At 37.9% G+C, this 115,343-nt stretch carries 95 protein-coding genes, 1 other RNA gene and 1 pseudogene (1 of these 97 running past the window's edge); 57 read left to right on the top strand and 40 right to left on the bottom strand.

Annotated features, from left to right (window positions below):
• On the bottom strand, positions 1–134 hold the start of the coding sequence (locus H4J57_RS10620; RefSeq protein ID WP_070374299.1) for an Lrp/AsnC family transcriptional regulator. The gene continues 340 nt to the left of window position 1, outside the view; only the first 134 of its 474 coding nucleotides appear in the window; its start codon is at positions 132–134; the stop codon falls past the left edge of the window.
• Between the two features lie 279 nt (positions 135–413).
• Between H4J57_RS10620 and H4J57_RS10615 the strand changes: the two genes are divergently transcribed.
• The 6 genes from H4J57_RS10615 to H4J57_RS10590 are packed head-to-tail and all read left to right on the top strand — an operon-like array spanning position 414 to position 6,203.
• Positions 414–3,203, top strand: a complete 2,790-nt coding sequence (locus tag H4J57_RS10615; protein ID WP_182214018.1) for a monovalent cation/H+ antiporter subunit A — start codon at positions 414–416, stop codon at positions 3,201–3,203.
• Complete coding sequence (locus H4J57_RS10610) at positions 3,203–3,547, top strand: Na+/H+ antiporter subunit C (protein ID WP_070374297.1); 345 nt, start codon at positions 3,203–3,205, stop codon at positions 3,545–3,547. Before H4J57_RS10615 ends, H4J57_RS10610 begins: the two co-directional genes overlap by 1 nt.
• Positions 3,544–5,061, top strand: a complete 1,518-nt coding sequence (locus tag H4J57_RS10605; RefSeq protein WP_182214016.1) for a monovalent cation/H+ antiporter subunit D — start codon at positions 3,544–3,546, stop codon at positions 5,059–5,061. Before H4J57_RS10610 ends, H4J57_RS10605 begins: the two co-directional genes overlap by 4 nt.
• Complete coding sequence (locus H4J57_RS10600; RefSeq protein WP_070374295.1) at positions 5,061–5,597, top strand: Na+/H+ antiporter subunit E; 537 nt, start codon at positions 5,061–5,063, stop codon at positions 5,595–5,597. Before H4J57_RS10605 ends, H4J57_RS10600 begins: the two co-directional genes overlap by 1 nt.
• Complete coding sequence (locus H4J57_RS10595; RefSeq protein ID WP_182176009.1) at positions 5,591–5,860, top strand: K+/H+ antiporter subunit F; 270 nt, start codon at positions 5,591–5,593, stop codon at positions 5,858–5,860. The genes H4J57_RS10600 and H4J57_RS10595 overlap by 7 nt, the downstream gene beginning before the upstream one ends.
• A 10-nt stretch (positions 5,861–5,870) precedes the next feature.
• The gene (locus H4J57_RS10590) at positions 5,871–6,203 is read left to right on the top strand and encodes a Na+/H+ antiporter subunit G (RefSeq protein ID WP_070374293.1); all 333 of its coding nucleotides are present in this window, start codon (positions 5,871–5,873) and stop codon (positions 6,201–6,203) included.
• A 243-nt stretch (positions 6,204–6,446) separates the two neighbouring features.
• Here H4J57_RS10590 and H4J57_RS10585 read toward each other — a convergent pair whose 3' ends face one another.
• Positions 6,447–8,942, bottom strand: coding sequence for a S8 family serine peptidase (locus H4J57_RS10585; protein ID WP_182242809.1), 2,496 nt, complete (start codon positions 8,940–8,942; stop codon positions 6,447–6,449).
• Positions 8,943–9,705: 763 nt separating this feature from the next.
• Here H4J57_RS10585 and H4J57_RS10580 point away from each other — a divergent pair.
• The 4 genes from H4J57_RS10580 to H4J57_RS10565 are packed head-to-tail and all read left to right on the top strand — an operon-like array spanning position 9,706 to position 12,834.
• Complete coding sequence (locus H4J57_RS10580) at positions 9,706–11,160, top strand: curlin (protein WP_182242807.1); 1,455 nt, start codon at positions 9,706–9,708, stop codon at positions 11,158–11,160.
• Positions 11,161–11,206: 46 nt separating this feature from the next.
• Complete coding sequence (locus H4J57_RS10575; protein WP_259366432.1) at positions 11,207–11,611, top strand: curli production assembly/transport protein CsgE; 405 nt, start codon at positions 11,207–11,209, stop codon at positions 11,609–11,611.
• Positions 11,612–11,628: 17 nt separating this feature from the next.
• Entirely contained in the window at positions 11,629–12,045 is a 417-nt protein-coding gene (locus H4J57_RS10570) for a curli assembly protein CsgF (RefSeq protein WP_182222895.1), read from the top strand.
• 3 nt (positions 12,046–12,048) lie between these two features.
• On the top strand, positions 12,049–12,834 hold the full coding sequence (locus H4J57_RS10565; protein WP_182242805.1) for a CsgG/HfaB family protein: 786 nt from the start codon (positions 12,049–12,051) through the stop codon (positions 12,832–12,834).
• Positions 12,835–12,911: 77 nt separating this feature from the next.
• Here the strand turns inward: H4J57_RS10565 and H4J57_RS10560 are convergent, their stop codons facing one another.
• Positions 12,912–13,616, bottom strand: a complete 705-nt coding sequence (locus tag H4J57_RS10560) for a LuxR C-terminal-related transcriptional regulator (RefSeq protein WP_182214007.1) — start codon at positions 13,614–13,616, stop codon at positions 12,912–12,914.
• A gap of 315 nt (positions 13,617–13,931) precedes the next feature.
• Here H4J57_RS10560 and H4J57_RS10555 point away from each other — a divergent pair, with 315 nt between their 5' ends.
• From H4J57_RS10555 to H4J57_RS10545, 3 genes are all read left to right on the top strand, one after another.
• Entirely contained in the window at positions 13,932–14,498 is a 567-nt protein-coding gene (locus tag H4J57_RS10555) for an elongation factor P hydroxylase (RefSeq protein ID WP_182242803.1), read from the top strand.
• Positions 14,491–15,627, top strand: coding sequence for an ATP-NAD kinase family protein (locus tag H4J57_RS10550; protein ID WP_182214003.1), 1,137 nt, complete (start codon positions 14,491–14,493; stop codon positions 15,625–15,627). The genes H4J57_RS10555 and H4J57_RS10550 overlap by 8 nt, the downstream gene beginning before the upstream one ends.
• 64 nt (positions 15,628–15,691) lie before the next feature.
• Positions 15,692–15,985: a YfcL family protein gene (locus tag H4J57_RS10545; RefSeq protein ID WP_070374290.1), complete on the top strand. Its 294-nt coding sequence runs from the start codon at positions 15,692–15,694 to the stop codon at positions 15,983–15,985.
• Positions 15,986–16,007: 22 nt separating this feature from the next.
• On the opposite strand, the gene mnmC is transcribed toward H4J57_RS10545, so the two are convergent.
• On the bottom strand, positions 16,008–17,300 hold the full coding sequence (gene mnmC, locus H4J57_RS10540; protein ID WP_310733721.1) for an FAD-dependent 5-carboxymethylaminomethyl-2-thiouridine(34) oxidoreductase MnmC: 1,293 nt from the start codon (positions 17,298–17,300) through the stop codon (positions 16,008–16,010).
• Between the two features lie 176 nt (positions 17,301–17,476).
• On the opposite strand from mnmC, the gene fabB reads away from it, so the two are divergent.
• The 10 genes from fabB to purF all read left to right on the top strand — a co-directional run bounded on the left by fabB (position 17,477) and on the right by purF (position 31,547).
• A complete protein-coding gene (fabB, locus tag H4J57_RS10535) occupies positions 17,477–18,688 on the top strand; it encodes a beta-ketoacyl-ACP synthase I (protein WP_070374288.1) in 1,212 nt (403 codons plus the stop codon).
• 203 nt (positions 18,689–18,891) lie between these two features.
• Positions 18,892–20,025, top strand: a complete 1,134-nt coding sequence (locus H4J57_RS10530) for a 4-phosphoerythronate dehydrogenase (protein ID WP_182242801.1) — start codon at positions 18,892–18,894, stop codon at positions 20,023–20,025.
• A gap of 50 nt (positions 20,026–20,075) precedes the next feature.
• Positions 20,076–21,095, top strand: coding sequence for an aspartate-semialdehyde dehydrogenase (locus H4J57_RS10525; protein WP_070374286.1), 1,020 nt, complete (start codon positions 20,076–20,078; stop codon positions 21,093–21,095).
• 241 nt (positions 21,096–21,336) lie between these two features.
• On the top strand, positions 21,337–24,786 hold the full coding sequence (locus H4J57_RS10520) for a FimV/HubP family polar landmark protein (RefSeq protein ID WP_182242799.1): 3,450 nt from the start codon (positions 21,337–21,339) through the stop codon (positions 24,784–24,786).
• Positions 24,787–25,449: 663 nt separating this feature from the next.
• A complete protein-coding gene (truA, locus tag H4J57_RS10515; protein WP_070374283.1) occupies positions 25,450–26,232 on the top strand; it encodes a tRNA pseudouridine(38-40) synthase TruA in 783 nt (260 codons plus the stop codon).
• Between the two features lie 215 nt (positions 26,233–26,447).
• Positions 26,448–27,308 carry an acetyl-CoA carboxylase, carboxyltransferase subunit beta gene (gene accD / locus H4J57_RS10510; RefSeq protein WP_182213995.1) on the top strand — a complete coding sequence of 287 codons (861 nt, stop codon included), beginning with the start codon at positions 26,448–26,450 and terminating at the stop codon, positions 27,306–27,308.
• A gap of 21 nt (positions 27,309–27,329) precedes the next feature.
• Positions 27,330–28,622 carry a bifunctional tetrahydrofolate synthase/dihydrofolate synthase gene (gene folC / locus H4J57_RS10505; protein WP_182242797.1) on the top strand — a complete coding sequence of 431 codons (1,293 nt, stop codon included), beginning with the start codon at positions 27,330–27,332 and terminating at the stop codon, positions 28,620–28,622.
• Between the two features lie 30 nt (positions 28,623–28,652).
• Positions 28,653–29,276, top strand: coding sequence for an SPOR domain-containing protein (locus H4J57_RS10500; RefSeq protein WP_182213991.1), 624 nt, complete (start codon positions 28,653–28,655; stop codon positions 29,274–29,276).
• Between the two features lie 158 nt (positions 29,277–29,434).
• Positions 29,435–29,917, top strand: coding sequence for a CvpA family protein (locus tag H4J57_RS10495; protein WP_182213989.1), 483 nt, complete (start codon positions 29,435–29,437; stop codon positions 29,915–29,917).
• A 112-nt stretch (positions 29,918–30,029) separates the two neighbouring features.
• Entirely contained in the window at positions 30,030–31,547 is a 1,518-nt protein-coding gene (purF, locus tag H4J57_RS10490; RefSeq protein WP_182202789.1) for an amidophosphoribosyltransferase, read from the top strand.
• Positions 31,548–31,667: 120 nt separating this feature from the next.
• On the opposite strand, the gene H4J57_RS10485 is transcribed toward purF, so the two are convergent.
• Together H4J57_RS10485 and H4J57_RS10480 are read right to left on the bottom strand one after the other, a co-directional pair.
• On the bottom strand, positions 31,668–32,267 hold the full coding sequence (locus H4J57_RS10485; protein ID WP_182242795.1) for a Yip1 family protein: 600 nt from the start codon (positions 32,265–32,267) through the stop codon (positions 31,668–31,670).
• A 269-nt stretch (positions 32,268–32,536) separates the two neighbouring features.
• Positions 32,537–32,815: a hypothetical protein gene (locus H4J57_RS10480; RefSeq protein ID WP_182242794.1), complete on the bottom strand. Its 279-nt coding sequence runs from the start codon at positions 32,813–32,815 to the stop codon at positions 32,537–32,539.
• Positions 32,816–33,074: 259 nt separating this feature from the next.
• Between H4J57_RS10480 and H4J57_RS10475 the strand changes: the two genes are divergently transcribed.
• A complete protein-coding gene (locus H4J57_RS10475; protein ID WP_182213984.1) occupies positions 33,075–33,869 on the top strand; it encodes an alpha/beta fold hydrolase in 795 nt (264 codons plus the stop codon).
• Between the two features lie 66 nt (positions 33,870–33,935).
• Here H4J57_RS10475 and H4J57_RS10470 read toward each other — a convergent pair whose 3' ends face one another.
• Positions 33,936–35,342, bottom strand: a complete 1,407-nt coding sequence (locus H4J57_RS10470) for a diguanylate cyclase (RefSeq protein ID WP_182242792.1) — start codon at positions 35,340–35,342, stop codon at positions 33,936–33,938.
• Between the two features lie 27 nt (positions 35,343–35,369).
• Here H4J57_RS10470 and H4J57_RS20065 point away from each other — a divergent pair, with 27 nt between their 5' ends.
• The 5 genes from H4J57_RS20065 to miaE all read left to right on the top strand — a co-directional run bounded on the left by H4J57_RS20065 (position 35,370) and on the right by miaE (position 41,149).
• Positions 35,370–35,498 (top strand): hypothetical protein, encoded by a 129-nt coding sequence (locus H4J57_RS20065; RefSeq protein WP_259366841.1) that lies wholly within the window; start codon positions 35,370–35,372, stop codon positions 35,496–35,498.
• 394 nt (positions 35,499–35,892) lie between these two features.
• Complete coding sequence (locus tag H4J57_RS10465) at positions 35,893–36,546, top strand: ABC transporter ATP-binding protein (RefSeq protein ID WP_182242790.1); 654 nt, start codon at positions 35,893–35,895, stop codon at positions 36,544–36,546.
• Complete coding sequence (locus H4J57_RS10460) at positions 36,530–38,941, top strand: FtsX-like permease family protein (protein WP_182242788.1); 2,412 nt, start codon at positions 36,530–36,532, stop codon at positions 38,939–38,941. The genes H4J57_RS10465 and H4J57_RS10460 overlap by 17 nt, the downstream gene beginning before the upstream one ends.
• A 4-nt stretch (positions 38,942–38,945) precedes the next feature.
• Positions 38,946–40,052 (top strand): lipocalin-like domain-containing protein, encoded by a 1,107-nt coding sequence (locus tag H4J57_RS10455; protein WP_310733719.1) that lies wholly within the window; start codon positions 38,946–38,948, stop codon positions 40,050–40,052.
• 329 nt (positions 40,053–40,381) lie between these two features.
• Entirely contained in the window at positions 40,382–41,149 is a 768-nt protein-coding gene (gene miaE / locus H4J57_RS10450; protein ID WP_182242786.1) for a tRNA isopentenyl-2-thiomethyl-A-37 hydroxylase MiaE, read from the top strand.
• 20 nt (positions 41,150–41,169) lie between these two features.
• Here the strand turns inward: miaE and H4J57_RS10445 are convergent, their stop codons facing one another.
• From H4J57_RS10445 to H4J57_RS10435, 3 genes are all read right to left on the bottom strand, one after another.
• Positions 41,170–42,183 carry a GGDEF domain-containing protein gene (locus tag H4J57_RS10445; protein WP_182242784.1) on the bottom strand — a complete coding sequence of 338 codons (1,014 nt, stop codon included), beginning with the start codon at positions 42,181–42,183 and terminating at the stop codon, positions 41,170–41,172.
• 150 nt (positions 42,184–42,333) lie between these two features.
• The gene (locus H4J57_RS10440) at positions 42,334–43,089 is read right to left on the bottom strand and encodes a UDP-2,3-diacylglucosamine diphosphatase (protein ID WP_310733718.1); all 756 of its coding nucleotides are present in this window, start codon (positions 43,087–43,089) and stop codon (positions 42,334–42,336) included.
• Positions 43,090–43,098: 9 nt separating this feature from the next.
• On the bottom strand, positions 43,099–43,590 hold the full coding sequence (locus H4J57_RS10435; RefSeq protein WP_070374269.1) for a peptidylprolyl isomerase: 492 nt from the start codon (positions 43,588–43,590) through the stop codon (positions 43,099–43,101).
• 190 nt (positions 43,591–43,780) lie between these two features.
• On the opposite strand from H4J57_RS10435, the gene cysS reads away from it, so the two are divergent.
• On the top strand, positions 43,781–45,166 hold the full coding sequence (gene cysS / locus H4J57_RS10430; RefSeq protein WP_182222186.1) for a cysteine--tRNA ligase: 1,386 nt from the start codon (positions 43,781–43,783) through the stop codon (positions 45,164–45,166).
• A gap of 129 nt (positions 45,167–45,295) precedes the next feature.
• Here cysS and H4J57_RS10425 read toward each other — a convergent pair whose 3' ends face one another.
• The gene (locus H4J57_RS10425; RefSeq protein WP_182242782.1) at positions 45,296–46,066 is read right to left on the bottom strand and encodes an ABC transporter substrate-binding protein; all 771 of its coding nucleotides are present in this window, start codon (positions 46,064–46,066) and stop codon (positions 45,296–45,298) included.
• A 485-nt stretch (positions 46,067–46,551) separates the two neighbouring features.
• Here H4J57_RS10425 and H4J57_RS10420 point away from each other — a divergent pair, with 485 nt between their 5' ends.
• Positions 46,552–47,142, top strand: a complete 591-nt coding sequence (locus H4J57_RS10420; RefSeq protein WP_182242780.1) for a carboxymuconolactone decarboxylase family protein — start codon at positions 46,552–46,554, stop codon at positions 47,140–47,142.
• Between the two features lie 272 nt (positions 47,143–47,414).
• Here H4J57_RS10420 and mltF read toward each other — a convergent pair whose 3' ends face one another.
• On the bottom strand, positions 47,415–48,785 hold the full coding sequence (mltF, locus tag H4J57_RS10415) for a membrane-bound lytic murein transglycosylase MltF (protein WP_259364767.1): 1,371 nt from the start codon (positions 48,783–48,785) through the stop codon (positions 47,415–47,417).
• A 262-nt stretch (positions 48,786–49,047) separates the two neighbouring features.
• Here mltF and purL point away from each other — a divergent pair, with 262 nt between their 5' ends.
• Positions 49,048–52,974 (top strand): phosphoribosylformylglycinamidine synthase, encoded by a 3,927-nt coding sequence (purL, locus tag H4J57_RS10410; RefSeq protein ID WP_182242886.1) that lies wholly within the window; start codon positions 49,048–49,050, stop codon positions 52,972–52,974.
• 142 nt (positions 52,975–53,116) lie between these two features.
• Here purL and H4J57_RS10405 read toward each other — a convergent pair whose 3' ends face one another.
• Positions 53,117–54,016 carry a universal stress protein gene (locus H4J57_RS10405; RefSeq protein WP_182242778.1) on the bottom strand — a complete coding sequence of 300 codons (900 nt, stop codon included), beginning with the start codon at positions 54,014–54,016 and terminating at the stop codon, positions 53,117–53,119.
• Between the two features lie 375 nt (positions 54,017–54,391).
• Here H4J57_RS10405 and H4J57_RS10400 point away from each other — a divergent pair, with 375 nt between their 5' ends.
• Both H4J57_RS10400 and H4J57_RS10395 read left to right on the top strand, forming a co-directional pair.
• Positions 54,392–55,066 (top strand): nitroreductase family protein, encoded by a 675-nt coding sequence (locus tag H4J57_RS10400; protein WP_182213965.1) that lies wholly within the window; start codon positions 54,392–54,394, stop codon positions 55,064–55,066.
• 5 nt (positions 55,067–55,071) lie between these two features.
• The gene (locus H4J57_RS10395) at positions 55,072–55,686 is read left to right on the top strand and encodes a MarR family transcriptional regulator (RefSeq protein WP_182222232.1); all 615 of its coding nucleotides are present in this window, start codon (positions 55,072–55,074) and stop codon (positions 55,684–55,686) included.
• Here H4J57_RS10395 and H4J57_RS10390 read toward each other — a convergent pair.
• The 8 genes from H4J57_RS10390 to H4J57_RS10355 form a co-directional block, all read right to left on the bottom strand.
• On the bottom strand, positions 55,642–56,277 hold the full coding sequence (locus H4J57_RS10390; protein WP_182242776.1) for a lytic transglycosylase domain-containing protein: 636 nt from the start codon (positions 56,275–56,277) through the stop codon (positions 55,642–55,644). The genes H4J57_RS10395 and H4J57_RS10390 overlap by 45 nt on opposite strands.
• 44 nt (positions 56,278–56,321) lie before the next feature.
• Positions 56,322–56,834 (bottom strand): tRNA adenosine(34) deaminase TadA, encoded by a 513-nt coding sequence (tadA, locus tag H4J57_RS10385; protein WP_182213961.1) that lies wholly within the window; start codon positions 56,832–56,834, stop codon positions 56,322–56,324.
• 2 nt (positions 56,835–56,836) lie between these two features.
• Positions 56,837–57,985 (bottom strand): radical SAM family heme chaperone HemW, encoded by a 1,149-nt coding sequence (gene hemW, locus H4J57_RS10380; protein ID WP_182213959.1) that lies wholly within the window; start codon positions 57,983–57,985, stop codon positions 56,837–56,839.
• Between the two features lie 2 nt (positions 57,986–57,987).
• Entirely contained in the window at positions 57,988–58,581 is a 594-nt protein-coding gene (locus H4J57_RS10375) for an XTP/dITP diphosphatase (RefSeq protein WP_182213957.1), read from the bottom strand.
• Positions 58,582–58,666: 85 nt separating this feature from the next.
• Entirely contained in the window at positions 58,667–59,107 is a 441-nt protein-coding gene (locus H4J57_RS10370) for a DUF4426 domain-containing protein (RefSeq protein WP_182242774.1), read from the bottom strand.
• A gap of 94 nt (positions 59,108–59,201) precedes the next feature.
• Positions 59,202–59,750, bottom strand: coding sequence for a YggT family protein (locus tag H4J57_RS10365; protein WP_070374256.1), 549 nt, complete (start codon positions 59,748–59,750; stop codon positions 59,202–59,204).
• Positions 59,751–59,792: 42 nt separating this feature from the next.
• Entirely contained in the window at positions 59,793–60,608 is an 816-nt protein-coding gene (proC, locus tag H4J57_RS10360) for a pyrroline-5-carboxylate reductase (protein ID WP_070374255.1), read from the bottom strand.
• 91 nt (positions 60,609–60,699) lie between these two features.
• Complete coding sequence (locus tag H4J57_RS10355; RefSeq protein ID WP_182214126.1) at positions 60,700–61,380, bottom strand: YggS family pyridoxal phosphate-dependent enzyme; 681 nt, start codon at positions 61,378–61,380, stop codon at positions 60,700–60,702.
• Between the two features lie 68 nt (positions 61,381–61,448).
• Here H4J57_RS10355 and H4J57_RS10350 point away from each other — a divergent pair, with 68 nt between their 5' ends.
• Positions 61,449–62,492, top strand: a complete 1,044-nt coding sequence (locus H4J57_RS10350; protein ID WP_070374253.1) for a type IV pilus twitching motility protein PilT — start codon at positions 61,449–61,451, stop codon at positions 62,490–62,492.
• A gap of 358 nt (positions 62,493–62,850) precedes the next feature.
• Positions 62,851–63,978 (top strand): PilT/PilU family type 4a pilus ATPase, encoded by a 1,128-nt coding sequence (locus tag H4J57_RS10345; RefSeq protein WP_182213955.1) that lies wholly within the window; start codon positions 62,851–62,853, stop codon positions 63,976–63,978.
• 119 nt (positions 63,979–64,097) lie between these two features.
• Here the strand turns inward: H4J57_RS10345 and ruvX are convergent, their stop codons facing one another.
• From ruvX to rsmE, 4 genes are all read right to left on the bottom strand, one after another.
• Positions 64,098–64,532: a Holliday junction resolvase RuvX gene (gene ruvX / locus H4J57_RS10340; protein ID WP_070374251.1), complete on the bottom strand. Its 435-nt coding sequence runs from the start codon at positions 64,530–64,532 to the stop codon at positions 64,098–64,100.
• Between the two features lie 19 nt (positions 64,533–64,551).
• The gene (locus H4J57_RS10335; RefSeq protein ID WP_070374250.1) at positions 64,552–65,106 is read right to left on the bottom strand and encodes a YqgE/AlgH family protein; all 555 of its coding nucleotides are present in this window, start codon (positions 65,104–65,106) and stop codon (positions 64,552–64,554) included.
• A gap of 140 nt (positions 65,107–65,246) precedes the next feature.
• Positions 65,247–66,203 (bottom strand): glutathione synthase, encoded by a 957-nt coding sequence (gene gshB / locus H4J57_RS10330; protein ID WP_070374249.1) that lies wholly within the window; start codon positions 66,201–66,203, stop codon positions 65,247–65,249.
• A 24-nt stretch (positions 66,204–66,227) separates the two neighbouring features.
• Positions 66,228–66,989, bottom strand: a complete 762-nt coding sequence (gene rsmE, locus H4J57_RS10325; protein WP_182213953.1) for a 16S rRNA (uracil(1498)-N(3))-methyltransferase — start codon at positions 66,987–66,989, stop codon at positions 66,228–66,230.
• A 239-nt stretch (positions 66,990–67,228) separates the two neighbouring features.
• Here rsmE and H4J57_RS10320 point away from each other — a divergent pair, with 239 nt between their 5' ends.
• The 3 genes from H4J57_RS10320 to H4J57_RS10310 all read left to right on the top strand — a co-directional run bounded on the left by H4J57_RS10320 (position 67,229) and on the right by H4J57_RS10310 (position 72,760).
• A complete protein-coding gene (locus tag H4J57_RS10320; protein ID WP_182213951.1) occupies positions 67,229–68,413 on the top strand; it encodes an efflux RND transporter periplasmic adaptor subunit in 1,185 nt (394 codons plus the stop codon).
• Between the two features lie 10 nt (positions 68,414–68,423).
• Positions 68,424–71,531: an efflux RND transporter permease subunit gene (locus tag H4J57_RS10315; protein WP_182213949.1), complete on the top strand. Its 3,108-nt coding sequence runs from the start codon at positions 68,424–68,426 to the stop codon at positions 71,529–71,531.
• A gap of 248 nt (positions 71,532–71,779) precedes the next feature.
• Complete coding sequence (locus H4J57_RS10310) at positions 71,780–72,760, top strand: rhodanese-related sulfurtransferase (RefSeq protein WP_182213947.1); 981 nt, start codon at positions 71,780–71,782, stop codon at positions 72,758–72,760.
• Positions 72,761–72,848: 88 nt separating this feature from the next.
• Here H4J57_RS10310 and metK read toward each other — a convergent pair whose 3' ends face one another.
• The 5 genes from metK to zapA all read right to left on the bottom strand — a co-directional run bounded on the left by metK (position 72,849) and on the right by zapA (position 77,015).
• Complete coding sequence (gene metK / locus H4J57_RS10305) at positions 72,849–74,036, bottom strand: methionine adenosyltransferase (RefSeq protein WP_182213945.1); 1,188 nt, start codon at positions 74,034–74,036, stop codon at positions 72,849–72,851.
• 130 nt (positions 74,037–74,166) lie between these two features.
• On the bottom strand, positions 74,167–75,015 hold the full coding sequence (murI, locus tag H4J57_RS10300) for a glutamate racemase (protein ID WP_220470056.1): 849 nt from the start codon (positions 75,013–75,015) through the stop codon (positions 74,167–74,169).
• A gap of 103 nt (positions 75,016–75,118) precedes the next feature.
• Positions 75,119–75,820, bottom strand: a complete 702-nt coding sequence (locus H4J57_RS10295; protein ID WP_182242772.1) for an ABC transporter substrate-binding protein — start codon at positions 75,818–75,820, stop codon at positions 75,119–75,121.
• Positions 75,821–76,432: 612 nt separating this feature from the next.
• Positions 76,433–76,614: non-coding RNA, 6S RNA (ssrS, locus tag H4J57_RS10290), on the bottom strand.
• Positions 76,615–76,706: 92 nt separating this feature from the next.
• Positions 76,707–77,015 carry a cell division protein ZapA gene (zapA, locus tag H4J57_RS10285; RefSeq protein WP_182222197.1) on the bottom strand — a complete coding sequence of 103 codons (309 nt, stop codon included), beginning with the start codon at positions 77,013–77,015 and terminating at the stop codon, positions 76,707–76,709.
• A gap of 185 nt (positions 77,016–77,200) precedes the next feature.
• Here zapA and H4J57_RS10280 point away from each other — a divergent pair, with 185 nt between their 5' ends.
• From H4J57_RS10280 to H4J57_RS10240, 9 genes are all read left to right on the top strand, one after another.
• Positions 77,201–77,770: a UPF0149 family protein gene (locus H4J57_RS10280; protein WP_070374244.1), complete on the top strand. Its 570-nt coding sequence runs from the start codon at positions 77,201–77,203 to the stop codon at positions 77,768–77,770.
• Positions 77,771–77,784: 14 nt separating this feature from the next.
• The gene (pepP, locus tag H4J57_RS10275; RefSeq protein ID WP_182242770.1) at positions 77,785–79,152 is read left to right on the top strand and encodes a Xaa-Pro aminopeptidase; all 1,368 of its coding nucleotides are present in this window, start codon (positions 77,785–77,787) and stop codon (positions 79,150–79,152) included.
• A gap of 188 nt (positions 79,153–79,340) precedes the next feature.
• Positions 79,341–80,564: a 2-octaprenyl-6-methoxyphenyl hydroxylase gene (ubiH, locus tag H4J57_RS10270; RefSeq protein WP_182242768.1), complete on the top strand. Its 1,224-nt coding sequence runs from the start codon at positions 79,341–79,343 to the stop codon at positions 80,562–80,564.
• Positions 80,565–80,636: 72 nt separating this feature from the next.
• A complete protein-coding gene (locus tag H4J57_RS10265; RefSeq protein WP_182242766.1) occupies positions 80,637–81,905 on the top strand; it encodes a UbiH/UbiF/VisC/COQ6 family ubiquinone biosynthesis hydroxylase in 1,269 nt (422 codons plus the stop codon).
• Positions 81,906–82,381: 476 nt separating this feature from the next.
• Positions 82,382–83,470, top strand: coding sequence for a glycine cleavage system aminomethyltransferase GcvT (gene gcvT, locus H4J57_RS10260; RefSeq protein WP_182242764.1), 1,089 nt, complete (start codon positions 82,382–82,384; stop codon positions 83,468–83,470).
• Between the two features lie 184 nt (positions 83,471–83,654).
• Positions 83,655–84,044 carry a glycine cleavage system protein GcvH gene (gene gcvH, locus H4J57_RS10255; RefSeq protein WP_070374238.1) on the top strand — a complete coding sequence of 130 codons (390 nt, stop codon included), beginning with the start codon at positions 83,655–83,657 and terminating at the stop codon, positions 84,042–84,044.
• A gap of 241 nt (positions 84,045–84,285) precedes the next feature.
• Positions 84,286–87,177: an aminomethyl-transferring glycine dehydrogenase gene (gene gcvP, locus H4J57_RS10250; RefSeq protein WP_182242762.1), complete on the top strand. Its 2,892-nt coding sequence runs from the start codon at positions 84,286–84,288 to the stop codon at positions 87,175–87,177.
• 263 nt (positions 87,178–87,440) lie between these two features.
• Positions 87,441–88,070 carry a heme-binding protein gene (locus H4J57_RS10245; RefSeq protein ID WP_182242760.1) on the top strand — a complete coding sequence of 210 codons (630 nt, stop codon included), beginning with the start codon at positions 87,441–87,443 and terminating at the stop codon, positions 88,068–88,070.
• A gap of 282 nt (positions 88,071–88,352) precedes the next feature.
• Positions 88,353–89,339: a transposase gene (locus tag H4J57_RS10240; protein WP_182242758.1), complete on the top strand. Its 987-nt coding sequence runs from the start codon at positions 88,353–88,355 to the stop codon at positions 89,337–89,339.
• A gap of 394 nt (positions 89,340–89,733) precedes the next feature.
• Here the strand turns inward: H4J57_RS10240 and H4J57_RS10235 are convergent, their stop codons facing one another.
• A complete protein-coding gene (locus tag H4J57_RS10235; RefSeq protein ID WP_182242756.1) occupies positions 89,734–91,749 on the bottom strand; it encodes a methyl-accepting chemotaxis protein in 2,016 nt (671 codons plus the stop codon).
• A gap of 426 nt (positions 91,750–92,175) precedes the next feature.
• On the opposite strand from H4J57_RS10235, the pseudogene H4J57_RS10230 reads away from it, so the two are divergent.
• Positions 92,176–93,173: pseudogene (locus H4J57_RS10230) on the top strand (transposase).
• A 453-nt stretch (positions 93,174–93,626) separates the two neighbouring features.
• On the top strand, positions 93,627–96,515 hold the full coding sequence (locus H4J57_RS10225) for a pitrilysin family protein (protein ID WP_182242754.1): 2,889 nt from the start codon (positions 93,627–93,629) through the stop codon (positions 96,513–96,515).
• 265 nt (positions 96,516–96,780) lie between these two features.
• Here the strand turns inward: H4J57_RS10225 and adhP are convergent, their stop codons facing one another.
• From adhP to H4J57_RS10185, 8 genes are all read right to left on the bottom strand, one after another.
• Positions 96,781–97,791 carry an alcohol dehydrogenase AdhP gene (gene adhP / locus H4J57_RS10220; RefSeq protein WP_182242752.1) on the bottom strand — a complete coding sequence of 337 codons (1,011 nt, stop codon included), beginning with the start codon at positions 97,789–97,791 and terminating at the stop codon, positions 96,781–96,783.
• A 326-nt stretch (positions 97,792–98,117) separates the two neighbouring features.
• On the bottom strand, positions 98,118–98,777 hold the full coding sequence (locus H4J57_RS10215) for a peptidylprolyl isomerase (RefSeq protein WP_182222207.1): 660 nt from the start codon (positions 98,775–98,777) through the stop codon (positions 98,118–98,120).
• Between the two features lie 292 nt (positions 98,778–99,069).
• Complete coding sequence (locus H4J57_RS10210) at positions 99,070–100,824, bottom strand: M14 family metallopeptidase (protein WP_182242750.1); 1,755 nt, start codon at positions 100,822–100,824, stop codon at positions 99,070–99,072.
• A gap of 2 nt (positions 100,825–100,826) precedes the next feature.
• Positions 100,827–102,473 (bottom strand): M14 family zinc carboxypeptidase, encoded by a 1,647-nt coding sequence (locus tag H4J57_RS10205; RefSeq protein ID WP_182242748.1) that lies wholly within the window; start codon positions 102,471–102,473, stop codon positions 100,827–100,829.
• 263 nt (positions 102,474–102,736) lie between these two features.
• Entirely contained in the window at positions 102,737–103,525 is a 789-nt protein-coding gene (locus H4J57_RS10200; protein WP_182242746.1) for an amidohydrolase, read from the bottom strand.
• Entirely contained in the window at positions 103,513–104,643 is a 1,131-nt protein-coding gene (locus H4J57_RS10195) for a methionine aminotransferase (RefSeq protein ID WP_259366848.1), read from the bottom strand. Before H4J57_RS10195 ends, H4J57_RS10200 begins: the two co-directional genes overlap by 13 nt.
• 239 nt (positions 104,644–104,882) lie before the next feature.
• On the bottom strand, positions 104,883–106,415 hold the full coding sequence (locus H4J57_RS10190; protein ID WP_182242742.1) for a hypothetical protein: 1,533 nt from the start codon (positions 106,413–106,415) through the stop codon (positions 104,883–104,885).
• A complete protein-coding gene (locus tag H4J57_RS10185) occupies positions 106,415–107,320 on the bottom strand; it encodes an ATP-binding cassette domain-containing protein (protein WP_182242740.1) in 906 nt (301 codons plus the stop codon). The genes H4J57_RS10190 and H4J57_RS10185 overlap by 1 nt, the downstream gene beginning before the upstream one ends.
• Positions 107,321–107,590: 270 nt before the next feature.
• Between H4J57_RS10185 and H4J57_RS10180 the strand changes: the two genes are divergently transcribed.
• The 5 genes from H4J57_RS10180 to H4J57_RS10160 all read left to right on the top strand — a co-directional run bounded on the left by H4J57_RS10180 (position 107,591) and on the right by H4J57_RS10160 (position 110,552).
• Positions 107,591–107,911 (top strand): hypothetical protein, encoded by a 321-nt coding sequence (locus H4J57_RS10180; RefSeq protein WP_182242738.1) that lies wholly within the window; start codon positions 107,591–107,593, stop codon positions 107,909–107,911.
• Between the two features lie 51 nt (positions 107,912–107,962).
• Positions 107,963–108,751, top strand: a complete 789-nt coding sequence (locus H4J57_RS10175; RefSeq protein ID WP_182242736.1) for a phytanoyl-CoA dioxygenase family protein — start codon at positions 107,963–107,965, stop codon at positions 108,749–108,751.
• Positions 108,752–108,976: 225 nt separating this feature from the next.
• Complete coding sequence (locus H4J57_RS10170) at positions 108,977–109,378, top strand: hypothetical protein (RefSeq protein WP_182230153.1); 402 nt, start codon at positions 108,977–108,979, stop codon at positions 109,376–109,378.
• Positions 109,379–109,689: 311 nt separating this feature from the next.
• Positions 109,690–110,067, top strand: a complete 378-nt coding sequence (locus tag H4J57_RS10165) for a PAS domain-containing protein (RefSeq protein WP_182242734.1) — start codon at positions 109,690–109,692, stop codon at positions 110,065–110,067.
• Positions 110,068–110,252: 185 nt separating this feature from the next.
• The gene (locus H4J57_RS10160; protein ID WP_182176625.1) at positions 110,253–110,552 is read left to right on the top strand and encodes a YkgJ family cysteine cluster protein; all 300 of its coding nucleotides are present in this window, start codon (positions 110,253–110,255) and stop codon (positions 110,550–110,552) included.
• Between the two features lie 123 nt (positions 110,553–110,675).
• Here the strand turns inward: H4J57_RS10160 and dnaK are convergent, their stop codons facing one another.
• Entirely contained in the window at positions 110,676–112,568 is a 1,893-nt protein-coding gene (gene dnaK / locus H4J57_RS10155) for a molecular chaperone DnaK (protein WP_070374212.1), read from the bottom strand.
• A gap of 335 nt (positions 112,569–112,903) precedes the next feature.
• On the opposite strand from dnaK, the gene H4J57_RS10150 reads away from it, so the two are divergent.
• Together H4J57_RS10150 and H4J57_RS10145 are read left to right on the top strand one after the other, a co-directional pair.
• Positions 112,904–113,668, top strand: coding sequence for a Crp/Fnr family transcriptional regulator (locus H4J57_RS10150; protein WP_070374211.1), 765 nt, complete (start codon positions 112,904–112,906; stop codon positions 113,666–113,668).
• A 550-nt stretch (positions 113,669–114,218) separates the two neighbouring features.
• Positions 114,219–115,178 carry a PHB depolymerase family esterase gene (locus tag H4J57_RS10145; RefSeq protein ID WP_182242732.1) on the top strand — a complete coding sequence of 320 codons (960 nt, stop codon included), beginning with the start codon at positions 114,219–114,221 and terminating at the stop codon, positions 115,176–115,178.
• Positions 115,179–115,343: the final 165 nt, after the last annotated feature.

The following is a 115,343-nucleotide window of genomic DNA, read 5'->3' as shown; positions in this document are numbered from 1 at the left end:
TTCATACGTTTTACACGCTCTAAACACGTAGAAGGTGCCACCCCTATTTGAGAAGCTAACTCTTTATTAGTGATATCAGCATCGCGATATAAAATGGTTAAAATGCGTAAATCTATATCATCTAATTTTTTCATTATGGTAAGTCTTCTATTTATATAGTAAATTAACACTATACCGACTATTCTCTTATTAACCAATGCACTGTGGTTGATAATCAAACAATCGTCGAAAAAAACAATGCTTTTCCGAATATTCGCCGCTTAACTTTTATTCAGTTTATACTTAAGTGCTTTTAAATTAATTTCAATTACACTTTTATAAGGAGATAATGTTGTTAAATTTAGTTTAGCGACATATTATGTCTATGTTCCGATGTCATTACTTATAATTATAAAAATAAAAAGGCTTACTCTATGACTTTGCTTTGGATACCCTTGCTATCGTTACTCGGCAGTATTATTTCCTCAAGAACGGGAAAATTAACACGTAATCAATCAACTGCGTTGACGTTGTTAATGCCTATCATTGCATTATTGATGACGATTAGCTTAGCGCCAGCTATTTTTGCTGGCAAGGTTATTAGGGAAACAATCTCTTGGATCCCTTTACTGGGTATAGATATCGCCTTTCGTTTAGATGGCTTAGCGCTGTTGTTTGTATTTATGATCTTAGGAATAGGCATATTAGTTATCTTTTATGCCCGTTATTACCTCAGTAGTAAAGACTCTATGCCCAAGCTTTATGCTTATTTGATGTTATTTATGACAGCGATGCTTGGTATTGTCATGTCGAATAATATCATTCAGCTCTGGTTCTTCTGGGAGCTAACCAGTATTAGTTCGTTTTTGTTAATTAGCTATTGGTGGCATAAACCCGAGGCACGAAAGGGCGCAATCATGGCCTTAATCGTAACCGGTGGTGGTGGTTTAGCATTGCTGGCGGGTTTGCTTTTATTGGGTAATATCGTTGGTAGTTATAATTTAGATGCGATCTTAGCGAGCAGAGAAATTATTCAAGCGCATGCTTGGTATGAAATCACTCTAATTTTAGTCTTACTGGGCGCTTTCACAAAATCGGCACAGTTTCCTTTTCACTTTTGGCTACCTCATGCTATGGCTGCGCCAACGCCGGTTAGTGCTTATCTACATTCTGCTACTATGGTAAAGGCTGGGATTTTCTTATTAGCGCGTTTTTATCCTGCATTAGCGGGTACCGATATATGGTTTATTCTGGTGAGTTTAACCGGATTAACTACCATGTTACTCGGCGCTTATATTGCGTTATTTAAACATGATTTAAAAGGGCTGTTAGCCTATTCAACGATCAGTCATTTAGGGTTAATCACTTTATTATTTGGTTTGGACACTAAGCTTGCCGCTGTTGCTGCCATTTTTCATATAATCAATCATGCCATATTTAAAGCTTCATTATTTATGGCAACGGGTATTATTGATCATGAAACGGGTACGCGTGACATGCGGAAACTCAACGGTATGTGGCGATTTATGCCTTATACCGCGACGTTAGCCATGGTTGCTGCGGCTGCGATGGCGGGTGTACCGCTGTTAAATGGTTTCTTGTCTAAAGAAATGTTTTTTGCTGAAACACTGCATCAACAATTACTTGGGTCTATGTCTTGGCTTATACCTGTACTTGCTACCGTTGCAGGAGCATTAGCTGTGGCTTACTCAGCTCGCTTTATCCACGATGTTTTCTTTAATGGTGACCCTATAGATTTACCTAAACAACCCAGTGAGCCACCGCGTTATATGCGAGTGCCTATCGAAATACTGGTCGCTTTATGTTTAATCGTCGGGGTGTTCCCTAACTTTATTATTGATGACATTTTAAAAGCAGCGTCTTTTGCCGTACTCGGTGGATATGTTCCTGAATTTAAAGTTGCGTTATGGCACGGTTTTAATTTGCCACTCTTGATGAGTGCTATAGCCGTAATCGGTGGTTTATTTCTGTATACCCAGCGACGTTATCTGTTTCAATTTCAGGCATCTATGCCTAACTTGAATGCCAAGAAGGCTTTTGATGACAGTATATATCTCATCACAAAGTGGAGTCAGCGAAAAATAAACGACATAGAAAATGGTTCTTTACAACGTTATCTAATGCTAATGTTTGTTTTTGTTTTAATCTTTGCTGGTTGGCCATTATTTGAAATGCACCAACTAAGCGGGCAAAAAGAATTGACGCCAATTGATCTTCATAACGCGATTGGCGCAGCATTATTAATGATTGGCGCAATAAGTACGGTGATTTGGTACCGTGCAAGAGTGGTGTCGTTATTAATGATATCAGTTGTTGGTTTAATGGTGTCTGTCGTGTTTACTCGCTTCTCAGCACCTGATTTAGCCTTAACGCAATTAACGGTTGAAGTCGTCACTATTGTTTTACTGATGCTGGCCTTGTTTTTCTTGCCACAGCATTCACCCAAAGAGTCTAGCTCTTTACGTGTGGTACGCGATTTAGGGATCTCTGCTGCTTTAGGGGTTGTCGTCGCGAGTATTTGCTATGCATTAATTACCCGCCCACTTGAGTCAATATCAGAATTCTTCTTAGCCAATGCTAAAACAGGTGGCGGCGGTACCAACGTTGTTAATGTTATTTTGGTTGATTTTCGCGGCTTTGACACCTTAGGTGAAATTTGCGTATTAGGTATTGCTGCGCTGGGTATTTATAAGCTTTTAATCAACCTACCGTTACTTCTTCCTGTTAGGGATAGTGAAGGGCGACTATGGGCGAAAGAGCGTTACCCTATTTTATTAGCCAGTATTTCTCAGTCATTACTCCCCTTGGCATTAATGATCTCGTTTTATATTTTCTTACGTGGTCATAATCTTCCCGGTGGTGGATTTATTGCAGGTTTAGTGACCTCAGTTGCCTTTATTTTACAGTATATTGCACACGGCTCAGCCTGGATATCTACTCGTTTAACGATTAATTATCGGAAAATTATTGCCTCAGGAATTGCTATTGCGACATTTACTGGTGTGGGTAGTTGGTTCTTTGGTAGGCCGTTCATGACTACGTGGTTTGACTATTTCGATATTCCCATTATTGGTAAAATTGAACTTGCCAGTGCACTGATCTTTGATCTGGGTGTTTATATTACAGTTGTAGGCGCGACATTAATGATTTTGGCAAGTCTTGGTCAATTAGCTAGCGGGCCTAAAGAAGAGGTGAAAATTTAATGGAATTACTTTACGCATCCTGCGTTGGGCTTTTAGTGTCTTGTGGCGTGTTTCTAATCTTACGTTCTAGAACGTTCCCTATCGTATTAGGGCTAACGATGTTTTCTTACGCGGTTAATTTATTTCTGTTTTCATCTGGGCGGCTTAGCATCAATAATGCTGCGGTGCTTGGAACCTCTTCAGAATATACCGATCCATTGCCACAAGCTTTAGTGTTAACCGCGATAGTTATTGGTTTTGCAATGACTGCCTTCGTGGTTATTTTAGCTATCAGAGGGCGAGCAGATCTAGGCAGTGACCATGTAGATGGCCAGCCAGAAAAAGATAAAAAGGTAAACGTATGATCCAGAATTTGACCTTTTTACCGATTTTATTGCCGATACTTGCGGGTGTTATTTTATTGATGCCTCCCTTTGGCTCCAATAAAAGTACCCGAAGAGTGGCTTCTGTCGTACTCAGCGTTTTTACATTTGCCGTCTCATTGGCTTTACTACTCAAAGTCCAAGCTGATGGTACTCAGGTTTATGCTATCGGCGATTGGAGTGCACCCTTTGGTATTGTACTCGTTGCTGATCCCCTCTCGACATTATTAGTGTGTTTAACGACATTGCTCGGTGTTGTCTGTGTGTTATATGCGAGTGCAGGAGATGATGATAAAGGGAGTTTTTTTCATCCACTTGTACATTTTTTAATTTTAGGGGTCAACGGCGCATTCTTAACCGGTGATGCTTTTAATCTATTCGTCTTTTTTGAAGTATTACTTATCGCCTCGTATTCGTTGCTAATGCATGGTGGAGATAAAAAAAATACCCGAGTTGCTTTGCAGTACGTGATCCTTAATCTGGTTGGCTCAGCGATTTTCTTGATTGCTTTAGGGATTTTGTATGGTGTATTAGGTACACTAAATATGGCTGATATGGCTCAGAAAGTAGCACTTTTACAAGGTGATGATGTTTACTTAGCCAAAATTGGTGGGATGTTATTATTGGTGGTATTTGCTTTAAAAGGCGCTTTGCTACCACTCCATTTATGGTTACCTAATACTTATGCAACAGCAATACCTGTTGTCGCGGCATTATTTGCCATTATGACCAAAGTGGGTGTCTATTCAATGATGCGTGTTTATACACTTATATTTGGTGATGAAGCGGGCGAATTAACTCATATGGCGCAAAGTTGGTTGTGGTGGTTAGGGCTTGCTACAATTGCTATGGGCGCGGTAGGTGTTTTAGCCAGTAAAGATTTAAGAAAGTTAATCGCTAATTTGGTGATTGTGTCGGTGGGTACCTTGGTTGCATTAGTTGCGGTACAAACTATTGAAGCAACTTCCGCAGCTATCTATTACTTAGTGCACTCAACGTTGGTTACAGCAGCACTCTTTATTTTAGCTGACTTAATTGGTCGCCAACGTGGTGATGTTGCCGACCGTATTTCTGCAGGCTCTGCTGTTTCTCAGCCAAAGTTGCTTGGCGCTTGTTTTTTGATTGCAGCGATTGCGGTGATAGGCATGCCACCTTTGTCTGGTTTCATTGGAAAAGTATGGCTGCTTAAAGCAACTTTAAATGCTGAATATACCTTGGTGTTTTGGCCAATATATCTTTTTGCAAGTTTAGCTATATTATTTGCTGTGTCTAAAGCTGGTAGCACTTTATTTTGGCATCATCATGCTAAAATAACCACTGATACAAAGCAAGAACGTGTTCATCCAGCGCAATTAGTCGCCTTGCTTATTCTCATCTCTGGTGCACCATTAATGACTATTTTTGCTGGACCATTAAGTGAGTATGCCATTGGTGCAGCTACCCAGTTACATGATTTTAATAACAACATTAAACTTATCCTTTCAGGAGGACAGTAATGCGATTAGAAACACGATTTAAATGGCTACCCGCTCCTTTAATGAGCCTGGTACTGTTTACTGTCTGGTTGGTGTTAAATAACAGCTTGTCAGCAGGGCATATTTTCTTAGCCACTACTTTAGCGATAGTCATTCCTTTGGTGACTAGCCCGTTTAGAACAAAGCAACCCATCATTATTAAACCTGGTTTAGCGTTACGCCATTTAGCGTTGGTTTTATATGACATTATTACGGCCAATGTTCAGGTTGCTATTTTAATATTAGGGCCCACTAAAAAACTAACACCTGGGTTTGTTAAAGTACCATTAGACTTAACACACAGTTTGCCCATTACTATTTTGGCAAGTACTGTTTCATTAACGCCAGGCACTGTCAGTGCGGAAGTGTACCCTTGGAGAGAAAGCTTGAGTGAAGGTGAAAAGCTTGAACAACAGTTTTTGCTAATACACGTTTTAGATCTAAAAGATGAACAGGCCTTAATAAAAATGATTAAACAACGTTATGAAGCGCCTCTTAAGGAGATGTTTCAATGTTAGAAACTGTGATTTCAATTGTTTTTGCTATGATAGGTTTGTCGTTATTATTAAATGTATGGCGCTTATTAATGGGACCTTCTATACCCGATAGAATACTTGCACTCGATACGATGTATATCAATACAATCGCATTGATCATTTTATACGGTATGAGTATGGGCACTGCATTATATTTTGAAGCAGCGCTGTTAATCGCTATGTTAGGATTTGTTAGTACTGTTGCGGTATGTAAGTATTTGCTGCGTGGCGATATTATAGAGTAAGGGGTAAGTTATGGCAGAATGGATTATTTCAATATTATTATTAATTGGCGGCTCTTTTGTACTCGTTGGCTCTATTGGCTTAGTAAAAATGCCAGATTTTTTTATGCGACTTCATGGACCCACTAAAGCTACAACACTCGGCATGGCATCGTTGTTAACTGCTGCAATGATCTTTTTTAGTACCACTCATACAGGGTTTAGCGTAAAAGAAATACTGATCTCGCTATTTTTATTACTTACTGCACCCATCAGTGCCTATATGATGATTAAAGCGGCGATTCATCACAAGCTTGAGAGTATAGAACGCACAAAAGGCATAGATAACATTGAAGATGATGTTTAATCTTTTCTAGCGTTAGCTCAATAAAGTATCTGTTAAATATAAAACACTGACCGTCTTGATGCTCAGTGTTTTTTTTACATTATTTAACTGAATATCAACATCTTATTAAAATAAAAATCCCTAACTGTTTTAATTGTTAGGGATTTTTAGCTAGCTATAACATCAGTATCTAATACTTAATATATCGGTGTTATAACTATTATCTGGCGTTTTATTGCCTGGTCATCTTCTGTTAAATGAAGCTTAGAAGTTAACGGTTACTTCATTTGAACATGCTGTTGATGCGTCACAAATTTGATACACGAATTGGCTACCTGTTGTGCGACGTTCACGGTCACGGTAAATACCCGCATTTTCTACCGTATCAATTTTTACACCATTACGGAAAATATCTACCCTATCTGCTGAAGTACCTTCCCAAGTAATATCAACACGTAAGCGACCTAAACGAGACTTGTATGCACGTTTAACCGCGGCTTCAATACTTACTGATGAAACAGTGACCAGCATATTTTCTGTAGTGTTTAAACCTTCGCTATCTGTAACGGTAAGTGTAACTTCATAGTTACCCGTTGCAGCGAAAGTATGTACAGGGTTTTGTGCGCTCGATATAGCACCGTCGCCGAAGCTCCAATCCCAGCTAACCATATCGTCATTTCTATCAGTACTGCTATCCGTAAACGTAGCGGTTAGACCGTCTGCTTGATAAGTAAAGCTCGCTTGTGGTGCGCTAGGAAGTGTTTCACCAATACCAGTAATAGTCAGTGCCCAGTTGTTTAATGTACCGGTATCTGCCGCTGCATTATCAGCAACACTTAATATCCAGTCACCCGTGGCTACTTCGCCGTTGAAAGCTGAAGAGCTAAAGGTACTATCAATGTTATCGTCGCCGCCACCTGATGCACTGTGCAGTGGTGCCGTAGTCCCTGAAGGAGATGTTAACATGACGGTTAAGTCGCCAATCCACGTATGAGTAATATTTACATAAATATCAGAAGCAAAAACGGTAAGTTCATCTGCAACATTAATGGTTGAAGAAATACCTTCTGCATTGTTATCAGGAATACTAATAACCTCATCATTCGTGTAAGTAAACTCGTTTAACCCTTGTGGATTAACCATTAAGCGAACCGTAGATACTTTAACTAAATCATCACTTGTTCCCGTTACCACAAAAGTATATTCACCCCATTGTGTTTCCGCTGTTGTTGGTACACTCAGTTCAAATGTTGCACCTGGCGTTGCAGTATCTGTTGATAATGTTGCACCAGCAAGTGAGCCATCTAAAGTTAAGCTAACTTCACCATTCCAATCGGCAACAGAACCAACATTAAAGCTGTAAGTTGCTGTTTCGCCAGCTTCAATAGTGTTTGAACCTGGTGTTGCTGCAAGTGTAAAGCCTGGTGTTGGATCTGCATCGTTTAGTGCATTATTAACGTTCAAGCGTTTTCCTGATACTGTTTTACCTGCAAGTGCAGCGTTATCATCACCAGAGCTCATTAAGAGTGCTTTCATTTCAATTGCACTCAGTTCAGGGTTTACTGACCAGGCTAATGCTGCCGCACCAGTAACATGTGGCGTCGCCATCGAAGTGCCTGAATATGATGCGTAGCCACCACCGGGTACTGTTGATAAAATATCAGAGCCTGGAGCACCTAAATCAACAGTGGTTAAGCCCCACTGTGAAAAACTAGACATACTATCAGTACGCGTTGTACTTGCTACGGCTAAGACTGAATCATGCGGGTAGCCAGAAGGATAGCTGCTTTGCGCATCGTTGTCGTATGCATCGTTACCTGCGGCGGCAACAAACAAGATGTTAGCTTCTTCAGACGAAGTAATTGCATCAGAAAGTGCTTGGCTAAATCCGCCTCCGCCCCAACTGTTATTAGTAGCACGCACGTTTATGCCATTATTTTTTAAATCAACGAAGTAATCAATACAGGTTAATGCGTCAGAAAGGCTGCCAGAACCAGATGCACTAAGGAATTTACAACCTATAATAGATACATTGTGGTTAACACCAACTACACCTAGCCCATTGTTGCCTGTTGCTCCAATCGTACCTGAAACATGACTACCATGACCTGCGTCATCCATAGGATCACCCACACCGGTAATCGCATTGATACCATGCATATCATCGATAAAACCATTGCCATCGTTATCAATACCGTCACCCGATATTTCTGCCGGGTTAGTCCAGACATTCGCCATTAAATCAGGGTGTGTATGGTCAACACCGGTATCAATAACACCAATTATCACATCATGACTACCCGTAGATATATCCCATGCTTCAGGAGCATCGATATCTGCATCGGCAACACCACCACCTTGACCGGTATTATTCATGCCCCAAAGGTCAGCGAAGCTACTATCGTCAGGTGTTACGCTTGCATGAACAATATAATCAGGTTCAGCATATAAGACAGCTGGGTTTTTACGGAGTTTTTCAAGTGCACTTTTGACTGAAATATTATCAAGGGTAAATTTCGCGATACGGCCTTTTTTCAAGTTGCGATATTTATCATCAATTTCGTCATTGTTTAAATCAGAAATTTTAGCTCGCACTATGCTGCGGGCAGCACGACGGTCAAATTTAGATGCGCTATCTTTATAGACAACAATTACTGAGTCTGATTTATAAGTAAGACCTTCTTTCGAGCTAAGGTCTAGTGATGCATTAGCGAACAAAGGCAGTAACGCCAATGTTAAAGCTGATAATTTTGCTTTCATGTTTTGCTCCATGTTTATTTTTAATCGTTAATTAAATTATGTGTAGCCTACAGATAATTATTAGGCTGAATTCCTTTCTTTCTAAATATTTCTAGCTATGGGTTTACGCAACCTTATTACTTTAATCATAAAAATAGAGGTGTGACTATTAAAATGTAACAAACACGACTTTTTCATTACTTTAGCTAGATTTTTTTGAGGTTTTTTACGACTTTTTTACTACTTTTTCTGTATTTAATCTGAGAAGTTATTAACTAGTCCTTTTTTGTTAGTACTTATGTTTTAACATGGTTTTAACGTATATTTAACTTGGGTTGCTGTTTATCTTATTGTTTTTTAATGTTTTTATTGGAATGGTAAAATAGGGTGATATATATTTGTTACTAAACAACGTACAGTTTTTAATGCAACGAAGTAAAACGAATAGAGTTTTTGTTTGGGTTTCTTATGGTTTTAATTAGAAACGTATTCAAAGTGCTTATTTACCATTTTTTATCGTTTTGAACGCTAAGGTGATATTTATCAAATTAGCGATTAAGTCAATAAACCAGGCTGGTTAAATACTGTAAGGTATATAACTTTTTTTAGGGTTAACTTATTGAAATTAAGTTTAAAATTATTATTTTGGTACTGTTCGTTATTATTGTTAAACAGTTATGGGAATACAAAACGCCAATACAGGTAAGACAACAAGCTTCTTATCCATTAAAAACATTGTGAGTAAATTGTGTACTCAAATAAAAAATAAAAATAGGGATATATTTTGAAACTTAATAAATCATTAATCACTTGCGCCATTGTTATGGCACTAGGTTTAAATCAAACGGCTTTTGCCGGTGAAGATACCAAGGAAGTTACAAGTACGGTTGTTATTCAATCCGATCTGATGGTCAATGCTCTAGGGAATGTGATTATGTTGTCACAAAGCTCTACGGTAGGTACTGATTTAGGTAATGAAACGACTATTTTTCAAGAGGGTGATGTCAATGGTACTGACTTTACTGTGATCGGTGAAGGCAATATCGCAGAGATCATGCAAATAGGCGCTGAAAACTTAGCTGTTGGTACCTTTATTGGTAACAATAATGAACTGTACGTTGATCAAGATGGTGATATCAACGAAACAGAAAATAACGTTACCGGTGATAATAACCTTGTTGAAGTAAGTCAGCTGGGCGCTGGTTATTTGGGTATTGGTAATCGTGTTGTTAATGAGGTTGTGGGTGACGGCAACGAAATCACTGTAGATCAAGGTGACGGCGGTCATTGGGCTATTAATAGTGAACTAACCGGAGCCGATAACACTATCGATATTGTCCAAGATGGCGAATGGAATGAAACTTACCTCACCACTATTACCGGTGACAGCAATACTGTTGAAAGCACTCAAGATGGTTATTGGAATGTGACAAGGCTATCAGCGATTGAAGGTGATGCAAACGAACTTGAAATAGAGCAAGACGGCGCTCGAAATCAGGTTACTATCGCATCAGTTGCTGGTGATGAAAACGAAATTGCTATCGATCAAGAAGGTGATAACAATATCGCTGAGTCAGGACTTTATATCGGTAATGCTAACACCACTGACATCATGCAAAACGGTGATGGAAATACGGCCAGCTTTGATGTTATTGGTGATGAAAACGACTTTAACTATATACAAGTAGGCGATAGTAACAGCAGTTATATTGGCGCTATTGGTACTAATAATGAATACACTTCTGTTCAAATGGGTAACTTAAATGAAAGCCACGTTGTTAACTTTAATGGTAATAACAATAACATTGACGTGATGCAATCTGGCGACGAAAATGTTGCTGTTTTAGAAGCTTCAGCTGATGACAATGTCTTGACCACAAGCGAAAATGAAATTTCAATCGCTCAAACGGGTTTTGCTAATGACGCGGTAGTGGTGTTAAGTACTATTCTTAGTAGTAATGCGAATACCATAGATATTGCTCAAAACGGCGAATTAAACTCATTAGATATTCTAGTTGAAGGCAGTAACCACGAAATTGGTATCGAACAAATAGGTGATGAAAACTTAATCTATGGAACTGATGGCGGCGCTATGCTTATTGGCGGCGACAATATTGCATTTAACATAAGCCAAGTGGGTAATGGCAACGTTGTTGAGGGATCTTTTATTAGTGATTCTGGCGTAGTTTCTATCACGCAAATGGGTGATTGGAATTCTGCGGTCATTGTACAGCAGTAATGACTTGTTAATCTAAATTTGGATAAGGGGCCACAGGCCCCTTTTTATGTCTCTTAATATGCTTAAATATATATCTTTAATCTTGATCATCCTTTTATCGTTATTTTCGCCTTCTAGCCATGCGTCTAGTGAAGTAGAAATAGGGGGGTTACTCCTTGATAATACCAAGAGTCGTTTAGGACATGATTTTTACTTTAAATTTAGTCAGTTATGGCATGACGTACCAAACACGCAAGGCATAAATGTTCAAATAATAGAACAAATTGTACCCAGAGCAGGCACTAAGCTTAGTTTAGTGCTTAACCGTCGTATTATTTATGTCACTTACTTTGGGCGACGCCAATCACCGGTCAAAGAAAAAGTAGAGCAAGCGATATTTATATTAATCGATGCAATGTCGCAGCCTCAATATAGTCGAAATAATATTGATATGGCTGGGAATGGTTTTTAGTCATAAGGAAAGTAGCCATGAAAAAATTAATATTAGCTTTAGCGATTCACCTTAGCTTAAGCGCTTACGCAATGAGCTCAGAATTAGTTTATACACCCATTAATCCAAGCTTTGGTGGTAGTGCATTAAACGGCAGCTTTTTGTTAAGTAAAGCACAAGCACAAAATAAACATAAAGCCGAACAGAGTAAAAAAAGCTTTGAAGAAAAAGTATCAGATGCTATTGAACGGGCAACAATTAGCGATATTGTCAGTCAATATAAAGACACTGTTTTAGGTGAAAGTGCGGTATTTAATAATGAAGGCGATACCACTTTTTTTAGTGGCGATTATCAAATTGATATCTTATCTGCTAACAGTGACAGCATTACTATCGAAATTACTGATTTATTAACAGGTAAAATAACTATAATTGAAATACCGAAGTTTGGATAAACCATGAAAAAAATTATAATCGTGACCCTAGTTGGCCTGTTATCGGCCTGTAGTGTATTGGATTCAGCGAGTAATTTATTTCCTCCTAAGCAGTCATTAGCAACAAAAATGATGCCGTTAGAAAGTTTTAAAGAACTAAAGGCTTTACCTAAACCTAAAGGACCAATAGCCGTTTCAGTGTATGCTTATCGAGACCAAACAGGACAATACAAACCGCAAGCTAATGTCAGTTCATTCTCTACTGCGGTAACTCAAGGCGCTACCTCTATTTTGATGCAGGCGTTAAGTGACTCTGATTGGTTTTTACCGGTAGAGCGTGAAGGTTTGCAAAATGTATTAACTGAACGAAAAATTACCCGCGCAGCCAATCAAGCAAACAAAACGACAGAAAATATAGAATTACCCCCATTGACCACCGCTAAAATACTGCTTGAAGGCGGTATTATCAGTTATGACTCCAATACTAAAACTGGAGGCTTTGGTGCTGAATATTTTGGCATTGGTGCTTCAGAGCTATATCGTGAAGATCAGATCACCGTTTATATGCGTGCGGTTGATGTGCGCACTGGGCAAGTGCTTGTGTCGGTATCTACCAGTAAAAAAGTGCTGAGCCAAGAAGTACGCGCTGGATTTTTCCGTTATATCAGTTTTAAACGTTTAGCTGAAATGGAAGGCGGTTATAGTGATAACGAACCTATGCATGTTTGTGTGCAACAAGCGATTGAAAAAGCGATCACTGAATTAGTCATTAAAGGCATCGCACGAAATGTATGGCGTGCTGACGTTTAATCGTTGTTCGCAACAACTAAAAGGCCAGTGATTAATCACTGGCCTTTTAGTTTGTATCATATTTAGAGCTGATGATATTAATTCGCAGTAAAGAGATAATCCTGTGTCCGACTGATCAGTTCAATACGATTTCTTGATTGGGTTTTTCTAAAAATACTATAAAGGTGCGTTTTTACTGTATTGGGACTAATGTGAAGCTGATCAGCAATTTCTTGATTTTTTGCACCACGAGAAACTAAACCAATGATGGTATTCTCACGTCGTGTCAGGCTGGGTAAGCTTATTGATTGTTGCTGTTGATTTGCAGGGAGTTGATTTAATTTACTCACTTTAACAAGTAACTCACTGAGCGCACTATTCATGGTTTTTCGTTTAAACCATCGCTCATTTTTTTGTAATCTTGTAATACCACGCAAAATAATGTCAATGCGTTCACCTTGATAAAATATCCCAGCAATGCTCGATATCAACAGTTGTTTTTCATCACATAAATTATCGGTAGCATTAAAAAAAACAACCCGTACTCTAGAGGTAAGTTGCTGTATTTCCATTGGAATATTATCTGTCAAAATATAGAATTGTAAATCAATAAAAATCAAATCAAAAACTGTTATTAGCTCATTATTAGGTAAGGTTTCTGCTAATGTGATATCAATACCACAGGTTTTAACTAGGTCGGTAAACTGGAGGGTAGAGTGGTGAACTTCATTTTTTGCAATATTACTTACTACACTATTTGTTAAAAAGAAGGCTTTGAGCTTAAGTCCATTTATTGGATCCATAGTTAACTAATTCCCTATCCATGTAATATTCAATCCTTTTTATGCTTATTTAACCGATAAGAAATTACACAGATATCTTGTGTCTACTTAACAATAATTTTGCATTTGTTACATCAACATAACAAATAAAAAGCGCAATGTCGTTATAAAAGAATAAACATTTATAATTAAAAAATTACCCTTGAAAAGTATCCAATTACCGTCATTTAATTTCATTATCTAAATGCTTTATTTAGCTAAAATAGCCAGTGCAAGCCGAATGACTTTTGGTTAGAATACCTCGTCTATTTTTTACCTATATGCCAGAATATAAAAATGCCAGAACCCTACCAAGATTTAATTCAAATCTTTAATGACACATTTAGTTCCAGCACCAATACTCGTTTGATCAAAGGCGACGACGAACCTTTGTATAGTCCGGCAAGTAATACCTGTGACTATCATCAAATTATTTTTGCTCATGGTTTTTATGCCAGTGCTTTACATGAAGTATCACATTGGTGTGTGGCTGGAAAAGCACGTCGGTTATTAGAAGATTTTGGTTATTGGTATATGCCTGATGGTAGAAATGCGGAGCAACAGAAAACATTTGAACGGGTTGAAATTAAACCACAAGCAATTGAGTGGGCTTTTAGTGTGGCAGCAGGGAAAAAATTTAATGTTTCAGCTGACAACCTCAATGGTGCGGCTGCCGATACTATTACTTTTAAAGAAAATGTTTTTCAGCAAGTGCAACAATATTTGAATCAAGGGTTTCCTGTTCGCGCTCAAGCATTTATTGACGCACTGGCTAATTTTTATAACGTATCGTTGCCTTTGAATATCACCCAATTTTCTGCCAACGCAACATTTAATCACTCAGAGACTGTTACTCATGTTTAAACTTGGTTTTATTATCAACCCTATTGCTGGCATTGGCGGCAGTGTTGCTTTGAAAGGAAGCGATGGAGATGGCATTGCAGAACAAGCCCTAGCGCTTGGAGCTACCGCAAAAGCAAATCAGCGAGCAAGCTTAGCACTGTCAATACTTCTACCTTATCGAGATGACATTATCGTTTATTGTGCTAATGATCTTATGGGAGAGATGGCCGCTCAGGCACTTGGTTTTAAAACCCAAGTTGTTTTTCAAACCGATAAGCCTGAACATACCACGGCAGAAGACACTGAAAATACTGTAAAAGCCTTGTTAGCAGAGCACGTAGATATATTATTATTTGCTGGTGGTGATGGCACTGCCCGCAATGTTTGTAAAATTGTTGGCGACAAATTTCCTGTGCTAGGTATTCCTGCGGGCTGTAAAATTCACTCAGGTGTCTATGCCGTTACGCCAAAAGCTGCGGGGAGGGTAGTAGAGATGATGCTGACTAATCAGTTAGTTACCCTTACCGAAGCTGATGTTATGGATATCGACGAATCGTTATTTCGAGAAGGTATTGTTAAAGCAAAACGCTATGGCGAAATGCAAATTCCGGCTGAGTTACGCTATGTTCAAGCGGTTAAATCTGGTGGTAAAGAACTTGATGAGCTAGTGCTGCAAGACATTGCTGCTCATGTTATTAATGAAATGGACGATGAGCTTTTTGTGATTGGCTCAGGCTCAACCACCGCTTTTTTAATGGAAGAGTTGGCGCTAGATAATACTTTACTGGGCGTTGATCTGGTTGAACAGCAACATTTAATTGCCAGTGATGTAACCGAGCCGCAATTATGGCAAGCGATAACCTTAGCGAAAGCCGATAATAAAACAATTAAGTTGGTGATCACGTTAATTGGTGGACAAGGTCATATATTTGGTCGAGGTAATCAACAGCTCAGTCCACGAGTGGTCCGCGCCATCGGCAAAGATAATATTTTAATTATAGCGACGAAAGCGAAATTAACAGCATTAGCATCAAGACCCTTAATTGCTGATACCGGTGATAGTGATTTAGATATCGAGCTTTCAGGGTATTTACCGGTAATAACAGGATACAATGATCAAGTATTATACCCGGTAGCAAGTCCACAATAATGGGCTTTCAATCTATGTTTACAACTAATCATAAATTTTTTAAAACTTAACAGTAAGTAGAATTATGTCAATTGAAGAAAAAAAATCGTTTGAAAATATTGCTGCCCTTTATCTATATTTAGATAATTTATTTGATCAAGATAACAGTGATGACCAATTATTTGCCAGCAGCTATTTACGCGGCTTTATCAGTTTATCTGTTATTGAATTTGGTGATGAGTCGCAAGCACTCTCTCAAGAGCTTGCGCTAAGTATCGATGAAAAATTGCAAGCAGCCCGAACCGAATTGAGCCCGCAAGATAGAAAAATAGTACAAGACTATTGGCTAGACCTTAAACAATCATTTGTATCGGTTTAGTCATAACAGCCTTTATTAAATACTATAAATATTTACGACGAATAATATCGCGAATAACAAACCTGTTGGGTGATAAGTTAAAAAGTTCTTGTCTGCCAACAGGATATTCGCCACCCGTTAAATCAGCAGTCAAAATGTCGGCTAATAGCGGCGCTGTACATAAGCCCCTAGCACCCAAGCCGGTAAGTACGTATAGATTTTTAATCACAGGTGCAGGTTCTTGATAACGCCAGTTTTTATCTTTTGCTAAATGGGCATAGTTGCTTTTATGCTGGGCTATATCAGGCATAGCGCCCACAACAGGTAAGTGATCTGGTGTCATACAGCGTAAACGAGCTTTACTCGAGGTAACGTCTTGTTCGCGCCATGATACTAATTTAGGCAGGCACTTTTCTAACATGGTTAAATTATATTGATCGCCAGCATCTGTTGCCACAATATCGAAACTGTCCTTTTCAAATGTCGCGCCGATGCAATGTTGTTGCTGGTGTGCAGGTGTCAGATAACCTTTGTGGCAAATAACGGTAGATAAGTTTTTGATCTGCTCGTTCGTTGCCATATTCGTTATTTGACCACGCACAGAACTCAGTGGTAATTCATCAATAATATTGAGTTTAATAGATTCAGCACCGCCGCAAAAAATAACAACTTTTTCATTTATTATGCCTTTGCTTGTTGTTAGCTGCCAACTCTTGTCGTCTTGCTGGTTAAGTGCGGTAATGTTTACTTGATTTTTTATCGACAACTGCTGAGTTTGCTGTGCTGCATTAAATAGCTGTTGAACTAATTCACCGGGCGCTATCCAGCCAGCGCTGGGCATAAACAACCCCCCGTGTTCAAGTGTAATACCGGCTAATAGTGATGCTTGCTCTGCATTTATACTGGTAATTAATTCTTTTGACCAAGGGTTGGTTTGCTCGAAAATTTTTTGTCTTTTTTCTAAAGCTGTTTTGTAGGAAATTTCAAGTAAGCCACACCAATCATGACTAAAAACAAACCCTTTGCTGTGTAAGTCTTTATAGCATTTTAGTGCATGCCAAAATGCCTGTTGGTAAAACAAGCTAATGTCATCAACTTGTTGGTGAATAAGAGGAAATAACGCACCGACATGATTACTCGAAGCGCCTTGGGCAATTTCTTTATCTTTACAATAAAGTGTTACTTTTATATTTTTTTGAGTCAATGCATAAGCAACACAGGCAGCAGCAATGCCACCACCAATAATGGCAACACTTTCGGGTTGCTTAATAATGGGTCTAATTTGATAGCCTTTTCTTTCAAGCGGCGTATTTAAATTTTTTTGTTGTTTAATCACAAGTATTTATTAAATCCATTGGTTTTCAAGCGCTAAAGATAGTATTTTAACGTGAATTAAATGTGTCTGTCATAAAATTGTAAAAACCAGTGTACACGTGTACACTGAGCAGACCAGTTTGTGGGCAAATTTCTGTATGATATGCCTGATTTTTCAATTTTTAAATGGTTATTCAAATGAAACGTGTAGTGATCACCGGATTAGGCATTGTATCGAGTATCGGTAACAATGCGGAAGAAGTTTTATCATCTCTTAAAGCAGGCCGTTCAGGTATTAGTAAATCTGAAAGCTTTGCAGAAGCTGGTTTAAAAAGTCATGTTTGGGGTAAGCCCACGATTGAGCCTAAAGATCATATTGATCGCAAAGCATTTCGTTTTATGGGTGATGCAGCAGGTTATGCTTACATCGCTATGGAACAAGCCATTAATGATGCCAAACTAACTGAAGACCAAGTATCAAATGTTCGTACCGGTATTGTTGCTGGCTCAGGCGGCGCGTCTTCAGAAAATATTGTTATTACCACGGATACACTCCGTAATCGCGGTATTCGCCGTGTTGGCCCTTATGCTGTGCCTAAAACTATGGGCAGTACCGTTTCAGCTTGTTTAGCAACACCTTTTAAAATTAAAGGTGTTAACTATTCAATCAGCTCTGCGTGTGCAACGAGTGCACACTGTATTGGTAACGCCATGGAACTTATTCAACTGGGCAAGCAAGACATTGTTTTTGCTGGCGGTGGTGAAGAAGTTCATTGGTCTCTAGCGATGATGTTTGACGGTATGGGCGCTTTATCTGCGGGTCGTAATGATACGCCAGAACTTGCTTCACGTACTTATGACGCTGACCGTGACGGTTTCGTTATTTCAGGCGGCGGCGGTATGGTTGTTGTTGAAGAGCTTGAACACGCTTTGGCTCGTGGTGCACATATCTATGCTGAAATTGTTGGCTATGGCGCAACTTCTGACGGTTACGATATGGTCGCTCCAAGTGGTGAAGGCGCAGTACGTTGTATGCAACAAGCCATGCAAGGTGTTGAAGGCAAAGTTGATTATTTAAATACTCACGGTACTTCTACACCTGTTGGTGATGTTAAAGAGCTTGGCGCAATTCAAGAATTGTTTGGTAAAGATTCACCGGCAATTAGTGCAACCAAAGCAATGACGGGTCATGCACTCGGCGCGGCGGGTGTTCATGAAGCTATTTATTCATTACTGATGATGGAAAACAGTTTTGTTGCTCCGTCTATCAATGTTGATAACTTAGATGAAAAAGCGCAAGGCCTAGATATTGTTACTGAAAAACGTGATGTTGAACTTAATTTGATTATGTCTAACAGCTTTGGCTTTGGTGGCACTAACGCTACTTTAGTGATGAAAAAATATAAATAATGACAAACAACGTTACCTTGTCATTTAGTGTTTAACTAAATCAGAAATACGCTTTGAATATAATTAACCGCGTTTTTCTGTTTGGTTACATCTAAAAGACTCAGTGTTATTTTGTTATTTAAAAAGCCACTTTATAGTGGCTTTTTTGCATTTAAGATACAATAACCCTCATCAGATCAATAATGACTTTAGGTTTATAAACCATGAAGATTTTTTACGATGAAAACATGCCTTTTGCTGAAGAGTTCTTTGGCGACCTAGGTGAATTACACCCATTTGTTGGTCGTGAGTTAACCGCTCAACAGGTCAAAAGTGCGGATGTTTTATTAGTGCGCTCGATTACTAAGGTTAACCAAGCGCTATTAGCAAGCAATTCAACTTGTCAGTTTGTTGGTACGGCAACAATCGGTGTTGACCATATTGATCAGAGCTATTTAAGTGAACGGGGTATTACTTTTACCGCAGCGCCGGGCTGTAACGCTATTTCTGTTGCAGAATATGTGATCAGTGCCTTGGTTGTCTTAGCCGAACGTTACTTAATTGATTTGTTCTCGTTAACCGTAGGTATTGTTGGTGGGGGTAATACCGGTACTCGTTTAAGTGAAAAATTATCGGCACTGGGTATTAAGTATTTAATTTGCGATCCACTACTCGCCGCAAAACAGACAAATAATACTAAAGACCAACGCCATTACTCATCACTTGATGATGTTTTAGCTTGTGATGTTATTTCACTGCATGTTCCCATCATTGAAAATGGCGAACAGCCAACTTTTCACTTACTCAATGAAAAACGTTTAAAGCAACTGCACGAAAAGCAAATTCTTATTAACGCCTGTCGCGGTGAAGTTATCGATAATAAATCGTTACTGGCGCTTAAAAAACAAGGGCATGGTTTGAAAGTTGTTTTAGATGTTTGGGAAAATGAACCTAATATATTGCATGAACTTATTGCCTACACTGAAATATCTTCTGCGCACATTGCAGGTTATAGCTTAGAAGGAAAAGCACGTGGTACAGAAATGCTCTATCAGGCATTATGTCAACAACTGAATATACCGATAGAAAAGCACCTAAGTGATTTTTTACCACGCGCCTCAATAACCGAAGTTGAAATTAATCAACCGTTCGAGCAAATACTACTAAACCAGCTCGTAAAAATGGTTTACGATGTACGTCGTGATGATGGAATTTTCAGAGAAACAATTTTAAGTCATGGCTTTGACCATATTCGGAAAACTTATCCGGCTCGCAGGGAGTTTTCTGCGGTTAAAGTAAGCATGACAAATCAAGCCAAGAGTGATGTGCCACATCATCTTGGTTTTCTTAAAAAGTAACTTATTTAACGTATATAAAGTACTAATCTTCAAAGCAAAGAGAGAGTGACATGGCACAGAAATTTGATGTCTGCGTATTAGGCGCTACAGGTTTGGTGGGTAAAACCATCATTGAAATATTAGAAGAACGTGATTTTCCAATCAATAAATTATACCCGTTGGCTAGTGCTCGTTCAGCAGGTGAATTTATTGACTTTAATGGTCAAAGTATTGAAGTACTCGATGCTGACCATTTTGATTTTAGTCAAGCGCAAATTGGCTTTTTCTCTGCGGGTGGCTCAATTTCAGCTAAGTTTGCTCCTATTGCTGGTGAAGCAGGGTGTATTGTTATAGACAATACTTCTGAGTTTAGATACGACGCAGATATTCCGCTAATCGTTCCTGAAGTTAACCCAAGTGCATTAGCTGATTATAGAAACCGTAATATTATTGCTAACCCTAATTGTTCAACTATTCAAATGATGGTCGCGCTAAAACCTATCTATGATGCTGTTGGTATTAATCGTATTAATGTTTCTACTTATCAATCAGTTTCTGGTGGTGGTAAAGCAGCAATGGACGAATTAGCTAAGCAGACTGCAGACTTGTTAAGCGGAAAACCTGTTGAGACTAAACATTTTCCTCGTCAAATCGCTTTTAATGTTATCCCGCAAATTGATGTCTTTATGGATAATGGTTATACCAAAGAAGAAATGAAAATGGTCTGGGAAACGAAAAAAATTCTAGGCGATGAAAACGTTCTTGTTAATCCAACCGCGGTTCGTGTGCCGGTATTCTTTGGTCACGGTGAAGCCTTACATATTGAAACGGGATCGCCTATTTCAGCAGAAGAAGTTAAAGATTTGCTTGAGCAAGCTGAAGGTATTGTTGTTTGTCGTAATGACGAAGACTTTCCAACACAGATAGGCGATGCAAGCGGAAAAGATGCCACTTATGTTGGTCGTATTCGTGAAGATATTAGTCATAGTTGTGGGATCAATATGTGGGTTGTTGCTGACAATGTACGTAAAGGTGCGGCAACAAACAGTGTACAAATTGCTGAATTATTGGTTAAAGACTACCTTTCATAACATCCCTTTAATAAATGAGTTAGCGTTAAAGTTGAGTTAACCTTAAGATTTATTAAAGAAAAATCAAAACTCGTCGTTATAGTTAACGACGAGTTTTTTGTTTCATTATTACTAAAAAAATGTGTATTAACTTGCTATGATATAAACAGCAGGTGTAGGGTTGGAATAAAATTTGCTTTACTTTCTCTAGGCTTGAAGTGCCAAACAATTGGCAGTAAATAAAAATAATTAGGAAAACTTGATGCATCGATTATTACGCCTGTGCCTGTGGCAGGTAATATTTATAAGCATTACCACGTATAGTGTTTCTTTGTTCGCCTTTGAAGAAGGCGGTATTCGTATTCGGGGCCCCAAGGCGACGGATATGTTTCCGTACGATCAATACGGGCCTATTACCTCAAAAGATACCCTGTGGAACATTGCTTTAAAAGTTCGTCCAGACCCTACTTTGTCTGTTTATCAAGTAATGCAGGCGTTATATCAAAAAAATCCGCAAGCATTTAAAGAAAATAACTTAAACCATCTTAACAATGGCCAGTACTTAAAATTGCCGTCTGTTAGTGAGATGCGTGCCATAAATCCTCTTGCGGCAAAAAGTAAGTCAACCTCTGATGATAAAACATGGCAAAAGAAAGTTGCTAAAACCGTTAAGAAAAAAATTGTTCCTCCTGCTGAACTTGCCATTAAAAAGGAAGATTTAGACGCGACTAAAAAAGAAATTAATGCACAGCTTGAAGAAATAAACTCTAAGCAAACCGTTCGTTTAGAAACTATCCAAAATGATGTTTTAGATTCAATTGATGGCTTGCAGGCTATTCTTAAAGAAAATGCAGTTGTTGATGAAAAAATATCAACGGTGAATCAGCAGCTGAATGTTTTTAAAGAAGCTTCAACTATAGAAGATGAAAAACAAAACGCTCAATTAGCACTGATCATGTCACTTCAGCAAGAACTATTGAAAATGGCAGAAGCGAGTGAGCAAGCGTTATTATTAGAGAAGCAAAAAGCTGAACTTGAAAATGAAGGCATAACCTCGCAGCTTTGGTTTCAGATCTTAATGTCAACGCTACCAGCATTTTTTGTCTTGAGTCTTGTATTTTGGTTCTTGCGCCGTCAAAAAGGTGGAGAAACTGAAGCTAAGCCTAAAAAATCAAAAGCTGTTGCTCAAGAAAAAGCCAAACCAGCAGACACAGCTGAAGAACCTCTTGCTGCTTTAGATAACGAACTTTCACTTGATGATGAATTATCGCTTGATGATGAATTATCACTTGATGATGAACTTTCAATGGACCTAGGTGAGGATGAACTTAATTTAGATGATTCATTATTTGCTGACGACGCAGATGATGGATTAGGTTCATTAGATGATGACGATGATGTTATCCATTTAGATGATGATCTAGATGACTTGGACGGACTCGATGATTTAGATGATCTAGAAGACATATCACTTGATAGCGACGAGTTAGAAGGTGGTGAGTTAGACCAAAGCGACTTAGATTCCTTACTTTCAGGTCTTGATGACGATGATGACGACGTTCCAGCGGATAAAGACCAAATTAATAACAATGAAAGTAAAGAAGAGCTGCCAGGCGAAGCATTAGAAGGTGGTGAATTAGATCAAGATTTATTGAATGACTTATTAAACGACATCGGCGACGAAGACGACGAAGACGACGATAGTGCTTTAGAGGCAATTGAATCTGTACATGAAGAAGCTGCAACAGAACTAACCGACCCAGACGACATCGATGCACTGATGGATTCAATGGCCACCGCAGCGCCAAAACCTGAGCCTGAGCCAGTAGAAGATGCTTCGGCTGAGCTAACCGACCCCGATGATATCGATGCACTGATGGATTCAATGGCCGCCGCAGCGCCAAAACCTGAGCCTGAGCCAGTAGAAGATACTTCGGCTGAGCTAACTGACCCCGATGATATCGATGCACTGATGGATTCAATGGCCGCCGCAGCGCCAAAACCTGAGCCTGAGCCAGTAGAAGATGCTTCGGCTGAGTTAACCGACCCCGATGATATCGATGCACTGATGGATTCAATGGCCACCGCAGCGCCAAAACCTGAGCCTGAGCCAGTAGAAGATGCTTCGGCTGAGCTAACCGACCCCGATGATATCGATGCACTGATGGATTCAATGGCCACCGCAGCGCCAAAACCTGAGCCTGAGCCAGTAGAAGATGCTTCGGCTGAGTTAACCGACCCCGATGATATCGATGCACTGATGGATTCAATGGCCGCCGCAGCGCCAAAATCTGAGCCTGAGCCAGTAGAAGATGCTTCGGCTGAGCTAACCGACCCCGATGATATCGATGCACTGATGGATTCAATGGTCGCCGCAGCGCCAAAACCAGAGCCTGAGCTAGAACCAGAGCCAGTAGAGGATGCAACTGATAATAGCACTGCAGAGTTAACTGACCCAGACGACATCGACGCACTGATGGATTCAATGGTTAAAGAAAGTGCCGTTGCTGAATTAAATGAACAAGCTGAGAATTTTGAAATATCAGATCCTGATGACATCGACGCCTTGCTAGATTCAATGTCAGCCCCAGAGCAGATGACAAAACCTATCACTGCCGATGATATCATTGATCCTCTTGATGAAATGGCTGCTGATAACTTAGATGAAAATATAGCGTTAACTGACCCTGATGATATTGATAGTTTATTAGGTGATATTCAGGGTGATGAAACTGCAGATGGCACTGAGACCACAGAAGATGAAAATAAAGCGCTTATCGATAATTTTACCAATGAATACGTAGCGCCATTTTTATCGGTAGATTTTAGTGAGCTACTTAAAGATGACACCGAAGAATTAGTTGATGATACTCATGCAAGTCATGACGAAAGTATAAACGAAAAAAATAGCAATAAAAATAATGACTTGTCAGATGATTTGGACATAGATGCACTTTTAGCTGAGGTGGCTGAGGGTGACAACTCAAACGCTGATGATTTAGATATTGGTGACGATATACTTATTGATGGACAAGTTAATGAACTAGCGGCAGAAGAAGCAACTGATTATACCGATAGTGATGTATTAGCTGATTTATTAGCCGATGAAAACACCTCTGACGATGATGACAATAGTGAGATTGATGAGATTGAAGCACTCGATAATGTTGACTTTGATGACTTATTGGCAAACATAGCAGAAGAAAATCAGACAACACTTTCAGATGATCTCGACTTTTCAACTGACTTCAATGCTGATGACATTGACTTAGACGCTACTGATACCGATGATGAGATTAACATTGAAGGCGACAGCGAAGATGATTTCGATGTTGACTTAGATGATGTGTTAGATATTGGTGATGACCTCGATAGTGATAATAATTTAAATGTTGATTTTGACAATGATGATGAAGATGATTTTGTCTCTGTTGACTCTTTATTATCAGATAGTTTAAGCGACACAGAAGACGAAGAGCCCTACAATAAAACTGACTTTAATGTCGGGCTTAATGAGTTCCCTGAGTTTTCTGGTGATAACGCCGCAGAAGAAGAAGATGATAACGGTATTGCAGCTAAATTAGATTTGGCGAAAGTTTATATTGAAATAGGAGATAACGAAAACGCCGAAGTAATATTACAAGACGTAGTAGCAAAGGGTGATGCCCAGCAACAATTTGATGCTCAGCAACTACTTGATAATATTAGTTAATCGATAAACGTTATCTTCATTCTATAAAAGCCACTGTTGTGGCTTTTTTTATATAAAAGAATTTTTTATATAATAGAAATAGGCGCAATAATAGAAAACGCCGAAGTAATATTACAAGATGTAGTAGCAAAGGGCGATGCCCAGCAACAATTTGATGCTCAGCAACTACTTGATAATATTAGTTAATCGATAGACGTTATTTCATTCTATAAAAGCCACTGTTGTGGCTTTTTTTATATAAAAGAATTTTTTATATAATAGAAATAGGCGCAATAATAGAAAACGCCGAAGTAATATGACAAGACGTAGTAGCAAAGGGTGATGCCCAGCAATAATTTGATGCTCAGCAACTACTTGATAATATTAGTTAATCGATAGACGTTATCTTCACTCTATAAAAGCCACTGTTGTGGCTTTTTTTATATAAAAGAATTTTTTATATAATAGAAATAGGCGCAATAATAGAAAACGCCGAAGTAATATGACAAGACGTAGTAGCAAAGGGCGATGCCCAGCAACTGCCCAATTATATGAGTTAATCAATCGCAATTACTTTAGCTTTTATAAAAGCCATTATTGGGGTTTTTTTATATAATCAAAGAACCTGATTGGCATAAACCCTAAAATATTGGATAATGCGCGCATTATAATCGGGAGTTATTGATGCGTTACGCTTTAGGTATTGAATACGATGGAAGCCGTTATCACGGTTGGCAACGACAAAAAAATGCGGTCAGTGTTCAGCAAAATGTAGAAAAAGCTTTATCAAAAATTGCTGATGAAAAAATTGAAGTTATTTGTGCGGGCAGAACTGATACGGGTGTTAGTGCGACCAACCAAGTTATTCACTTTGAAACGGACAAAGTGCGTAAAGATGTTGCTTGGACACTGGGCGTAAATACCAATCTACCAAGTGATATTGCTGTGTCTTGGGTGAAGCAAGTTGACGACAGTTTTCATGCTCGATTTAGCGCCACAGCACGTCGTTATCGCTATGTTATTAATAACAATCGTTTAAGATCTGCAATTTTAAGCCAAGGAATAACCTGCTGTCATTATCCACTTGATGAAAAGTTAATGCATCAAGCGGCACAGTCTTTATTGGGTAAACATGACTTTACTTCCTTTCGCACCGTTCATTGTCAGTCGCATTCTCCGGTTAGAACATTGATTCATTGCAATGTTTCACGCCAAGGTGATTTTGTTATTATTGATGTTAAAGGCAATGCTTTTTTACATCATATGGTGAGAAATATTGCGGGTAGTTTAATGCGTATAGGCCAACAATTAGAAACAGTAGCGTGGTTGGGGGAAGTTCTTGAAGCTAAAAATCGTTGTGTAGCTGGCATGATGGCATCTGCTGCAGGTTTGTATTTTGTTGGTGTTGACTACCCACAAGAGTTCAATATTCCAAAACCTCCGCTGGGGCCACTGTTTTTACTTTAAGATAAATAGTGACAGAATGAGTAATTACAAACTGCTAATTCCAACAAAACAGACCAGTTTTTTGTATTCATAGTAGGGCTAAATGTGCTTTAATTGTCGGTTATAGTTAGATTAATTCAAAAAATTAACAATTTGCTGATAGGTTTGAAACCAATATTGGCAAGTTTTCCTATGTTCCCATGGACATATTAGGTAAAAGAAGGCAAAAATAAATTATGAGCTGGATAGAAAAAATTCTCCCAAAAGCAAAAACCACCCAAAAACGTAATATCCCTGAAGGCGTTTGGAGCAAGTGTACTTCTTGTAATGCAGTACTTTATAAAGCAGAACTCGATAGATTATTATCTGTTTGTCCAAAATGTGATCACCATATGCGTATCTCAGCACGCAAACGTATTGATTGCTTTTTAGATGCAAATAATCGCGCTGAATTAGGTGAAGAGTTTGAAGCACAGGATATTTTAAAGTTCAAAGATTCAAAACGTTATAAAGACCGCTTAAGCGCTGCACAAAAAAGTACCGGTGAAAAAGATGCACTGGTTGTGATGAAAGGTGAACTTAATGGTATGCCTATCGTTGCTGCTGCGTTTGAGTTTGCTTTTCTAGGTGGTTCAATGGCTTCAGTTGTTGGCGCTCGTTTTGTTAAAGGTGTTGAATACTGCCTTGAGCATAACCTACCACTTGTTTGTTTTTCTGCAAGTGGCGGAGCACGTATGCAAGAAGCATTATTTTCATTAATGCAAATGGCAAAAACGAGTGCAGCATTAGCAAAAATGAGCGAAAAAGGTTTACCTTACGTTTCGGTATTAACTGACCCTACGATGGGTGGCGTATCTGCAAGTTTAGCTATGCTCGGCGATATTAACGTTGCAGAGCCTAAAGCGTTAATTGGCTTTGCGGGTCCACGTGTTATTGAACAAACTGTTCGAGAAAAGTTACCTGAAGGTTTTCAGCGTAGTGAGTTTTTAAAAGAAAAGGGTGCTATTGATATTATTGTTGACCGACGTGAAATGCGTAGCACGCTTTCTCGTATGTTAGCTAAATTCATGGGACATCCAAGCCTTAACGCTTCTTAACTAACGCTTCACAACAACACTATGCCAACAAACAACAAAAGCCATTTTGCTAGTAAGTCTCTAGCTCAATGGCTTTCTTATTTAGAAACAATACATTTAACTGAGATCGACTTGGGGCTCACACGCATTTCGCATGTGGCTAAGCGATTAAATATTGATTTCAGTTTTGCCCAAGTGATCACGGTTGCAGGAACTAATGGTAAAGGCACTACCTGTGCTTTTATTGAAAATGCTTTGCTCGGTGATGATAAAACAGTGGCGGTTTATTCTTCACCACATATTGAAAAGTTCAATGAACGCTTACGTATTAATAATATTGACGTTGACAGTCAATCATTAATCAACGCCTTTGAGCAAATAGAGCAACAGCGTGGTGATATTTCACTAACCTATTATGAATACACAACATTAGCCGCATTTTTAGTTTTAATGGAAAGAAAACCTGCTTTTATTATTTTGGAAGTAGGTTTAGGTGGGCGTTTAGATGCCACAAACTTAATTGACGCTGATATTGCCGTCATAACCACGATAGACTTAGACCATCAAGCGTACCTAGGTGATAATCGCGAAAGTATTGGCTTTGAAAAAGCGGGTATCATGCGTGCGAATCAAAAAGTTGTTATTGGTGATACCGATTGTCCTATATCGGTACTTGCCCATGCTAAAAAACTTAAAGCCGTGGTCAGTCTGCGAGGCGATGATTTCTCTATTGAACAGCACAAAGTGCCGACTTGTCACTCCTTGTGGTGTTGGACATTTGGCGAGTACCAAATCAATGATTTAAATAAGCCTTTTATACCTCAAGATAATGTAGCAACAGCACTAACGGTATTGGCTTTACTTAACGATTGTTCTGTTGTTTTTAATACTGAAAGTGTAAATGCCTTAATAAACCAAACAAAAGTTGCCGGTCGAACTGAGCTTATCAGTAAAAAATCGTTAAACAGTCCGGTGCTACTTGATGTTGGTCATAATCCTCAAGCAGCACGTTATTTAGTTGAGTATTTAAAGTCGCAAAAGTATGACAAGCTTTATGCGGTTACCGGTATGTTAAAAGACAAAGATATTGCTAACACCTTTGGGCCATTATCTGCACTGGTTGATCAATGGTATTTAGGCAGTTTATCTATGCCTCGTGGAGCTACTGCAAAGGAATTAGCCGAAAAATTGTTATTAAATGAAGATTCAGCTAATTGTTTTGACAATATCACTGAGGCATTTAGAATGGCTAACAAAAATTCAACAGCAACAGATTTGATCTTAGTGTTTGGATCATTTTACACCGTAGCTGAAGTCCGACGTTTATTGCTGTAGTTTTTATTAACTGCAGCCTGGGAGTTCCATTTGTCTACACCTTTTCAAAACCGCTTAGTTGGCACCATTATTGTGGCTGCGGTTGCTATTATTATTTTGCCAGACTTACTAGACGGTAATAAAAAGACCTATCAAGATGAGTTTGAACAAATTCCACCTCCGCCTAAGGTCGAGTTTGTTAAGAGCACACCAAGCTTTCCTGAAGATAAAATTGTTATAAATACTGACGAAATACTGAGTGATGAAGCGGCATTAGATGACGATGTCTCTTCGACTGAACAAGCAATAAAAGATACGGCTGAAACAGAGAGTGACCCGGGTTTAAATAACGCTGTGGCGACGAAAGAAGACGATAAAGCGTTAACTGAGCAAGTAGTAGATAATATTTTGCCAGAAAAATCAGTGTTGCAACAAGCATGGGTAGTACAGCTGGGCAGTTTTCGTCATAAAAAAAATGTTGCACAGTTATTACTCAAGCTTAAAGATAATGGTTATACTGCTTTCACAAAACCGATAAAAACAAAAAACGGCCCATTAATTAAAGTTTTCATTGGCCCTGAACTGATCAAAAACTCATTGATAAAAAAAATCCCAGCATTGAAAAAATTAACCGGTGTTGAAGGTAAAATTGCTCGTTTTTACCCAACAAAATAATAAGTTATAACCACTGCCCAATAATACGGTGTAAAAAGTAGTTAAGCACTTTCAATGGCAATGGCTATTTTAAATAAAACATTGGTAAAATAAGGGGCGTTTCTGTTAGAATGCGCGCCTTATTATGCTGGTAAATATTCATTGGTAACGATTAATTTATGGTTTGGATAGACTATGCCATCTTGGCAATTGTAGGCATTTCAACATTAATTAGCTTGGTTCGCGGCTTTGTCAAAGAAGCAGTTTCGCTAGTTATCTGGATCAGTGCCTTCTTTATTGCCAGCCACTTCTATGTAAATCTTGCTAGTTTATTGACAAACATTTCCGATCAAGTCCTACGTAATGCTGCGGCAATTGCTATTCTTTTTATTACCACGTTAATTCTTGGCGCTATGGTAAATTATCTTATTGGTCAATTGGTCAGTAAAACAGGCTTGTCTGGAACCGATCGCCTGCTAGGGCTTGTTTTTGGTGCATTACGTGGCGTGTTAGTTACCAGCGCATTATTATTCTTTATGGATGCATTTACGCCAGCGTCATCAACCGCATGGTGGGCAAGTTCTCAACTCATCCCCGAGTTTACACTCATTGTTGAATGGTTTTTTGAATACCTAAAGAATTCATCAAGCTTTTTGAAATAACGTTATTTTAGTGCCATGAAAATGGGGCTGATGTTCATTAGTATAATTTTTATTTACTTAGCGTTTATGTTATTAAAACGCCCTTAAACTTAGTTCTGTGGAGAATAAACGCATGTGTGGTATTGTTGGCATTGTTGGTAAAACATCGGTAGGTCAAGCATTATATGACGGATTAACTGTACTTCAACATCGTGGTCAAGACGCTGCTGGTATTGTGACTATTCACAACAATACCTTTAGACTACGTAAAGGAAATGGTTTAGTAAAAGACGTGTTTCATACGCGTCATATGTTGCGATTACAAGGTAACATGGGTATTGGTCATATTAGATACCCAACCGCAGGTACTTCAAGTTCTTCAGAAGCTCAGCCATTTTATGCCAATGCTCCTTTTGGTATTTCTCTTGCACACAATGGTAATTTAACCAACGCGATTGAATTAAAAGAGTGGTTATTTAATGTCGCACGTCGTCATGTAAATACCACATCTGATTCTGAATTGTTACTCAACATTCTCGGTCATGAATTACAATTGACTGAAAATTTGAAATTAACACCTGATGATATTTTTACTGCAATATCTAATGTACATGAGCGTATTCGTGGTGCCTATGCAACGGTTGCTTTGATTATTGGCCATGGCATGGTGGCGTTTCGTGATCCTAATGGCATCCGTCCTCTAGTATTTGGTAAGCGTGAAACGGCTACGGGTATCGAATATATGATTGCTTCTGAGTCGGTAGCGCTTGATGCAAACGACTTTGAATTTGTCCGTGATGTTGCGCCTGGCGAAGCTATTTATTTCACTGAAGATGGACAAATTCACAGCCAGCAATGTGCAAAGAACCCAACATACAACCCGTGTATTTTTGAATATGTTTATTTTGCGCGTCCTGATTCAGCGATTGATAAAATTTCTGTTTACGGCTCTCGTGTTGAAATGGGCAAAAAATTGGGTGATAAAATAGCAAAAGAATGGGAAGACGTAGATATCGACGTTGTTATCCCTATTCCAGAAACATCATGTGATACTGCTTTAGAAATTGCTCGACACCTTGGCATCCCATACCGTCAAGGTTTTGTGAAAAACCGCTATATTGGCCGTACCTTTATTATGCCGGGTCAAGAGCAGCGTAAGAAATCAGTTCGCCGTAAACTTAATGCGATAACAACAGAGTTTGCTGGTAAAAATGTATTGTTAGTCGATGACTCTATTGTAAGGGGGACTACTTCTGGACAAATCATTGAAATGGCTCGCTCTGCGGGGGCAAAAAATGTTTATTTTGCCTCAGCCGCTCCAGAAATTCGTTTTCCTAATGTTTATGGTATTGATATGCCAAGTGCCAATGAGCTCATTGCTCATGGCCGTGAATTAGACGATATTTGCCAATTAATTGGTGCAGATAAACTTATTTTTCAAACCTTAGAAGATTTAGTTAGTGCTGTGGGTAGTGTAAACCCTGAAATCAAACAATTCGAGACATCTGTGTTCGATGGTCAATATATAACTAAAGACATTACTCAGGGCTATTTAGAGCGTTTAGATGCGATGAGAAATAATGAGAATAAAGAAGACTCAGATAAAAATGCAGATTCAATTATAGATATGCACAATGAAGGTGCTGAATAGCGTTAGGCTTGTCTAAACGACAGTATAGAAAAACAAAGTAAAATAAAAGCCCGCTTAGTTTATCACTAAGCGGGCTTTTTTATGATCAAATCCTAAAGATGCATACTTATAATAAAAGCTTTAAGATATATGTTCAGAGCCAAACCCCATACCTAACATAATAGCGCTAAATGCCATTAAAGAGACTAAAAGAACTAATCCGCAAGTAACTACAGAGCTTGAATAAATAAAGCCTTTTTCTTCTGGAATATTCATCATGATGGGTACGCCAGAGTAAAGTAAATATACAGAATAACAAAGTGCGGCTAGTCCCGCTAAAGCAACAAACCATAAAACAGGAAATAACGCGGTTACGCCAACCATTAATAACGGTGTTGCTGTGTAAGCGGCTAATTCTAAAGACTGGGTAAAATCTGGCTTAGCATCAAAAGTTTTTGCCATCCATTGAATTAAAAAAGCTAAACCAATAACACCAAAGATTAAACCCAAATACATACCAACAGACATGGTCATTGCGCCTGCCTGAGTTAATTTTATTGGATCACCTACGCCTATTGTCCAACCAATATGAGCGGCGGCAAAATAACTACAAATGGCAGGTATTAACGCTATGGTTAAAATATGAACCATGCTGTACATTAAGCTTTCGTGGCGGCTTTCAATTGTGTGCCACTCTTTCTTAGGGTCAGTATACAATCCCCATATATGATTTAATATCATAATAAAATCCTCTCGCTGTCCCCAAAATTACATTTATTGCTTTTTATTTTTTATTAATAAATGTCTGCGTCGATCAATGTTTTTATTATTGATAGCTTATTTATGTAAGATGGCGAAGCTTTCGTCAAGAGATGAATAGCAATTAAGCTAAATTAAATGCAAATAACTTCTTTTTATACCGAAAATAACAAATGTTTATATAGTGATATATTATTTTGTTCTTTCAGAGAAAAGTGTGGGTTATTAAAAATGTCAGTTTTAATTGAAAATCAGGCGACTTTTATTCTAACAATATTCATGACTTCTATCTCAAAGCCAGCAATCATTTCAGTGCTTGTGTAATAGGTCATATTCACTTGTTGTTTGCTAAGCGATTTATAAGCTTTTTTCCGCTTATATTTGAATGGAGCATCACAGCCTTTTATCATTACCGTATTAATAAACCACTCATTTTGTTCGCGTTGAACATGAGAGACGACAGTAATATTTTCACTATGAACAAGTTTGTCATGTTTTTTTAAGAGACTGTTTACTGTTTTATTTTTCATCTTTATTACCTTGAGGAGACGTTGTAATGCTAGGATCTAAAATAGCAGCGCCATTGATATTGGCTTTTTATTAAGAAGACAAACTATTCTAAACTTTATTATATCTTTTCGCAAAATAGTCAATTGAGGCGGTACATCATTAAAGTATTACCCTAGTAAGGAGTGATATTAGCTAACTTATTAGGAGATTTTTTTTAAATTTAGCTATACTAGCTACTCTTAAGTTTGTATAACTCATCGTAATAGGATGCTTGCAGTAATGAGCAAATCAATTCTTTTCCATACTATTTATCCACATAAAACCAGTAAAGTATGGGTTGTTTTTGTCCATGGTGCTGGCGGTAGTTCGGCAATTTGGTTTCGTCAGATCAGAGATTATCAAAAAACTTATAATGTGCTCTTACTTGATCTTCGTGGCCACGGAAAGTCCAGCCATCTGGTACAAACCTTTGTTGATAGTAATTACTCTTTTAATAAAGTCTCTGAAGATATCATCGATGTTTTAGATCACAACAATATTACATGTGCACATTTTGTTGGTATTTCTTTAGGAACTATTATCATTCGTAATATAGCTGAAATTGCGCCTCAATATGTATCAAGTATGGTTCTAGGTGGCGCTATCACTCGTTTTAATGCTCGTAGTAATATCTTGGTTTATTTGGGAAATACCTTTAAGCATTTTCTACCATACATGTGGTTGTATCGTTTATTTGCTTTTATTATGATGCCAAAAAAGCGCCATAAGGAATCTCGGCACTTATTTGTTCGTGAAGCTAAACGTTTGTGCCAGAAAGAATTTATTCGTTGGTTTAAGTTAGCGATGGACGTGAACCCCTTGATGCGTTATTTCAAAGAGAAAGAAATTGATATACCTATCCTTTATATTATGGGCAAGGAAGACCATATGTTTTTGGGACCGGTGATGGAAATGGTTAAACAACATAAAAACAGTTTATTACACACCATTCATAAGTGTGGTCATGTCTGCAATGTTGAGAACCCAGAACTCTTTAATCAACATTCGTTAGAGTTTATCGCTCAACAACACTAATTTTATAGATATATAGCCCTTGTGAACAAAGTTATGTTTTTTTTTATCAATATTAGTCAATAGTGGTTAAATAAAGCTGGTTTGGTTACGCCCGTTGTCCTTTGATTTATACATGGCTATATCTGCTCTTTTCAGAAATAAACCAACATCATCTGGCTTAGTTAATTGGGTGGCCCCCATGCTTACGGTGACCTTTACCTTTTTATTATCAATAATAAGAAAGGCATTATCAACAGCCGCGCGGATGCGCTCAGCAACAATTAATGCGAAGTCGATGTTGGTAGCGGGAAGAATGAATGCAAACTCTTCGCCGCCAATTCGCCCCATCAGATCATTCTCTCTCAGTACCAATTGGCTTACGTTGCAAATAATTTTTAAGACCTCATCGCCAATCGAATGACCATAGGTATCATTAAATACTTTAAAATAATCTACATCTAACATTAATAAACACAGTGGAAATTGATAACGATGTGATCGCTCTAATTCAAGCTGTAAAGATTTCATAAAGGCGCGTCTGTTAGCAATGCCGACTAACTCATCCGTTGTCGCCATTTTTTTTAATTTATTAATGTCTTGTTCTATATGGTTAGCCATTTTATTTAAATTTTTGCTCAGTGAGCCAATTTCATTTTTTACGATGACTTTGCTACGTACTTGGTAATTTCCTTCTGCTATATTTTGTGCATCGTGAACCAGTGAAAATATGGGGAGAACAATCTTATTTCTGACATAAAAAGTGATAATTAATGCCATAAGTGTTGAAATAACCAATAATAAAATGACGTACCATAAATATTTTTTTTGCTTAATGTTAAACTTATCTGCCTCGACAATTAACCTAGTCTCCACAGCTTCGATAAATTTTCGAATAGGTTGCATTATGGCCATTTTTTCTTGCTGGTATTGAGTTGAAAATAATAGCTCAATAGCAACATTCCTATCAGGGTCTCCTTTAAGGGTAAACGTACCTTTACCATCATTGTAGAGTCCTTTCATTAACGCAAAAGCCTGTTTTTCGATAGTCATTAAATTATCTGAGTGGTTTTGGGACTGTTGAAGTAGTAATAACTCACTTTCTGTAAAGCCCATATTTCCCATAAGGGTCTTTAATGGGACTTGAATGCCTAATTTATCTAAAGTAAATCGTTCTGGCATAAGTAACGTATACCAGTAAGTGGGAGGGTATTTTTTTGGTCGGGGAGAATCCCCGTTACGTATTGCAATAATGTCAAAATAATACTCTTTATAAATCTCATCCCCGGTAACCACATAGGTACGTGCCATACGAGTTAGGTCATCTGAACTCTGACGTAGTTCATTAGCAATGGTTAGTGAATATATATGGTGCTTTTCATCTTTAATTGCTTGCAGATCAAAAATACCAATAATATGAAAGACAACATAACCCCACATGCTTAATATGGCGATAAAGCATAAAAAACCGATTTTATTGCCAGTGGAAATATTCATCTATAACCTATTGGTTTGGTGTCAGCTATGCAATATCACACAGTTGATAATATTTACTCATTTCATTCATTAACGTCTAACCATGAAATTAAAATTTTACAGACAGTTTTATTAAGTGTTGAGTTTACCCAAGTGAGTATCCTTATAGATTTATAAATCTATAAGGTATGATATAAGTGATATCGCTGTTTTAAAGCTTACTTTCAGTATAGACACTTCTGATCATCTTGTGTAAATAAGCGATAATTCTTGATATGGGTATGATAAATAGATACTAATTTAGTACCCGTAGCTTAGTGATTTACGATATTTTGACTACAACACTATTAGCGCCTACCTTCTTTTTTATAATGTTAAACACGAGGCATGAGTTAATAGAGCTGTAAAAAAATTATTTATATTTTTAATTACTCACGTAGTGTCGGCTAAATGAAATTATTACTCATAATTATCTCGCTAAATGAAGGGTTAATTTTTAGGGGATTAAATACTTTCTGGGTGATTTTGTAGTGTTTTTACCATTATATTCTACCTATAATAAGGAGTTACCGTGATTTGCGTGAAGGACTTATCTTTTAGCCGTAATGATGGCGGCAACAAACAAAATATTTTAAATAAACTCGATTTATTTGTACCTGCAGCACAGCACCTCGCATTACTTGGTGATAGTGGTTCAGGTAAAACAACCTTTTTGCATATTTTAGCGGGACTCTTGCAAGCAGATAGTGGCTCGGTAAGTATTAACAATCAAGAGCTTTCATCACTGAATGAGACAGAACTTGCGCTTTATCGTCGTAAAATAGGGCTAATATTTCAGCATTACCAATTGCTTGACTGTTTAACCGTAAAGCAAAATATTCTCTTTCAGCACAAACTCAATTACCCCAAAAATCCTGCGGATGAATTTGACTATATCGTCAATAAACTCGGGCTCCAAAGTAAGCTTGATTCACTGCCAGAAAAGCTCTCAGGTGGAGAACAACAAAGAGTTGGCATCGCAAGAGCTTTACTCAACAAACCTCAAATAATTTTTGCAGATGAACCAACAGGTAACTTAGATCGGCAGCGCTCGCACCAAGTCGTTAAACTTCTTACTGAGTTATGCAGTGAGCAAAAAATCAATTTGGTGATGGTTACTCACAGCCATCAATTAACCGATTACTTTGACCATGTAAAAGTACTTAGAGATGGTCATTTTGAATAATTTGACCAATGAAATTAAACTTATTATCGCCACTCATTTAGCCTTCTATCGAAGACATCCTTGGTTAATGGCGTTATTTTTTCTAGGTTTTAGTCTAGGTAGTGCACTATTAACCGCAATTTCTGGCCTTAATCAAGAGGCTAATACACGCTATCAAAATTCTTCCGCATTAATCAATAACCCCGTTACACATTTAATTAGACCATTAACAGGAAAGTACTTTATTGATGGCAATATATGGCTCACTTTACGACAACATGGCTTTATCAATACTCAACCCGTTTTACGAGGTCAATTAAAAACCAGCAACGGAGAAACACTTGCCATTCAAGGTGTGGATACTCTGCTGTGGTTAAACCGTGCGCAATACCAACAAAGTGATGAAGATTTTGATAAAACAGCTCAACGCTTTTCCCTTTCTACTTTATTAGTTGACTCGAAATTTGCAAATCGCATCGTGACAAAAACAGGTGAACCAATAAATTTTTCGCTGCAAAACGATCAGCAACAACCTGAAGTTGTATTAGCTGACAATATTGGACTTTGGGCGATCACTGATATCGCCAATGCTGATTATTTATTAGCAGCTAAAGGGCAACTCAGCTTTATTGAGCTCTCGCATGTTAGCGAGCAGCAATTAATAGAAATAGCACAGCTAATTGCTGGGCAAGCACAGTTGATTGATGCAGAGCAACAATCGTTTGATGTTTTATCTGAAGCCTTCTTTTTTAATCTGACCGCACTTGCCATGCTTGGTTATATTGTTGCGGCGTTTTTGAGTTTTAATGCGATAAAACTGACCTTAACTGCGCGACAAAAATTAATAGAGCAAATGCAGCTATTAGGTTGCATTAAGTTAAGTGTTCAACTGAGTCTTGTCATTGAACTTATTATTGTTAGTGTTTGCACCGCTTTATTAGGTACATTAGGTGGTTACTTAATTGCTAATGCATTAGTGCTTGATGTTAACAGCACTTTAGTTGGCTTGTATCAACTCGATAAAGCGCTTGTGATCAATTGGCAATGGTCAAATGTCTTATTAGGCTTTGCCCTTAATATTTCGGCTTTGGGGGTAATACTTTTGGCGCAAGCCAAGCAAGTAGCCCAAAAAAGTCAACTGATGTTCTATAGTTTGTTGGTCAGTACATTGGCGGCAGTCATAGGGTTACTCTATTATGCGACTAATGAGTATCAAGCCTTGCTGCTGTGTTTTGCGCTTTTAATGTTGTTTATTTTACTTGTACCTAAAGTACTGTCTCTCTTGGTTTCATTACCGTTGACAATCACAAATCCATTAACACAATGGCTTCATGCCGATACCCGACTTCATGTAAAAGACCTTCATATTGCTATTATTGCAATTCTAGTGGCGCTTGGCAGTGCTATCGGCATGCAAATTATGGTGAAAAGCTTTAGCCATACGTTAAATGCCCATCTTGAAAAGCAATTAAGTGCAGATATTTATTTACGTTCAGATAAACTCGATAATACTTTAAGGCAAGCGCTAACTAAGTTACCTGAAGTTAGGAAGTTGAGTATCTATATGCAAAGTGATGGTGATGTAAATAAAGTACCTGCGAATCTTGCAAGCTTTGGTAATAGCTTTGAACATTATCAACATATTTCGCTGACTTCAGGCTTAGCCATTAATGTAGAAAATTTTTATGGTCAAGGTTGCTTAGCTAACGAACAAAGTAAAATTAAGTTTAATTATTCATTAAATGACGTGATGGTATTTAATCAAAATTCAACTAAATTTACTTGTCGTATAACAGGGTTTTTTTATGATTATGGTAACCCAAGAATATCCTTACTTACGCTAGAGGAACGCCATAAAACAGCAGCACTAAACCGTGATGTTTTTGGTTATTCAATACGGCTAAAAAGTAGTACTTCCGTTGCTGTTTTTAGCGAGCGTTTAATGGACGAATTTAAACAAGACAGTACAAAGATTTTAGCCAATAAAAGATTTAAAGAAATAGCTAATGCCTTGTTTGAAGATACGTTTGTAGTGACCAAAGCACTCAATGGTTTTATTCTGGCTATTGCATTGTTAAGTTTGTGTACCAGCCTATTAAGTTTAAGTGTTAATCAATTAAAACAATTAACCATATTACGTAATTTAGGCGTGACACAACGACAATTATTAACCATGAAACTGCTACAAACAGCAGGCGTAGTAGTTTTTACCGCATTGTTTGCTATTCCGCTTGGCTTCGCACTGGGCTTTGCGTTATTGAAGTTTGTTATGCCAATTGCCTTTGGCTGGACTATTCACTTTAGTTTAGATTTAAGCAGTTTATTTATAACTTGTTTAACGTTAGTTGGTGTATCCGTTTTATGTGCCTATTTACCGATCCGAAAATTAACTAACTTAGCGACTAAGGAGTCATAATCGCGTGATAAAAAGACAAGTTTTGGCCGGGGTATTATTGATTCCGTTTGTTTTTGTACGATTTACGTTTGTGCTGTTAATTTTTGTGCTGTCTGCGTGTCAACCGGCTGAGCAAAAAACAACCTCATCTAAATTACAAGTGGCTATTGGCAAACCGGTAATACAGGGCACTCCTCTTATCTTTCCTGCGGATCATGGTATTCATGCTGAACAAGGTATTGAGTGGTGGTATGTAACGGCTAATTTGCAAAGTGACACTGGCGAGACTTTTGGGGTTCAATGGACATTATTTCGCACACTAATGCCAGGTAACCTTGAGTCACAATGGTGGGATAACAATCTTTACTTTGCTCATTTTGCAATGCAACACCAACAAGATCATGTTGCGTTTGAACGGTTTTCACGAGCAAGGCAAGCTAAGGTCATTAGCTCGCCGTTTGATGCCAGTATTGATGATTGGCAGTTGAGCAGTATCAACAACGAATTTTTGCCACTCAATTTAACAGCAGCACATGAAAACTATGAAATAGCACTAACACTAAGCGACAGCCCAATAGCCTTGCATGGCGACAAGGGCTATAGCCAAAAAACACAAAGTGGTCATGCGTCTTATTACTTTAGTTATCCCTTTTTAAAGGTAAAAGGCCGTCTAACTTTTGCGGGTAACACCTATAACGTTTCGGGGAATGCATGGTATGACAGAGAGTGGTCGGCGAGTTTACTCGACAAAAATCAACTCGGTTGGGATTGGTTCAGTATTGTTGACGCTCAATCAGCCGCTCAATCAGAGAAGCAAGGGCTCATGCTCTTTTGTATTCGAGGTAATGATAATAATTATGAGTATTGTAGTGGTACTGAGATAGCCCCCAATGGCGAAACAACACCGATTTTTAAAGAAGATATTAAACTGTCAGTTATTGAAACCGTGACATTAAATAACCACGATTATCCTAGTAAATGGCAAGTTGAATTAACGAATAGACCAACCATTATTATTGAAAGTATTACCAAAGATTCACGTAATCAATTAACAATCCCTTACTGGGAAGGACGAGTAAAAGCAACGGGTGGTTTTAATGGTATTGGCTATGCCGAAATTACTGGCCACTAATTATCCATTATTCATTATTAAGTTGTTATTTTATTTTGCAAACCCTGGTCAAAATGACTAATAAAAGCAGCCATGCGTAAGTTATATGCAAAAATTGCCATCATCATTAGCTGATAATATTACTTTTTTTTGCTCTCTAAAAGGGGACTGAGTGAGATAATGTGTTTCATCCCCCCCCCTTACTTTGTGGTATTCGCGTTTAAAGTAGCATAGACAATAACCAATTATTATTGGATCGTTAACTTTCTGTGAAAATAGCCGCGCAATTATTAATAAGGGTATGATAAAATCGATATCAATCTAGTGTATATAGTGAAGAATTTCACCAAATGTCGACTAAAAAATTATTATCTCCAATATTGTCATTCTTAAAGTGTGAAACACCACAAGCATGGATTGATGAAGCCGTTAAGCCTGAAAATTTACCCGTGCTATTAATTGATCACCTGGTGTGCGAATTAAAAGCAGCTCAGTCCGCTATGTTTTTGATCCGAAAATATGCAGTTGATAAAGAAAGTGGTGATGCTTTGTTGGCATGGCTGCAGCCATTCGAGCAATTAATCTATAAGAGGCAAGGGGATTGGCGCTCATTACCGTCGAAAAACAAGTTAACTAAAGCCATATTACCTAAGTCAGGTTCAGTACATGGGCAAGGCCTTATCGACAAAATGGTCTTACTGATCAAAGAAGAGCTACATCATTTTTACCAAGTATTAGAAATGATGGATGAGTATGGTATTGAATATCAAAGTATTACGCCGTGCCGATACGCGAAAGGCTTACTTCGTCATGTAAAATCTTTTGAACCTGATGCTATGGTTGATAAGTTAATTATCGGTGCCTTTATCGAAGCTAGGTCGTGTGAACGTTTTGCTAAAATAGCCCCTCATGTTGATAAACGTCTGGGTGATTTTTATATATCATTACTACGCTCCGAAGCTCGCCATTATCAAGATTACTTATCATTAGCGACAGAGATTGCTGGAACCGATATTTCTGAACGGATAAAATATTTTGCTGATATCGAAGCGACGTTAATTATTAGTGCAGATGAAGACTTTAAGTTTCATAGTGGCTTACCTGCAGCGACTCTTTAAGCTTAGTTAGCTTTTTCAAGTTAAGCTGCAGTATTGGCGCTTGCTAATACGCAACGATTTCTGCCGGAATTTTTTGCTTGGTACAACGCTTGGTCGGCATTATTAAATAATGTTGCCCATGTCATGTTATTGTGTAATTCGGCAACCCCAATAGATACCGTAATAGGCGGAAGCTGAGTATTACTTTGACGTTGCACTAATTTTAATTTCGCAATAGCCAAACGTATTTTTTCAGCCATCGTATGAGCAAATTTTTGCGACTTATTTGATAATACCACCACGAACTCTTCACCGCCGTAGCGCACAGGAATGTCATCAGGTGTGACGTGTTCTTTGATGATTTTTGCCACCAACTGAATCACTTTATCGCCAACACTGTGTCCAAAAGAATCATTCACTTTTTTGAAGTGATCAATATCGATAACTAATGATGAATGAATGTTATCAAGTGATAGTGCCTTTAATTTTTTATCACAACCTCGACGGTTTAATAATCCTGTTAAGGTATCAATTAGGGCTTCTTGACGAGATTCTTCTAACTTCAGTTTTAACTGTGATACTTCTTCAGATGCTTTATATAGCTCAGTAGATAAAGACTCATGTTGAGCTGTCGATTGCCCTATAGCATTAAGTAAAAAAGTAGTAATATTTTGGAGAGGCTTTTCTACACTTAGCTGACCAAGCGTTTTTTCTATTTTATTGAGATGACTTATTACTGCTTGTCCGCTTGAAACTTGGTTATCAAGTTGCGCTAAGGTACTGTTCAGTGTCTCGCCAAAAGGTGTAAAGATATTATCTTCAATATTTTGGCTGTTTGAAAGAAACTCACTAAACAATGCGTCGATAAAAATAGCGTCGAGTGGCTTTTTGCTGCTTAATTGCCCATCTATTTTTTTTATGAGTGACAAGTTTTCTTTTGAAAAATAACAGTATGCAACAGCGTAATGGCTCGGTATGGGCGCAATTAGATGCAAAAGCATAAATTCTTTAGCTTGTTCTGCGACTTTCATCGCTTGATCAAAACTTCCCTGCATCGTAATTCCCTTTATTATTTTTCTACATAATAACAGTTAATAAAAAGAAAACTCAATGGAAAATGCGACACAATAGCTGGTTTAATCATTTTTTTTGTCGAGATATTACTTATTTATAACAGCAGTATTTAATTTATTGAGAAAATAAGTTTAAGGCGTTTTAAAGGCTTGAGAAAGTAACTCTATACTGTCTTTTGTTACCTTTAACCATGCGCCTTGCTCATACCAATCACCCAAAACAATGCGCTGAGCAGGTAGGTTATTTGCTTGGATATGATGAATGTTAGGGCGGTGAGTATGTCCATGAATAAGTAACTGACAATGATGTAATTCAAGCTTGTCAATAACCTCTGTCTCGGTGACATCCATTATTTCTTGTGACTTCATTGCCGTTGCACTGGCGCTTTTTAAGCGATAATTTTCAGCAATACTTTTACGTACAAACAATGGTAAGTTTTTAATCATCGTTTGCCACCACCAAGAACGAGATTTCTTTCTAAAGGCTTGGTAAGCGATATCACGTGTACATAAAGTGTCACCATGCATAATAAGGACGGGTTTACCATAGAGATCAATAACATCCACTTCAGGTAATAACGTCATGCCACAAGCTTTGGCATAGCTTTTACCTAAGAGAAAGTCTCGGTTACCATGAATATAATAAATACGAGTACCTAGCATGCTTAATGTTTTTAGCGCGAGGGCTACTTCGACGACAAAAGGATTTTTATCATCATCACCAATCCAGTATTCAAATAAGTCACCTAATATATATAGTGTTTCGGCGTTAGGGGCATCTTTTTCAAGGAATGACAAAAAACAGGCCGTTATATCGGGCCTGTTTTGCGCTAAATGCAAATCAGCAATAAAGTAGGTTACTGATTTGTTGTTTATTGCGTTAGTCACTAATTTTTATTATTCAACAATCGCTGATTCAATAATGATTTCTTCTGTTGGTACATCGTCATGGAAACCCATACGGCCAGTTTCAACCAGAGTCATTTTATCAACAATGTCCATGCCTTCAACAACTTCGGCAAATACACAATAACCCCAACCTTGCACAGATTCGTTTTTAAAATTTAAAAAATCGTTGTCGCTTAAGTTGATAAAAAACTGAGCTGAAGCTGAATGTGGCTCTTGTGTTCTTGCCATCGCTAAAGTGCCACGCTTATTTTCTAAGCCATTACTTGCTTCGTTTTGAATGGTTTCACGAGAATCTTTTTCTTCTAAGCCAGAAGCAAAACCACCGCCTTGTGCCATAAAACCTTTAATGACACGATGAAAAATAGTGCCGTTGTAAAAACCGTCTTCAACATACTGCTGAAAGTTTTTTGCTGTAAGAGGTGCTTTATCAAAATTTAATTCAATTTTGATATCGCCTAAGTTTGTTTTTAAAATGATCATTTTATTTACTCTTCAATTTCGATGTGGGAATTGTAAACGAAAGCACAGAACTGTAAAGCAAACTTATGGATAATGTGTAGGTAAATAATGACCCTAGCGCTTTGTTCGGGTACAATTATCGAAAATTGATATAATTTTTATTAACTATTAATTACCCCTATTTTAATCGTGATCGGAGCCAGAAAATCTTATGTTACAGATATACAATACATTGACCCGCCAGAAGGAAGTTTTTACCCCAATTGAAGCAGGTAAAGTCGGTTTGTATGTGTGTGGTTGTACGGTTTACGATTTATGTCATATCGGTCATGGACGTACTTATATTAGCTTTGACAACATTGCTAGATACCTAAGGTTTTCTGGTTATGACGTAAATTATGTCCGTAATATTACCGATGTTGAAGATAAAATAATTAAGCGGGCACAAGAAAATAACGAAACACCAGACGAGCTTACCGAGCGTACTATTGCATTAATGCATGAAGACTTTGATAGTTTGAATATTGAACGACCAGATATAGAACCAAGAGTGACGACGCACATGGACGAAATTATTGCCATGATCGTCACACTTGTCGAAAAAGAGCATGCCTATGTCGCCACTAGTGGCGATGTGTTGTTTGCTGTGTCGAGCTTTGCAGACTACGGCAAACTCAGCGGTCAAAATTTAGAGCAATTACAAGCTGGCTCTCGTGTAGAAGTCGACGAAAGTAAGAGGTCACCACTGGATTTTGTTTTGTGGAAGTCAGCTAAGCCAGGCGATCCAAGTTGGGAATCACCTTGGGGAGCAGGGCGTCCTGGTTGGCATATTGAATGTTCAGCGATGAGCGCTAAAGAACTAGGTCATCATTTTGATATTCACGGCGGTGGCTCAGATTTACAGTTTCCACACCATGAAAATGAAGTAGCACAGAGTTGTTGTGCGCTTGATTCCCCTTACGTGAATTATTGGATCCATACTGGTATGGTGCAAGTTGACCAAGAAAAAATGTCAAAGTCACTCAATAATTTTTTCACTATTCGTGATGTGCTAAGCCAGTATGACTCAGAAACTGTTCGGTTCTTTTTAACCTCTGGACATTATCGTAGTCAGCTAAACTATTCTACAGATAATTTAGAACAGGCACGCTCTGCTCTAGAGCGTATTTACACGGCTTTGCGTGATGTTGAGGTGCTTGCTGATTTTTCACTAGATAAGGATGACACGTTTGTTGCTCAATTTATTAAAGTAATGAATGACGACTTTAATACACCACAAGCGTTAGCGGTATTATTTGATTTAGCCAAAGAGTTAAATGTCGCTAAAAATGAAAGCAGTGATAAGGCGCCTTATTTAGCCGCGACGCTTAAAGGTTTGGGAGAATTGATTGGTTTATTACAACTATCTCCAGCAAGTTTTTTACAAGGAAAAGGTGACAGCGATGAAGTCGCTGAAGTTGAAGCGTTAATAAAACAACGTAATGATGCGAGAGCAAGTAAAAACTGGTTATTAGCTGATGAAGCTCGAGATAAATTAGCGGCGATGAATATTATCGTTGAAGACAGTGCTGGCAAAACCACTTGGCGTAAAAGCTAATTTATAGCCGGTTAACAGCCAGTTGATAAAAAATGACACCTCAATAACACATTGTTATTGAGGTTTTTTGTTTTAAAAGGCATGTTACTTTTTAAATTAGATGATTTACGAAATACAATAATGTGTTAATTACTGGTTGTTTGCTGTCCAGCGTTTAATTATTTTAGCAATTTCGCCACTTTGTTTTAATTTGGTAATGGCTTCATTAATAAGATTAAGGGTTTCAATAGTACAGGATTCACGGCTTAACATAATATGAATATTATCTTGGTATATTTTTAATGAGTGCATCTCAAACTCATCTTGCAAAAAGTATTTTTCAGAGAACACTTTCATCGTTACAGGGTCGACCAAAAATCCGTCGATGTGACCTTTTAGCAATAGTGCTACATTTTGCTCTAGGTCGATAACGTTATTAATATGGCTTTGAAAGTCTTTGGTTGTAATAAGTTTTTGAAATTCCTCACCATAAAAATATCCCCCTTCAACACCAATCATATAATTAGAATTAGCCAGATCACCTAATGTCTCGAGCTTAATTTTATCAGCCATGCCTTTTTTGACAAAAAGATTAACTTTCTCAAGACGATAAGGTAGAGAAAAATAGGCGTTTTCTTCTCGTTCAAGCGTATAGGATGCACCCATCGCCATATCCATTTTGCCTGTTTTTATGTATTGTAAATGTCTTTTCCAAGGCAGTTCAGTGAAGGTTACCTTGAAATTAGTTTCTTTAATAATCGCATTGAAAATATCGAAATCTAAACCAACAAGTTCTTGTTTTTTATTGTGGTATTGATAGGGATACCATAACTCCCAACCAACCGCATAATCTCTTGAAGGAGCAGTGTGAGCAGGACTATTTACAATCAATAATAGAACTAAGAGTATATATTTTTTCATTCTCTTTCTTCCATGCATCAGCTAATTAATGAATCGAGATCCTGATATTACGGTAACTTTATTTGCCTATAAATGCTTTATAGACAAATTTATATCATCATATTGCACTATCAATGGTACCAACAGCAACAATTTGTTACATCTACATTGACATAAGCTTAATTTAAAAGCAAAAAAATGCAGTTGCTGTCAATAAAAATAAATTAATATTGGCGTTGAAACTATTAATTATTCGCTAGATAAACAGTAATACGGCTAGATTTAGCTGGCTCTGTAGTTTTTCGCTGCTTAACAGCGAACGCGTCTAATTTATTATTGCTAAAGTCAATTTAGCTGATTCTCATCGCCGTTTCTATGGCGTTATAACGCCTTATTATTTGATACTTTCCTAACCATTACATAAGTCGATGATGTTGCACTTGCAATATCATGGGTTTGTACTAATGTATCTTTAACGATTAGTTTAACGATACTTGGAGATAGTTATGGCGTTAGTCGAGCCACTTACTGGCGATGAAAATGAAGACATTACTGAGCTTGCCCGTTTCTTTAATGAAACGTTAGGTTTTTGTCCGAATAGTGTACTGACCATGCAACGGCGCCCAGCTGTAGCTAAGGCTTTTATTAGTTTAAATATTGCTGTAATGGCAAATGAAGGTAGAGTAACCGCTGAACAAAAACGTTTGGTGGGTTATATAACCAGTGCTAATACAGGTTGTCGCTATTGCGAGGCACATACAATTTTAGCGGCAGAGCGCTATGGTGGAACTGACCAAAGGTTAGCTGATATTTGGTCTTTTCGAACAAGTGATAACTACAGTAAAGCGGAGAAAGCAGCGTTTGAATTTGCGCTTGCGGCTTCAAGTGTACCCAATGCTGTTGACGATAGTATATCTGGCGAACTACATAAATACTGGGATAACGGTGAAATTATTGAAATTCTTAGCGTTATATCTTTATTTGGCTTTTTAAATCGTTGGAATGACTCTATGGGGACAACCATGGAAACAGGGGCTGTTGATGCAGGTAGTCGACTATTGAACGAGTCAACATGGACTCAAGGTAAGCATACTTAAGGTTATTGGTGAAAACCAATAGTGATTTTCTATTGGTTTTCTATTAGGAAATGTCCCAAGCGACGGGTGTTTATCTTATGTTTTTGTCGTTGTAACTGTCTTTTTCTATGGGAACTTTGTACTTGTCGTCTAATTTTATTGTTCATTATGACTCTCTTTGAAGTTATCTACTTACTTAGTATTGCTTAACTATGTTTCACTTTGATGACAACGTAAAAGTTATTGAGTGAAACAACAGCTAACTTCACATTAACACAGATTATCAACTTAAGTTATTCTATTATAGCGATGGCTTGCGTTTCCAACGGTTCAGGAAGAACATATTCTCTTGATTTATTATCCATCCAAGTCAAGGTATCGTAGTAACGTCTGATGTTTTCAACATAATTTACCGCTTCATCACCACGGGCATAACCGTATCGAGTTGGCTTGTAATATTTTTTTTGTTTAAGTAATGGTAAGCGATCTTTAACCTCTACCCAGCGGTCGGGATCACCACCTTGTTTTTCTGTTATTTTTCGTGCGTCATTTAAATGACCTAAACCAATATTATATGAGGCAAGTGCAAACCATAAACGGTCAGGGAAAGGTACTCTATCGGGCATTCTATCGATCATTTGTTTAAAGTATTTAGCGCCACCACGAATACTTTGTTCAGCATCTAAGCGACTTTTAATACCCATTTGCTTAGCCGTTGGTAAAGTTAACATCATCATACCACGCACACCTGTATACGAGCGGGCGTGAGGTTCCCAATGAGATTCTTGATAACTAATCGCGGCCAATAATCGCCAGTCAATCTCTTGGCTATACTTTTCAAAGAGCGGTTGGTATTGAGGCAGTTTACCTTCAACCGCTTTAATAAACATTCGGGTATCAACATAATTAAACTCTTCAACATGACCATAATATTTGTCATTAAGTGCTAATAATGTACCGTCGTGGTGTACTTTGCCAAAAAATTCAACAAGACTGGCATAGATTGATTGGTCATTATTTTTTCTAACTGCCCAAGCCAAAGGTTGTGGTTTTTTTATGGTAAAGCCAATGCTGATTTCAGGATAATAGCGGCGATTAACTGCTAGGGTATTGCTGTCGATAATGGTGTAGTCAATTTCTTCTGATAAAACTTTCAGTAATAATTCTTCGCTATCGAATTCATCACTGATTTGCCAAGTTAACTCACGATGGCTATTTTTTAATTGAATAAGATTTTCTTCATGGCTTGAATGCGCCATGATCAATAAATTCCCCGTTAAATCTTCTATGTCACGAGGTCGAATGCCGCCCTGTTTAAAAACAAGTTTTTGGCTGATATCATCATAACTAGGAGAGAAATTATATTTTTGACGTCTTTTATCGGTCACAGCTAAGCCTGCTGCTAATATATCGACTTGGCCGCTGTCTAATTTATCAAAAAGTTCTTCAAGGCTGTAGCTAGGCACTACTTTTAATTCAACACCTAATGAGTCTGCATAATTTTTTACCAGCTCATATTCAAAACCTGCAGCGTCTTCAGCTTCTAGATAATAACTGGTTAAGCCATAAATAGTACCGACCTTAATATAGCCACGCTCAATTATTCGCTGCAAACTGGCATTATCTTCTGTTGGCTGACAGCCGAATAGCAAAAAAGTACTCAAGAAGAATATGCTTACAAACTTGCTGATTTTTTTAACTATTTTAAAATTTATCTTAATCATATAAGGTCATTGTGGCGTGATTCCAGCTTTATTCAAAGCACTTTTTATCAATTATCAAGATTAACTGTTTAAGTTAATCTTTTAACGCTTATCAAAACCCTTTATATAAACTATAATATGCGCGATTTTTCTTCCATTATTTTAACTGCGAAAACGCAACTAAAATAAAACTAAACTGGTGATTACGTTTATGACGATGTTGATGAAAACCCTTCGCGGCGCTCCTGCTCTTTCAGACTTTCGAGTTAAAAAGTTATTGGCTCAATGCGCTGAATTAGAACTTCCTGTGACAGATATTTATGCTGAATTCACACACTTTGCACATATTTCAGCTGATCTTAGCGACGAAGAGTTTCAAGTTTTACAGCAACTTCTTAAGTATGGACCAAACATTAAAGAACATGAACCTGTTGGTCAATTTTTATTGGTTACTCCGCGTCCGGGTACTATTTCTCCTTGGTCTTCAAAATCAACAGATATTGCTCATAATTGTGGTCTAGCGAAAGTTAACCGTTTAGAACGAGGTATTGCTTATTATATTACCAGCAAACCTTTGGATGCAAAGCAGCAGGCTCAACTTAATCATTTAATTTCAGATCGAATGATGGAAACGGTCTTTACTGAGATGTCAGCAACTACTGCGCTTTTTGCGACGGCTGAACCCAGTGAATTAACCGTTATAGATATTGAAAATGGTGGTAAAAACGCATTAATGGCTGCTAACGTCGAATTAGGCTTAGCGCTAGCAGAAGATGAAGTAAATTATTTATTCGAAAACTTTACCAAATTAGGTAGAAACCCACACGACATCGAACTCTACATGTTTGCTCAAGCAAACTCTGAACATTGTCGTCATAAAATATTCAATGCTGACTGGACTATTGATGGTGTTAAACAGCCGAAATCGCTGTTTAAAATGATCCGTAATACCCATGAAATAAACCCTGACTTTGTCTTAAGTGCCTATAAAGATAACGCTGCCGTTATGGTCGGTAATAAGGGTGGTCGTTTCTTCCCTAATCCAGCAACCAACGTTTATAGTTATCATCACGAAGACATTCAAATTTTAATGAAAGTTGAAACGCATAATCACCCAACAGCTATTTCTCCTTACCCTGGAGCAGCGACAGGCTCAGGTGGTGAAATTCGTGATGAAGGCGCGACAGGTATTGGTTCCAAGCCCAAAGCAGGTTTAGTGGGCTTTTCAGTATCAAATTTACGCATTCCTAATTTTGTTCAACCCTGGGAAACTGATTTTGGTAAACCAGATCGTATCGTTTCAGCATTAGACATTATGTTGGAAGGTCCTTTAGGCGGAGCGGCATTTAATAATGAATTTGGCCGTCCAGCTATTTTAGGTTATTTCCGTACTTACGAAGAAGAAGTTAACTCGTTTAATGGCTCAGAGGTTCGTGGTTACCATAAACCCATCATGCTAGCCGGTGGTTTGGGTAATATTCGTGACGAACACGTACAAAAGCGTGAAATTATTGTTGGTGCTCACTTAATCGCACTTGGTGGTCCGGCAATGAATATCGGTTTAGGTGGCGGAGCAGCATCATCAATGGCTTCTGGCCAATCAGCCGAGAACCTCGACTTTGCTTCTGTGCAACGTGAAAATCCAGAAATGGAACGTCGTTGCCAAGAAGTTATCGATAAGTGTTGGCAGCTTGGCGAAGACAACCCTATCGCTTTTATTCATGATGTTGGCGCAGGTGGTTTATCTAATGCATTCCCTGAATTAGTGTCTGATGGCGGTCGTGGCGGTGTTTTTGAACTGCGTAATGTTCCTAATGATGAACGCAGCATGGCTCCTCATGAAATCTGGTGTAACGAATCTCAAGAACGTTATGTTATTGCGGTATCAGACAAGAATTTAGCAACTTTTGAACAAATATGTCTTCGTGAACGCGCACCATTCTCAGTGGTAGGGCGTGCAACCGAAGAGGAACACTTAACGGTTACTGATGCACATTTTTCTGGTAATGCTAAATGCGATACCCCGATTGATTTGCCGCTTGAAGTCTTATTAGGCAAAACGCCTAAAATATTTAAAGATGTCGCCACAGCTAAAGCAGCAGGTGATGTGTTCTCTTTAACGGACATTGCCTTAGCGGATGCCGCGGACCGCATATTGTCATTACCGACAGTTGCAGAAAAAACGTTCCTGATCACCATTGGCGATCGCTCGGTAACAGGTATGGTTAATCGTGATCAAATGGTTGGTCCTTGGCAAGTACCTGTCGCCGATTGTGGTGTTACCGCCTCTGCGCTTGACTCTTATCATGGCGAAGCGATGTCTTTGGGTGAACGTACACCGGTCGCATTATTAAACTTTGGCGCTTCTGCTCGTTTAGCGGTCGCTGAATCACTAACTAATATTGCCGGTACAGATATCGGTGATTTAAACCGTATAAAATTGTCTGCTAACTGGATGTCACCCGCAGGTCACCCAGGTGAAGATGCTGGTTTATACGAAGCGGTTAAAGCCATCGGCGAAGAACTTTGTCCTGCGCTTGGCTTAACTATTCCGGTTGGCAAAGACTCAATGTCAATGAAAACCAAATGGGAAGATAACGGCGAAGAAAAATCAGTCACTTCACCTATGTCATTAATCATTACTGCTTTTGGTGTTGTTGAAGATATTCGAAAAACAGTCACCCCTGAGTTAAGAATAGATCAAGGCGAGACTCGAATTCTAGCTATTGATTTATCAAAAGGTAAAAAGCGCTTAGGTGGCTCATGTTTAGCACAGGTTTATAAGCACTTGGGTAATGAAACCCCCGATGTAGATTGTCCTGAAACCTTAAAAGGCTTCTTTAATGCTATGCAAACCTTGGTTCGTGATGAAAAGCTTATTGCTTATCACGATATTTCTGATGGTGGTTTATTCACAACTGTCGTTGAAATGGCTTTTGCTGGTCACACCGGTGTTGATATTGATTTAACAAAATTAAGCTCAGTTTCAGGTAATGACATTGACGTATTGTTTAATGAAGAGCTCGGCGCTGTTATTCAAATTCGTGAAAGCGATGTTGCAGCGATTGATGCTATTTTAGCGGCTCATGGAATTTTAGATTGTTGTACTGATATCGGCCGCATTAATAACGAAGATACGCTTCGCTTTAGCCGTGATGGCAAGGTAGTACTTGAAAATTCTCGTACTTACTATCGTACCGTCTGGGCACAAACCACCTACAGAATGCAGTCACTGCGTGATAACCCTGAATGTGCTCAACAAGAACATGATGTTAAGTACGATACCGAAGACCCAGGTTTACATGCTGAGCTTACTTTTGATATTAATGAGGATATTGTTGCTAAGTTAATTGCACAAGATTCATTGCAGGGCACTAACCCTAAAATTGCGATATTGCGTGAGCAGGGCGTTAACTCTCATGTTGAAATGGCGGCCTCTTTTGACCGTGCTGGTTTTGTTGCCATTGACGTGCATATGTCTGATATTTTATCAGGGCGTGCCGATTTAGCTGACTTTAACGGTTTAGTCGCTTGTGGTGGTTTCTCTTACGGCGATGTATTAGGTGCTGGCGAAGGTTGGGCAAAATCTATCTTGTTTAACAAAGATGCTAAAGCCATGTTCAAAGCCTTTTTCGAACGCCAAGATACTTTTACTTTAGGTGTTTGTAATGGTTGTCAGATGTTATCTAACCTGAAAGAAATTATTCCAGGTTCAGCAGCGTGGCCACATTTTGTACAAAACAAATCTGAACGTTTTGAAGCACGTTTCTCATTAGTTGAAATTCAAGAAAGCCCCTCAGTATTATTTAAAGGCATGTCAGGTTCTCGTATGCCGATTGCTGTTTCTCATGGTGAAGGTCATGCAGAATTTAGTTCTGAAGAAGCCATTGGTGCAGCCAATGATTCTGGCACGGTTTCAATGCGTTATGTTGATAACTATGGTCAAGTTACTGAAACTTACCCAGCTAACCCGAACGGCTCGCCAGACGGTATTACCGCCCTAACCACAACAGACGGCCGTGTTACTATTATGATGCCACACCCTGAGCGTGTTTTTAGAACGGTTGCAAACTCATGGCACCCAGATGAATGGCAAGAAGACTCACCTTGGGTACGCATGTTCCGTAATGCGCGTGCTTTTATTGGTTAATTTTTTTGAGTGTGTCTAGTTAAAAATAATGCACTTAACCATTTAATGCCGTTCACTTAAGGTGAACGGTATTTTTTTGTCTAAAATTATTTTAATCAGAAAATTATTTATAGGGTTGTTTTAATAAGAAAATAATTTTTGCTCAGTGGTGTGGTTTATTTGCATGGTTATTAGATTGCTTTAATGCTAACAAGTCACAATGTAAGTTATTTAAAACATAATCAAGCGTGTGACCTTTAATTCTAGATAACCATCCTTGGTGTTCCCCATATCCCATAACCACAACATTCACATTATATTTATTTGCTAAAGATGGAATAATATCATCGGCTAATCCTTCCTCAACGTGTAAATTTTCACCTTTAAAATGATAGGGTTTAACGAATGATGTCAGATGATCTAAATGATTTTTAGATTGTTTCATTGACTTCATTGACTTCATTGGCTGAAAGGAAACACTGCAACTTTCTAAATAACAATTAAACAAATGAATATCACTCATTAATAGTTTTGCTAAATCAGATGATTTTTCAATAATTTCATTATTAAATGTTTTATGCGTTACGGTATTTTCCTCTGTTTCAATAGCCGCTAGTACATTGCCATTATTTAACCATTGATGGTCACCAACGAATAAAACTGATGTATCTGAAACACGTAATAAATGCGTATACTCTGCTTGTTCAAACGTCCAAAGGTGTGGTGCTTTTTTTAGGTTTTCTGCTACCACCAAGTCATACTGATTTTCCTTTAGTTGCTTTTTTAGCGTGATAAATTGATCGCGCTCCTCCCGTATTTTATAGTTAATAGAAATACCTTCTTGTTTGGCAAGATGAATTAAGCTATTAATTTTTTCTTCATTAACTAACTCAGTCGTTGTTTTATGATTAAGCCAGCGTTGATAGCGAGAAGGTTTTTCTTTTGTTGCTAAAACAGTGACGCGAGCGTGATTATTTTTAGCCAAAAGTATCGATTTTTTTAGTGAAATTAAATCGCTCGTTCTAGGTTTAACTAGCGTTAATATATTTGAGAAGCTATCCATGGAAGTGTCTCCAGTTACTTTAAAAGCAAATAATTAAATATAGTTTATTTATGAAAATAGGTTATGTAGCCACAAGACTTATTTAAACTTAAAAAGGAAGGATTTATAATAAAATAATCATAAAAAGTAGAACATATATACAGATTTTAATTGTTGATTTTAGTTTATTGAAAATATTAGCGTTAATTGTAAAATTAATTATAAAGCGTAATTTTACTTAACTGATTTGATTTCAATTTATTTAACTTATCGACAATAGTGTAAAAATATAGGTACGGAAAATAGCATGCTGACTATAACTATTGTTGCACTTGCAATATCTGTACAGTGTTATATCCTGCTAGCTATTGGTATTAAAAAAATGGATAAATCTCGATGCAAGATCATGACTCAAGCCCGCTCACCGATTACATTGAATACCCTGTTGAAGAAATGCGCTTGCGTTCTGAAAACTTCTACTTGGATATAAAGCGTCGCCATAGCATTCGCAATTTTAGCGATCGCCCTGTGCCTAAAGAGATTATAGAAAACTGTATAAAAGCTGCTGCAACGGCGCCAAGTGGTGCTAATCATCAACCTTGGCACTTTGTCGCTGTACATAGTAGCGATATAAAAAAGAAAATTAGAGAACAGGCTGAATTTCATGAACGAGGCTTTTATGAAGGCCGAGCAGGTGAAGAGTGGCTAGGTGCTTTAAAAGCGCTCGGCACAGATGCTAATAAACCTTACTTAGAAAATGCACCATGGCTTATCGCCATATTCAGCCAAAAGAAAGGTGGCATAAGTTCAACAGAGAAAAACACTAACTATTATGTTCATGAATCTGTTGGGATCGCGACGGGCTTTTTAATTAATGCCTTGCATACCTCTGGTTTAGTGACGCTAACCCATACACCAAAACCTATGTCTTTTTTAAGTAAAGTGTGTGGACGTCCAGAAAATGATCGCGCTTATATGTTACTTATTACCGGCTATCCAAGCGAAGATGCTACGGTGCCTCAGCATGCTTTAGTTAAAAAACCACTGAATGAAATTGCGACTTTTTTGTAGTCCTTATTTTAAAACCCCGAGGTACTCTCATTACTATATCTGCCAGAAATAAAGCGTTTAGACTAACGAAAGAAATAGCTGAACCCTTAGATTTAACCAAGCACTTACCGTTTAGAGTCGCGGTTGTTAGCAATTTACTCGCTTTAAATCGTGACTGGAAAATTCGTGAACTCTGTGATCTAGAACCCAGAGAAATGCGCGTTCTATTAAATATTGGCTCATACATGCCGATTAAATCAGCGGACATTGCTTATCAATCTCGTATTGATTCTTATAATGTTAGTCGTGCAGTAAAAGCATTAGATAAAAAAGGTTTAATCGACATTCGTCGAGATGAAAAAAGTAAAAACATTAAAATTTTAGCCCTAAATGACCAAGGTAAGGCATTATATCAACAGCTTACTACCGCGATGGAGTTGCGTTCAAAAGAGCTTGAAAGTGTTTTAACCGCTGATGAAACTAGTGCTTTTTATAATACGCTCAGTAAAATTGAAGATAAAGTCGAACAATTACTAGCGAAACAAGCGCTCACTAAAATAGCGCAAGGTGAAGATGCTCCTGGCGATCAAAAAGAATTAATTCGTTGGTACAAAAAAGGGCGAAGTGGTGATGTGGGTTAAATAGCGCTGATGTAAAATTTTTACCCGTTCAACATAAATTTCAGTTTCAGGGAAAGGGGGCACGCCGTTATACCTTTTAACAGCACCTTCGCCTGTATAGGCCGCTGAAACTAACGTAATATTACCACCGTACTTTCTTATCAAACGTGCTAAATGTTTACTGCCTGCGCTAATATTTTGTTTAGCATCGAATGAATTCCTAACGCCTAACGCTTTAGCTGTTGCCGGCATTAACTGCATGAGCCCTTGTGCGCCAGTTTTAGACAAAGCTTGTGGGTCAAAGTGTGATTCGGCATGAATGACCGCAAGAATAAGGGCAGGGTCAATTTTATAAAGCTTTGCCTGTTGATTAATGGTTGATCTGAAATGATCGATAAATAAACGCGTGTTATGCCAGTTAACCATAGCGTTAAGTTTACAGGCAAAGCAACCTATGCTGACCTGTTGATAACTTGAGGTACTAGGGGGAATATCAGAAAAAGAGCTGATGCCTTTTTCTGATTGATATTGGTAAACTCTCACACTATCTTCTGCAATGACATGATGAGTGAAGCACATAAATAGGAACAATAAGCCACAAGATAATTTCAATAAAACGCTCTAGATTGAAGTAACAATAATACTGAGTATAGCGCTTATTTTTGTACTAACTTCGCTTGCTGTTTTAGCGCTTTTTTCTCAGCTCTGCGGCGTTTAAAAAAAGCAGACAGTAATTGGCTACATTCTTCTGCCATTATGCCACAAGACAGCACAATTTGATGATTATGCTTTTCATCAGACAATAAATTAAAGGCACTACCTGCAGCGCCTGTTTTTAAGTCTGGCGTCGCGTACACCACGCGTTTAATTCGGCTATGTACCAATAAACCAGCACACATTGGGCAAGGCTCCAATGTTACATAGAGCGTACAGTCGAGCAGACGGTAGTTTTGTAAAGCTAAGCCAGCTCGGCGTATCGCAACCATTTCAGCGTGGGCTGATGGGTCGTTAAGTGTAATCGACTGATTGTAGCCTTCACTTATCACTTGATTATTAGCGACAACCACAGCACCAACGGGGATTTCGTTAATCGCTTCTGCTTGTTGGGCAAGCTCAAAAGCTCGTTGCATAAACACTTGGTCTAATGCTTGTTGTGCTTCACTATCCATCACTATAAAAACATCTCGAGTAAGTCATTTAAATAGCGATGACCTAATTTACTGACTTGCCAAGTGCCATCATTGTTTTCTTGCATCAATTGTTTTTGTTTAGCGACTTGCAATGTCGGTAAGACAGTTTCAATTGATAAGCCTGTTCTTTGTTGATATTCCGTTAAGCTAAAACGTTCATGTAAGCGCAGTCTGTTCATCATATATTCAAAAGGTAATTCTTGTGCACTGACTTCAACTAAATGATCTAAGTGTGGACGACTCTCGTCTAAGTAACCTTTAGGGTGTTTTACTTTGATGGTACGGAAAATTTTACCATTAAGTGGATCTGTTATTTTGCCATGTGAGCCACAGCCAATGCCCAGATAATCACCAAACTGCCAGTAATTGATATTATGCTGACATTCAAAGCCGGGTTTACTGTAAGCCGATATTTCGTATTGCTGATAACCCGCGGCAGCTAATAAGGCGATACCTTGATCTTGAATATCCCAAAGTACTTCGTCTTCAGGCAACTTAGGCGGGCGAGAATGAAAAGCGGTATTGGGTTCTATTGTTAACTGATACCAAGATAAATGGGTTGGATTCAGTGAAATAGCGGTGGTTAAATCATCAAGGGCGTTAGCAATGTTTTGCTGTGGTAAGCCATGCATCAAGTCAAGATTAAAGGTTTTTATACCACAAGAATAAGCCAACTCGGCTGCTTTTTTTGCTTGGTTACTGTCATGAATTCGACCTAATTTTATTAGTTTGTCAGATTCAAAACTTTGTACACCAATCGATAGTCTTGAAACACCACCATTAAAGAAGCCAATAAACTTTTCAGCTTCAACGGTGCCTGGGTTCGCTTCTAACGTTATTTCAATGTCATCTTTATGTGAGAAGCGCGCAAGGACTTGGGTTAATAAACTTTCAATCGCCTGTGCAGAAAATAAGCTCGGTGTACCACCACCAATAAAAATAGTGTGTAATGGGCGATCACTTAGAGAGAACTTGGCGATATCTGCATCTAAATCATCAATAAGATGTTTTACATACTCTTCTTCTGGAACCGCTGATTTCAAAGCATGTGAGTTAAAATCACAATATGGGCATTTTTCAACACACCAAGGGATATGGATATATAAAGAAAGCGGGGGCGCTTGTAGCATTATTATTTAACACCAAAATGTTGTACAAGCTTAGCAAGTGCTTGGCCGCGGTGACTTAAACTATTTTTTAAATCGCGAGGCAATTGTGCTGAAGTTTGTTGCTGCAGCTCTTGCCAAAAAATAGGATCATAACCAAAACCTTGCTCGCCCAATTTTTCATGGGTAATTGTGCCTTCCCAAACGCCATGACAAATTATCGGCGTTGGATCGTGCTCGTGTTTCATATAAACCAGCACACAATGAAAACGAGCGGTACGTAGTTCATTAGGTATATTCTCTAATGCTTTTAACAGTTTTTCAGTATTGTCACTATCACTAGCGTTTTCACCCGCGTAACGCGCCGAATAAACCCCCGGTGCGCCATTTAATGCATCAACCTCTAAACCTGAGTCGTCAGCGATTGCCGGTAAGCCCGTTATTTTAGCTGCATGACGCGCTTTAATGATGGCATTTTCAACAAAAGTAGTGCCTGTTTCTGCCACTTCACTGACATTAAATTCACTTTGGGGTTTTATTTCAATGTTATGTGCGGCTAATAAATGGCTAAGCTCTTTAACTTTACCTGGGTTGCCTGTGGCTAATACGATGGTTGACATTTTGTACCTTGAGCGTGTAGAAATGAAAAAGTAAAATCAGGTAAAACCTGATTTTATATATTAATTATTTGTATGCAATTAGTGATTAATCAACATAAAATTTCTGTTTGAATTTAAGCTGGTGGGTTTCTTTGCCGTCACTAATGGTGATATCAAAGTAAAAGGTTTCTTCGTTGGTGTAATTAACTTGTGCTAAATAATAAATAGCATCACCTTCTTTTACTTCGTCAAATTCAAGGGTTTTGATTTGACCAATATCATTTCGAGCTGTTCCTTGTATGGTTACTGCTTTAGCTGGCGTCGACGGTTTAGTATCGTTTAAAACCGAAATATTAATTAAACCGTTAAAACGACTACGTTCAATATCATAAGCTTTTGCTACTTTTGGAGTTAAAAATGTGGCATTTATTGCCATATAATGAACTTGCATCGAACCCAATTTTTTCATGTTTTCAGCAAAAACGTTACTGGCTAGGGTCAATGAAACTAAAATAATAAATAAACAGGTTTGAAAGATATTTTTCATAATGTGTTCCTTTTTGTTTTAATGATCCATACATTTAATAAGACAGGTTTTATAGCCAAATTATTACAAAACCTGTTTTATTGTTTCTACGTTATTATAGCATTGCCCAACCTGGAATGGCGCCAGATAGGAAAATATTAATTACGTTTAGTAATAAGAAAGCAATAAGTATAGATAAGTCTAAACCGCCAATGCTGGGTACAATACGTTTTATCGGTTTTAAAAACGGTTCAGTTAACTGCTGGAAAATAGCTTGCGTAGGATTATAACCCTGAACTACCCAACTCATTAATGCCATAACGAGCATTAACATAAATAGCAATACACCGGTTTGTTTAATTAAATAGATAAGACCTAAGTATAGCGCCGAAATAATATTGATATCTCCACCATTAAGTAATGGGATAAGAATAAACTTTAACGCTGCTACGGCAAAAGCTAACAACAATGTTGATACATCAATACCACCAAAACCAGGTATAACGCGGCGAAGCGGAATAACGGCTGGGTTGGTTACTTTTACAATAAACTGGCTTAACGGGTTATAAAAATCAGCACGGACCAATTGTAACCATACACGTAAAACTAACAACATTAATAATGCGTCAAAGGCAAAGCTCAGCAAATAATTAATGGCTTCCATCTACTTCTCCAAAACTTAATAATTAATAAAATTCAAACGGTATTAAACGTTATTTTGCGCCATTTCTTTAGCGCGATGCAATGCACTGTTCATTGCATTTGTTACTATTTTATCCAAACCATCATCTATAAAAGAATTAATAGCAGCATTGGTTGTACCACCTTTTGAGGTGACCTTAGCACGTAATTCGCTGATTGGAATATCGTTGTTGACCACCATTTGCGCAGCACCTAAAGCCGTTTGCTGTACTAATTCACGGCTTTCTTTTGCTGAAAAACCTAACGCTATCGCTTGTTTTTCCATTGCTTCCATAAACAAAAAGAAATAGGCAGGCGCTGAGCCAGAAACCGCGATAATATTGTCAATTTCATCTTCAGTGGCTAACCACTTGATAATACCTACCGAACTCATTAGTTCTTCGGCAACCTGTTTTTGTTGAGTATTAACATTTTCGTCGGCATATAAACCAGTAACACCTAAACCAATCTGTGAGGGGGTATTGGGCATAGTACGAATAATGCCACAAGGTTTGGCTAAGGCTTTTTGCATTTGTGCAACAGTGCAGCCAGCAGCAACGGAAATAAAGCACTTGTTGCTAATATCAATTTCTTGGCTGATTTTTTGGCAAACCTCAGCAATAAAGTGAGGTTTAACACCAAGTACAATAAAATCTGCAAAATTAGCCGCAACGATATTGTCTGCTGTTTCTTTAATACCAAGTTGCTCTTGTAAAGCCAGTCGCTTCTCAGGTGAAGGATTTGATACGATAATATCTTGAGCGGCAAAGCCTGTGTTTACTAAGCCAGAAATAATTGCGCCATTCATGTTACCAGCGCCAATAAAAGCAATTTTTGTCATGAAATACCTATGATAAATAAGAATGTGAATATTTTAACTATTGTAACGAATTATACTTAAAGAAAGTGAAATAGATTGTATCCGAATATAACTATTTATCTTCTCTAGCGCCAAAAATGGCTGAGCCAACTCTGACCATAGTAGAACCTTTGGCAATAGCGTCACTCAAGTCACCTGACATGCCCATCGATAAAGTATCCATACTAGGATGTTCTTTTTTTAATTGCGTATATAGTTGCTGCATTTTTTCAAAACTTTGTTCCGAGGCATTTTTCTCAGGGATAGCCATTAAGCCGCGCAGGGTTAAATGTGGGCAATGCTCAATACAATCAACTAACGCTTTAATATCTTTAACGGCTATGCCAGACTTGCTTTCTTCGCCACTAATATTGACTTGTAAACAAACGTTGAGGGGAGTATCTTGGCTAGACCTATGATCATTAAGGCGTTTTGCTACTTTAATGCGGTCAACACTATGTACCCAAGCAAAGTTATCGGCAATTAATCGTGTTTTGTTTGACTGTATAGGACCAATAAAATGCCAAGTAATGTCGGACAAACTTTGTAATTCTGCTATTTTTTCAACGGCTTCTTGAATATAGTTTTCACCAAATTCTCGTTGGCCCGCTAAATAAGCTTGTTCGATCATGGCACTGGTTTTGGTTTTACTTACCGCGAGTAAGGTCACCTGTGAAGATGGACGTTTTGCTAGCTCGCAAGCATTAAAAATTTGCAGATTTATCTTAGCAAGATTATCTTTAATGGGTGTCATATTGTTTTGTGTCAATTTAGTTTCAACTTACTTTATATTATAAAAAATAATTATTAAGAGGTCTTTTTATGGATATTACCGAATTACTTGCCTTTAGTGTGGAAAATAATGCATCTGATCTACATTTATCTGCAGGCACTCCGCCTTCAATTCGTGTTGACGGTGACGTACGTAAACTCAATATCCCAGCATTTGACGAGAAAGATGTTAATGCTCTGGTCTATGATATTATGAATGATCGTCAACGCAAAGAGTATGAAGAAAATTTAGAAGTCGATTTTTCTTTTGAAGTGCCAAATTTAGCACGTTTTCGTGTCAATGCTTTTAATCAAAATCGTGGCCCTGCAGCGGTATTTCGTACTATTCCAAGCAAAATATTATCCTTAGATGATTTAGGCTGTCCTGATATCTTTCGTGAAATTTCTGATATACCTCGCGGCTTAGTTTTAGTCACGGGCCCAACAGGCTCAGGTAAATCAACCACTTTAGCGGCTATGGTCGATTATATTAATAACAACAAACACGATCATATTCTTACCATTGAAGATCCTATTGAGTTTGTTCACGAAAACAAAAAATGTTTAATAAACCAACGTGAGGTTCATCGCGATACACTAAGTTTTGAAGCTGCTCTGCGCAGTGCTTTACGTGAAGACCCTGATGTTATTCTTGTTGGTGAAATGCGCGACTTAGAAACCATTCGTTTAGCGATGACAGCGGCGGAAACCGGCCACTTAGTTTTTGGTACTTTACATACAACCTCTGCACCAAAAACCATCGACCGTATCATTGATGTTTTCCCCGGTGAAGAGAAATCTATGGTGCGTTCAATGTTGTCAGAATCACTTCGTGCGGTTATTTCACAAACCTTGATTAAAAAAGTGGGTGGGGGTCGTGTTGCCGCTCATGAGATAATGTTAGGTGTTCCTGCAATAAGAAATTTAATTCGTGAAGACAAAATAGCGCAGATGTACAGTGCCATTCAAACCGGTATGTCTCATGGTATGCAAACCATGGATCAGTGCTTGCAAGGTCTAGTGAATAGAGGCCTGATAACTAAACAAGATGCGATGGAAAAAGCAGTTGATAAAAATCAGTTTAGAGGTTTCTAATTTAGAGGTTTCTAAAGCCAGCTCAAACCATGGGTATCTATTGCTTGCAAGGTCTAGTGAATAGAGGCCTGATAACTAAACAAGATGTGATGGAAAAAGCAGTTGATAAAAATCAGTTTAGAGGTTTCTAATTTAGAGGTTTCTAAAGCCAGCTCAAACCATGGGTATCTATTGTCTAAAAGGTCTAGTGAATAGAGGCTTAATAACTAAGTAAGATGCGATGGAAAAAGCAGTGGATAAAAATCAATTTAGAGACTTTTTAAAGCACGCTAAAATCACTTTAGAGGTTTTTAAAACTAGCTCAAACCCTAGGTGTCTATTACTTCACATTACGGTTTAAAAGATAAGAGAAAGATCAATGAATTTTCATGACTTATTACAAAAGATGGTAAAAGAAGGTGCCTCTGATATGTTTGTTACCGCTAAGCTTGCGGTAAGCGCGAAAGTAAATGGCGAGTTACAAGCAATCGATGATCACCTTTTAACAAGCGATGAATCGTTAGCGCTTGTTCATAACGCAATGAACGATAAACAGAAAAAGCAATTTACTGAAGAGAAAGAATGTAACTTTGCCATTTCAATTGACGACATTGGCCGCTTCCGTATTTCAGCCTTTTGGCAACGCGATATGGCAGGTATGGTTGTCCGACGTATCGTCACAGAAATTCCTGATGCTGACGAACTCGGTTTACCGCCAATCTTAAAAGATGTAGTCATGTCAAAGCGCGGTTTAGTACTTTTTGTTGGTGGCACGGGTACGGGTAAATCAACATCAATGGCTTCATTGATTGGTTATCGTAATAAAAATTCGCGTGGCCATATTCTTACCATTGAAGACCCTGTTGAATTTGTTCATGAACATGCGCGTTGTATGGTAACGCAACGAGAGGTTGGCTTAGACACTGAAAGTTTCGATGCGGCCTTAAAAAGCTCATTACGCCAAGCACCCGATGTTATCTTAATTGGTGAGATCCGTAACCAAGAAACCATGGAACATGCGTTAAGCTTTGCTGAAACCGGGCACTTATGTATCGCAACCTTGCATGCAAATAATGCTAACCAAGCGATTGACCGTATTATGCATTTAGTGCCTGCGGATCAACATGGCAAGTTATTGTTTGATTTAGCGTTAAATTTACGCGGTATTATCGCTCAGCAACTGATCCCTACCTGCGACGGTAACGGGCGTGTTGCGGCGATTGAGATCTTACTTAACTCGCCTTATATCGCTGAACTTATTAAAAAAGGTGATATTGGTAGTATTAAAGAAGTGATGGAAAAGTCTAAAGAACTTGGCATGCAGACCTTTGATGGTGCTTTGTTTGAGTTGTATCAAAAAGGCTCAATAAACTATGCTGATGCATTGCATCATGCTGATTCACCTAATGATTTACGCTTGATGATTAAGTTGCGCAGTAATGAGCAAGGAGGCACCGGTGCATTAAGTGGCGTGACCATTGACGGTTTTGGCCCTAAAGATATTTAGTTAACAGATACTTATGAAACATTGCTAGGTGTTAAGCTAAGTTTCTTGAACAGTGTAACAATAGATAGTCAAACTACTTGACGCATGAGCTTTATGTGGTTTGACTATATTGCTATTTTCTAGTCGTAAAGCGTTTCAAAATAGCTTTCAATAATTAATCTTGCTGACTCAGCATCAATATTATCCTTTTTTAAATTACGATAGCCTCCTGCGGCAAATAAACGTTCTTTGGCATCTGCTGTGGTTAAACGTTCATCTTGAAATTCTACCTTCAGGGCGAATTTATTCGATAAGCGGTTACCAAATTTTTTGGCATCAAGGGTTAATTGTTGCTCACTACCATCCATATTTAAGGGTAATCCCACTACTAAATAGTCAGGTTGCCATTCTTTAATAAATTTTGTTAATTCCATCTCATTAGGAATACCTTCTTTAGCTCTAATCGAGCCTAAAGGAGAGGCACTTCCGGTCATTTCTTGGCCAACAGCAACGCCAATATATTTTTTACCAAAATCAAAACCTAAAACGGTGCGTTGGCCGACATCTTTTGACACTTATTATTCCTCAATGTTGTTAAGCATGGCCAATATCCGTAGATAAATGAGCCATATCAATACCTAGTTTTTCTGTGGCTTTTTTCCAGCGCTGCTCAATCGGTGTATTAAAAACAATATCACCATCGGCAGGGGTTAAAAGCCAGGCGTTAGTTTTTATTTCTTCTTCTAATTGACCAGGCCCCCAACCAGCATAACCTAAGGTAACCATATATTTTTCAGGCGCACCTTCTGTTCCTAACGCCATTAAAATATCTTTAGAGGTGGTGATCATGACCTCTTTACTTAGCGATAACGATTGTTTCCAGCAATCTTGTGGGCTATGTAGAACAAAACCTCGGTCTTGAGAAACAGGACCTCCGGTTAGCACTTGTTGACCTAACTCAGGTGCTTGTTCTTTTTTAGCATCTATCTGGATGAGCAATTCGTTTAAAGTGACGTTAACGGGTAAGTTAATAATAAGACCCATAGCGCCTTCTTCATTGTGCTCACAAATATAAGTTACGGTTTTATTAAAATAGGCATCGTCTAATGCAGGCATTGCAATTAATAGTTGATTTTCTAAGCTTTCCATACCATCACCTTTTACACTTTAAGTTTTAAACAAACTCTATGTATCATTGTTTTTATAGAGGTATGGTGATCGTTTATTTCAAAGGATCACCGCTAGTAGAGACTCATAACTTTAAATGGTAAAAAATATAACTAAAATATTTATACTCTAGGACGAATATTTTCTTCTATTGCATCCATTAATTTTCCACTGATATTAATAGGATATGCAGCTTCAATTTCTCGGATACAGGTGGGACTGGTAACGTTAATTTCGGTAACTTTGTCACCAATAACATCTAACCCAACAAAGTATAGACCACGTTTCTTCAATTCTGGTGCAATAGTTTCAGCAATTAACCTATCGGTAGCACTAAGGGGTCTTGCTTCACCACGGCCACCGGCAGCTAGATTACCACGCGTTTCACCTTGTGCAGGGATACGTGCAAGGCAATAAGGCATAGGTTCACCGTTAACAATAAGAATACGTTTATCACCATCTTTAATTTCAGGCATGAATTCTTGCACCATGGCGTATTGATTACCGTGGTTGGTGAGTGTTTCTAATATAACACCGACATTAGCATCATTTTCTTTTATACGAAAAATTGACGCACCGCCCATGCCATCAAGTGGCTTAATAATAATGTCTTTTTCTTTTTGATGAAATTCACGAATTTTATCATTGTTACGTGTCACTAAGGTACGTGGTGTCAACTCTGCAAACCAAGCGGTGAAAAGTTTTTCGTTACAGTCACGCAAGCTTTGTGGTTTGTTTACAATTAATGTGCCTTCAACTTCTGCACGCTCAAGCATGTAGGTCGCGTAGATAAATTCGGTATCAAAAGGAGGATCTTTACGCATTAAAACCGCGTCAAGTTCTGAAACAGCTATGTCGTTTACTTCGTCTAGTTCATACCAATGTTGAGGATCGTCAAAAACCTTTAATTTTTGTGCTGTGGCACGGCATTGTCCTTGATCAAGGTATAAATCTTTCATTTCCATGTAATAAATTTCGTAACCGCGCTTTTGAGCTTCGAACATCATCGCCATAGATGAATCTTTCTTTACATTGACCTGTGAAATAGGGTCCATTACTACGCCAAGTTTAATTGTCATCTTTATTTCCTAATGTGTTCGTTACTAATTAATATCGCCAAAGCGGCATTGCAATGCGGTAATTGCCGTTAATGCTGCCGTTTCTGTTCTTAATATTCTTGGTCCTAATAAAACATCAACAAAAGAGGCTTGATTGGCTCGTTTAATTTCATCATCACTTAAACCGCCTTCTGGACCAATAAGTAAACGCACTCGCTGATTTGAATCATTGATGTTTTTTTCAGGCAAATTCATTATTGAGTATTGCGCTTTTGGGTGTAAATTTAGTTTTAATGAAGCAGTTTGTTGAGTTAGCCATTCATCTAAATAAACAGCAGGCATAACAATAGGGACCGAACAACGGCCACTTTGTTCACAAGCACTGACCACTATTTTTTGCCATTGGTCTATTTTTTTCTGTAAGCGATCGCCGTTTAGCTTTACTCCGCAACGTTCGGTAAATAGCGGGGTAATGGTGTTAACACCCAGCTCAACCGATTTTTGTAAGGTAAAGTCCATTCGGTCGCCACGTGAAATACCTTGCCCTAAATGAATATTTAATGGTGATTCAACATTTTTTTCGCTGAACGATTTTATAATGACTTGGGCATTTTTTTTACTAACGTCAGTTATTTCAGCTTGATAATCGCCAAGTACACCTTGGTTTAATTCGCCATTAAAAAGGGTTAAATCATCACCACTTTTTAAACGCAGAACTCTTATGGTATGGCCAAAGGCATCTTCACTTAAAGTAATAGTGTCGCCAACAGAAAATGATTGTTGCTGAAAAATTCTAGGATTGCTCATTTTTATTAATATTTTTTATTATCTTATCAAGAAATATAAGGGCGACTTGCTCATATTTCAATTATGATTTTATAAAATAGCGTAAAAACGGCTATTTAAAAAAAGCATAAGGTGTTTTCAATGTTTAAATACATTTTCAGACTGAATTAACTATCATCACATGTAATAATATATTCTTTAGCAATTTATTCTTAATAGTGGTTTTGTCACGTGCTGTTAGCACTAAACGGAGAACATAGATGTTCACAAAATATCAGCAAGCTTTTCAACCTATTTTATTTCGCGTTAGTCTTTTATCAGTGATAACTTTTACAGTGATAAGTTGTGGACAAGTAGAACAAGTTAAAATAGCAGCTCCTGCTCCCGCTGTTTCTGTTTATCAAATAAAGGTCAATGAAATTGGTAGTTACCGTGAATTTGTTGCTCGTTCAGTTGCGTCAAAAGAAGTTGACTTACGCGCTAGGGTTGAAGGTGAGTTAATCGATCGTAACTTTAGTGAAGGCTCTATTGTTGAAAAATCTCAAGTGTTACTTAATATTGATCCCGCGGCTTACCAAGTTTCTTTAGAGTCAGCAAAAGCCGATTTAGCCAGTAAAGTCGCTGGTGCTAATGGTGCTGCAAGAGACTTAAAACGTGGGCGTGAAGTCGCAGGGCAAGGTTATATTTCTCAATCTGATCTCGATAAATTAATAACTAATGATTCACAAGCAAGGGCATCAGTGCAGGTCGCCCAATCAACATTAGAAAACGCTGAGTTGAATTTAAGTTACACCGTTATTAAAGCGCCATTTTCAGGACGTATTGGCAAAGTAAATTATAGTATTGGCACGATTATCAGCCCAAGTAGTAACACACTGGCGACATTAACAGCAACAGATCCTATGTATGTCAGTTTTCAAGTAGAAGAAAGCGAATATGTTTCTTATTTACAAAAACATAAAAACACTCAAAAGCCTGAAGATTTATCGATTGATATTTCCTTACTTTTACCTAATAACACTCAATATAGTGAAAAGGGCCTGTTAACGTTTGCCGGAACAAAAATAGATCAAGGCATGGGAACGGTTGAATTACGCGCAATATTTAATAACCCTGATGGTATTATTGTGCCCGGTTTATTTCTTACTTTAATTATAGAAGGTAAGAAAAAAGAACAAATGGCCTTAGTGCCTCAGGTCGCTGTACAGGAAAGCCAACAAGGAAAATTTGTCCTTGTTGTTGGCGAAGATAATAAAGTTTCACAGCGTCTGGTTACTTTAGGGCGAAGAATTAATGCAATGTGGGTGGTTGAATCAGGTATTAACGCCAACGAGTGGGTTATTGTCGAAGGTTTACAAAAAGTCAGAAATGGTGTTGAAGTTAAACCCGTAGCTAAAAGTATTGATCCATTTACCGGTATTATTTCTGACTTTTTAGCCCAATAAGGGGACTGCTATGATCAGTAAAACGTTTATTCATCGCCCCAAGTTTGCCTTTGTTATTTCAATTGTTATCACCTTAGCAGGCCTCATTGCTATGGGCTTATTACCCGTTAATATGTACCCACAAATAACACCACCACAAGTGCAAATTACTGCGGTGTATCCAGGTGCGAGTGCTCAAGTTGTCGAAGAGTCAGTTATTCGTCCCATTGAAGAAAAAATCAATGGTGTCGAAGATATGATGTACATCGAATCAACCGCTTCAAATAATGGCTCAGCAACCATTACCGTGTTTTTTAAAGTCGGTATCGATGACAATATGGCACAGGTCAATGTGCAAAATCGTGTCGCATTGGCTCAAAGTGCATTGCCTTCAGAAGTAACACGCTTGGGGGTTACGGTTAAGAAAAAGTCTAGCTCGATGTTAATGGCGATCAATTTATTTTCAAAACAAGCTGAAATCGACCAATTGTTTTTAAGTAACTATGCGACTAATTCACTAACTGAACCGTTAGGACGTATCCCTGGCGTTGCTGAAGCCAGTGTGATGGGTGAAATGACTTACAGCATGCGTGCATGGTTAAGACCCGACCGTATGGCATCATTAGGGGTTACCGTTACCGAGGTAAAACAAGCCCTTCAAGAACAAAATTTAATTGTTGCTGCTGGCAAGTTAGGTGCAAGCCCGGCATTGCCTAACCAACAATTTGAGTACTCCATTCAAGCAAGAGGGCGCTTAAAAACGGTTGAAGAGTTCGGGCAAACCATTGTTCGTGCTCGCACAAACGGTAATTTTGTCCGTTTGTCCGATATTGCACGCTTAGAACTAGGATCGCAAAACTATGGTGTTCAAGCACGCTTAAATGGCAACGAAACTGCATTCTTAGTTATTTATCAATTACCTGGTGCAAATGCAACAGAAGTTGCTCGTTTGGTTAAACTGGAAATGGAAAAACTATCAACACGTTTTCCTGCAGGACTTGAATACGCTATCCCTTACGATACCACTGAGTTTATCTTACGCTCTATTGACGAAGTGAAAGTGACTTTATTTCAGGCGATAGTCTTAGTAGTTTTAGTAGTGTTCTTATTTTTACAAAATTGGCGAGCAACACTTATTCCGACCATCGCGATACCTGTGTCATTAATAGGTACTTTTGCCTTTATGTTGGCCATGGACTATTCGATTAACACTATCACTCTTTTTGGCTTAGTGCTGGCGATAGGTATAGTCGTTGACGATGCGATTATCGTTATTGAAAACGTAGAACGAATCCTTAAAGAAGAGCAACTTGAAATAAAAGCCGCTGTCACTAAGGCAATGGAACAAGTCTCAGGTCCTATTATAGCGACTACTTTGGTGTTACTAGCAGTATTTATTCCTGTGGCCTTTATGCCAGGTATTACCGGAGAACTGTACAAACAATTCTCGGTTACTATTTCATTTGCCGTTATCATTTCTTCTGTTAATGCCTTAACACTAAGCCCTGCGCTTTGTACGGTGTTATTAAGTAAAGATAATATGAAGCCAATAAAATGGTTAATCCCCTTTGAACGGGGTATTAAGAAGATGACTGGAGGCTATACCACAGCGGTAAATTTTTTATTAAAACGCGCAGCTCGTGTTGGTTTTATTGTTGGTATTTTATTTATGGCAACTGGTTGGTTAACAACGTCGGTACCTTCGGGGTTTGTGCCAAGTGAAGACCAAGGTTATGTTTTTCTTAATATTCAATTACCAGATGCTGCATCGAGTAATAGAACACAAGCACTTATTGATAAAATAACGCCGATAATAAAAGCTGATCCTGCGGTGACTGATGTGATTACTGTTGCTGGTTTTTCATTATTAGGAGGAGCGGGTTCTAATAATGGTTTAGGCATTATTATGCTAAAAGATTGGGAGGACAGAACTGAACCAGAATTAGCGTTACGTGCTGTTATTCAACGTTTAATGGGGCAACTTTGGACCATACCAGACGCGCAAATCATGATATTTAATCCGCCGCCTATTCCTGGGCTAGGGTCAAGTTCGGGGTTTGAATTTAAATTACAAGATAGTGAAGGCAGAAGCCCAAGTGATTTGGCGCAAGTGATGAATGGTCTTATTTATGAAGCTAATCAGCGTCCTGAATTAAATCAAGTTTTTAGTACTTACCGCGCTAATGTTCCGCAATATTTTTTAGAGGTCGATCGAAATAAAGCCAAAGCCCAAGGTGTCGCTTTGTCTGATATTTTTATTACTTTACAAGCCCAACTTGGCTCAATGTATATTAACGATTTTAGCCAGTTTGGCCGTACTTATAGAGTAACTGTTCAAGCAGAAAAAGAGTTCCGCAAAGACCCGTCTGACTTACGTCACTATTTTGTCCGTAATCAAGAGGGTGAAATGGTGCCATTAACGACACTGGCTAAGTTAGAACCTATTTTAGGACCAACAAGTATCGGACACTTTAATTTATATCGTAGTGCTAACATTACTGGGCAAGCAGCGAGTGGTCATTCATCAGGTGAGGCAATAGCTATTATGGAAGAATTAGCTGGAAACTTACCTCAGGGCTATATTTTCGAATGGGCCGGGCAGTCTAAACAAGAAATTGAGGCAGGTAATTTAGCACCTGTTCTATTTGGCTTAGCATTGTTGTTTGTTTACTTATTTTTAGTGGCGCAATATGAAAGCTGGACCATACCATTCTCGGTTATCGCAGCGGTTCCCTTGGCATTGTTTGGTTCAATGTTAACGCTGTATATCTTGGGCATGGAGAATAACATTTATGCTCAGGTGGGGTTAGTGCTACTCATCGGCTTATCGACTAAAACCGCGATTCTTATTGTTGAATTTGCCATGGAACTTAGAGCCGCAGGTAAAAGTATTATGGAAGCCGCGCTTGATGCCGCAAAATTAAGATTTAGAGCCGTATTAATGACTGCACTCTCTTTTGTGTTAGGTGTAATTCCTTTGGTTATGTCTTCGGGGGCAGGCGCTAGTAGCCGGATATTCTTGGGCGTTACCGTACTATCAGGTATGTTAGCTGCTACTATATTGGGTACTTTACTTGTGCCATATTTCTATATGATTATTCAAAGGTTGCGCGAAAAACTTAAAGGCTCACCGAGTTAACGAGTTTTTATTGAAATACTTTGCCTTTTAAAAGACTTTTCACTGTGGTGTTAAGTCTTTTTTTAGCTCTAAATAATACGATAGACAACAACTTTATAATTAAGGCGAGCGACGAGGTACTTTATCTAAATAAGCGCTTTTGATAGAATGCGCATCTTTCGACTAACATCGCTAGTAGCAGGTGTTGGTTTTATATTAATCTACAGCTCCGGATTTACGTTCTGGCTGGCTCAATGGGTATTATTACTATGCAAAATATTACTGTCTGTGCACTTTATAAATTTGTGCGCTTAGAAAACTTCGAACAACTTAAATCACCTTTATTAAGCGTTATGTTAGAAAACGAGATCAAAGGTACGTTATTACTCGCTAACGAAGGTATTAACGGTACGGTTGCAGGTACAAAAGCCAGTATCGATCTGCTTTTAGCTCATTTAGAGACGGATGAACGTTTAATTAATGTTTCTCATAAATATTCATATGCTGATGAAAACCCTTTTCAACGTAGCAAAGTAAAATTAAAAAAAGAAATTGTTACTATGGGTGTTGAAGGCATTGACCCATTATTAACCGTTGGTACTTATGTGAAACCAAAAGACTGGAATGCGCTTATTTCAGATCCAGAAGTTTTATTGATTGATACGCGTAACGATTATGAAATTGAAATTGGTACCTTTAAAAACGCCGTTAACCCTAAGACTGAAACGTTCCGTGAATTTCCAGAATATGTTGCCCAACATTTAGATAAAAATAAGCACAAAAAAGTGGCTATGTATTGTACTGGTGGTATTCGTTGCGAAAAATCAACAGCTTACTTGAAAGAGCAAGGCTTTGAAGATGTTTACCACCTTGAGGGAGGTGTGCTTAAATATTTAGAAGAAGTTGAACAAGAGAATTCAATGTGGGAAGGCGAATGTTTTGTTTTTGATGGCCGTGTTGCCGTTGGACATGGTTTAGAGCAAGGCCAGTACGACCAATGTTTTGCTTGTCGTTACCCGATAACAAGCGAAGAAATGCAAAGCGAACACTATGTTAAAGGTGTGAGTTGTCATCGTTGTTATGACAAGTATACCGACGAGCAGCGCAGTGGTTTCGCTGAGCGTGAGCGTCAAATAAATTTAGCGAACCAACGAGGCGAAAAGCATATTGGTGGCAATGTTCAAGATGTTATCGAACAACGACGAAAAGATAAAGTTGCCAGCAAAAAAGCACAGTCGACTAAGTCGTGATGAGCTAGGTTGCTATTTACCCTTTGAACAAAAAAAGCGACTTATTCAGTCGCTTTTTTATTAGGAGCCTTGATGTTTAGTCGTTAAACTAAAAACCAGCAGCTTTTCTAAGTGCGTCAGCTTTATCAGTTCTTTCCCACGTAAATGCAGTAAAAGTATCATCACCAACAGTGACTTCAACAGGTTCACGACCAAAATGTCCGTAAGCTGCTGTCATCTGATACATAGGGTGTAACAAATCAAGCATCTTAGTAATGCCGTATGGTCGTAAATCAAAATGTGCTCTTACCAATTCAATTAATTTTGCTTCAGAGACTTTACCGGTACCAAAAGTTTCAATTGAAATTGACGTTGGCTCAGCAATACCAATGGCATAAGAAATTTGAATTTCACAACGGTCAGCTAAACCAGCCGCAACGATGTTTTTTGCTACATAACGACCAGCATAAGCAGCACTGCGATCAACTTTTGATGGATCTTTTCCTGAGAAAGCCCCGCCACCATGACGAGCCATGCCGCCATAGGTATCAACAATAATTTTACGACCCGTTAAACCACAATCACCTACCGGACCACCAATAACAAAACGGCCAGTAGGATTAATAAAGTATTTAGTATCTTTAGTTAATAACTCGGCAGGTAACACAGCTTTGATAATATTTTCCATCACCGCTTCGTGCAAATCTTCTTGAGAAATCTCTGGATTATGTTGAGTTGATAAAACAACCGCGTCAATCGCTACTGGCTTATTATCTTCATAAATAAAAGTGACTTGAGATTTAGCATCAGGACGCAACCAAGGTAAGACCCCTGATTTACGGACTTCAGCTTGACGCTCTACTAAACGATGAGAATAAAATATTGGCGCAGGCATTAACGTTTCAGTTTCATTGGTCGCATAACCAAACATTAATCCCTGGTCACCAGCACCTTGATCTTCAGGGTTTGCTCGGTCAACACCTTGGGCAATCTCAGGTGATTGCTGACCAATTAAATTCATAATGCCACAAGTTTCACCATCAAAACCAACGTCAGACGAAGTATAGCCAATATTACTGATAACATTACGGGTAATCGCTTCTAGATCAACCCATGCCGTGGTAGAAACTTCACCTGAAATAATAGCTACACCAGTTTTCACCATAGTTTCACAAGCGACACGAGCATTCTTATCTTTAGCGATAATAGCATCAAGTACCGCATCAGAAATTTGATCGGCGATTTTATCCGGATGACCTTCAGAAACTGATTCAGAAGTGAAAAATTGAGTAGACATATAACCTCAGAAAAATGTAATAGTTTAAAATATTTTCGAATTGGAGTTATTCTAACTGCAAGATTAACTATTTTCTAGTTTTTTTACGCCTAGATGGCTAAACGGCTAAAAATAATTATTAATTGTTCATTTATAGAGCAGGAAATTGCTGAAGGGTAACATTCTGACCAAAAAGTACTGACATCAATTTGGCTTGTTGCTGAGATACCTTAGAGCTAAAAAAGTGTTGTTTCGAACTAGATAGAGTACTTGCCAATAATCCTTGGTTTGCCAGTTGCCGAGTAAGTTGATCCGTTACGGGCTGAGCGGTTTCCATGATGGTAATTTTATCACCAACAATTCTTTGTATAAGCGAACGAACAAAGGGGTAATGTGTACAACCTAAGACTAAGGTATCTATATTACTTTGCACAAGAGGTTGCAAAAAAGTATGCAGTATTTCAAGGCACTGTTCACTTTCATGAAGGCCTTGCTCGATAAGTTCTACTAAGCCAGGGCATGGCTGAATATAAATTTCAGCGCCATTTTTATGCTTATTCACTAAAGACAGAAACCGAGTATTTATTGCGGTTGCCCCTGTTACTAACAAGGCTACCTTCTTTGTTTTACTGTGCAACGCAGCGGGTTTTATCGCTGGTTCAACACCAATAATTGGAATTGAAACCCTCAAACGCAGTTGATCGATAGCGCTAACTGTTGCGGTATTACAGGCAACAACAATGGCTTTTACCTGTTGGCTAATCAACCAGTCAGCAATTTTATTTACCCGTTCAATAATTTCTGCTGACGACTTATCGCCATAAGGTGCAAATTGACTATCAGCCACATAAATAAGATTTTCATTGGGTAAATGCTGATGGATACACTTAGCAATCGACAAACCACCAATGCCAGAGTCAAAAATACCGATCGCTGGTGTGTCAGCATAAACTTGCCCTTGTGGTTTTTTTGATTTGTTGGCTAGATGATTTTGGGTCATGTTGTCTATTGTTATTAACTAACTGATAAAATTCGTCTTTGTTATATTGATTTTTTAGATAAAAGTAAAGCGCACTAGCCATTATTTACTAAGTATGTAGCGTTTACTGCACTTGCCACTTATTTCTCAGTTTGTCTAAAGTGCCATTTTTCTCTATTATTTTATAAGCGTTGGTATATTTAGTGACAATCTTTTTATCGCTATTTAGACTAAAAGCAAAATATAAGTCATGATTAACGACTGAGAGAGGTATAATTTTTTTTAGTCTACTTACCTCTAAATTTAATTTACTCGCTCGCGCCACTAAGGTGCTCTTTGTTCCCGTTATAAAATCAACTCTATTGAGGTAGAGCATCTGTAAGCTTTGCTCTGGTGAAACGACAGTATAAATAAAGGGGTAGTCTTCTTGCTGAAAATATTGAGCGGTACTTGACGAATTAGTGACCGCCAATTTATATTTTTTAAGTTGCTCTATGTCAGTGACGGGTGTTTTAAATTTTTCTTGCAAACACCAAGCATAAATATCTTCTCTCATTAATTTACCGCCCCAAATAAATAGATTTTCTCGAACTTTGGTGCGAGATAGTGAAAAGATAATAGTATTGGGTTGGTTAAGTGCGGTTTTATAAGCTCTAGCCCAAGGGAATACTTGTAAATCAATTTCATCACCGGTAATTTTGAATATTTCCTGCATGACTTCTACGGAGAATCCACTTAGAGCAGTATTCTCTTGATAGAATTGGTAGGGCGGTAATATCTCAGTAACAACAAGTTGCTTAGCGATACTTGATGAAGTATTCAGCATTAGCAACAGCATTACACAGAGGTATTTTATAGGCATATAAACAAGTAAGCTAATTAATAACAATAAGTCTATTAAGTATATAGTAAGTTAGCCTTTTATTCTTTATTTCAGCTATAACATTATAAATAATATTTGATAAATCGGGTGTTATTAGATGCTGCGCGGAGGTATCAGGTCTAAGCCTAATATGTTTAAACCTAATAAGTCTAATATGAACATAAAAAGGATGCTTCCAAGGTGCCGCAGTCGACTTTAGTCCTGAACACTGGGTGTTGTTAGGTGCTGCGCGGAGGTATCAGGTTTAAGCCTAATATGTTTAAACCTAGTATGTTTAAGGCTAGTATGATTATAAAAAGGATGCTTCCAAGGTGCCGCAGTCGACTTTAGTCCTGAATACTGGGTGTTGTTAGGTGCTGCGCGGAGGTATCAGGTCTAAGCCTAATATGTTTAAACCTGCTATGGTTTTAAAAAGGATGCTTCCAAGGTGCCGCAGTCGACTTTAGTCCTGAACACTGGGTGTTGTTAGGTGCTGCGCGGAGGTATCAGGTTTAAGCCTAATATGTCTAAGCCTAATATGTTTAAACCTAATATGTCTAATATGATTATAAAAAGGATGCTTCCAAGGTGCCGCAGTCGACTTTAGTCCTGAACACCGGGTGTTCAGGGCGGAGGTATCATTTCAACCGTAGGCTTCCCGATACGAGCCGGGCTTGCACAATAGTTAATAATCAACTTCCTTAGTTAAAACTTATCGGCTCAGGGACATAGTTAACATACAAACACCCCAGAAGACGAAATTAGTATAGCTAATTTTTCAAAGCGATTTAAGTGTTTTTTTGTAACTTAAGTTTGTTTGTTTTTTTAGTGAACAGAGGTTGCTGAAAAATCAGGCTTTCTTGAGGTATTCGGAAATTACAGCTTGTTTGATAGTCGCTTGTAGTAAATCAATTTTACTTTGCATCGCAGCACGTTCATCGATAATTTCTTTACGAGCAGCTAATAAATCATTAGATAAGTTAAGTGCAGTCATTACTAGTGATTGTTCAGGTGTCTTTATAGAACAAGTTTTACTGTCTATTAGCAAACGTTGGTTTAACTCTTCAGCGGCTAATAGTAAAGACGACTCTTGCCCGCTAGGACATGAAATCTTCAGTCTTCTATTAGCAACTTCAATGGTAACCGAGTGTTGACTCATAACAGGCTTATTCTCACAAAAACATCTTAATTAATAGTAATATATACATATCTGAGCACTATAGCGATGAGCAGTACACTATGCAAGCGTTCTCTAGGGTTTTCTCCTTTTAATCTCTAGCATCATAAAAGCGTGAATGTTACGATACCTTGCATTAACTCACGCATTTTATTGATGATTAAAACATGTCCAACGAAACCTCTTTAGACTTTGCCTCAGTGCAAGCAATTCTTACAACAGAAAGTATTACCGTCCATGGCGCTGAATTACATGGGGTATTAACTGGCTTAGTTTGTGCCGGTTTTACCTTTGAAAGTGAGGACTATATCGTGATGATTAATGACTTATTTAACAACGGCGAAGGTTTACCTCGTGCCGTTAAGTCGTTGGTCAAATCAATGTTTGCAAAAGTTTGGCATGACATTATTGATGACTCTTATGGTTTTCAATTAACGTTACCAGATGATGACGATAGTATAGTTGAACGTGGCCATGCCTTAAGTGTTTGGGTACAAGGCTTCAATTTAGGATTCGGCCTACAACAAAAAAACAAAGCGGTATTATCAGAAGACGTTAAAGAAGTCCTTATTGATTTTGCTGAAATCTCTAATTTGTCTGACGAAATGGAAGAAGACGAAGATACCGAGCAAGCCTATTTTGAAATAGCTGAATATGTCAGAATTTCTGCTTTATTGTGTTTTACCGAGCTCGGCTCACCGCCAGAAAGTAAAAGCGCAGAAGATACTGTCCACTAAAAAAAGATTAAGTCATGAATACATCAACTTTAGTTAAAAATACTTTATTACCTTTGGCAGAATTCATCCAACGTCGTGCTCAATTTTTTGCTTCGATGCCAGAAAATTCTATTGCGATATTTTCCGCTGCACAAGAAGTCACGCGTAGCAACGATACCGAATATGCTTTTTGCCAAGATAAAAGTTTTTATTATCTAACGGGATATAACGAACCTGATGCTGTTTTAGTGCTGACTAAATCTGCTGATAAGGGAGAAGAAAATCAACAAAGTATTTTATTTAACCTTGAGAAAGATGCCCTTCAAGAAGTCTGGCACGGTAGGCGTGTAGGACAAACGTTAGCGGTAGAGCATTATGGTGTAGATGAATGTTTTCCACTAACCGAAATAGATCAATACCTCCCTGATTATATTGCGGATAAAAGTCACTTGTTGTTTTGCCAAGGAAAAAGTACCCGCTTAGATAGCCAAATATATGCATGGTTGTCAGCGGTTAAAGCGCAAAGCCGCCTTGGCGTAAAAGCACCGACACTATTGGTTGATTGTCGAAATATTATTGAAGAAATGCGTTTAATCAAAAGTGCCGGCGAACTCGATATTATGCGTCAAGTAAATATTATTAGCGGTGCGGCTCATGCCAGAGCGATGAAGCAGTCAGCGATTGGTAAATTTGAATACCAATTAGAAGCGGAAATATTGCATGAATTTGCCAGTAATGGTGCAAGGCACCCAGCTTATGGCAGTATCGTTGCCTGTGGTGATAATGGCAATATTTTACATTACACTAACAATGATGACGTACTGAAAAATAATGAATTGGTGTTGATTGACGCCGGTGGTGAACTTAGCGGCTATGCGGCTGACATTACTCGCACCTTTCCTGCAAATGGCAAGTTCACATTAGCACAACGAGAAGTCTATCAACTCGTGCTAGATGCACAGAACTTAGCGATTGATGCAATAAAGCCACACGCAACCTTTGCCGAGCTTAATGTTTTAGTGAATAACTTCCTAACTTCAGGTTTACATCGTTTAGGTATATTGTCTGGGAATTTAGCTCTGTTACTCGAGGACAAAGCCTGTAAAAAGTATTTTATTCATGGTTTAGGGCACTGGTTGGGTTTAGATGTTCATGACGTTGGTGATTATCAGTCAAATGATAAACGCGAGCAATGTCGAGCGTTTGAACAAGGTATGGTGATGACCATAGAGCCGGGCATTTATATTCCACTTGATGATTATAGTGTTGATAAAAAATGGCGCGGTATAGCAATAAGAATTGAAGATAATATAGCAGTAACTGATCAAGGTCATGAAAACTTAACGGTAAATGCGCCAAAATCAATTGCTGAAATTGAACAACTAATGACTGCGAATAATTAACTGACTTTTTATCGTCAATTCTCATTGCCATATGAACTTGTCATCATAGATTTACGTATTTACATTCAGGCAGCAATCATTAATCAATGTTTTATTTCACAGTTCAATGATGAATTGGCAATGAACTTAGCATTTCACTTTAACGCTTTATCTTAAGCGACTGTATTAAATAGCTAAAAAAAGTAACTATGAAAAAAGAATTCGATATCGTAATTTCTGGTGGTGGTTTATCTGGTGCATTAATGGCACTGAGTTTGATCGACTGCAAAAAACAACAGGGTCAGCCACTGTCTATTGCCATTGTTGAAGCTAATCCGGTATTAGAAGATACAAGATTAACTTTTGACGATCGTGTGTTAGCGCTTTCACATGGCACAGCAACCTATTTAGAACGTTTAGGCGTTTGGCAACAATTAAAGCACCTAGCCGAGCCCATTAAAAATATTCATATCTCTGATCGAGGCTTCTACGGTAAAGCTCGACTTTATGCTGAGCATCATCAAGTTAATGCACTCGGCTTTGTTGTTGAAATGTCATTGCTTGGGCAAGCATTATTAAGCAGTTTAAAAGAGAAAAACAAAATAACAGGTAATATCACTTGGTTCACTCCCGATAAAATAACCGATATTACTTGGCAAAAAGAGCAGGTTGAACTGACGCTTAATTCAACAGCAAAGCTTAGCGCGAAATTACTATTAGCCTGTGATGGTGTTCATTCAGCCTGTCGAAAATTTGCTAACATTGCTGTGCAAGAGTCTCACTACGATCAATCGGCACTTATTACCAATGTAAGTACGGCGATTCCCCACAACAATTTGGCTTTTGAACGCTTTACTGATACTGGTCCTATTGCGATGTTACCGCTGTCAAAACAGGGGAGCGCAACAAGTGATAGTCGTTGTTCTTTGGTATGGACATTACCGCCTGAACAAGCAGATAAAATGCTAGCAGTTAGCGATAAAAAATTCCAAGATGAACTTGAAAATGCTTTTGGTAGTTGGCTTGGCGCAATAACCCAAGTGGGTAAGCGCGATGTTTATTCGCTTAAATTATTAATGGCAGATGAACAGGTTTTTCATCGGATGGCACTTATTGGTAATGCTTCTCACACTATTCATCCTATTGCCGGACAAGGTTTTAATTTGGGTGTAAGAGATGTTAAGCAAATGGTGGAGCTGATCAAAGTCGCCTTAAATAACAATCAAGACATTGGACAATTTTCTCTGTTAAGTCATTATGCCTCGCAACGAAAGTTAGATCATCAGCAAGTCATTGGTTTAACCGATTCGTTAGTGACACTTTTTTCAAATAAATTGCCCCCTTTAGTTATAGGTCGTAATGTTGGTTTGAAAGTCATGAATTATTTATCACCATTAAAAAGTCGCCTCGTTAGAAAAACGATGGGTTATTAAGGGTGAAACCAAGGTAACTAAAAATACCCAGTTAACCTAACGTAAAGCCATTTTAAAATTAAGAAGAATAACATGCAAAAATTTGATGTATTAATTGTTGGCGGCGGCATGGTGGGCTTAACCTTAGCTTTAGCGCTACGTCAGCAAACACAGTTAACCGTTGCTATTGTTGACACTTCACCGCCGGATGAATTATCAGAACAGCCTGATGTTCGAGTTAGTGCGCTTAATGTCGCCAGTAAACAAATTTTTGATAATCTTGATGTTTGGCCATTGATTCAACAAAAACGTATTCAAGCTTATACTGATATGCATGTTTGGGATAAAGCTGGCTTTGGCAAGTTACTTTTTTCTTGTGACGATTTAGCCGATACCTCAGCCAATGAACAGCTAGGTTGGATCGTTGAAAATAGCGTTATACGTCAGAGCCTTTGGCAAAAAGCACAAGCAGATCAAGGTATAATTTTTTATACTGAAAATACCTTAAGTAATATAAGTATTGGTGAGAGTGAAGCTTTTGTTAGTTTTACATCAACTAACGGTAATCCTATGCCAATAACCGCTAAATTAGTGGTTGGTGCCGATGGCGCAAATTCTTGGGTTAGACGTCAAATGGCGTTCCCTTTAACTTTTCGTGATTATGATCATCACGCTATTGTTGCGACGGTAAAATGTTCACAAGGACACCAAAATACCGCATGGCAAGTTTTTCTAGAAACTGGCCCTCTAGCGCTATTACCACTTAACGACGCTCTTGGAACGCAAGACTTATGCTCGATTGTTTGGTCTACATCCCCCGAAGATGCAATTCGTTTAAATGGCTTAACTCCAACAGAGTTTTCAAAAGCGTTAACGGCAGCAAGTGATGGAAAATTAGGGAATGTTGAACTGCAGAGTAAACGTTTTACTCATCCGCTAACTATGCGTATCGCCCAAAGCTTTGTTCAAGAGCGTATTGCTTTAGTTGGTGACGCTGCTCATACCATTCATCCATTAGCAGGCCAGGGCGTTAATTTAGGTTTACTTGACGCGGTATCATTGGCGCAAATTATTAATGACAAAATAACCCAACAAAAATCCCCTAATGATGCTTGGTTAACCACTCGTTTATTAAATGAATATTCGCGTTGGCGTAAAGCCGAAGCAACCGAAATGGTTGCAGCAATGGAGTCAATTAAACAAGTGTTTACGCCTCAACAAGGCGCTATAAAATTGTTGAGAGGTCTGGGTTTGTCTTTAATTAATAACTTAAAGCCCGTTAAGCAAGTCTTAATTAAACAAGCATTGGGTTTGAAAAGTGATTTACCTAAACTTGCAAAACTCAAAGACAAGTTATTTTAAAATTAACGTTGCTTTGAGCATTTAAGCAAACGCTTTTGACATGACCGTAAGAGCTTGTAATAACGTTTGCTCTGTTTTATAAAACTTATCTAATGATTGTCTTTTAAGTGTATGGTTAATCGATGAAAAATAATTTTATAAACGTCCTAATATTCCTCCTTCCTTTTGATATTATTAGCTTTTAAATTAATAAGTTTTCCTGAAAAAAAATGTCAGTAAAAAACACAAAATAAAAACCCAAGATTCTATTTTTTAACGAAGTAAAACTGATTATAATTTTCAAAAAACGAGGTTTTAAAAATTAAATTTGGATTAAAATATTTATCTGGTTTAAAATTTGTATTATTGACTGTTTTCTTTGTTTTTAGTTGAATAGGTTGCTTTGCGCGGCTATAATCTGGCCAATTATTTTGTAAATATACTACCTTTAAGCTTGGCTTAATGGTGAATTCAACAATTAAAGTGGAATACATACGATGACTAATAAAACCGTATTACATGCTAAGCATATTGAAGCTGGCGCAAAACTAGTTGATTTTCACGGCTGGGAAATGCCAATTAACTACGGCTCGCAAATAGAAGAGCATAATGCTGTTCGAACTGATGCCGGCATGTTTGATGTTTCACACATGACCATTGTTGATATTAAAGGTGTTGATGCCAAAGCATATTTACGCCGTTTAGTGATCAACGATGTTGCAAAATTAACCGTTGAAGGTAAAGCCCTTTATACCGGTATGCTCAATCACGAAGGTGGTGTTATTGATGATTTGATCATTTATTTCTTCACTGAAACTTATTATCGTTTGGTTGTTAATTCAGCAACGCGCGTAAAAGATTTAGCGTGGATGAATGAACAATCGGCTGGTTTCGACATTACAATTACCGAACGTCCTGAATTTGGCATGATTGCCGTGCAAGGTCCTCAAGCTAAAGCTAAAGTAGCTTCACTATTAACACCAGAGCAAACTCAAGCTGTTGAAGGTATGAAGCCATTCTTTGGTGTTCAAGCCGGCGATTTATTCATTGCCACCACGGGTTATACCGGTGAAGATGGTTATGAAATAGTGGTTCCAGAAGGCCAAGCAGCAGATTTATGGCAAAAACTACTCGACGCAGGTGTTGCACCTTGTGGTTTAGGCGCTCGTGATACCTTGCGCTTAGAAGCAGGCATGAATCTTTATGGTTTAGATATGGACGAAACTGTTTCGCCATTAGCGGCTAACATGGCATGGACCATTAGCTGGGAACCAACAGATCGTAACTTTATTGGCCGTGAAGTATTAACTGCCCAAAAAGCTGCTGGCGACCAACCTAAACTTGTTGGTTTAGTCTTTGAAGAAAAAGGCGTATTACGCACTGGCTTAAAAGTGATTACGCCATTTGGTGAAGGTATTATTACCTCAGGTACATTCTCGCCAACATTAGGTCATAGTATTGCTATGGCTCGTGTTCCTCGCAGCGTAAGCTTAGGCGACACTGTTGAAGTAGAAATGCGTAAAAAATTAGTTAACGTTAAAGTGATCAAAGCTGGCTTTGTTCGCAATGGCAAAAAAGTTTTTTAATTAATTTTTAATCATAAAAATTTGTTTTAAAAGCAAGTAGAATGACAATGTTGGTCGAGGGTAAATCTATTTACGCTTGTCCAATATAGAAGAATAATTAAGCTATAGTATTTAATTGTTAGCCAATAGCGACAATTGAAATTGAGTTTACGATAAACAATAATTAACCTCAGGAAAACAAAAAATGAGCAACATTCCTTCAGAACTAAAATATGCAACATCACACGAATGGGTACGTCAAGAAGGTAACGGCGTAGTTACAGTTGGTATCACTGAACATGCACAAGACTTATTAGGTGACATGGTATTTGTTGAATTACCTGATGTTGATGACGAAATCAGTACTGGTGACGACGTTGCAGTAGCAGAATCTGTAAAAGCAGCTTCAGACATCTACGCACCCGTTTCAGGTAAAGTTATTGAAGTAAATGAAGACTTAGAAGATTCTCCTGAATTAGTTAACTCAGACGCTTTTGGCGCTGGTTGGTTATTCAAGGTTCAGTTAGCTGATGAAGCAGAGTTAGATGCTTTATTAGATGCTGAAGGTTACGCGAATTCTATTGACGAAGACTAATTTCGGGCACATTTAGCTTTTATGCTGCGTTGCTTTTGATACTCGTCTAATCTCACTTGCTTAATAGCCTTTAGCTAAAGGCTATTAAGCTTATAAGACTGATAACTTTAGCGCCTTACCAAAAGCTAGCTGTTTACGAAATCTGTTATTAAGCCTCCAACTGCTTGTTTGGGGCTTTATTTTAGTTACGCCGTAACTAAAGACCCAGTAAATTAATTACCCACTTAAGAGAAGCTGTTTTATGACTACTCAATCAAAATCACTTGCTTATTTAGAGCAAACTCAAGACTTTATTCGTCGTCACATTGGCCCTAATGCCGAACAAACTCAAGCGATGTTAAAAGACATTGGCGCAGAGTCGGTTGACGCACTTATCAATGAAATCGTACCAAGTGATATTCGTTTATCAGCATTGCCTGCGATTGAAGAAAGTAAAACAGAAGCGCAAGCCTTAAGTGATTTAAAAGCGGTTGCAAGCTTGAACAAAGTAAACGACACCTACATTGGTTTAGGTTACTACGGCACATTAACACCGAACGTAATTTTGCGTAACGTGTTAGAAAATCCAGGCTGGTACACGGCTTACACGCCTTACCAACCAGAAATTGCTCAAGGTCGTTTAGAATCATTATTAAACTACCAGCAAATGTGTATCGACCTTACTGGTCTTGAACTAGCTTCTGCTTCATTATTAGATGAAGGAACTGCGGCTGCTGAAGCCATGGCATTAGCAAAACGTGTTTCTAAAAACAAAAAATCAAACTTGTTCTTTATCTCAAGTGATGTTTATCCACAAACTATCGACGTTGTTAAACAACGTGCAGAAATGTTTGATTTTGACGTTATCGTTGCTCCTGCTCATGAAGCCGCTGACCATGATGTTTTTGGTGCTTTGCTACAATACCCAAGTGCATCGGGTGAAATTACAGACATTAGTGAGTTAATTGAAAAAATTCACGCAAACAAAGGTATTGTTGCGGTTGCCGCAGATATCATGAGTTTAGTGATGTTAAAAGCACCGGGTGAATTAGGTGCCGATGCCGTTATTGGTTCAAGCCAACGTTTTGGTGTTCCAATGGGCTACGGCGGACCACACGCTGCATTTTTTACTACCTCTGAGAAATACAAACGTTCATTGCCTGGTCGTATTATTGGTGTTTCTAAAGATACCCGTGGTAACGCTGCATTGCGTATGGCAATGCAAACTCGCGAACAACATATTCGTCGAGAAAAAGCTAACTCAAACATTTGTACTGCCCAAGTACTCTTAGCTAACATGGCGGCGTTTTACGCGGTCTATCATGGTCCAAAGGGCTTGAAAATCATTGCTAATCGTATTCATCGTTTCGCAGATATTTTATGCTTAGGTACAGCCACAAAAAGCTTAACAGCTATTCATGCTAACTACTTTGACACCTTAACGTTCAATTTAGATAATAAAGAAGAAATCGTTGCACGCGCATTAGCCGCAGGTGTTAACTTCCGCACTGATGTTGTGGGTCAAATTAGTATTTCTCTAGATGAAACAACGACTCGTACTGATATTGCTGGTTTATTCGATATATTATTAGGCGCAGGCCATGGTTTAGACGTTAGCGACCTTGACGACAAAATAGTCAGTAGCGGTCATTCTTCAATTCCTGCAGCATTAGTACGTGAATCTGAAATATTGACTCACCCGGTATTCAATTCATACCACAGCGAAACAGAAATGCTTCGTTATATCAAAAGATTAGAAAACAAAGATTTAGCATTGAACCATTCAATGATTTCTTTGGGTTCTTGTACGATGAAGTTAAATGCAACAGCACAAATGATCCCAGTATCATGGCCTGAATTCGCTAACATGCACCCATTTGCACCCATTGACCAAGCTCAAGGTTATAAGCAAATGATTGACGAGTTAGGCGATTGGTTAGTTGAACTAACGGGTTACGACAACATTTCAATGCAACCTAACTCTGGTGCTCAAGGCGAGTATGCGGGTTTAATCGCGATTGTTAAATATCATGAAAGTCGTGGTGATGCACATCGTAATATTTGTTTAATTCCATCTTCTGCCCACGGTACAAACCCTGCGTCTGCGCAAATGGTTGGTATGAAAGTTGTTGTTGTTGCTTGTGATAAAGAAGGTAACGTTGACATGAACGACCTGCGTACTAAAGCAAGCGAAATGGCCGACAATCTTGCCTGTATTATGATCACATACCCGTCAACGCACGGTGTATATGAAACAACAGTAGCAGAAATTTGTAACATCGTTCACGAACATGGCGGTCAAGTTTATCTTGACGGTGCAAACATGAACGCACAAGTAGGCGTAACGTCGCCAGGCTATATTGGTGCTGACGTTTCTCACCTAAACTTGCATAAAACGTTTGCTATTCCACACGGTGGCGGTGGCCCAGGTATGGGACCTATCGGCGTTAAAGCACACCTTGCACCATTTTTGCCTGATCATGCATTAATTAACGTTAATGAAAGTACTAAAGGTAATGGAGCCGTTGCAGCAGCACCATTTGGTAGTGCGGGTATTTTATGTATCTCTTACCTTTACTGTGCAATGCTAGGTAAGCAGGGCGTAACAGATGCGACTAAATATGCTATTACTAATGCTAATTATTTAGCTAAAAAGTTAAGCCAACATTACCCACTTTTATACGCAGGAAAAAATGGTCGTGTTGCTCATGAATGTATTATCGATTTACGTCCACTTAAAGCCACATCAGGTATTAGTGAAGTTGATATAGCAAAACGCTTAATTGATTATGGTTTTCATGCACCTACGATGTCGTTCCCAGTAGCGGGTACTTTCATGATTGAACCTACAGAATCTGAGTCAAAAGTTGAACTTGACCGTTTTGTTGAAGCCATGGTTTCTATTCGCGACGAAGTACGTAAAGTTGAATCGGGTGAATGGTCAAGTGACGACAATCCATTACATAATGCTCCTCATACGTTAGCGGATATTACTGATACTTGGGAACGTGGTTATTCTATTAAAGAAGCGGTATTTCCCGTTCCTGCTGCAGCCAAAAATAAATTTTGGCCAACAGTTAATCGCATCGATGATGTCTACGGAGATCGTAACTTAATTTGTTCATGTCCTCCAATTGAAAGTTATCAAGACTAGTTTTTTGATGTCATCTGTTAATTAAGTTTGTGAAACTTAAAAAGGCGAATCAGCAATGATTCGCCTTTTTATTTATTACGGTTAGAAAAGTGAGCCGATATCGGCTTTCTTGTAATTCAGCACTAGTCAACTGCAATCAACAGGTTCTATTGAAGATAAAATTTAATGTTGAATTGAACTAATTTCCCAGTTTTACGTATTTAGTCTTAATAAAAAATGAAAACAGTGATATACACTGTTTTATAAGACCTCAAGGAAACTCTATGAAATTACTTTTCGCACTTCTTGTTCCACTGATTTTGGCCGGTTGCTCCGTGTTTGGAGAAAGTGGAGTTGAAAACGCGCCTTATACACTATTGAAATCTGATCAGGTACAGAAAATTGAAGTGCGTAACTATGAATCGTTAGTGCTAGTGTCCTCCGACATGTCAGCCGACGGAATGAACGGTGCTTTCAGGAATCTGTTCAGATATATTACTGGTGAGAATGAAGGCTCCACAGAAATAGCCATGACAGCACCTGTACTGATGGATGAATCAGAGGCAGTATCTAAGGGGACCAAAATCACTATGACCGCTCCGGTGTTTATGAAAGAGCGATCAGAACAACAAGTAATGTCATTTGTAATGCCTGCCGACTTTACAATACAAAGTACCCCTAAGCCAACCAATCCAGACGTATGGATAACAGAAGTAAAGGATTACAAAGTCGTGGTGATAAAGTTCAGCGGGCTGCTCAGTGATAGTAATGTTGAAACACAAACCCAAATCCTTAATAACTGGATTGCGAAAAACGGCTATACCGCAGTTAGCGAGCCTATTAACGCAGCCTACAATGGTCCTTTCACTATCCCATGGCTTCGCCACAACGAAGTGTTAATTGAAGTAAAATAGCCCAAAATGCATTACTATTGGTTGCTTTAAATGCCAGTTAGGGTATCTATTTTTCCTCTGACTGGCTTGCTGTTGTGCAAGACGAAACATTTAAATGTTTGCTTTTTCGAATAGCGTTCACTGACAAAATAGTCACAAAATCTCTTAATAGACCCCCATAATAACTTATGCAGTTTTTGTTCGAGACGCTTATTCCTTCCTAATAGGCCACCCATAATAACTTATGCAGGTTTCGTTCAATAAACTAGACTTAAGTTATCTTTATTCAGTCGGGTGATTGTTATGCCTAAGCCTCGTTCACAACAAATTAGTTTATTGGATACACCTTATTATCACATTTGCAGTCGAACGGTACGCAAGGCTTTTTTGTGTGGCGTAGATAAGCAGACGGGTATTAGTTTTGAGCATCGACGCAGATGGATTGAAAAGCGATTATTTACATTATCTCAGGTATTTTCGATAGATATCTGTGCTTATGCTGTCATGCATAATCATTTACATATTGTCTTGCATGTCGATAGTGAGCCAATAGAGCGCTGGTCAACCGATGAGGTATTGCAACGTTGGCATCAATTATTCAAAGGGACCTTATTAACTCAAAAATATTTGAACAAACAACCGCTTGATAAGTTTCAATTAGCGACGGTTGAAAGTACGGCTGAGATATATAAGCAGCGTTTAATTGATATCAGTTGGTTTATGCGCTCATTGAACGAGCCGATAGCCCGACAAGCTAACCGAGAAGACCAATGTACCGGACACTTTTGGGAAGGGCGCTTTAAATCACAAGCACTGCTTGATGAAGGGGCGTTACTGTCGTGTATGGCATATGTTGATTTAAACCCTATACGAGCAGGTATTGCGGTTACCCCAGAACAGTCTGACTTCACCAGTATTCAACGACGCATTAAAGCGGCTATAACCGGTGAGCAACCGACCTGTTTATTACCTTTTATGGGTAATGAACCCCATCAAGAATCAACTGGCGCGGGTATTTATTTTAGCTTACATGATTACTTAACTCTGGTTGATGAAACAGGACGCCTCCTGCGTGATGATAAACGAGGCGCCATCGACACTACTAGCGCAACTATCCTCGCGAGGTTACACATCAATGATGAAAGTTGGCTAAAGCTTACGACGGATTTTGAAACTATCTTCACAGGTGCTGTTGGTTCTGCTGAGCATTTATGTGAATTTAGTGAGCATGTTGGTTTGCAGCGAACACATGGTATAGCCAATGCTCAGGCCTGCTTGAATAGCGCATAACGCTTTTATGAATAAGACGTAACCTTACTACTATTTTAGAGTGGTGGGTTTAACTCGGCTATCATTTGATGTTTTAAGAAAGTAGTTGCGATAAAGGACTATAGAAACTCGCTTTACCTTATCAATAGTTATTGTTATAAGCTAAAAAGACAAGAAATGGCTTATCATCATTATTTATTGTTATTATGGGTGGCATAGTAATTTACCTACTTAAGTGTGCAAAGAACTTAGTCATTATCATGGGTGGCATAGTTAATATTACCTTATCAATGGGTAACATCATAAGCTAAAAAGATAAGCAATGGCTTATCATTATTCTTTGTGGTTATTATGGGTAGCATAGTTATTTGGCATAGTTATTTGATATTTATTAATACTAATTAATTAGCTAAAATTAAGTGATTTTGAATTCTGATACCAACACTTGTAAATTTATTGATAGTTCAGACAATTCATTCCCTGCTTTTGATGTTTGAACAATTGCTTCAACATTTTCATGTGTTTTATCGTTAATACTCACAATACTGATATTAATTTCTTCAGTGACCACTTCTTGCTGCTCAGACGCTGAAGCAATATGACTACTCATTTCATTTATATTCGCAATGGAGTCAGAAATTGTAATGAGTACATTGCCAGCATTTTCTGCTTTAACGACAACCTCTTTTACTTGTTGTTGACTATGTTCCATGGACACAACAGCTTCTTTAGACTTAGTTTGTAGTTTAGTAATAATAGTACTTATTTCACCGGTAGATTGTTGCGTTCTAGCTGCCAAAGCTCTTACTTCATCAGCCACCACAGCAAAACCACGTCCTTGTTCACCTGCTCGAGCTGCCTCTATCGCGGCATTTAATGCGAGGAGATTCGTTTGGTCTGCAATTGAGTTAATTACCTCTAGAACACTCGCAATTTCGTTACTGCTTTGCTCTAATTCAAAAATAGTACTACTAGTGCCATCAATTTTATCAGTTAGCTTATTAATGGTTAAAATCGTTTGCTGCATTATTTCAGAACCATCTACAACAGAAATTTTTGCTTCACTTGAAGCATCAGACGTCGTTAACGTGCTTTGAGCTACATCTTTTACAGTAGCTGCCATTTCTGTAATTGCTGTCGCTATTAATTCTGTTTGCCCTGCTTGGTCTTGAATGGATTTTTCAATTTGTGTTGATATGACAGACGTTTCTTCAGCGCATGTCGCTATTTGATTGCTCGCATCAGTGACTTTTTCCAATGAATTTCTAAATGCTGCTAGCATTTTATTAACGATGACTATTGCATTCGAAATTTCATCGTTTCCATTATTGGGAATTTGAATCGTTAAATCACTATTTTTATCAACAAGTGCTAATGAGTGAGATAGCAATTTAATGGGGGTACGAATACTACGAACGATTAACGTAGATAATGTAAAAGAAATAGCGATACCTATCAATAATAAAATTAAAGCACCTACTTTTGCACTTTCACTGGTATCTAATAGCTCTACACTGTCATTACTGAGTAATTCTTTTTGGTTTTGCGCCATTTTTTCTAAAATAATTTTAATTTCAAAACCAAGTGGTGCGGCTTTTTTAGCTAACCAATAGTTAGCTAAATTCCAATCTTCTAAAGAACGAGAAGTTAACATTTTTTGCGGCAATGAATCAAAAACCCTTTTCGCCATAGTGAAATTTGAAAAAGCATCTTTTTGTTTAGCATTCAATAAGTTTTGGTTGTTTTCTAAGTCTGAAAATCTTAGTTGGTTTTTACGCCACAATTTTTCAAAGTCATTACGATATTTTTCTTCACCTGATAACAAATAACCGCGAATATTAGCAATCCCCAGACCAAGTGTGCCACGAACATCGGCCATCATGCCCAGTAATGATTTTCTTTGTTCTGTTGCTTTTAAGGTGAGCTCTATATCAATCATTTTTGTTATTTCATATGACATTATTGACGCTTGCGGAACAGCTTGCTTGTAGAGCATAGTAATTGAAGGGATATTTTGTGGTGATTGAGCGATATTTTCTATCTTTAATTGTTCTTTTTTAAATGATTTTAATAAAGATTTCATTTCACTTAAGCGTTTTTTGTTTTCAGGGTTAGTCCAGTTGGCTGACATTTTGTCTAATGTAGCTATTGCTGGATTTATTTCTGTTTCCCACGCAAACTGCCTTTCCATTTTAAATTTATCTTTTCCGAGTAATATCCATCCTCTTAAAGCAGCAAGCGCATGATTAACACCATTTAATACACTTGCACTGGCCTGAGCTGTTGGTATACGTAATTCAATAACTGTACTTGCCTTCTTTGACAAAACATTAATTTGATAGATAGAATAAAAAGACGTTATCGCTAAAATCAGGGTGAGTAAACTAAATGCCACAATTAACCTTGAACCAATTGAAAACTTTCTTAACATTGTACATCTCTCTTATATATAACAATCTATTACTTTAGGTTCTGTAAAAATAATAAAATAATACTTGATTTGCGACACTCCTTTGTACAAAAATTAGTTATCGAATTATTTGTAAATTCCATTTGATATCTGTAGTGTACGTCTCACTTTATAAGCTAAAAAACGTAATATTATTATAAATATAGACTAATAAGTGATAAAAACAATTAGGACGCGTTGAGTTGACCTTAATTACCTGTTCAAGTGGTTTTTTATTAAATACTTTTTTGGCTGGTGAATAATTTATCAATTTGAGCTGAAACTAAACGAATGGCCTTTGTCAATTATTTAGATTTCATAATGCTTATTAGGCCACCCATAATCACTTATGCAGTTTTCGTTCAATAAACTAGACTTAAATTACTTTTATTTAGTCGGGTGATTGTTATGCCTAAGCCTCGTTTACAACAAATTAGTTTATTTGATACACCTTATTATCACATTTGCAGTCGAACGGTACGCAGCGCTTTTTGTGTGGCGTAGATAAGCAGACGGGGGTCAGTTTCGAGCATCGACGCAGATGGATTGAAAAACGATTATTTACATTATCTCAGGTATTTTCGATAGATATCTGTGCCTATGCTGTCATGCATAATCATTTACATATTGTCTTGCATGTTGATAGTGAGTCAATAGAAAACTGGTCAACCGATGAGGTATTGCAACGTTGGCATCAATTATTCAAAGGGACATTATTAACTCAAAAATATACGAACAAACAACCGCTTGATAAGTTTCAATTAGCGACGGTTGAAAGTACAGCTGAGATATATAAGCAGCGTTTAATTGATATCAGTTGGTTTATGCGCTCATTGAACGAGCCGATAGCCCGGCAAGCTAACCGAGAAGACCAATGTACGGGACATTTTTGGGAAGGACGCTTTAAATCACAAGCACTGCTCGATGAAGGCGCGTTACTGTCTTGTATGGCATATGTTGATTTAAACCCTATACGAGCAGGTATTGCGGTTACCCCAGAGCAGTCTGACTTCACCAGTATTCAACGACGCATTAAAGCGGCTATAACCAGTGAGCAACCGAGCTGCTTATTACCCTTTACGGGCAATGAACCCCATCAAAAATCAACTGGCGTGGATATTTATTTTAGCTTAGCAGATTATTTAACATTGTTTGATGAACCCCGACGCTTTCTGCGTGATGATAAATGTTGCGCCATCGACACGACCACGGTAAATATTCTCGCGAGGTTACACATCAATGATGAAAGTTGGCTAAAGCTTAATACGGATTTTGAAACTATCTTCACAGGTGCTGTCGGTACTGCTGATCATTTATGTGAATTTAGTGAACATGTTGGTTTACAGCGAACACATGGTCTAACAAATGCTCAGGCCTGCTTGAATAGTACACAACGCTTTTTATGAATAAGACGTAACCTTACTACTATTTTAGAATGGTGGGTTCAACTTAGTTATCATTTGATGCTTTAAGAAAGTAGTTGCGATAAAGGACTATATAAACTCACTTTACCTTATCAATAGGTATTGTCATAAGCTAAAAAGACAAGCAATGGCTTATCATTATTATTTGTGGTTATTATGGGTGTGATTATTTAGCATAGTTATTTATAATAATTATGCGCTACAAAAATAAGATTGGCATTTTTTTGTTAGTACTATCTTTACAGTAACAATACGCAAAAAAACGCCAATTAAACATAAACAGCGCAAACATAAAATAATTGCCTTCCCATTTTATTTCTTTATTTATGACCCGTACTTATTTTGTTACATGATGTCGTGGCTTATCCTCAAAAATTTAATGAAAAAATTCTCAGAGTTACATAAAATACAGCAATAAAAATAAAGGGAACTATGATGAAAAAGAAATATTTAGCGGCTGTCATAGCTGCAAGTTTAACGTTATCCGCCTGTATGGCAACCAGCAACGACTCTGGCAATAGTATGTCACAGCAATCAAGCCAAGAGAGTGCAAATAAAGTCTTTAGCCAAAAATACTTGTTCAAAGAGTTGGCTAATGGTTTACGTGTCTTAGTGGTAAAAACAGACTATCCAGATCTTGTTTCAGTACAGATCCCCGTTTCTGTAGGTTCTCGTGATGAAAATGAAGTAGGTAAAACAGGTTTTGCCCACTTCTTTGAACATATGATGTTTAAAGGTTCAGAAAAATTTCCACAAGCTGTTTATGCCGATTTATTTAAAAATGCCGGTGTTGATAACGGTGCTTACACCACCAACGATTATACTAACTATCATTTAGATTTTTCTAAAGATCATTTAGATAAAGTATTAGAGATTCAAGCGGATCACTTTAAAAACCTAAAGTACACCGAAGCACAATTTAAAACAGAAGCCTTAACGGTAAAAGGTGAGTATTTAAAAAATAATGCTAGTCCAACTCGAAAGTTGTTAGCGGCGGTGCGAAAAGAAGCATTCGATACTCATACTTATAAGCATACCACTATGGGCTTCTTTGAAGATGTAGAAGCAATGCCTGATCAAGTTGCATATGGTGAACAGTTCTTTAAACAATTCTATAAGCCAGAATATGTTTCTTTAGTAATTGTCGGTGATGTTGAACCAGAAGCAACAATGGCCATGGTCGAGAAGCACTGGGGAAATTGGCAAAAAGGTGATTTTGTTAGCACTATAGCACCTGAGCCAAAACAGGAAGCTGCGAAATATGTTCATGAAAAATTCGATGGCTTACCGGGTCACTGGTTACTCGTTTCTTATAAAGGTGCTGATTGGCAACCCAAGAAAAAAGATCGCGCGGCTTTAGATTTAATTTCTGAATTATATTTTTCCAATAACTCAGCATTGTATCAAGAACTCGTTGTTGATAAGCAGTTGGCTAGCCAAATGTTTAACTACAACCCTGAAACAAAAGATGCTGGCTTACGTCACGTATTTATCAAAGTGAATGATGAAAAAGACCTAGCAACGGTTCGTGATGCAGTAAACCGTACTTACGCACAAGTAAGAACTGAGCTCGTTTCTTCAGAAAAACTTGATAACTTAAAGTCTAACTTAAAATATAGTTTTGTTAATAGTTTAGATTCATCAGAGTCTATCGCTTCAACATTGGCGAGTTATATGCATTTTGACCGCGATCCCGAAACGATTAATCACCTCTATAATAGCTTTGACAATATTACAGCTGAAGATATTCAACGTATTGCTAATGAATACTTTATTGATGAAAATCGCACAACAGTGACTTTATCAGCATTAGATGAGATTGCCGACTTCGAACAAGAAGTTGACTTAAATGGCGCCGTTGCAAAAATAGTCATGAAAAATTCGCAGCCGAGTACTCCACAGTTTGCGGTATTAGATAAGACCAATGACTCACCGTTGATTGATGTTAACTTTCTATTTTATACAGGTGCTGCAGCAGATCCCGTTGGTAAAAAAGGGGTAGCGGCTTTAACCGCTCGTATGTTAACTCAAGGCGGTTCGGCAACAAAAAGCTATCAAGATATTAAGAAAGGTTTATACCCTCTAGCTGGACGATTTTCGTCGCAGCTTGATAAAGAAATGATGTCATTTACTGGCCGGGTGCATAAAGATAATGCTACTCAGTGGTACGAACTTATTAGCGATCAATTGTTGAATCCAGGATGGCGTGAAGACGATTTTAAGCGTCTGAAAAAAGAGCTTGTTGATGGTATTAAATCAGGTCTTAAATCTTCTAATGATGAAGAATTAGGTAAAGAGGTGCTTTATAGCGAACTTTATCAAGGGCATGTTTACGAAAACTACAATAGTGGTGATTTGTCTGACTTAGCCGCTATTACTCTTGAAGATGTTAAAGCGTTCTACAGCACTCAACTTACCCAAGCAAAATTAAACTTAGGTATAACTGGCGCTATGCCTAGTGCTTTAAAAGCACAATTAATGACAGATTTAGAGACTTTACCCGTCGGTGATGAAAAGCGCTTAACAATTGCTAAAGCACCGGTTTTAAAAGGTCATCATGCGACAATTATAGAAAAAAGTGCGCAATCTACAGCGGTCTCTTTTGGTTTTCCCATTGATACTATCCGCAGTGATAAAGACTGGGCGGCACTTTGGTTAGTGCGTTCATACTTTGGTGAACATCGTAGTTCTAACAGCTACTTGTATCAACAAATTCGTCAAGCGCGTGGTATGAACTATGGAGATTATTCTTATATTGAATATTTTCCACGAGGGATGTACCAAACTAAACCTGATGCAAATTTAGGTCGCTCTAGTCAAATTTTTCAAGTGTGGTTACGTCCTTTACGTTCAAATAATGATGCTCATTTCGCAACGCGTGCCGCTTTGTATGAATTGGACAACTTGATTGAAAAGGGCATGAGCGAAAAAGACTTTCAAGCAACACGTAATTACTTAACGAACTATGCACCGCAATTAGTGGCCAGCCAAGATCAACAGTTAGGTTATGCACTTGATAGTGAGTTTTATCAAACAGAAGAGTTTGTTAAATACGTTCGTGATCAATTTGCAAAACTATCCTTAGATGATGTTAATCGTGTTATCAAAGAAAACTTACAAACAGATGATATTTATTATGTTTTCATTTCAGGCGATGGTAAAGACATGAAGCAACGTTTGTTGTCTGAACAAGTATCACCGTTAACATATAACAGTGATAAGCCAGCAGAGCTTTTAGCGACCGATAAAATTATCGAAAGTTACAAGCTAACACTGCCGTCGCAAAATGTTGAAGTGATTGCAATAGATGAGGTTTTTCAATAAATTGCGTTTAAGCTCACTTTAATAGATATTCGTTATTATCTTATTGAACATTACAAATAACTTAATGAGAATAACGCATGTAGTTAAAAATAAAAAACCGGCATCTGCCGGTTTTTTTATTTATTAATAACGATTAATTGTGCTTTATGCACCGAGTTTAGATATATCTGTTATTGGGCTAATAAACGGTGATTGTAATTTTCCAACTAAGTTACCAAAGATATTGCAGCGTTAGTTGCAAATGCCAATAGCTAGATAGAAATGATTAAAACTTCATAACCACTCGACCGGTAATTTCGCCGTTGATCATATCTTCAAAGATATCATTAATATCTTCTAGTGACTTTTCAATGGTTATCGCTTTAACTTTTCCTCTAGCGGCAAAATCTAAACATTCAACTAAATCTTTACGCGTCCCCACAATAGAGCCTACAACGCTAACACCATTTAAAACAGTATCAAATATAGGTAACGGCATATCTTCGGCGGGTAAGCCAACTAGTACACATTTACCCCCACGACGAATAACTTGGTAACTTTGTTCAAAGCCACTTTTACTAACAGCGGTACAAATACTGGCATGAACGCCGCCTGTTTCAGCTAAAACTCTTGCTACAACATCATCACACTTAAAATCTAAACAAAAAGAGGCACCCAAATCTTTAGCCAATTTCAATTTTTCAGTGCCAGTATCAATAGCAATGACATTTAAGCCCATTGCTACAGCATATTGCACAGCTAAATGTCCTAAGCCTCCAATACCAAAAATAGCTACCCATTCACCTGGTTTAGCCGTAGATACTTTTAATGCTTTATAAGTTGTAACACCTGCGCAAAACAAGGGGGCAGCATCTACATAGCTAATCCCGTCTGGTATTTTTACAACATAGTTGCCATCTGCTTTACAGTATTCAGCATAACTCCCATCAACAGAGTACCCTGCATTTTGCTGTAACAAACAGAGGTTTTCATTACCAGATAAGCAGTAATCACAATATCCACAAGCACTATATAACCATGGAATACCTACACGGTCACCAAGATTAAGGTGCTTAACTTGCTCGCCTACTTCAACGATTTCTCCAACACCTTCATGGCCTGGAACAAGTGGCATCTTAGGTTTTACTGGCCAGTCACCATGACACGCATGTAAGTCGGTATGACATACACCACAAGCATGAACCTTTACTAAAACTTCATGACTCGAAATTGTAGGCTTATCAAGCTCTTTAATCTCGAGCTTGTCTTTGAATTGATGAATAACAGCTGCTTTCATTAGTGACCTTTCTTTAAGTTAATACATTGTAAAAAATATTATAATACTCAACTTTAATAAAAATATGATGTAGAACAATAAATGGTCAGAAAGAGACGTTAATGGCTATCTTAATTTGTTAATAAATAATAGCCATTTAGCAAAGGTGAGTTATTTTTCTTGAGACATAATAATTTTTACTTATATCAAGGTGAATACTGTTTTATTCATGGCCTTTAAGCGTGAATGCATATCTTGAACATTAATTTTTTGATCTGCCGATAACACCAATAAGCGACTATTACTCACCGGTCAATCTGATGTGATCAGCAAGAATTAATATTAAGTTATTCTTTGTCGGCGATACGGATTGACGCTTTAATGATGTTGACCGCTTCTCTAGTTTTACCTCTTCGACTACCTAAGGCTTCAATTTTAGTTAAGCTATCTTCTAAATCAGTCACAACTTTACCAAAAACAGTATGATTACCGTCTAAATGAGGTGTCGCGTTAAAAGTAATGAAAAATTGACTGCCATCAGTGCTTGGACCTGAATTTGCCATACTTAACATACCCGGTTCACTGTGGCCTATGTCACTATTAAATTCGCCATCGTATTTATAACCTGGGTTGCCCGTGCCATTACCCAATGGATCGCCACCTTGTGCCATAAAGCCAGGAATAACACGATGAAAATTTAGCTCATCATAGAAACCCAATTTAGTTAAATAAATAGTACTAGAAGCATGCATAGGCGCAGAGTCAGTGAATAGCTTGATGGTCAGATTACCTTGGTTTGTTTGCAGCTCCCAAAAGTAATCTTTCCCTTGGGTGAAGGTCAGTAATGGCGGTTTACTTAACGTCGTTTTCCAAGCAGGGTTTGTTTTATCAACCGCTTGTTTAGTAATAAATCTATCAATAGTGTTTAATGCGGGATCTATTCCGCAACATGCGGCCAGTATCATGATTAACAAAAGACTGGTGATGATGTTTTTCATATTATTCATAAAAGACTTCTTATTTTATTTTAATTTTTTGAAAATAGACTAAGTTATCAAATATTATCAGGTATTAACGACTAAGAAATAATAATTTTTATTAACTGATCAATCATTAAGTCAGCAGCTTAAGATGACTAAGCTTTGATGCCAACAATGCTGTTTCATATGTAAGGCGTATTATAATATTTTTAGCACTTCACTAGAGAGGAAAAGTGTTAAATAACGGCTAATAAAAAACCGACAGAGGCCGGTTTTACATTACTATGTTATTAGCAGAATATTACCTTTATATTTTTTGTTAAAACTTAAACGTTTTACTGTGCTTGCCGCCTTTTTCTGAGTCTACTGTCACTTTATAAGTCCCTTTGCCATCGACAATCCATTTCACTATGGTTGTTGAGTGACCCGCAAGCGTGGCGACCTTAATTGTTGCTGGGTTTAAGTCGTGGTCAGTATGTGTGTTGGCACCTTCACTAATAACGGTTAACCCACTTAATATTGAAAAGTCATCAGAGATAATCGATATGCGGTCTTCAAACGACAAATTATTATTAATGTCTTGTGATAATCTTGTCGGAATTGCTCGCTCATTAGCAATATTAACCGTTATTTCATACAAACCATTACTGAGCTTACGCGTTGATGAACGAGTTACTTCTAACTGTGGCATATGATAGGCGTGAAATAAGGTAAAGGCCATATTTCGGTGTGCTTCTTCTTCTAATAGGAAAGAAGGGGGCGTTCTACCAAAATTCTTCTTAAAACCGCCGACTTCTATATCGCCATAAATTGGATGCTTTACTTTAGTCCAAGGAACAAAAGCATCACCAAATAAAATATGCTTATTGAAGTTGTGATTTTGATTGCCTAACTTATCGCTTGTTTTATCGTTTGGACGAAACATATTAGCTGATGTCCAAAGTTCATTCGTAAATGCCATAATGCCGTTGTTGCCATAAAACCAATCAAATTCACCACCGTAGACTTGATAAAGATCTTTCCAAGCGACGAGGTAGCGGTAATTGGGTAGTATTTGCTCACCTTGGTTGGCGATAAAGTCATAGACGCTAATATCAGAACGGGTATATTTGTTATTGGCTTTACCCGGGCCACGTAAAATCATACCACCGGTATTATGGTAACTTTGCGCGGCAGCAATGTTACGATGAGCTTTAACAAATTTTGCCACCGCACTGGTTTCTTTTAATGAAAAAGGGTAACGGCGTGCACCTCTTTGAATATAAGCTGGCTCCCATTCATGGGCCCAGTCACGATTAGGATCATATTCGTAAACCCCTTTACCATCTTCGTTGACAAGACCGTCACCATCGTTGTCGTATCCTTCAGCTCCTAACATGCGGTAATCGCCAGTTTGACCTTCTTCAACAGGTACCATTAAACCTGGGTATTTCTCGTCTTCTTTATGAGTACCACGTACCTTATCTTTAATACGCATACGAGTAATGTGACCATCATTATTGAGATCTTCTGGACCATCTTCATCGATTTCACCGTCAAGATCGTTGTCAGTAGGTACCATGCCCGAACGAGGAGAGTGCGCAGTATTAGCCTGCTTCATAAACCAGTCACGCCCGTCAGGATTAATTGTAGGGACAATATAGAAAGCTTTATCGTTAAGTAGCTCGGTGATCCACTTCACTTTTCCGTAGCTTTCAGTTAAATACCAAGCGGTATAAAGAGAAACCTCTGTACCTTGAATCTCATTAGAATGAATATTGCCATCAATATACATCGCCGGTTTTGTCGTATCATCACCGTTGTTATAATTGGTAATTTTAATAACAAAAATATCGCGACCTTCGTAAGACTGACCAATAGATTCTAGTTGAGTAAGTTTAGGGTAAGCTTTATTTATTTTTTTGAGTATCGTTATAGTACTTTCTGAGTCATAAAAACGATTCCAGCGAATATCTACTTTTGGGTCTAAAGGCGCACCTAATGCCTGTAATCCAGTGAGTTTGTCTGCGGCTTGTGCCGTTATAGTTAACAAAGCTGTGGCCGTTAAAATACAGATGAGCAATATTTTTTTCATGATTAAGCTCCAAAATTAACGGTTTGTGTCACCGCATCGATGACAGGTGAGGATACTTCAAATGAGGCATCATTGAAGCCTTTGGTATTGATCAGCCACTTGATTTCTTGTTGGCCGCCATGAGCGGCAATAGGGGCTAATAATGTCCGCTTGCTACCGCCAATAAATTGCTCTTTGGGTAAATTCCACTGAACTCTTACGGGAAGCATCCAACGGGTGAGTTTACCCATGGCACTTTGTGTTGGAAGTTTACCGATGTTTTTTATTTTTAAGGTCACTCGATAAAGATCTTTACCTATTTTTTTTACGCTCTGGCTCACGTTAATCTCAGGAAAAAGTGTGGTTAAGGAAGTAATATATTCCGAACTTTTAGTTTCAGTAAATACGCTAATATCAGGATTATTTAAATAGGCAAGTCGAAAACCACCCACTTCCACCTTTTCATTTACAAAGTCTGGGTGTGAAATATTTGTCCACGGTATAATCGCCCCTTGTAGATTTTTTTCCTTGGCGTTAGTAACCAAACGAGCTTCTTTGGTATCTTCGCTTGCTGATGCGTTTTTGTTTTTTTCAACATCAGCGTCTTTGTTTTTTTCTTCGTCAGCTGATTGGGCAATAGTTATTTGCTTAAAATTCCAGCCATTGGTGGCTATTGACCAACGACCACCGTGAAAATAGGCCCAGTCGTGAAAAGTACCTTGACCACGGTTTTCTGCTTTTACCTGCCAGTCTTTATGGGCTTGCTGCCATAGGTGAGTAAATAATTTATAACCGTCAACATCTTCTTTAGGCATTTTATCAAAGGCTTCCAGTGGACGTTTATATTCACTTACCAGTACTTTATTAGCCGACCAGTTTTCATGGAGGTTGTCGTATTTAGAAAAATTAACGGTCATTAAAATATTTTGATGATCGATAACAAAATCTATTAAGGCACGCGTTTCAGGTTCAGATGCTTGATTAACACCAGAGCCAATACCAAAATAGTCATAGTTATAGGTAAAGTTTTTATTTATTGCTGTTCCGCCATAGCCATCTTCATCTAATTTACCATCACCATCGTCATCTTTTCCTTCATTGAGTAAACGGTATTGACCTGCTTCGTTTTTGAGGCGATCAACTTTTACTAATAAACTAGGATCTTGTTCACTAGCTTTGTATGGGCCAGAACTGTCTGAGATCCTTAACTGAGAAATAAAACCATCGTTGTTGAGATCATTAGGACCGTCTTCATTTATTTTTAGGTCGTTATCGTCATCTATTTTTAAGTGATTAAAGGTCGTTGAATAACCATTTTTACCCAGTATAAAACTTGTTGCATCAGGGTTTGGCATAGGTACGATAAATATGCTTTTACCATTTCGGGTGACTTTACCTGACTTTAGATCCTCTATTAGGCGCATCGCAAGTTCAGTACCGACTAAATAATCGCCATCAACGTTGCCTGTAACCAAAATTGCTGGTGAGCTTTTATCACCAAATTGAGCCACGATTATTGACTTTCCTGATCGTGAAGTACCAATTTGCTGAGTTTGAACACCCAGTTGTTTTAATTGTTTTAACATTTCTGCATGGCTGGTGTATTGGTTAATATAGTCTTGACCAAGACAACTGCCAGAGATGAGGAATAACGCGAGTAGTCGCTTCATTTACTTATATGCTCCAGTTATAAAAACGCTTAATTATTATAATTTGTTTTATAGGTGAACTTTAATTAGCCATAAAGAGTATGTATTTTCTTCAATCAATTCAAAGGAAAGTGAATTAAATGAGCTGGTTTGCTAGTAATTCAGGTTAGATGATCAAAATGTATAAAAACCTAAAATAACTTAACCACTTATAATGTTGTTTTAGGTTTGTCTTGTTTATAACAATAAACGGCTTTGGGTTACGAGAATAAATCGACTGGTTTTTAATACAACTCAAATTTATCTGCATCTAAAAAGGCGGGGAATTGATTTTTAAATTTATCAAGCTTGCTGAAGTCGAGTTGGGTTGTGATGATTTGTTGTTGGTGATCAGTGGCAGAAAGTATGTTTTCACCATCAAAATTAATGAAAGTTGTGCCACCAGAGTGAGGCATATCGTTACCATCTGGTCCGATACGATTAACTCCGACCACAAAACTTTGATTTTCCATTGCCCTGGCTTTTAATAAGGTATCCCATATATGACGACGTGGAGCAGGCCAATTAGCAACATTGACCATAAGATCATAATCTTGGCGGTTTCTCGACCAAACAGGAAAGCGCAAATCATAACAAACCAAAGGCAGTATTTTTATACCCCTAATGTTGATTGTTTTTCTATGCTGGCCTTGCTCAACAAAGTCTTGCTCTTTACCTAAACGAAACAAATGGCGCTTGTCATAATGTTCAACCTGACCATCAGCAAAGACCCAATAAAAACGATTCACTTTTTTATCATTTTGGCTCACTAAAACCGTGCCAGCCACTACACAGTTATATTGCTTTGCTATTTTTTTTAACCAATGTAGAGCAGAGCCACCATCTTCTGGCTCTTGCACATCTTTTCTATTAATACAAAAACCGGTTGAAAATGTTTCTGGTAGCAATAATAAATCGGCAGCCGCATGGTCAGTAAAGTGATCTTTGAAAAGTTGCTCTAAACGATCAAAATTGCTTTGTTTGTCTAACCAACTAATATCGAACTGCACTGCGGCTATGGTTAAAGTTGACATAATATTCCTGCGGCCTTAAGTAGGGTATCGTCGTTTTTTGCGAAACAAAGTCTGATTACTTTATTGTTTTGATGATAAGACTCCCTTTTGTCAGCGGGATACAGGGGGCTCAACGGAATGGCGGCAACACCGACTTCTTGGGTTAACCAATGACAAAATTCACGATCATTAAGTGCTGAGATTGCAGAGTAATCAAGCAATAAAAAATAAGTACCTTTTGACGGTAGCATTTTAAAGCGAGAGTCTTTTAGTGCATTGATCAGCAAGTCTCTTTTTTGCTGATAGAAATTTGATAACTCGGTGATATGCTCGGGGTGCTGTTTTAGCATTTGAGCTATAGCTATTTGTGCCGGGGTAAATGAACAAAAGGTAACGTACTGATGAATTTTTCTAAACTCAACTGTAAGCGCATCAGGTGCGGCGCAATAACCCATTTTCCAGCCGGTGCAATGAAAGGTTTTACCAAAACTAGAGACGACAAAGGCGCGTTTAAACAAATCAGGGTAACGTAAAATACTTTCATGACGTAAGCCGTCAAACGTCATGTGTTCGTATACTTCATCGCTTATTACATATAAATCATATTTCTCAAGCAAAGCTTGTAAGCTAGTAAGATCTGCAGCACTCAGTATTGAACCCGTTGGGTTGTGTGGGCTGTTGATAATAATGGCACGTGTATTTTCATTAATTGTTTGCTCAACTAAGGACCAATTTATTGCATAGTTAGGCGCATCTAGTGCGACATGGCGACAAACTCCACCAGCAAGTTCAATGGCTGTCTCATAAGAATCATAAGCGGGATCAAAAATAATAACTTCATCATTTGGGCGAACCAGCGTTTGTATTGCAACCCATAGTGCTTCGGTAGCCCCGGAGGTTATTGTAACGTTTTTTAAGCCATTAAGTTTTTGTGCAGTGGTTAAATCTGTTTGATACTGTCGATGCACCATAGCGGCAACTTGCGTTAATAACTCAGGTAAACCGTTTGAGGGTGAGTATTGATTTTTACCTTCACTAATGGCTAAGTTTATTTTATCTTTTAAAAATTCTGGAGTATCAAATTCAGGAAAACCTTGCGACAAATTAATTGCCTGATATTGATTTGCCATCATCGACATTTCTGTGAAAATACTGGTATCTAGATTGGGCAGTTTACTGGTAAAAGAAGATGGCACAAAAGGCTCCCTGGATTATTAAGTCGATATTTTTGAGGAAAATTAGCTTAAATAAGCATGGTTCAATCGGTCTTTATTTAAATAGACCGTGAAGCAATAATCGAATGTTAAGGCTAACGGCTGATGAGTTCAATCGTTATCCTTTTTAAATCGATATCTTAGTGTAAACAACCGTTAATAAATTAACGGCTACTTTTAGCGCGTACTGTTAACAACATTAAGCCAATTGCGAGAGCAGCATAATAATAAGGCATGCCTGCTTGCCAACTTATGGTGCTATTAACGCCAAAAAAGTCTAGATATAGTGCTGTTTGAATCGGTCCCATATACCAAATTGCCGGGTATAGCACTTCAAACATTCGCTTTGTGCCGGTCAATACCCCACAAAAATAAGCGAGGGATACGGTAAATGAAATGGCTATAATTAATTGTATGATTAACAGCCATTCGGCTATCGCCGCAAATCTAAGCACACTACCCAAACTTCCCAATGCTAATAATATCCATGCAGCAGAGTAGCTCGCTAAACTTTGCAATAGCGCTGACTTTTTACTGTAGGTGACTAACTCAACCGTATTTGCTTGTTTTTCTACTTGGCCGAGCTGTGAAAGCACTAAAACACACCATAACCATGACAGCGGTAAAAATATGCTAACCAGTAATTGCTGACTGATAAACAGTTGAATAATATTTAACGTTAAAAGACCTAACAGCCAGTAAATCGAATGGCTTTTTAATAATAATTTTAGTTCTAAACGTAATAAGCGAGTAAAAGCAAAGTGCTTGGTTAGCATGGTAAATAGCACATCGAGTCGATTGAACACTTGACGGGTTAAGGTGTTTATTAGCCATGAGGTTTGTTTGGTTTCAGGTACGGGGTTTCGACTAAAGCGATCAAAAAAGATTACTGCAATAATAAAACAGCTTAAGCAAATGATCAGTAACGGCAGAATACTCGATAAATACTGTGCTGTTGGCTCTATTCCTTGCCAAAGAAAAGTGTTTACTGCATTTTCTTCATCAACAACCGTTACGCCAATATGTGTTGAGCCTGCTTGTGACGGAAAACGTTCTGCAACCTCGGTTTCTATAGCAGAAAGTATTGCGCCAACCCCTGAAGCGCTTTCAATGGTTTGAACAATAGAGCCGGTCCACAAGAAAAAATAAACAACATTGCCAAAGCCCCCCTTAAGCCACTTTATTGATTCAAACATTATCGCCAGTGAAGCAACAACTAATAACACAGGTAGAACAAAGACTAATTGGGGCCAAGCTAACGCCCAAAGGTCTATCTGATAATTTTCCCCATAATAAAGTTGCAGTAAAATACAACTGATCAGCATAACCAATACGATAGTAAACAAAATTAAAACATTGGTGCACCATTTGGCGAATATAAAAGTTAACTTACTCATAGGAGTGGCGGCAATAAGTTCACAGGTCATCGATTTTCGATCTGATTCAAGACCATTCTTAATGAGATAAAAACAAATAATAGGTAAAAATAAAACATTTAACATCGCTAAACAAACACCTAACCAGGCACTGTTATAAAGACCTCTATAACCATTGATAATAAGTGTTTGATATTGAGCATCGAGTGAAGGGAAAAAAAGTAAGGTTAATAACGACATCGCCAGTAAAGTAACCACAAAGCTTTGCTGGCGTGTTCGTTGTTTAAAATCAGCGACCGTACATTGCCATAATTGATTCATTAACATGCCCTCGCAAGAACAGTTCGAGCACGCTTATTACTGGTAAAGTAGAGATAAGCATCTTCTAATGTTGGCGCTCTTGGTATTGCTCGTACATCAGGGCAGTGTTCAGCGACAATATTTAACTCGACCTTGTTGTCTTTTCGCACACTGTGGCTGACAATAAAGTCGTGCTGAATTTGTTTTAATTCATTCAAGTTAGTGGTGAGTTGCCAGCATTTATCGGCAACTTTTTCTTGTAGTGCCTTTGGAGTTGCTGATTGAATTAATTGCCCAGTTTGCATAATCGCAATTTGGTCAGCAATAGATTCAACATCTGCGACTATGTGAGTTGATAAAATAATGCAACGATCATCGGCTAATTCAGTTAATAACTGGCGAAAATTGGCACGTTCTTGTGGATCTAGACCCACAGTTGGTTCATCAATAATCAATAATTTCGGGTTATTAAGTAAAGCCTGTGCAATGCCAATGCGCTGTTTCATCCCCCCCGAATAACCTTTCAATGGCATATGAGCAGCATGGGTAAGGTTGAGCTTAGCGAGTAAATCCTCGATTCTTTGAGTCGCTAAAGATTGATTTAACCCTTTTAAGCCAGCCATGTATTGCAAAAATTCAATAGCCGACAATTGGTCATAGACGCCAAAATATTGAGGCAGGTAACCGAGTTCGTTACGCAATAATTGTGGTGATTTAACAATGTTTTGTCCTTGCCATAAAATTTTTCCTTGGCTAGGTTTTGTTATCGTAGCAAGAATACGCATTAAGCTAGATTTTCCTGCGCCATTAGCGCCTAGTAAGCCTAAAATCCCTGGTCTAACTTGTAGTGATAATGATTTGATTGCTAGTTGTGTGTGCTTGCCACTTTGGTATTGATGGCTAAGTGATTGAATATCCAATAACATTGTATTTCCCTTCGACATTAAGATGTTATCTATTTAGCAAAGTTTACGCCAAAAATAAGTTGTTTTAATTCAATGGCTTATTGTTTTTGGTTTTTATTTTTTTGAAAAGAAATGTTCAATTAAACCAACTATTAGTGAAATTATTAACGATTAATAAATTTCACTAAGGTACAACGGTGACATTGTGTTTTATAATACTTGCGTGAAATAATAGCGTGGCCTTTTCAGGTGAATCAGCATGTTAATTTTAATAACTTTTAGGCATATTTGATGAAATTTATAGCTGTCTTTATTGTTGTACTCTTGTTGTTTAGTGCAACAGATGTCTACGCTTTCGAAGCGAAAAAAGTTGATATCGGTGATATTATTTCAAAAGAACAATTCTCACGATACAAAGACGTTGGCGAATTCATCGAACATTCTCCTAAAGTCACCATTGAAGTTAAACCTGAGCCAGAAGATATCGCCGAATATGGCACTGATGTTGTTAAATCTTTGACGGGTTCCGATTGTGATAGAGACGGCATTATGGATGATAATGCTAAGTGTAATGCGGTTTATTACAAACTGTGGATGAGATATGAGCGTTAATCAATCGTCAAAATATAATCCTAAACAGTCAAGCCAAGGTAAAAGCCGTTAATGTTAGAAAATCAAAGTCAGTTGCAGGGGCATTATGATGCCCAAGGTTACTTTGTTATTAGAAATTATTTTAATGACACTGAAATTTCAGCCCTAAGACAAGTGGTATTGAAATTTCACGATCTTTGGAAAAAAGATCACGCAAAATTTTATCAAGAAGAAGCGTTCAACTCTTCTTTGATCACCGGCAGTCAGTACTTAGCATTTGACGATCGCGTTAAGCTTTTCAATTTTATTAGTTCAAAAAAAATAATGGCTGTTGTCGAGTCTGTTATAGCGGCAAAACCAGCCTTTATGAATACTCAATTGTTTTTTAACCCGGTTAATCCAGCACAAAAAGATTTTTGGCATCGAGATTGTCAATATGATCACGAGGTTGAAGAACAGAAAAAAGCCATTCAAGAGACACAAGTTGTTCACTTACGTTTGCCATTATTTGATGAGCGCGGTATGGAATTAGTGCCAGGAACACATAAACGCTGGGACAACGAAGAAGAATTTAATGTTCGACAAGAAGAAAAGGGCAGAGTGAGCAGCGAAAACCTTTCTACCGGTAAAGAAATAAAGTTAGCGGCCGGTGATTTATTAGTTTTTTCGGCTGATATGATCCACCGTGGTTTGTATGGACTTGATCGATTAGCATTAGATATTTTAGTTTTTGATCCCGCTGGCGATTTTGCTGACTACGTTGATGACGATTGTTTACCCGAATTTTCGATGCTAGATAAGATTGAAAACCCAAGGTTATTTACCAATACCCTCGACTTAAAGGCAATAAAGCTAAAATAGTAAAGTAACACTTATTATTGGTATTAATTTTTAAATTGAGCTATTTGAAGAGACTAAATCTTTTATAAAAAAAACAGCTGATGATTTCAATGGGGTAATAACAGCTAATCAATATTTTATTACATTAACTTTATTACATTAATTTTATAGATTATGCTTAATCATAAATGATTATAAAACCCAGCTTCTCGATTAATTATCATTAGATAAAATAGGTAGATTTCATTGATTCAAAAATTTGCTTCGCACGGCCAATGCCAATTCACACTCGATAATAATATTATTATTATCGATGCAGAGGGTCCATGGAATGTCGAGTTTTTCAAACAAATGCACGCTAATCTACAACAAGTCGTCCTAGAAAACTTTATCAATATAAATTACGGGATCATCGTGATACTTAAAGGAGAAACATTAGCAACACAGGAAGGTTTAGATTATCACTTGTATAAAGTGAAGCACGGAACCGCTAAGGCAATTGCCATTAATATGATACATAGTTCATTTGCATTAACCACTCAACTTGAATTTGAGGCTGTGTATAAGAAGGCTGGCATTAAAAATAAATTTTTTAGTGACACACCAACGGCTAAACAATGGTTAGAGAATGAATTAGTTTCCTTATAATCGTTTTTAAAAATAGTGTGCTATTAAAGCGTTTTTTGCACATTTTGAAAGCCAAAATATTAGTTATTTTAGTATTCTCCTGAATATATACTTTTCTGGATATTTATTTGAGCTGAACTGAACTACTCTTAAACTTATTAGTTTACGGCTAGGTTAAAATGAGCACTTGTTGTGTTTCTGCGTTTATCGACCAATGTTTAGCGACCAATTATTTTTTATGAGTGACTTAAGCTGGCAGAAATAGTTTACTGTTGTCTATCGTCTATTTTTTAAATATCTATTTTGACGCAAGTAAGGCGTTAGGTGATTTTATGTTTACAGAGAATCCAGAAGACTTTATCTATAATTCATCGATTGGTATTCATGCTGTATCGCCAGAAGGTATTATTGTTTATGCCAATGAGTGTGAACTTGAAGTGTTAGGTTATACAAAAAGTGAATATATAGGGCATCACATCTCAGAGTTTCAGATAGATGAAAGCTGTTTAACTGACATGATGACACGTTTGAGCCATTTTGATATATTGAAAAATTATCCAGCGAGAGTCCAAGGTAAATATAAAATTAAATATATTATCTACAACTCTAGTGTTTACGAAGAAGATGGCGAATTTAAGCATACGCGTTGTTATGGAACTGAAGTAGAAAAGGTCATTTATGATGTTTTCTTTAAACATTTTGATTTCTAACGTTAGTATTGAGAGGCAATAGCGTCTCCAAGTTGTACAAAATATTGTGGCTGTTTTGCAGTGCAGTGCTTTAATCAGTTCTTTTTATGTCTGCTATTTGCCCCATCAGCTTCTATTTGCTCGAGAAGCTGAGCGGTTTAGCGTATCCTACTCACCATTAAGTTTATTGTTATTTATTATTTATTATGAACATTGAAGTAAAAAACATTCCCGTTCCCGAAGTCACCTGTGCAAATTGCCAGGCATGTTGCTGTAGCTTAGAAGTTAGAATTATTTCAGATACCGGTGTGCCTCATCGGCATATCTATATTGATGACCATGGACACGAATCAATGTTACGACTTGATGATGGTCTGTGCTCAGCGTTAAACAGAGATACATTATTGTGTTCTATTTACGAAAATAGACCTTGGGTTTGTCGAGAATTTGAGATGGGTTCATACGAATGTATCGACGAAAGAACAGAAAAGCTCTATACCTCTTAAAATAGTTAACTGTTTATTTTATCATAATAAAAAACCCCTAATAATTAATATTAGGGGTTTTGTTTTTATACAGTATTATGATAAATAAGCGGTTAACTTACCTTATCAGCCACCACTCATTGATTAACCATTACTCACTTCTTCAAAGTCTGCGTCAATAACATCTTCGTTTTTAGCACTATCATTAGCCGCATCACCTTGAGGCTGCTCTGCTTGTGATTGTGAAGCTTGCATTATTTTACTGTGCGCTTCTTGTAATGCTTTTTGTCGCATTTCTATCGCCGCTTTATCATTGCCATTAACGGCCATTTTTAATTGCTCAATTAATGTTTTAAGCTCGGCTTGTTGATCTTCACTCAAGCTAGTCATTGACGTTTGTACCGTATGAATCAATTGATCGGCTTGGTTGCGTTGTTCAACTAACTCACGTTTTTGCTTATCTTCAGTTGCGTGCTTCTGGGCATCGTCGACCATGCGATTAACTTCATCTTCAGTTAAACCACTTGATGCCGTAATTTTAATACTTTGCTCTTTACCGGTTGCTTTATCTTTTGCTGAGACATTTAAAATACCATCTGCATCAATATCAAAAGTGACTTCAACTTGCACCGAGCCACGAGGACCGGGGTTAATATCTGTTAAGTTAAATTGACCTAACGATTTATTATCTGTTGCCATTTCACGCTGACCTTGCAATACATGCACAGTTACCGCGGCTTGATTATCTTCGGCCGTAGAGAATGTTTCAGAAGCACGTGTTGGTATCGTAGTGTTTTTATCAATAAGCTTAGTCATTACGCCGCCTAAAGTTTCAATACCTAGTGATAATGGCGTTACATCAAGTAATAACACATCACCGACCGTTCCTGATAACACACCTGCTTGAATCGCTGCACCAATAGCCACTGCTTCATCTGGGTTAACATCTTTACGCGGCTCTTTACCAAAGAAGGTTTTAACTGCTTCTTGTACTTTTGGCATACGTGACTGACCACCTACCAAAATAATTTCATCAATATCACCTTTACTTAAGCCAGCATCTTTAAGTGCTTGGTCACATGGAGCGATAGTCTTTTTCACCAAGTCATCAACCAAAGACTCTAATTTTGCTCGGGTAATTTGTACGTTTAAATGTTTAGGACCACTAGCATCAGCAGTAACATACGGTAAGTTTACGTCAGTTTGTAATGCTGATGACAACTCTATTTTTGCTTTTTCAGCCGCTTCTTTAATACGCTGTAACGCTAATGGGTCTTGGTGAATATCAATACCACTTTCTTTTTTAAATTCATCAGCAAGGTAGTTAATCAGGCGTAAATCAAAGTCTTCGCCACCTAAAAAGGTATCACCATTGGTTGCTAATACTTCGAATTGTTTTTCGCCGTCTACATTAGAAATTTCAATAATTGAAATATCGAAGGTACCGCCACCTAAATCATAAACCACCACTTTTTGGTCAGCTTTGTTATTTTTATCAACGCCGTAGGCTAATGCCGCAGCTGTTGGTTCATTAATAATACGCTTGACATTAAGTCCAGCAATTTTACCGGCATCTTTGGTTGCTTGGCGTTGTGAATCATTAAAATAAGCGGGGACAGTAATAACCGCTTCGGTAACCGTTTCACCTAAATAGGCTTCAGCATCTTTTTTCAATTTACGTAAAATTTGCGCTGATACTTCTTGTGGTGATAATTTTTTACCATTAACTTCAACCCAAGCATCACCATTGTCTGCTTTGACAATTTTATAAGGGGCTAACTTAATATCTTTTTGTACTTCTTTATCATCAAATTTACGACCGATTAAACGTTTAATCGCAAATAATGTATTTTTAGAGTTGGTAACGGCTTGTCTTTTTGCCGGTTGGCCCGCTAATGTTTCCTCGTTTGCATAAGCAACAATTGATGGAGTGGTGCGGCTACCCTCAGCATTTTCAATAATTTTAGCAACGCCACCTTCCATAACTGCTACACATGAATTTGTTGTACCTAAATCTATACCAATAATCTTAGACATAATAATTACCTATTATTTATTAAAAAAGGTCTAATGCTTTATGGTCATTATCCAGCAAGCAGTTTGACCGTATAAACAAACTAACGTGATGTTTTAACGTTAGGCGTTTGGTTAGTGGCGCTATAATACCTAAGGTCATAAAATGCTTCTGTCACAAATATGACAGTATCGATCATTTTATAATTTTTATATTATCTCGGCTTTATAAGTTAAAAGTCAGCAGATTAACGTGAGAAATAGTCTGTAAATTTAAAAAGCAACATTGTCTTTTGCTCTATAGATACAAAGAGTAGAATAAAACTATTCGTGCCCGCTATGGCTTAAATACTACTCTTATGAATAAAGACGCTACTCATCTACCTCAAAAAGCCAGCCCAGTTTTAGTAAAGCAAGCTAATATTTTTGCAGATTTACCGGCGAAGTTAATTGAAGATTTTCAACAAGAGTTTCAGCTTGATGAATGGTACAAAGGCGACTACTTTAATCCGGCCTTACTTACTCAGCGATTTTTTGTGGTGATTAGCGGTAGTTTAGAAATTAAACAAAGTAATCCAGAAACGGGCAGAGAAGCCACTTTAGATATGCTTTATGCGGGCGACTGTTTTGACTTAATGGTGCTGTTAGACGATCAACCACATGAGGTTATTGTTTCACCTTTAACAACGGTAAAGTTATTGTCAGTGAAACTTTCCACCATGCGGCATTGGTTGTGGACGTATCCAGAGTTTAACCAGCAATTTATGCCTTACTTAGCGAAAAAAATGCGTGAAAAAGAACAACAAGCCAGTAGCCTAGTTTTACACGATGTTACCACGCGTTTAAGCCGTATTATTTTAGAACATATTAATAAAATTAAGTTTTATAACGGCACGATAGAAGCAGAGCATCAACATCATTTGGTTAACGGTTTAAACGATGAAACCTTAGCGCGGATGACTGGCTCAGTTAGGCAAGTGATTAATAAGCAGTTACAACACTGGAAAAAAGAAGGTACGCTTGACAAAAAACGTAATCAATTGATTATTAAAGATTTAGAGGCTTTAGTGAAAGAAGCTAAATATACAGAAACTTTACCTAACGCCCCTTTTTTTAAACCCTAAAGACAAAAGTCTCGATAATTAATAGGGTAGCTGGTATGTCTAAATTGGTTGTTCTTACCTGATTTTTCAATTTCGTATTGGACTATCAAATCAGTTTCAACGATTGCATCGACACGTTTTTTTAAGAGGCAGTGATAGACGAGCAATAGATTGCTATTACTACTTGATACCACACTATTTGCAGAAGCCTATTTTATATAGCTGCTGATAATCCACCATAGTCATAGCTTTTATAGCGCCGATATTTAAATATTGACTTTTTATCGTATTGAAAATGTTCTTCACAATAACACTATTACTTGTCGATTTTTAGCATCACTAGTTAGCTATTTTTATTTATCTATCTATTCAATATTCTATTGAATTAAAGTTATTATTTCCTCATTTATTTGCTTATCGTCATGGGTGTTAGTTTACGCATTCGTAAGTGTCTTTATGATACTGATATACCTCTGCCACAGACCTTGAGTCGGCTGTGCACTAAAGTGCTATTGCTTGTTTAAGGTACTTTCATTCATTATCTAACCCACTATTTATTTTGGTTAATATTATGTCTACTCTCAAATTTTTAACTTCATTATCGATATCACTGACGCTAGTATTTAGCTTGTTTAGTCAAAATTCTTATGCTCAATTAACTGAGTTAAAAGATTTCAGTGATAATCCAGGCAACCTAACGGCAAGTTATTTTTCACCGGTAATCGCTAAACCTAATATCGTTGTATTACTTCATGGCTGCGCGCAAGAGGGCAAAGAATTAGCGAGACAAAGTGGTTTGCTTGGTTTAGCACAACAGCATAATTTTGCCTTGTTAATCCCTCAGCAAAGCCTAGAAAATAATATTAAGGGTTGTTTTAATTGGTATTCTGCTAGTGATTACGCTAAAGAAACCGGTGAAAATTTATCAATAAAAAATATGATATTGGCCTTAAAAAAACAGCTGGTTGGGAAAAATATCTATATTTTAGGCTTATCTGCTGGTGGCGCTATGGCAAGCAGTTTGTTAGTTAATTATCCTGAACTGTTTACTGCAGGGGCAATCGTTGCAGGCATTCCATTTCCTTGTGCCGATGGTTTAATTACCGCTATTTCTTGTATGAAAAACGGCCCATCACAAACGGCAGATGAACTTACATTATTAGTTAAAAAATTAAATCCAAATCAAAAAGTATGGCCAAAATTATCTATATGGACAGGAGATAATGATGCGATTGTTAATCCGTTAAATGCGATTACCTTAGCTGATCATTGGGCTATGTTATCAGGAATAACGTTAATGCCCCAAGTAAAAACTAAAGCAGGTTACACCCGTAAATCCTGGGGAGATAAGCAAGAAAAAGTTCAGGTAGAGTTAATGACTATCGCTAATGTAGGTCATGGCATTATGGTTAATCCGAAAGAAGTTAATGGTGGAGAAACAGCCAACTACTTACTTGAATCTCCTATTAGTACCGCTAAACACATTGTTGACTTTTGGCACTTGGCTTCAACAAAAAACAACGCACCTTGAATATAACCCTTAATAAACAACAGCTTGGTTGTGGTACTATAGTGCTAATTATTTTTGTTAAATTATCAAGTAGAGTGTAAATAGTTGTAATAACAACGTGACTAAAATTGGGGTTCAAAAGAACAAGTAAGACAACAAAATACAAAATATAAAACATAAAATATA

Origin of the sequence: Colwellia sp. BRX8-7, assembly GCF_014077275.1 — a bacterium.
In the GTDB taxonomy this organism is placed as follows: Bacteria; Pseudomonadota; Gammaproteobacteria; order Enterobacterales; family Alteromonadaceae; genus Colwellia_A.
Note: the sequence above shows the minus strand (reverse complement) of the source record. Positions and strands in the feature narration are given on the sequence as shown.

Excerpts from the sequence above, each read along its gene's own strand:
- H4J57_RS10315 (WP_182213949.1), top strand. The coding sequence starts at position 68,424 with ATGATCAGTAAAACGTTTATTCATCGCCCCAAGTTTGCCTTTGTTATT.
- adhP (WP_182242752.1), bottom strand. The coding sequence starts at position 97,791 with ATGAAAGCAGCTGTTATTCATCAATTCAAAGACAAGCTCGAGATTAAA.
- H4J57_RS10570 (WP_182222895.1), top strand. The coding sequence starts at position 11,629 with ATGAAAAAATTAATATTAGCTTTAGCGATTCACCTTAGCTTAAGCGCT.
- H4J57_RS10445 (WP_182242784.1), bottom strand. The coding sequence starts at position 42,183 with ATGCAGGGAAGTTTTGATCAAGCGATGAAAGTCGCAGAACAAGCTAAA.
- metK (WP_182213945.1), bottom strand. The coding sequence starts at position 74,036 with ATGTCTACTCAATTTTTCACTTCTGAATCAGTTTCTGAAGGTCATCCG.
- accD (WP_182213995.1), top strand. The coding sequence starts at position 26,448 with ATGAGCTGGATAGAAAAAATTCTCCCAAAAGCAAAAACCACCCAAAAA.
- cysS (WP_182222186.1), top strand. The coding sequence starts at position 43,781 with ATGTTACAGATATACAATACATTGACCCGCCAGAAGGAAGTTTTTACC.
- gcvP (WP_182242762.1), top strand. The coding sequence starts at position 84,286 with ATGACTACTCAATCAAAATCACTTGCTTATTTAGAGCAAACTCAAGAC.
- H4J57_RS10370 (WP_182242774.1), bottom strand. The coding sequence starts at position 59,107 with ATGAAAAATATCTTTCAAACCTGTTTATTTATTATTTTAGTTTCATTG.
- H4J57_RS10605 (WP_182214016.1), top strand. The coding sequence starts at position 3,544 with ATGATCCAGAATTTGACCTTTTTACCGATTTTATTGCCGATACTTGCG.
- H4J57_RS10335 (WP_070374250.1), bottom strand. The coding sequence starts at position 65,106 with ATGGAAAGCTTAGAAAATCAACTATTAATTGCAATGCCTGCATTAGAC.
- H4J57_RS10425 (WP_182242782.1), bottom strand. The coding sequence starts at position 46,066 with ATGAAAAAATATATACTCTTAGTTCTATTATTGATTGTAAATAGTCCT.
- H4J57_RS10195 (WP_259366848.1), bottom strand. The coding sequence starts at position 104,643 with ATGTCGATGATGGCAAATCAATATCAGGCAATTAATTTGTCGCAAGGT.
- dnaK (WP_070374212.1), bottom strand. The coding sequence starts at position 112,568 with ATGTCTAAGATTATTGGTATAGATTTAGGTACAACAAATTCATGTGTA.
- H4J57_RS10600 (WP_070374295.1), top strand. The coding sequence starts at position 5,061 with ATGCGATTAGAAACACGATTTAAATGGCTACCCGCTCCTTTAATGAGC.
- H4J57_RS10225 (WP_182242754.1), top strand. The coding sequence starts at position 93,627 with ATGAAAAAGAAATATTTAGCGGCTGTCATAGCTGCAAGTTTAACGTTA.
- H4J57_RS20065 (WP_259366841.1), top strand. The coding sequence starts at position 35,370 with ATGCAATATCACACAGTTGATAATATTTACTCATTTCATTCATTAACG.
- H4J57_RS10200 (WP_182242746.1), bottom strand. The coding sequence starts at position 103,525 with ATGTCAACTTTAACCATAGCCGCAGTGCAGTTCGATATTAGTTGGTTA.
- purL (WP_182242886.1), top strand. The coding sequence starts at position 49,048 with ATGAAAACCCTTCGCGGCGCTCCTGCTCTTTCAGACTTTCGAGTTAAA.
- gcvH (WP_070374238.1), top strand. The coding sequence starts at position 83,655 with ATGAGCAACATTCCTTCAGAACTAAAATATGCAACATCACACGAATGG.
- H4J57_RS10350 (WP_070374253.1), top strand. The coding sequence starts at position 61,449 with ATGGATATTACCGAATTACTTGCCTTTAGTGTGGAAAATAATGCATCT.
- H4J57_RS10560 (WP_182214007.1), bottom strand. The coding sequence starts at position 13,616 with ATGGATCCAATAAATGGACTTAAGCTCAAAGCCTTCTTTTTAACAAAT.
- purF (WP_182202789.1), top strand. The coding sequence starts at position 30,030 with ATGTGTGGTATTGTTGGCATTGTTGGTAAAACATCGGTAGGTCAAGCA.
- H4J57_RS10205 (WP_182242748.1), bottom strand. The coding sequence starts at position 102,473 with ATGAAGCGACTACTCGCGTTATTCCTCATCTCTGGCAGTTGTCTTGGT.
- H4J57_RS10245 (WP_182242760.1), top strand. The coding sequence starts at position 87,441 with ATGAAATTACTTTTCGCACTTCTTGTTCCACTGATTTTGGCCGGTTGC.
- zapA (WP_182222197.1), bottom strand. The coding sequence starts at position 77,015 with ATGAGTCAACACTCGGTTACCATTGAAGTTGCTAATAGAAGACTGAAG.
- H4J57_RS10550 (WP_182214003.1), top strand. The coding sequence starts at position 14,491 with ATGTTTAAACTTGGTTTTATTATCAACCCTATTGCTGGCATTGGCGGC.
- H4J57_RS10480 (WP_182242794.1), bottom strand. The coding sequence starts at position 32,815 with ATGAAAAATAAAACAGTAAACAGTCTCTTAAAAAAACATGACAAACTT.
- H4J57_RS10405 (WP_182242778.1), bottom strand. The coding sequence starts at position 54,016 with ATGGATAGCTTCTCAAATATATTAACGCTAGTTAAACCTAGAACGAGC.
- H4J57_RS10235 (WP_182242756.1), bottom strand. The coding sequence starts at position 91,749 with ATGTTAAGAAAGTTTTCAATTGGTTCAAGGTTAATTGTGGCATTTAGT.
- H4J57_RS10345 (WP_182213955.1), top strand. The coding sequence starts at position 62,851 with ATGAATTTTCATGACTTATTACAAAAGATGGTAAAAGAAGGTGCCTCT.
- H4J57_RS10520 (WP_182242799.1), top strand. The coding sequence starts at position 21,337 with ATGCATCGATTATTACGCCTGTGCCTGTGGCAGGTAATATTTATAAGC.
- H4J57_RS10420 (WP_182242780.1), top strand. The coding sequence starts at position 46,552 with ATGGCGTTAGTCGAGCCACTTACTGGCGATGAAAATGAAGACATTACT.
- H4J57_RS10575 (WP_259366432.1), top strand. The coding sequence starts at position 11,207 with ATGTCTCTTAATATGCTTAAATATATATCTTTAATCTTGATCATCCTT.
- H4J57_RS10565 (WP_182242805.1), top strand. The coding sequence starts at position 12,049 with ATGAAAAAAATTATAATCGTGACCCTAGTTGGCCTGTTATCGGCCTGT.
- H4J57_RS10175 (WP_182242736.1), top strand. The coding sequence starts at position 107,963 with ATGTTAGAAAATCAAAGTCAGTTGCAGGGGCATTATGATGCCCAAGGT.
- H4J57_RS10525 (WP_070374286.1), top strand. The coding sequence starts at position 20,076 with ATGGCACAGAAATTTGATGTCTGCGTATTAGGCGCTACAGGTTTGGTG.
- proC (WP_070374255.1), bottom strand. The coding sequence starts at position 60,608 with ATGACAAAAATTGCTTTTATTGGCGCTGGTAACATGAATGGCGCAATT.
- H4J57_RS10530 (WP_182242801.1), top strand. The coding sequence starts at position 18,892 with ATGAAGATTTTTTACGATGAAAACATGCCTTTTGCTGAAGAGTTCTTT.
- H4J57_RS10615 (WP_182214018.1), top strand. The coding sequence starts at position 414 with ATGACTTTGCTTTGGATACCCTTGCTATCGTTACTCGGCAGTATTATT.
- H4J57_RS10590 (WP_070374293.1), top strand. The coding sequence starts at position 5,871 with ATGGCAGAATGGATTATTTCAATATTATTATTAATTGGCGGCTCTTTT.
- gshB (WP_070374249.1), bottom strand. The coding sequence starts at position 66,203 with ATGACAATTAAACTTGGCGTAGTAATGGACCCTATTTCACAGGTCAAT.
- H4J57_RS10610 (WP_070374297.1), top strand. The coding sequence starts at position 3,203 with ATGGAATTACTTTACGCATCCTGCGTTGGGCTTTTAGTGTCTTGTGGC.
- H4J57_RS10400 (WP_182213965.1), top strand. The coding sequence starts at position 54,392 with ATGCAAGATCATGACTCAAGCCCGCTCACCGATTACATTGAATACCCT.
- H4J57_RS10265 (WP_182242766.1), top strand. The coding sequence starts at position 80,637 with ATGCAAAAATTTGATGTATTAATTGTTGGCGGCGGCATGGTGGGCTTA.
- H4J57_RS10295 (WP_182242772.1), bottom strand. The coding sequence starts at position 75,820 with ATGCTGAATACTTCATCAAGTATCGCTAAGCAACTTGTTGTTACTGAG.
- murI (WP_220470056.1), bottom strand. The coding sequence starts at position 75,015 with ATGACCCAAAATCATCTAGCCAACAAATCAAAAAAACCACAAGGGCAA.
- H4J57_RS10555 (WP_182242803.1), top strand. The coding sequence starts at position 13,932 with ATGCCAGAACCCTACCAAGATTTAATTCAAATCTTTAATGACACATTT.
- H4J57_RS10320 (WP_182213951.1), top strand. The coding sequence starts at position 67,229 with ATGTTCACAAAATATCAGCAAGCTTTTCAACCTATTTTATTTCGCGTT.
- folC (WP_182242797.1), top strand. The coding sequence starts at position 27,330 with ATGCCAACAAACAACAAAAGCCATTTTGCTAGTAAGTCTCTAGCTCAA.
- H4J57_RS10365 (WP_070374256.1), bottom strand. The coding sequence starts at position 59,750 with ATGGAAGCCATTAATTATTTGCTGAGCTTTGCCTTTGACGCATTATTA.
- H4J57_RS10595 (WP_182176009.1), top strand. The coding sequence starts at position 5,591 with ATGTTAGAAACTGTGATTTCAATTGTTTTTGCTATGATAGGTTTGTCG.
- H4J57_RS10460 (WP_182242788.1), top strand. The coding sequence starts at position 36,530 with ATGGTCATTTTGAATAATTTGACCAATGAAATTAAACTTATTATCGCC.
- H4J57_RS10355 (WP_182214126.1), bottom strand. The coding sequence starts at position 61,380 with ATGACACCCATTAAAGATAATCTTGCTAAGATAAATCTGCAAATTTTT.
- ubiH (WP_182242768.1), top strand. The coding sequence starts at position 79,341 with ATGAAAAAAGAATTCGATATCGTAATTTCTGGTGGTGGTTTATCTGGT.
- H4J57_RS10435 (WP_070374269.1), bottom strand. The coding sequence starts at position 43,590 with ATGATCATTTTAAAAACAAACTTAGGCGATATCAAAATTGAATTAAAT.
- truA (WP_070374283.1), top strand. The coding sequence starts at position 25,450 with ATGCGTTACGCTTTAGGTATTGAATACGATGGAAGCCGTTATCACGGT.
- H4J57_RS10485 (WP_182242795.1), bottom strand. The coding sequence starts at position 32,267 with ATGATATTAAATCATATATGGGGATTGTATACTGACCCTAAGAAAGAG.
- H4J57_RS10475 (WP_182213984.1), top strand. The coding sequence starts at position 33,075 with ATGAGCAAATCAATTCTTTTCCATACTATTTATCCACATAAAACCAGT.
- H4J57_RS10210 (WP_182242750.1), bottom strand. The coding sequence starts at position 100,824 with ATGAAAAAAATATTGCTCATCTGTATTTTAACGGCCACAGCTTTGTTA.
- H4J57_RS10585 (WP_182242809.1), bottom strand. The coding sequence starts at position 8,942 with ATGAAAGCAAAATTATCAGCTTTAACATTGGCGTTACTGCCTTTGTTC.
- H4J57_RS10180 (WP_182242738.1), top strand. The coding sequence starts at position 107,591 with ATGAAATTTATAGCTGTCTTTATTGTTGTACTCTTGTTGTTTAGTGCA.
- H4J57_RS10185 (WP_182242740.1), bottom strand. The coding sequence starts at position 107,320 with ATGTTATTGGATATTCAATCACTTAGCCATCAATACCAAAGTGGCAAG.
- H4J57_RS10150 (WP_070374211.1), top strand. The coding sequence starts at position 112,904 with ATGAATAAAGACGCTACTCATCTACCTCAAAAAGCCAGCCCAGTTTTA.
- H4J57_RS10495 (WP_182213989.1), top strand. The coding sequence starts at position 29,435 with ATGGTTTGGATAGACTATGCCATCTTGGCAATTGTAGGCATTTCAACA.
- tadA (WP_182213961.1), bottom strand. The coding sequence starts at position 56,834 with ATGGATAGTGAAGCACAACAAGCATTAGACCAAGTGTTTATGCAACGA.
- H4J57_RS10310 (WP_182213947.1), top strand. The coding sequence starts at position 71,780 with ATGCAAAATATTACTGTCTGTGCACTTTATAAATTTGTGCGCTTAGAA.
- H4J57_RS10165 (WP_182242734.1), top strand. The coding sequence starts at position 109,690 with ATGTTTACAGAGAATCCAGAAGACTTTATCTATAATTCATCGATTGGT.
- H4J57_RS10215 (WP_182222207.1), bottom strand. The coding sequence starts at position 98,777 with ATGAATAATATGAAAAACATCATCACCAGTCTTTTGTTAATCATGATA.
- hemW (WP_182213959.1), bottom strand. The coding sequence starts at position 57,985 with ATGCTACAAGCGCCCCCGCTTTCTTTATATATCCATATCCCTTGGTGT.
- gcvT (WP_182242764.1), top strand. The coding sequence starts at position 82,382 with ATGACTAATAAAACCGTATTACATGCTAAGCATATTGAAGCTGGCGCA.
- pepP (WP_182242770.1), top strand. The coding sequence starts at position 77,785 with ATGAATACATCAACTTTAGTTAAAAATACTTTATTACCTTTGGCAGAA.
- rsmE (WP_182213953.1), bottom strand. The coding sequence starts at position 66,989 with ATGAGCAATCCTAGAATTTTTCAGCAACAATCATTTTCTGTTGGCGAC.
- H4J57_RS10160 (WP_182176625.1), top strand. The coding sequence starts at position 110,253 with ATGAACATTGAAGTAAAAAACATTCCCGTTCCCGAAGTCACCTGTGCA.
- H4J57_RS10280 (WP_070374244.1), top strand. The coding sequence starts at position 77,201 with ATGTCCAACGAAACCTCTTTAGACTTTGCCTCAGTGCAAGCAATTCTT.
- miaE (WP_182242786.1), top strand. The coding sequence starts at position 40,382 with ATGTCGACTAAAAAATTATTATCTCCAATATTGTCATTCTTAAAGTGT.
- fabB (WP_070374288.1), top strand. The coding sequence starts at position 17,477 with ATGAAACGTGTAGTGATCACCGGATTAGGCATTGTATCGAGTATCGGT.
- H4J57_RS10545 (WP_070374290.1), top strand. The coding sequence starts at position 15,692 with ATGTCAATTGAAGAAAAAAAATCGTTTGAAAATATTGCTGCCCTTTAT.
- H4J57_RS10470 (WP_182242792.1), bottom strand. The coding sequence starts at position 35,342 with ATGAATATTTCCACTGGCAATAAAATCGGTTTTTTATGCTTTATCGCC.
- H4J57_RS10145 (WP_182242732.1), top strand. The coding sequence starts at position 114,219 with ATGTCTACTCTCAAATTTTTAACTTCATTATCGATATCACTGACGCTA.
- H4J57_RS10240 (WP_182242758.1), top strand. The coding sequence starts at position 88,353 with ATGCCTAAGCCTCGTTCACAACAAATTAGTTTATTGGATACACCTTAT.
- H4J57_RS10375 (WP_182213957.1), bottom strand. The coding sequence starts at position 58,581 with ATGTCAACCATCGTATTAGCCACAGGCAACCCAGGTAAAGTTAAAGAG.
- H4J57_RS10190 (WP_182242742.1), bottom strand. The coding sequence starts at position 106,415 with ATGAATCAATTATGGCAATGTACGGTCGCTGATTTTAAACAACGAACA.